Below are 115,343 nucleotides of genomic sequence, written 5' to 3' on the forward strand. Positions count from 1 at the left end.
TTTCATATGATTCGATTAAATCATTTTCAACACCTAGACGGTTGGCCGTTTTGATTAAAAATATGGCTGAATACCAAACGACAATCGAAGAAGAAGCGAAAGGTCCAGCTATTAAAATCGCCAAAGATGAAAATGGTGAGTGGTCAAAAGCAGCTATTGGTTTCAGTAGAGGTCAAGGTAAGACTACAGAAGATATATTTACAAAAGAAGTAAAAGGAACGACGTATATCTTTGTGAAGAAACATATCGAGGGTAAACCTGTACAACAACTGTTACCAGATTTTAAAAATATTATAGAATCCATTCAATTTGGCAAGAACATGCGCTGGGCATCCGAAACTTTTCGCTACGCACGTCCAATTCGTTGGCTTGTAGCATTATACGGTAATGAAATCATTCCATTTGAAATTACCCATGTTCCTACAGGAAACAAAACACATGGCCATCGTTTTCTTGGAGGCGAAATTACTTTAGAGTTACCATCCGAATATGAATCTTCGATGGCTGCAAATTATGTTGTTGTTAATTCCAAAGAACGTGAAGATTTAATATTAAAAGGGATCAAAGAACTGGAAGAGAAACATAATTTCCGAATCCCTGTGGATGGAGAATTACTGGCGGAAGTTAGAAATCTCGTTGAGTACCCAACTGTCTTTATGGGATCATTTGAAGAAAGGTTCCTAAAATTACCTTCAGAAGTATTAATCACTTCTATGAAAGAGCATCAACGCTACTTCCCAGTCATGTCAAATAAAGATCAATTACTGCCATACTTTATAGGAGTCAGAAATGGGAATGATCATAAGCTTGAAACTGTGGCAAGAGGGAATGAAAAGGTGTTGCGTGCAAGGTTATCTGATGGAGAATTTTTCTTTGAAGAAGATCAGAAGCATTCGATTGCGTTTTACCAGGAAAAATTGGATCGAGTTGTGTTTCAAGAAAAATTAGGTACGATCAGTGGGAAAGTTAAACGAATCGCAACGATTACAGAAAACATTGCTGATTTAATAGGATTAAGTGAAATCGAAAAGAATAAAGCATTAAGAGCTGCTGAAATAAGCAAGTTCGACTTAATGACAAATATGGTAAACGAATTTACGGAACTTCAAGGTGTTATTGGGGAGAAATATGCTGTTAATTTTGGTGAAGATACCATTGTGGCACAAGCAGTTAGAGAACATTATTTACCAAAGCAAGCAAATGGAAATTTACCAGAGACAGTTATAGGAGCTATTGTAAGTGTTGCAGATAAAATGGATACGATTGTCGGATGTATTTCTGTAGGATTAACACCAACAGGTTCCCAAGACCCATATGGTTTGCGCAGACAAGCAACTGGAATCTTACGCATCATGGAAAACAGGAAATGGGAAATCTCTTTGGAAGAAATCCTTGAAATTGTTACTTCTATTTATCGAAAAACGGATATTGATCAACAAAGCAAAGAAAAGGTAGATGGAGAACTAAATGAATTTTTCAAACATCGCGCTTCCTTCTTGCTTAAAGAATGGAAAGTGGAACAGGATGTTATTCATTCCGTACTTCACAATGAAATTGGAAAATTCGATTATACAATCTCCAAAGCAAAACTTTTATCAGATAAACGAAGCGACGAGGCGTTCAAATCCATCCAGGAGGCTTTGGTCCGTGTTCTTAATCTATCTGATAAGGCAGAAAAACAGAATTCAATTGTTCCTGAGCACTTTGCTACAGAATCTGAGAAAGAATTGTTTCATCGATATAATCAAATAAAAAATGATTTCTTCACTTATAATCAGAATAAAGATGCAACTAGTGCTCTTGCTGCTTTAACTAAAATGGCAGAACCAATCCATACGTTCTTTGATAATAATATGGTGATGGCCGATGATGAACAAACTCGAAACAATCGTCTGGCTTTAATACGGGCTATATCTCTGTTAATCAAGGAATTTGCAGATTTAAGATTGGTTGAATGGAAACAACAATTTTAAAAAATGATTAGAGTAACATAATTTCCCTTTTTGCTATATAATTAACATTAATTAATAAAAATAGTATGACATATTGGTGGTGAAAAGGTGGAACTTTCCAAAAGACAAGAACAGATTATCGAAATAGTTAAAGGAAACGGTCCAATTACCGGTGAACATATAGCTGACCAATTAAATTTAACACGGGCTACACTAAGGCCGGATTTAGCTATACTGACAATGTCAGGATTTCTGGATGCAAGACCACGAGTCGGATATTTTTTCACAGGGAAAAACGGGTCGGAATTACTAACGGAACAAATTAGAAAATATAAGGTACATGAATTTCAGCAGGTTCCCATCGCGGTAAAAGAAAGTGTTTCTGTTTATGATGCCATATCAACCATGTTTTTGGAGGATGTTGGGACATTATTTGTAGTAGACGAGAATTCCTGTCTGACTGGTGTGCTTTCAAGAAAAGATTTACTGCGTGCAAGTATTGGGCAAAAGGATTTAAGCTCAGTACCCGTTCATATCATAATGACTCGAATGCCGAATATAACGGTGTGCCGAAGAGAAGATTTACTCATCGATGCTGCATACAAACTAATTACAAAGCAAATCGACGGCTTACCGGTTGTTAAAGATACGGATGCAGGGTTGGAAATCGTGGGCAGAATTACAAAAACAACAATGACAAGATTGCTGGTAGAATTAACAACAGACGAACAGATTTAATTTTTAGGGATGGAGAGGAGTTTTTAGTAATGAATACTCAACCAATTGTATATGTCTTGTCTGACTCTGTCGGTGAAACTGCCGAATTAGTAGTGAAAGCAGGATTAAGTCAGTTCACTAATGGTGACTACAAAATTCAGCGTGTACCATATGTTGAAGATAAAGAAACGATTGACGAATTTCTTCATATCGCGAGAGAAAAAAAAGGTATGATTGGCTTCACACTAGTTGACCCTGAACTGAGAAGGTACCTAAACGATCAATCAAAAACGATGAATGTTGAGGCGATAGATATCATGGGCCCAACCATGGATGCCATGGAACGTGTTTTCGACAGTACACCTCGTCTAGAAGCTGGTTTAATTCATAAATTGGATGAGGATTACTTTAAGAAAATTGAAGCAATTGAATTTGCTGTCAAATATGATGATGGAAGAGATCCACGTGGAATTGCAAGAGCTGATATTATTTTAGTTGGCGTCTCCCGAACTTCTAAAACGCCTTTATCACAATACTTAGCACATAAGCGAATTAAGGTAGCGAATGTACCAATCGTTCCCGAAGTTGACCCACCTGAAGAACTTATGGTTGTTGACCCTTCTAAATGTATCGGTTTAAGAATTACGGCAGATAAATTAAATGGTATCCGCAAAGAAAGGCTGAAAGCACTTGGACTTGGAGACCAGGCAACATATGCTAACATGGAAAGGATTCATCAGGAACTAGATTATTTCAATAAGGTTATAGATAGAATTGGATGTGAGGTCATCGATGTTTCCAATAAAGCAGTTGAAGAGACAGCAAATCTGATTATGCGAATGATGCAAAAGAAAGAAATATAATAATTTATTCTAAGTGAACATATCCTTTAATAAGCTTATTATAAAAAAACGTTCTGCACTGATATGGGCAGAATGTTTTCTTTTGCAGAAAAATGAGGCCTTTGATTAGAAATATTATAAGAAATGTATTATAATAAATTTTTGTGTCATCATATATGTGTAAAAAATAGGATATGTGGCTATTCTGAAAAATAAAACATTCATAATAAAGAAGGATTCTTGCATGTTTATGTTGAATTAAACCATATAGCAACAATTAAATGCCTTCTTTCTTTATTAATTTGTTTATAATTCACCCGCTGGAGGTACAATGGTAACTAAATATGGAGTAACAATAGCCTTCTTAGAATGACTTAATGTACAGAGGGTGCTTTTTTTCGGGATTTGAGAAAAATTTGTCGAAACGTGAAGGATTTTTTAAATTAGTCACGAATATTAGTATAGTATGGTGATTATTATGGCCAATCAAATACCAGAAGAAGTTATCGAAGAGATAAGAAAGTCCAATAATATTGTGGATATTATCGGAGAGTATGTTCAGTTAAAAAAACAGGGCAGAAACTATTTTGGTCTTTGTCCATTCCATGGTGAAAAAACTCCTTCTTTCTCTGTAACACAAGAAAAGCAAATATTTCATTGCTTTGGTTGTGGTAAAGGCGGGAACGTTATTACCTTTATGATGGAAATGGAAAATTTTTCTTTTTATGAGGCAATAAAATTTCTTGCAGACAAAAGTGGTACGACACTTCCTGATTCTGGTATAAAAAAGGAATCATCGATGTCCCAGGAAAGCCAAGGTGTTCTTTCTGCCTATGATTGGTTAACTAAACTTTATCATCACCTTCTAAGATATACAAAAGATGGCAAAGAAGGGTACCAATACATGAAAGATAGAGGTATTGGCGATGAAGCGATAGAAACTTTTCAATTAGGATTTGCACCAAATGTAAAGGATTTTGTCGCAGAATTCCTCACCAAAAAAGGGTTTCAGCAACAGCTACTGGTTAAAGCAGGAATCTTATCCCAATTAAATGATAATGATGTATCAGATCGTTTCAGGGGAAGAATAATGTTCCCTATTAGAAATCATATAGGAAAAACAGTTGCTTTTGGCGGACGTTCTATTAAAGAACAGGAACCAAAATATTTAAATAGTCCGGAGAATGAGTTATTTCAAAAGGGTAAACTGTTGTACAACTTTGATTTAGCTAAAAAACATATACGTAAAGAGAATGAAGTCGTATTATTTGAGGGATACATGGACGTTATTTCCGCTTATCAGGCGGACGTAAAAAATGTAGTAGCAACACTTGGTACTTCCCTAACAGAGCCACAAGCGAAACTTTTAAATCGTTACGTAGAAACTGTTATTATATGCTACGACGGGGACAATGCAGGACTTGAAGCGACATATAAAGCTGCAAACTTACTACGGAAAACGGGTTGCTCGATAAAAGTGGCGAAACTTGATAATGATATGGATCCTGATAGTTTTATTCAACAGCATGGTTCGGATGCGTTCAAAAACAGGGTTATAAAAGCAAGTGATACTTATATGGGCTTTTATATGCGATACCTTAAAATGGACTTCAACCTAAAGATTGAAGGAGACCGCATAAAATATATTGAGAATGTATTACAAGAACTAGCGATGATTGAGAGTTCCATCGAAAGGGAATATTATTTGAAAGAGATTAGCAATGAGTACAATATCTCTATCGAATCTTTGACCTCTGAAATGCATGGATATAGGCAAAAACAGGGAATCCCTAAGGATAATCAGCAAAAGAACAGATATACTAATAAGACTACAACGTCACAGCGCAATAAAAAGTTGCTTCCAGCTTTTTATAATGCAGAGAAGAAACTTATCTCCTATATGCTTCAGGATTCGTACATTACAGATAAAGTTAAAGACGAATTAGGTGCTGGATTTAATGTGGATGATCACAAGATAATTGCTACACACTTATACGCTTTCTATGAGGAAGGTCATTCACCAGATATAAGTTTATTTATTGAAAGGTTGAGTGATGATCGATTAAAACAACAAGTGGTTGAGGTAGCAATGATGCCGGAACTAAATGAAATCAGTGACAGGGAAATTAATGATTATATCCGAATTATCTTAAATGAATCAAATGATTCGGTGAATATTAAATCACTAAAAGAACAGCAAAAACTTGCTGAACAGCAAAATGATCCGCTAAAAGCAGCACAAATTGCTATGCAGATTATTGAGATTCAAAAACATTTAAAAAGTACAAAATAAAATTTCAAAGTAGACTGGAAGGAGGGGGACTCATGGCCGAAAATAAGCCTTCGCAAACAAAAGATACTGAACTAACACTTGAACAGGCAAAGGAAAAATTGGTTGAAATGGGTAAGAAACGTGGTACATTAGCCTATGAAGAGGTGGCAGACCGTCTATCCAATTTTGAAATTGAATCCGATCAAATGGATGAATTTTATGAGCACCTGGAAGAACAAGGTGTGGATGTGATAGGTGAGTCAGAAGATGACCCCAATATGCAAAAGATTGCAAAAGAAGAAGAATTTAACCTAAGTGATTTAAGTGTGCCATTAGGTATTAAAATAAATGATCCTGTCCGTATGTACTTAAAAGAAATAGGGCGAGTTAATTTATTATCAGCGGCTGAGGAAATCGAACTGGCTTCCCGGATTGAAGAGGGCGATGAAGAAGCTAAACGCCGTTTGGCGGAAGCTAATTTACGTCTTGTTGTAAGTATCGCTAAACGATACGTTGGTCGTGGCATGCTTTTCCTCGACTTGATTCAAGAAGGTAATATGGGGCTGATTAAAGCTGTTGAAAAATTTGACTACCGTAAAGGCTTTAAATTCAGTACGTATGCAACATGGTGGATTAGACAGGCAATTACACGCGCAATTGCTGATCAGGCAAGAACGATCCGCATCCCTGTGCATATGGTGGAAACCATCAATAAACTCATTCGTGTTCAACGATCCTTACTACAGGATTTAGGTCGGGAACCAACACCGGAAGAAATCGGTGAGGAGATGGAACTTAGTCCTGAGAAAGTACGGGATATCTTAAAAATAGCACAGGAACCGGTATCACTAGAAACTCCAATTGGGGAAGAAGATGATTCCCATCTCGGAGATTTTATCGAGGACCAGGAAGCTGTTTCACCATCTGACCATGCAGCTTATGAATTGCTGAAAGAACAGCTCGAAGATGTATTGGACACTCTCACAGATCGGGAAGAAAATGTATTACGTCTTCGTTTCGGATTAGATGATGGACGAACAAGAACGCTTGAAGAAGTCGGTAAAGTTTTTGGGGTTACAAGAGAACGTATCCGTCAAATTGAAGCAAAGGCACTTCGTAAACTTAGACATCCGAGCCGAAGCAAACGTCTGAAAGACTTTTTGGACTGATAGGTAGTCATTGTTCACGTGCTATGTGAATAATGACTTTCCTTATACATGTATGTTTTTTAGAGCAGCAAAATAAAGCATCCTTCCTGTATTGGGGTGAAAAAACATGGCGGAAGAACGAACCGCTATTATTGTTAAGGAAATTAGGTACTGGAAAGAACATCGACTGCTTCCTGAAAGATATTGTGATTATCTATTGGCCCTATATACGAATGGGCAGGAACTATCAGATAAAGCTGATGATGATGTACGGAGTACGTGGACTCCTATCATCATCCATTTTATTTTATTGCACTCCATGATACCGTTTTCATTTCTTGTAGTTTATTTTACTGAATTTCTTCCAATTTTGCAACTTAGTATATTAACTCTTTTTTGTATATACTCTATTTTGCTTTATGTATACTTTCACGGCAATGGTAATAAATATGTTCAATTTCCTTTATTTGTGTCATTATTACTAGTGCTCTTACTAACTTTGTCAATCAGCAATTTTTTAGCATCAAATAGCTTTATTAACTTAGTCATCATTCTGGTAAATTTTATACTATGGTTATTCCTAAGTATTGTAAAGAATATCAAAATATTACAGATGGTCAGTATTTTATCGATTGTATTCGCAATCGGTTATATTATTTTTAAAACTTTCACAGCTTAATCCTTTAAAAATCATCAAAATTCGAGTAAACTATATATAGTCTTTTATAGATTTATTATGGGGATACATAAGGAGGAAACAAAATGAGAAAAAATGCAGTAGTACCATACGCAATTATTGCGATTCTAGGGGTACTAACAGTAGTAATTATTTCCGTTGTCGGATTGAATCAGCGAGCAGATATTCAACAAGCTGAAGAAGGCGGCGGTGAACAAACAGAAGAAACACAAGAAGGTGAAACAGCTGGTGGAGATGCAGATGCAGTATATCAGGCTAACTGTTCTGCTTGTCATGGAGCAGATCTATCCGGTGGAGCCGGTCCTGACTTAACTGCAGTTGGTTCCAAATATTCAGCAGATGAAATTGCAGAAATTATTCAAAACGGTGTTGGAGCAATGCCAGCACAATCACAGGTTGCTGGAGAAGAACTCTCAGCTCTTTCAGATTGGCTTAGTGAAAAACAATAATCTTAATAAGTAATAGGTGAAGTAAAGATTAAGCTTTCTGCGAAAACAGAAAGCTTTTCTTTATTAGCAGCTAGCAAACCAGTATGCTCTACAAAGACGCCGTCTATTATGAATGGGATTATAAAAAATTAACTGCATAAGTGCATCTAAGGCTATCGTCCAATGACTTGGCGAATGCCAAGTTTTCTAAAAGGAGAACATTATGAATAACAATATAAAACTTTCAAACCGATTATTAACAGCGGTCTCGTACCTACCGAATGGAGCTAATTTTGCAGATATTGGTTCGGATCATGCCTATTTACCATGTTATGTTTGTCTCTCTGACCCAACAGCAAAAGCGATTGCTGGTGAAGTTAACAAAGGTCCATATGAAAGTGCGAAAGCTACGATTCATAAATATCATTTAGATGAGCGAGTAGAAGTCAGACTCGGTGATGGATTGGAAGTTTTACAGGACAATGAGGTAAACCAAATTGTTATAGCAGGTATGGGAGGCTCTTTAATTAAAACTATTTTGGAAAATGGGAAATCTAAATTATCAAGGGTAGAGCGAATTATTGCACAACCGAATGTAGATGCTAGAAATGTTAGAAGATGGTTTTATGAGAATGATTATATATTGACGCATGAGGCTATATTGGATGAAAACGACCATATATATGAAGTTCTTGTTGCAAATAAAGTGTCTGATAGCAACCCATATTCCAAAGAATTTATGGAAAAGGAATTATTGTTCGGTCCGTTCTTATTGAAAAAAAAATCAACTGTATTTAAGGAGAAATGGACGCTCGAACATCAGAAGTTGGACAGAGTCATAGCGCAAATGAGAAATGCCAGTAAACCAGATTATGCTAAAATTGAACTTTTTGAAAAAGAATTAGCTTGGATGGAGGAGGTAGTAAAGGATGAAAAGCAGCATCCTGAATAACTCAGATATTTTTCGTATAATGGAGAATTGGGCTCCTAAACATTTGGCATATGAGTGGGATAACGTAGGCCTACAAATCGGTTCTTATAATAAACCAGTTAGAAAGATAATGGTTACTCTTGATGTCACAGAATCGGTAGTAGATGAAGCGATTGAAAAGGATGTGCATCTTATAATCGCACATCATCCTTTATTGTTTAAATCGTTGAAACAGGTTAATATAGATACTGCCCAGGGGAAAATTATTCAAAAACTGCTAATTAATGGAATTACAGTTTATGCAGCACATACCAACCTGGATGCTGCAGATGGTGGTGTGAATGATATGCTCTGTGATCTATTAGGGCTAGATTCAAGAGAAATTCTATTGGAGTCAACGCAAGAGAAGTTATTTAAAATTGTGGTGTATGTCCCTGAGTCTCATGTAGATGAAGTAAGTGTATCCCTGAGTGAAAGTGGTGCTGGACATATCGGAAATTACAGTCACTGTACATTTCAGTCTAAAGGCCAAGGAACTTTCAAACCGCTTCAAGGAACAAATCCCTTTATTGGAACCGAAAATGAAATCGAAATAGTGAATGAAGTTAAACTGGAAACAATCGTTCAACAGTCCAATCTTCAGAACGTTATTAATCATTTAATTGATGCCCATCCTTATGAAGAAGTCGCCTACGATATCTATCCACTTGAAAATGAAGGAAAACAATATGGAATTGGTCGAATTGGAACACTGAATAAACCAATGGAACTTAAGTCATTGTGTGAACATGTGAAAGATGTTTTGGACGTCCCAGCACTTCGCGTGACTGGTAATCTCAATAAGAAAGTAAAGAGAATCGCAGTACTGGGTGGAAGTGGGGAAAAATATATCCATACTGCCAATCGTAAAGGTGCAGATGTCTATATTACAGGGGATATGTCATTCCATATTGCTCAGGAAGCAGAACAGTTAGGACTTTCCGTTATCGATCCTGGGCATTATATTGAGAAAGTGATGAAGAAGGCTACTAAAAAATATTTAGATCAGAAGCTAAAACAGAATAAAGTTGAAATATTAATATCCAATTCGAATACAGAACCATTTACATTTATGTAATCGAAAAACAAAAGGAGTATTCCCTATATGAAAAATAATTTTGATCACTTCGCTTTTCATCCCATACTGCAAGACATCATTGGCAGTCTGGGGTTTAAACAACCAACAGAAATACAAGAAAAAGTTATCCCTGCTATATTAAAAGGTCAGAGTGTGATTGGCCAATCCCGTACAGGTTCAGGTAAAACACATGCCTATCTATTACCGTTGTTTAACCAAATAGACACCAAAAAACAGGAAGTACAATTTGTAATCACTGCCCCAACAAGAGAATTGGCAACACAGATACATGATGAAGTTAGGAAAATGATTCACTATGCAGAAAAAGATGGTACATGGATAGCCAAACTTCTCGTTGGTGGTACAGATAAACAGAAAATGGCAGACAAATTAAAAACACCTCCACATATCATTGTTGGTACGCCAGGAAGAATTCTTGATTTAGTTAAAGACAATGCTTTATCTATTTATTCCGCTTCTTCTTTTGTAATTGATGAAGCGGACCTGATGCTGGATCTTGGCTTTATTAATGACGTAGATCAACTGCTAGTGAGATCTAAAAAAGATATACAATTAATGGTATTTTCAGCTACCATTCCGCAACGACTGCAGCATTTCTTTAAGAAATACTTGGAAAATCCTTTGTATGTACAAATTGATGAGCATTTTTCTCCTGAAACGATGGAGCATCGATTAATTGCACGTAAACATCGAACTGAAGCAGATATTATCATGGATATCTCAAAGGTAATTCAACCATACTTAGCTATTATCTTTACAAATGGAAAAAAACAAGCAAATGAACTGGCAGCGTCTCTCCAGGATCGCGGATTGGATGCGGGTTTAATTCATGGTGGCCTTACCCCTAGAGAGCGTAAACGTGTCCTTAAAGAGATTCAAAGTCTTCGCTATCAATATGTAGTAGCTACTGATCTGGCAGCAAGGGGAATCGATATTAAAGGTGTCAGCCATGTAATCAATGCCCAAATTCCAAAAGAAGAAGAATTTTATATTCATCGTGTAGGCAGAACTGCCAGAGCTGGTATGGAAGGAACCGCCATCAGCCTATATGAAGAATCAGATCTTAATTTGGTTAATAAGCTTGAACAAAAAGGTTTAACTTTTTCCTATGTTGAAGTAAAAAATGGGGAATGGAAAGAGGCCAAACCATGGAATGAACGTCAATTGCGTACCAAGACGACCACAAATGTAGAAAAAGAAGCATGGAATAAGGTGCATAAAACAAATAAAGTTAAACCAGGGTACAAGAAAAAAATGAAAAGACAGCAGGAATCCATTAAAAGGCAATTGAATAAGAAATCTAAATATAAAAAATAGAGATGAAATGATTAAGTAGTACAGGGAGAGGTGTAGTAATTGTTAAAATTAGGATCTCATGTATCAATGAGTGGAAAGAAAATGTTACTTGGTTCTAGTGAGGAGGCCACTTCTTACGGGGCCAATACATTTATGATTTATACAGGGGCACCACAAAATACGAGAAGAAAACCAATAGAAGAATTGAATATAATGAAAGGTCATGAACATATGGGATTAAATGGTCTTTCGGATATTATTGTTCATGCACCTTACATTATTAATATTGGTAATTCAGTTAAACCAGAAACATTCGAATTGGGTGTGAACTTTTTAAGGAATGAAATCGATCGTACAGAAGCACTAGGAGCAAAACAAATTGTCCTTCATCCCGGAGCCCATGTTGGAGAAGGTGCCGAAACAGGAATCAAAAAAATTATTGAAGGATTGAATGAAGTACTTGAAAAAGACAGTAACGTGCAAATCGCTCTTGAAACAATGGCTGGTAAAGGTTCAGAAGTAGGTCGCACGTTTGAAGAATTAGCAAGAATCTTTGATGGTGTGACACATAATGAGAATTTATCAGTTTGTATGGATACATGCCATATTCATGATGCAGGATATGACATTATCCATGATTTTGATGGTGTCTTAAATGAATTCGATAAAATTATCGGCGTGGATCGAATAAAAGTAATTCATGTGAATGACAGTAAAAATGAACGTGCTGCACATAAAGACCGCCATGAGAATATTGGCTTTGGTTATATTGGATTTAAAGCACTCCATTATGTCGTTCATCATCCTCAACTCCAGGACTTACCTAAAATACTGGAAACGCCATATGTAGGAACCGATAAGAAGAATAAAAAAGCACCATATAAATTGGAAATCGACATGCTTAAAGACGGGAATTTTGTTGAGGACCTTAAAGAAAAAATTATGGGAGCATAAATAAAAGAGGAATAACAACTAATTGTTATTCCTCTTTTTAGTCAAACAAATGCTGTAATCCATAAGAACGAATGATTTCATCGAATAACTTTTGTGCTTGTTTCGCAGTTTCTTTATCGGTAATCACAGCTAGTTGTTGAAACATTACATCACGAGATGCTTCATCGAATGGATCTGGGGAATTTTTTCTTAAGTACTCCGTTATTAGACGTGCTTGTTTCTCAGATATTTTAAATCCATATTGCTTGCTGTAGTGCAATAATTCCTCCGTACGAATGTTCTTCAACTTATTTTTCACCATTTCTTTAATAAACATTGACATATCCGATTCTCCTTTTTTATATACGTAGTATTCTATGCTGAGCTTTTAAAAAACGTAACCACATTCGCACATTCCAAAATATAACATCAGTATTAGACGAATCTTTCCATAAACTATAGATGCACCTCATCAATGCATAAGGAGGTAATAATTATGGACGAATTCCAAAGTGGACGGAACAAAGATGTACAGGTCCCTCCAAAACATGGAGAAAATCACGGAGAAACCGTTAAAAATCAAGATTTTGTAGGTATAGAGCCCGATAGTTCAAGAAATGAGGAATATGCAGCAGAGATAACTGCAGACGATTATGAACAGAAGCGAGAGGAAGGTATCGGAACGGATGATGGTGTAATGATGTATGGATGGATTGCCATCGCGCTTTCAGCTATTTCTTTCTTTATGTGGCCTATTGTTCTCGGCGCTGCAGGAATCATTGTCGGATTTGTATCGAGAAGTAAAGGTGCAGATACGTTAGGAAACATAGCAATCGCTGCTGGTGCAATTTCCATTTTAATTACAATGTTTATATTACCATTTGTTTAAGTTTCACAAGAGAGGCTGATTGATACAGCCTCTCTTTTTATGCGTATTTCTAAACTGTTATGGATCGTACACTGGAAAATAATAAACGGTATAAGGCTGCAGTTTGTATGGATCAGTGGTCGGGTTTAGTTCTTCAAAATGCTGCAATATTTGTTGAAGATCCATTTGTGCCAAACTTTCCTGATTGATTGTCTCAGTAATAGACAGAACAGTATCTCCAGGGAAAACTTTAACATGTGCAATAGAATACGCATGATTGAAAATGATATTTTCTTTATTATTAATAAACGTTGTGGGAGGAGGCTTGGTATTTATATCTTGAAAAATACTGATTAAAAGCAATATAATGAATATATATAAAGAAAACCTTTTAAAAGTATACATATGTTTCTCCTTTTTGGATGAAACCATTTACATGTTCATACGTATTACACATGAAGGGAGGAAAATAAATGGATATTTTTTTTGAATTACAATGGATCGGTTTCATCATTACATTTTTTGGTACGTTATTTTTAATTGGTGAAGTGCTTGTTAACATGCGAGGTTTCTTTGGATTACTGGGTATAGGATTTATAACGGTATATTTTGCAGCCTATGTGCAGAGTGGATCTTTCATTCTTATGCTTATTATATATTTTGTAGGATTATTACTTATTATCATTGATGGTAAAGTTGTTAATGATGGCACACTTGCCACCCTGGGTCTAGCTAGTATGCTAACTGCAGTGGCTCTGGCTGCCCCTGACTTCACTTCCGGACTCTATGCAGTATTGGGGGTTCTTCTTGGTAGTGGCGCGTCCTTTTTCTTTTTAAAAGTTTTTAAGAAGCGAGAGATGTGGACGAAGCTTGCGCTTAAGGATCAATTAACCAAAGAGGCAGGATATAACTCCATGAATATGGATTACGAGTTGTTATTAGGTCAGGAAGGCGTTACCTTGAATGATCTTCGGCCAGTTGGAACAATAAAAATTAACAATAAAGATTACAGTGCCGTATCGGATGGGCAGTGGGTAGAAAAAGGGAGTAAAGTAAAGGTAGTTCAAGTTGATGGTACGAAAGTATTGGTTGAAAAAATTTCATAAAACGTTCACAAAAAGACAATTCACTTCATAATGAATTGTCTTTTTTATTTGCTTGTTATCGATATACTGAATGAAATATTGCTTATATGGGTAGTTAATAAATATAGGTAAAAAAAGAATTGTAAATTTAATGTAAACTTTTGTGAAAATCCTTTACAAGTGATTCATAAATCATTAATAATGGACAAGGTGTGAAACGACATATTTCAACATTACTGAAGGGCGGATTTAAATGGATGTACAAGCATTGATTTTTGAATTCATTGGCGGTTTAGGTATTTTCCTCATCGGTATTAAATACATGGGGGACGGTTTACAAAAAATAGCAGGTGACCGTTTAAGAGAGGTTTTAGATAAATTTACAAGTAACCCTTTTATGGGTGTATTGGCTGGTATTGTTGTAACGATACTTCTTCAGACCAGTACAGGTACAACGGTATTAACAATCGGGTTGGTTAATGCAGGATTTATGACATTTAGACAAGCAATCGGTGTCATTATGGGTGCTAACATAGGTACGACTGTTACAGCATTTATTATTGGTATTGATATCGGTGCCTACGCGTTACCTATAGTTGCACTAGGAAGCTTCCTGATCTTTTTCTTTAAAAATCCAAAAGTTGGTAATGTGGGACAAACTGTATTCGGTTTTGGGGCATTGTTCTTCGGTCTCGAATTAATGAGCAGTGGAATGTCACCATTACGTAGTTTAGAAGCATTTCATGATTTAACCGTAAGTATGAGTTCAAATCCAATATTAGGTGTGGTTGTTGGTACGATCTTCACTTTAATCGTTCAAAGTTCAAGTGCAACCATCGGTGTTCTACAATCCCTTTATGGACAAGGGGCAATTGAGCTAAATGCTGCACTTCCGGTATTGTTTGGTGACAATATTGGTACAACTATTACGGCAGTTCTTGCATCACTTGGTGCATCCGTAGCGGCTAAAAGGGCGGCTGCAACCCATGTTGTTTTCAACGTGGTAGGTACGACGTTCGTGCTCTTGTTGTTAGGCGTATTTACACAGCTGGTCGTTTTCTGGCAAACTCAATTTAATTTGAATGAAGAAATGACAATTGCTTTTGCACACGGTAGCTTCAATATTCTTAACACAATCATCCAATTTCCGTTTATAGGAGCATTGGCTTGGTTAGTTACTAAACTGATTCCAGGAGAAGATACACTTATAGAATATAAACCAAAACATTTGGATCCTATATTCATTCAACAATCGTCCACATTGGCGCTGGATCAAGCGAAGGCAGAAGTAATCCGTATGGGTGAATATGCACACAAAGGTTTAGAAGAGTCTCATCTCTATGTAACAACACAAAGTCCAAAACATTCTGAAATGGCAATTCAAATTGAAGGTGCAATCAATAATCTTGATCGTAAAATTACAGAGTATCTAGTGGATATATCGGCAGGTTCACTCACAGAAGTTGAAAGTGCGAAACACACATCATTAATGGATACAGTAAGAGATATTGAACGTATTGGAGATCATTTTGAAAACGTGATTGAATTAATTGATTACAAAATCTCAAACAAAGTAGTATTAACTGAGGGAGCGATGGAAGACCTCAACAATATGTTTGATTTGACCATTATAACGGTCAAACAAGCAGTAAGTGCCCTGGAAAATATGGACCGAGAAGCAGCACTTGAAGTGGTTCAGAAAGAGGATCAAATTGATAAAATGGAACGCAAATTCCGTAAAAAACATATTATTCGTATGAATGAGGGCCTATGTAGTGGTTCTGCTGGTATTGTATTCGTTGATATTATCAGTAATCTCGAACGTGTTGGAGACCATGCTGTTAATATTGCAGAAGGAGTATTGGATGAATAAATAGAATCTAAAAGAGAGAGGGGGGTATCACCAACCTCTCCTTTTTTTACTAGGTAAGAAAGTATAAACTTTTTCTCAGCAAATAATTCTCCCATATAAACGGCCGCGTCCAGCTCCAACGCCCAGGGACTAGCGAGACTTCCTTCACCTCCGTACCATAAGTCAACATCGACTCCCTCCGGTCGCCGTTTTTCCTTTATCTTCTACGCCTCAGTCCAGTCCGTAGTCCCTAAACGGGCGCTTGCGCTTTTGTTCCTAAACAGATAAAAATCAACAAAATTAGACATTTTTCATTCTCTACCTTGAAATTACATAAATAACATGCTATTATAAATATCGCAGTCTTGAAATAGGTACTACATAAAAAGTTTTGCGAAGACGCAAAAAAATGGTTGACAGAATTACGTAGACATGATAAATTAAATATCGTTGTTATTAATGGTTAACAAAAAATTACTATTATTCCACAGTAGCTCAGTGGTAGAGCTATCGGCTGTTAACCGATCGGTCGTAGGTTCGAATCCTACCTGTGGAGCCAATTGGCGGTGTAGCTCAGCTGGCGAGAGCGTACGGTTCATACCCGTGAGGTCGGGGGTTCGATCCCCTCCGCCGCTACCAATTTAAATAACAATATGGCGATCGTGGTGAAGTGGTTAACACACCGGATTGTGGTTCCGGCATGCGTGGGTTCGATCCCCACCGGTCGCCCCATTTATTAAAAATTAAAGAGGACCCTTAGCTCAGTTGGTTAGAGCTATCGGCTCATAACCGATCGGTCGTAGGTTCGAGTCCTACAGGGTCCACCATATAAAAACTCGGGAGGTATACCCAAGTCCGGCTGAAGGGATCGGTCTTGAAAACCGACAGGCGGGTCAAACCGCGCGGGGGTTCGAATCCCTCTACCTCCTCCATTTTTATTTACAAGTAACACAATACGGCTTGGTAGCTCAGTCGGTAGAGCAAAACCGTAAGCTTCTTGAATAACATCATTGTAGGTTTTGCGAGGAGTGCAACATCACCGTAAATCTTGCAACACGACGAGCAGAATGCTTCCAGAATTTGCTTCGAAATCTTATCAAGAACAGAAAATATATTCAGATTATTATTTTATACGGCTTGGTAGCTCAGTCGGTAGAGCAGAGGACTGAAAATCCTTGTGTCGGCGGTTCGATTCCGTCCCGAGCCACTTTTTAAAACAGGCAGCCAGCTTGTTTTTTCTTTTTGGTAAAAATAGTATTTTTTTATATAATTATGTCTTCTGAAACTTTAAATAATACAAAGCATAAGATTTGCAAGTATACGAAAGCTCTGATAACCTTCTATATAAAGGGATTATAATTCCTTTATATCATTTTTATTTGAGGAGGAAGTTTAATTATGGCAAAATTTGAATTACCAGAATTACCGTATGCATATGATGCATTAGAACCAGCAATCGACAAAGAAACGATGAACATCCACCATACGAAGCATCACAACACGTATGTTACCAAATTAAATGATGCATTAGAAGGTCAGTCAGATCTTCAAAATAAATCCGTAGAAGAGCTAATCAGTAACTTGGATGCTGTACCTGAAAGTGCACGTACAGCAGTTCGCAACAATGGTGGTGGACATGCAAACCATAGTCTTTTCTGGAAACTATTATCACCAAATGGTGGCGGTGAACCTTCTGGTGAATTAGCTGACAAAATTACGGAAAAATTTGGTAGTTTTGACAAATTCAAAGAAGAATTTGGAACAGCAGCTACTGGACGTTTTGGCTCAGGTTGGGCATGGTTAGTAGTTAATAATGGAGAGCTAGAAGTAACAAGCACCCCGAACCAGGATTCACCACTAACGGATGGCAAAACTCCTTTATTGGGTCTTGATGTATGGGAGCATGCGTATTACCTTAAATATCAAAATAAGCGTCCTGATTATATTTCAGCATTCTGGAATGTTGTTAACTGGGATGAAGTTACTAAAAACTACAACGAAGCAAAATAAAAGGGTCATTAAACACGCGGATAATTTTCCGCGTGTTTTTTTGTATATAAGTTACTCCTTCGCTTACACTATTAGAGATGCAAAGGAGTCTTCTTATGATAAAAAATGGAATGAATTTTTTTCGGGAAAAAATGGATCGTAATAGAGATTTATTCATCTTGTTGCTGATAGGAGGTTTATATTCTGCAGGGATTTTCCTATCAAATACATTTGTTAATATTTATCTTTGGAAGCAGTCAGGGGATTTTCTTACAATCGCATTTTATAATCTGGCAATCGCTTTATTTCAGACGCTTACCTTTGTTTTAGCGGGGCGATTGGCTAAAAAATGGGATCGTATTATTGTTTTACGATTAGGCGTATTTTTTCTGTCCCTATTTTTTTTAAGTGTACTTATAATTGGAGAAAATGCAGCAACTTATAACTTTATGCTTGGGAGTCTGCTTGGGATAGGGTATGGGTTTTATTGGCTAGCATTTAATGTGTTAACATTTGAAATTACAGAGCCGGATACAAGAGACTTTTTTAATGGTTTCCTGGGTATATTACAATCTTTAGGCGGTATGACAGGACCTCTATTTGCTGGGTTAATTATTGCTCGGATGACAGATAATGTCGGTTATACTGTTATATTCGCAATATCATTCTTTTTATTTGCATGTGCAGTTGGTACCAGTTTCTTATTAAAACGCCGTGGTGCTGAAGGAGTTTTTCACTTCAAAAGAATTATGGATGAACGAAATCGTAATAAAAACTGGAAGAGAATACTTCATGCACATTTTTTTCAGGGGTTACGAGAAGGTATATTTGCATTCGTTATTTCCATCTGGGTTTTCCTAGTAACTAAGAGTGAACTAGCACTTGGTACGTTTAATATGTTTCTCTCTGGATTATCTGTAATTTTTTATATGGTTGCAACGAAGTTCATAAAACCGGCAATGCGTAAAAAAGCAATCCTTTTTGGTGCGTTGCTTCTATACTTTTCTATTTTTATTATACTGTTTGAAATAAATTATTTTTTATTGATGGTTTATGCAGTAGTTATTGGTATCGCATATCCTGTGATAAACGTCCCATATGTTTCGCTAACCTTTGATGTAATCGGGAAGGCCTGGAAAGCAGGCGAAATGCGTGTAGAATATATTGTTGTCAGAGAGTTATTTTTAAATTGTGGACGAATTATCTCCATTTTAATATTTCTTGTAGGTGTTTATTTCTATGAAGCAGAAGATATCATACCAATTTTACTAGCAGTTTTAGGAGCTGGTCATATTGTAATTTACTTTTTTGTGCGAAATATCTTTTTAGGAAGTTCGAAAAAGAAAGAAGTTATGCTAAAGGATCAATTATCTGACGAAAAAAACCGATGAATATGGTAAAATCATTATTGTAGTTTATACAATAGAAATTTACTTATCGCATTGGGGGAGAACAAATGAAAAATAAGAAAAAAAAGAAAGCACAACTTCCCTTTCGGATCAATATATTGTTCTTTGTTGTATTTTTATTGTTTTCCGTTTTAATTCTTCAACTTGGAGTCGTTCAGATTCTTAATGGAGAGGATTTCCAAGATGAGATTGAACGAACTAATCTGGATACAACCAAAATCCCGGTACCACGGGGCAAAATATATGATCGATATGGGAATGTCATTGTCGATAATAATGCAGTATATTCGATTACCTATACCCCACCAAAAGGAGTACAGGCGGAAGACAGACTAGAAGTCGCTGAAAAACTGGCGGAATATATTGCCATGGACGATGAGGATACGCTAGAACGAATTACGGAAAGAAACAAGAAAGAATACTGGTATTTACTAAACAAGGAGGAAGCTGATGGCAGACTTTCAGAGGTAGAAACAGAAGGAATGAACAATGCAGAAGTTTATAATAAAACACTTGATTTAATTACGGAGGAAGAGATCAGTGATTTCAGTAAACAGGAGCTAGAAGTAATTGCCATAAAGAAAGAACTGGATAAAGCATATTCTCTAACACCTCAAGTTGTAAAAAATGAAAATGTGACAACCGAAGAATATGCGGTGGTCGCAGAACATTTAGATGAAATGCCTGGTATAAATGCAACAACTGACTGGAATAGGGAATATCCCTTTGGAACAACGCTAACCAGTTTACTCGGCAATATTTCCTCACAAGACCAGGGGCTTCCTGCTGAAAAGGAAGAATCTTACCTAAGTAAAGGTTACAGCAGAAATGATCGAGTTGGAACTAGTGGTCTAGAACTACAATATGAAGATCTTCTCCGAGGAAGGAAAGAGCAAATACAATACACAACAACGAAAAGCGGGACTGTAATCGATTCAGAAACAATTGTGGAAGGGGAACGAGGGAAAGACCTTGTTCTGACTATTGATATGGAGTTTCAGGAAGAAGTTGATAAGATTGTTGAGGAAGAGCTGAAAGCGGCCAAGAGTCAATATCCTTATGAAAATCAATATTTGACTGATGCCTTGGCTGTAGTCATGAATCCGAATACAGGAGAACTTTTAGCAGTTTCCGGAAGTCATTATAATAAAGATACAAATAAATACGAGGATGGGGGCTTTCGGGCACTTTCTGATGCACACACTCCTGGATCTGTCGTAAAGGGCGCAACCGTTCTTGCAGGACTTGACTCTGGTGTTATTTCACCTGGGGAAGTAATCTATGATAGACCAATTAAAATTTATGAAACACCACTAATGCGGTCTTATTCCACTAATATAGGCTCAGTAAACGATATTACAGCATTGCAAAAATCATCCAATGTTTATATGTACTATATTTCTTTACGTATGATGGGTGAAAACCGTTATCCATTTCCTACGAATGAAAGTGTTAACCGAACAAATCCAAACGCTTTTCAAACTTTAAGAAACTATTTTAATCAATTTGGATTAGGAGTTTCTACCGGGATTGACTATCCGCATGAATCAACGGGATATCAAGGGAATGGTAATAGTCCAGGGAATATGATGAACCATGGTATTGGCCAGTATGATCAATATACAGTTGTGCAGCTTGCACAGTATGTTTCAACTATCGCGAATGATGGCTATCGGGTAAGACCTCACTTTCTAAAGGAAGTTCGAGAACCACTTGCATCACAAGATGAACTAGGCCCCGTTTACAAATCAGTAAATGCGGATGTCATGAATAAAGTTACGATGGATGATAGCTATATTGATCGAGTTCAAGAAGGTTTCCGCCAAGTTTTCCAACAAGGTGGAACGGCTTATAGGCATTATAATGATGCAAATTATACCGTTGCAGGAAAAACGGGAACAGCCGAAGTTACAATATTTGATGATGGGGAAGAACTGGCAGATACTTTAAGCCATAATTTAGTTGGTTATGCGCCATACGAAGATCCTGAAATCGCTTTTGCCATTATTGTGCCGACTACCGGAGAAAACATAAATAATATTTCAAACCATAAGATAGGAAGAAAAATCTTAGATACGTACTTTGAAATGAAAAAAGAAAGAGCGCAAGCAAGTCCTGATGAAGAAAATGAAGCAGATGAACAAGAAGATACAGATACAGAAGACGAGGAAGAATAAGTTTTATCTAAAAGACTACCATCCCAAAACAAAAGGATTGGTAGTTTTTTGATTTGATAAGTATAAATTACATTAAATTTACTATTTCTTAATATAAGTTAGCTATAATAATAGGTAAACATAAAATAAAGTAAGTTGGGGGTATATAAATGACAACACGTAATCAGTTTCAAAATGAACTCGATGTATTAAATGAAGATATTATTGAATTGGCCAATGCCACTGGTCGGGCTTTGGATGAGTCGATTGATTCCCTATTCAATCAAGATGTGGAGCTTGCTAAACACGTCATAGAGAATGATAAAAAAATAGACCGAAAAGAACTGGAAATCAATGATAAAACTATTTTGCTAATTGCTAAACAGCAACCAGTTGCAACCGATTTGAGAAGGGTAATTACGGCATTAAAGATTCTTACTGATATTGAGCGGATGGGTGATAACGCTAAAAATATAGCTAATTCCACGATTCATTTAGGAAAGAATTCCTCTACCATCCCATCTGATCTTAGGCAAATGCATCAAATGACAAAGGATATGCTATTTTCTGCAACACAGGCATTTAAATATGAAGATATTTCAGTTGCTAGAAAATTAGCTGCTATGGATGATGAAGTAGATAAATTATATAAAACCATTGTTAGTGAATTACTTGGAGAAACAGCGACCCATCCGGATAAAATCCAGTATGTGATGCAAATTGCGTTTTGCGCAAGGTATCTTGAACGATTTGCAGACCATATAACGAATATAGGAGAGAGTATTCTGTACCTAGTGAAGGGTGAAAATTTTAATTTAAACTAATTAGTAAGGCAGCAAGGGAAAGTCCCTTGCTGCCTTTTTTTAATTGGATATTTTTTCAGCGATTTGATAAAAGCTCATATCGCTGGATAGATCATAGGAGCCAATTTGTACTTTAAGACTATAATCATGTTCATCTAAATAACTGTTAAATTCCGAAGCATTTTCGATAATTTGATACTCTGCGAGAAGAGAGCTGATATCCGAAGATGCCATTCCAGGACTAATTGTTAGTGTATAACGGACAGAACTTTCTTCTGTTTCATCTTCATGTGTAGAAGTAGGTTCCTCAGATTCTTCCTGCTTAGCTTCCGCTTCTTCACTAGCATTACTTTGCTCTTTTGAATCAGTTTTTGGATTTTCTTCGGATGTATCTTCAGAAACCAATTTTTCCTCCGATAATGTTTCTTCTATTTCCGGTTCATTACTAACGCTTAATGAAATATATTCATCTTTTGTAAGGACGGTATATCCTTTGTCTTCTATCACTGGAATCATTTCTTCCGGTTCCAAATCTTCAGCCGACTGAACTGGATCACCAATAAAATAAAATGCAATCAGAAGGATAACGCCACTTGTAAGCAACCCTACCGAAAAAGAACGTACAGTATGTTTCATAAATATCTCCTTCTATGTGTTTAATTGGATAGCTGTCTTTTTTCCTTCTTTGAAAGGATGTCCTGTGTAAGAACTTCAGGCATAAGTTCTTCTTCTAGAATTTTAATTTTTTTCTTCATCTGATATGTATCCTGCATCGTTGTAATCGAAAATTGTTCGAGCTGATTTTCCAACTCTTCAAATCTGTCATTCATAAAATAGGACAACACAAAAAGTACAACTCCGACAATAATTATGGAAATTATTGCATATAACATGTATATTCCCTCCCTTGATGTACACTATTAGTTATATCATAGAATGGGAAGTGAGAAAACATTAAATTTTTCCCAATAATTCTTGAAAAGTTTCAGGAACTCTGCTATTATAATTAAAGTCTGCACGAATTAAAAAGATGATGATAAAGCAAGTTGTTAAAGTTTGGAGGGAAAAACATGCGCGTAAACGTTACTTTAGCTTGTACTGAAACAGGGGATCGTAATTATATCACTACTAAAAATAAACGTACGAATCCTGAACGTATTGAGCTTAAAAAATATTCACCACGTCTAAAAAAACACACTTTGCACCGTGAAACAAAATAAATGAATTTTTACTCAAAAACTCTTATCATATAGATAAGAGTTTTTTATTTAGGAGTGGAACTATGAATAAAAAAACAAGTTTGCGAACGGAGTCTATTAAAGGATTAAAAAATTTGTTTGAACATGAAAAGCGGCAAACGGAAGAAAAATTAAAGGAACAACTTTTATTATCTTCCATTTGGAAGGAGTCTACAACAATAGGCATTACAATGGCACAAGGATTTGAATGGTCAACAAAACCAATTATAGAAGCGGCTTGGAAACAGAATAAAACCACTTGTATTCCAAAGTGTTATCCGGAACAAAAAGAGCTTATCTTTTATGAACTGAAATCCTTTGAACAACTCGAAATCGTATACTATAATCTTCTGGAACCGAAGCCGGATATTAGTAAGAAAGTTAAGAAAAATTCTATGGATCTCCTGCTTGTACCAGGTCTCCTCTTCGACAGGGATGGTTATCGGATTGGTTTTGGGGGAGGTTATTATGATCGATTTTTAAAGGACTTTACCAATATAAGTGCCTCTCTGTGCAGCTCAGATCAACTGGTTGATCACGTCCCAGCTGAAAACTTTGATATTCCAGTAAACTACATCATAACCGAGAAAGAAATTATGTCTATCTCATACGATGTATAAAATTACACATAAGGAAAATAACTAATAACACCATAATAGTGAAAAGGGTGTTAATGATGAAAGCAGTTTTAACAATTGTAGTCATGTTTTCAACGGTAACTTTGATATATAAGTGGCGCTACAAGGTAATGAATACATTATTGGCAGTTGGTATTATTAGAAAAATAATGGTGTCAGTTTCAATGAACTTACCTTATGTACGTAATCATATTTTGCCGGAATTATTTAATACGAAATCGCATACCTATTAAAGAAGTACGAACGAGAAAACATGAAGCTGCTTATAGTGGCTTCTTTTTGTTTGTATAACGTTTACATATCACAGAATGGAGATAAAATTGCGAAGGTTAAAAAAGCAACAATTCTTCGATGGAACAGGTAAATGCAGTCTCAGACTTTTAGAAAACAGCCTTGAAAAATATATTACTAGTTGATTCCACTGATATTACCGGTGTGCTTTTGTTCTATCCAATTGAAATTAGTTCTGCTATGATAAATGGGGGGAAGGTGAATTTATGTTTTTGGATGAACAATATAAGTTGTATTATACAGCTTATAGTCTCGTATCAGAAAATAATTATGATATTCTGCATATAGATGAGAAAGTCGATGAAATATGGCTGGAAAAGTATGAAAATAAAAAATCAAGGGTCATTCGATTAGTCCATAAGGGGTTTGACTGGAAAAACCATTTAAAAAAAGATATTGCTCAAGTATTTCAAAAATCGAAGCCAATGAAGAAGTTAACACGTAGTAAACAAATTGAGTTGTTTAATGTTTATGTTTCTTCACATGCCCCCGTAGACGATTGGGAAATATTAAAAAAACCGATGCAGCTTAAGGAGAAAAACCCACTAAAGATGAAGGTTTTTTATTTGGATGATGAAGATTCATATAATGAACTTCAGAGACTGGAAAGAGACCTGAAACTTTCACTTCTAATAAAGCCGGAAGAGTACAGTGAGGAAGTAAAAGAAAAAAGTGTAATGAAATATAAAGGATATCTCTCTGACTTCCTGCAACGTAAAAGAAAAGAAGAACAAAATTTGTTCTCCTATGGCAAACCTTATTTTACATACATATTGATCGCTATTAATGTCCTTATGTTTATCTTACTTGAGATGAATGGAGGGAGCTCCTCGATTGATACATTGATCGAAATGGGAGCTAAATATAATCCTGACATCATCGATGGGGAATGGTGGCGGGTTGTTAGTTCGATGTTTCTTCATATTGGTTTCCTGCATCTCTTCATGAATATGCTGGCTATCTATTATTTAGGTACAGTAGTAGAAAGGATCTATGGTCAACTAAGATTTTTAATCATTTACTTTTTAGCAGGAATTGGAGGGGGTCTTTCAAGTTTTGCATTTACTACCAGTGTCTCTGCCGGAGCATCTGGTGCTGTATTTGGCTTATTTGGGGCTTTGCTTTTCTTCGGACTAATCTATAAACGTATCTTCCTGCAAACAATGGGAAACAGTATATTAATTATTATTATGATTAATATTGTTTTAGGATTTTTAGTTCCTCAGATTGATATGGGTGCACATCTCGGAGGACTGCTGACCGGATTCATTGCCTCTGCTGTTGTTCATCTTCCGAAAAAAGGAAATGTTAAATTACAATTCTCTGCTGTCTTCATTTATATTTTACTCGTTGGAAGCATCGCTGTATTCGGGATAGGTAATAATTTAAACAGTCAAACCTACCAACTAATGCAGATGGAGCAGTTACGTATGGAAGATAAATTTGAAGAAGTGGTTAGCCTTGCAACGGATGCTTTGCAATTAGATGGAGAAGTGGAAGGAGCAATTTTGTTTCAGCGTTCCTATGCCTATATCGAACTAAATGAGATGAATCTTGCTATTTTGGACCTTGAACGAAGTATCGCTTCAGACTCAACAGTACCTGAAGCATATTACAACCTCGCTCTTTTGTATTATAATGATGGACAATTAGAAGATGCCAATGAAATGATAACCACAGCTTATGAATTAAAACCAGAAAATGAAGATTTTATAAGTTTGTATGAAGAGATTACAGGAGAAAAGCCAAAATAAAAAAGCGCATTTTATTTTGGCTTCATTTAATTCATTTGTTATTTGGGTAGTCTTTGTATTAATTGCTCTTTCTTTCCATTCAATTCAAATAATACAATTAGATGTGTGCTTTGTTTATCGATTAAGATAAGAGGCATAAAGCTGTTTAATTTATCATTTGGTGGATCTAAGGCAGGAATGATGTAATTCTTATATAAGCCTTCCCACAGCCTTCCAATAGCATTATTTGTTTCTTCTTGGGACATAGTTGGAAGTGGATTATTATTATATCTATACAAATCAATCAGTGGAAAAGTCGTATAGGTTTCTACATCTATATTAAAGTGGTTAAGTAATTCATGCCAATGAAAAAGCAATTGTTGTTTGGTAGCTCGATCGAGTAATTCTTTCCATTCCATTTCATATCGATTTTCTGGCGTCTTAAAAGATGCTATAGGAGTTGTTGGAGAGTCAATAACATATAGCTCATCATAGGACATCTGTTGAATACTTCGGATATCTTCCTCGGAATAATGATTTTCACCATGGTGAAATGAAATGCTTTGAAGATGTCTGGAGTCCTCACTTTTTAGTCTTTCGTTTATTTTTATCCGATTCGTATTTTGAACCCATTTACTTCTGACTCCACGTAATCTCCCATTATCAAATAGAAGAGAAACATCCTGCCTTAGGTACAATGTTTTATCGCTCGCAGATTCTACCTTCCAGTCAATTTTATAGGTGTTGATTCCTTCCTCTGATAATAATTTCAATGTTGTTAGTGTATGTTCCATCATACTATCTGTATCTAACGGGAAGAAACTTACCGTTGGTTCAGAATGTCCACTGCGTAAAATTGTTAACACTAGTAAAAGACTGAATATAATGATTAACGGTAACCGCCATTTTTTCATACGTGTCACCCCCATATCCTTTAGGTTTTCGGTTTCCTTTATCCCCGCAGGAACACTCCGTGCATCGCTAATCGACCAACTTCCGCTTTTGATTATAACTTGTCTATAATAGGTATGTGTTTTGCCTTAAAATTATGTTTACATACAGAGGTATAGAAAAGCATCTCGGTAACAAACTATCTGTATCCTTAAAAAATGTCGGGTGAGATGAGATGAAAGAAAACGAGCAAAAAATGTACGATAGCTATCAGGAAAATGTAGACTATATTACGGATCGATTGGCTGTCGATAAGAGTTTCGACATTATCAAACTGGATTTGGAATACGCTGAAAGAAAAATGGCAATGTTTATGATCGATGGGTTTGCAAAAGATGATATCATTCATTTACTGATGAAGTTTCTTTCTAAACTTGAACCTGATGATTTAAAACCTGACCCATTAGCTAAATTGTTGAAAACATATATTCCATATATGGAAATAGACCAGCAGGATAATTTGAATCAAGCTACTGACGCTGTTCTTGCAGGTACAACTGCATTAGTAGTAGAGGGTGTCAACAAAATTATCATGATTGATGCCCGTACTTATCCGGTTAGATCTTCTGAAGAACCAGATTTGGAACGGGTAGTCAGAGGTTCAAGGGACGGATATGTGGAAACAATCGTTTTCAATACCGCATTAACACGCAGAAGAGTACGTGATCGTTCCTTGCGAATGGAGTATTTGCAGATCGGAAGAAGATCAAAAACAGATATCTGTGTTTGTTATCTTGAAGATATAGCGGATGGAGAAAAGGTAGATGAACTTAAAAAAATATTAGAAGGTATTGATACGGACGGACTACCAATGGCTGAGAAAACGATTGAGGAATTTCTGAGCAGCAGGCACTGGAATCCTTATCCTTCCATTCGATATACCGAAAGACCGGATACTGCTGCGGCACATTTATATGAAGGGCATATTCTGGTTATTATTGATGGATCACCAAGTGTTATGATTACTCCTGCCACGTTTTGGCACCATATGCAACATGCTGAAGAATATAGGCAAAAACCCATGATTGGTGCATATTTACGAATGGTCCGTTTTATTGCGGTACTATTTTCAATCATCGTTCTGCCCTTGTATTATCTTTTTTCTTCCAATCCGGATTTGTTGCCCAGTGGACTAGAATTTATTGGTCCAAATGATGCCGGTGTCATTCCATTACTTGTTCAATTTCTAATTGCTGAACTCGGTTTAGATATGCTTCGGATGGCAGCCATCCATACCCCGACCTCACTAGCCACGGCACTCGGTCTAGTAGCAGCCATTATGATTGGTCAAATATCTGTTGAAGTAGGGTGGTTTACGAATGAAGTCATCCTCTATATAGCTACTGCGGCTATCGGTTCCTATGCGACACCAAGCTATGAAATGAGTATGGCCAACAGACTGACCCGTATTTTTCTGCTGCTGACTACCGCCGCATTTGGTGTTGCAGGATATGCTTTGGGGATAACCATCTGGATTATTTATATTACGAAAATGAAAGCATTTCATATCCCATATTTTTGGCCATTTATGCCCTTTTCATATAAGGCATTTCGTGACATACTCATACGTACTCCAATCCCATTAAAGAATCGAAGACCGACATTCCTAAATCCACAAGACCCGGATCGATAATCATATCCGGGTCTTTTATTATTAATACCTTAAATCGAAAATCTTTGATATAATGAAGAGTGGTGATTATAATGAATTCAATTTATGATATACAACAATTGCTTAAAAGATATGGTACATTTATTTACACTGGTGACAGATTAGGTGATCTAAACCTTATGGAAATGGAAATCGACGAACTCTATCAAATGAAATTTATAAAAATTCAAGAATATCAAGTGGCTAAACTTTTACTTGTAAGAGAGAAAAATAGAATTGCTAGACAAAAGGGAGCGAATAATGCATGAAAGAATTTCTTATTGGAATCGATATTGGTGGAACATCTGTAAAAATAGGAATTATTGAAAATAATGGTGCAATCCTTAATAAATGGGAAATCCCAACAGACATTTCGAATGGCGGAATGGCTATTGTTAATGATATTTGGGTATCAGTTCGTGAAAAAGTAGATTCACTAAACCTGAATAATACTTCAATTATTGGCATAGGAGTAGGAGCACCGGGTTTTATTGATACAGAAACAGGATTTGTATATGAAGCTGTAAATATCGGATGGAAAAATTTTGATTTGGCAAATCAATTGAAAGAACAGTCCGGCCTACCGGTATTTGTGGAAAATGACGCTAATATTGCCGTTCTCGGTGAAAATTGGACTGGAGCAGGTAACCAAGCTAAAAATTTGATCGCAATCACACTCGGTACTGGTGTCGGCGGTGGTATTATTGCCAACGGTTCTATACTCAGTGGAGAAAATGGCATGGCGGGAGAGCTGGGTCATATAAATGTGGAAGAGAATGGTTATGCATGTAATTGCGGAAATCGTGGTTGTCTGGAGACGGTTACATCTGCAACAGGAATCGTAAGACAGGCGATGGAAAAAATAGAAGCGTTTCCTGATAGCCTACTTGGAGAAACATACAAAAAAAATAAACGAATCACTTCAAAAGACGTTTTTGAATTAGCAAAAAATGGCGATTCCATCTCAAACAGTATAATTAAAAATACTGCAGATATACTCGGCCGGGTGATTGCAAATATGGGTGTTATTATTAATCCATCCAAGGTTTTAATTGGTGGCGGAGTATCAACTGCCGGCGATCAGCTAATAAACGAGATTAGGATTGCATTTGAAAAGCATGCATTACCTAGGGTAATTGAAGCTTGTGAAATAAAAGCAGCACATCTTGGTAATGATGCTGGTATTATAGGTGGCGCATTTTTGGTTTTGGATAAAATGCATAGAAGTGTTTAGGCGTTGTTTTTCCTCCTCTTACTACTAAAATGGTAATCTAACGAAAAGCTATTTATTAACATAATGTAAATATAGTGAAACCTTTTGAATGCCTATTACGTCTTATATAATAGTTGTTTGTGTAAACCTTAGTTTACATTTCCATCAAATAGGGAAAGAATGAGAGAGCAATTTTATTTAGTAATTAAAACGAAAAGAATAATATGGAGAGAGTTTTATAGGAGGAAGAATCATGAAGTTTAAACTACCTACAATGCCTTTATATATAATAGCGGCATTGCTTTTTGGAATTAAAACATATATTGTTTATCGATTTTTATTTAATATTGAATTAGAAAACATGATGCAGGAGTTTATTTTATTTATAAATCCATTTGTATCGGCATTTTTGATATTCGCTATCAGTGTATGGTTCAATAAAACATCACGTCAAATGAAATTCATTAGATATACCGCTTTGTTTGTAACATTTATTGTTTTTGCAAACCTAGTGTTTTATCGTCAATTCACAGACTTTATAACCATTCCTCAATTATTTATGGGAAGTAATATGTCTGACTTGGGATCAAGTATAATGACACTGATCAAGCCTTTAGACATTTTGCTTTTTGTTGATGCTGCCATTATATGGTATTTAAGTAAAAAACAAGAAGCTGAATTGGCTGTTGAATATCCGAAGAGCGGGAAAGTCTTTGCGCTTGCAATCTCACTTGTGCTGTTAGCAGGTAACTTTTTCTTAGCAGAAATGGAGAGACCACAATTATTTACACGAGCATTTGATCGTGAATATCTTGTGAAAAATATTGGTTTGTTCAATTATCATGTTTATGATCTAGTTGTACATTCCAAAACAGAATCTCAACGTGTATTCGCTGATGGAAATGAATTACCTGAAATACAGGATTTCATTAATGAAAACATAAAAGTCGTTGAGAAGTCCGATAAGTTTGGAGCCGCTGAAGGTAAAAATGTAATATTCATAAATGCCGAATCGCTCCAGCATTTCGTTATCGATAATCAACTTCATGGTGAAGCAGTAACACCTTTCCTTAACAGTCTTGTTACGAATGAAGACACGTATTATTTTGATAACTTCTATGAACAAACGGGCCAGGGAAATACTTCTGATTCCGAGTTTCTAGTAGAAAATTCACTTTATCCATTATCACGTGGGGCTGTATTCTTTACACATGGTGGTAACGAATACCATGCCCTACCGGAAATAATCGAAAAAGAAAGTTATACTTCAGCAGTACTCCATTCAAATAACAAAAGCTTTTGGAATCGGGAAGGGATGTATGAAAGCCTCGGAGTCGATCACTTCTATGGTGAAGAAGCATATGAAGTATCAGAAGAAAATTCAATTGGTTGGGGCTTGAAAGATAAGCCATTTTTTGAACAATCCATCAAGTATTTACAATCGATGGAACAACCATTCTATTCGAAATTTATTACGTTGACCAACCATTTTCCATTTGAGATGGATGAAGAAGACACGTCAATTGATCCTTATAACTCTAATTCAAATACACTAAATAATTATTTTCCGGCTGTTAGATATATGGATGAGGCTATTGAAGACTTCTTCGGACAGCTAAAGGAATCTGGTTTGTACGAAGATTCCATGATAGTTATCATGGGGGATCATATTGGTATCAGTGCAAACCACAATAAAGCAATGAGTATGTATTTGGATAAAGAAGAGATTACTCCTTACGATCAAGTTCAATTACAACGAGTACCATTATTTATTCATATTCCCGGTGATGGTAATGGGGAAGTAATCTCAGATATTACAGGCCAAATTGATATGAAACCGACCATTTTAAGTCTGTTGGGGATTGAAGCCGAAGATGATATTTATTTTGGAAATGATGTTTTTTCTGAAGATAGGAAGGAATACATCGCCTTAAGAAATGGTGATTTTATAAGTGATGAATACGTTTCTACGGCAGGTATCTGCTATAATCGTCAAACCGGTGAACCAATTACAAGTGAAACTGAAACCGACACAGAAACTGAAAATCAAGACAGAGAAGCAAATGTTTGTTCGCCTATTGAAGAAAAAGTTGAAGCAGAATTATCTTATTCTGACAATTTGATTTATGGAGATTTGTTTCGATTTATTAATTTCGAAGAGGAAGAATAAATAATAAGAATAAAAACTGCTTTCAGTAAAAAACTGAAAGCAGTTTTTTTCACATTAAAAAAGTTAACTCGTTAAAGTTAACTTTTTGTTTGGAACAATTTGCTTAATTAATGATCCCAATCTCTGATAAAATCGTTGCAATTGAGAAGAATCCAAATGCTAATGCTGTAATCGCTGAGAAAGCCAAAGCAAATAGATTTTTGTATTTAAGTTGACGAATGACTGATACGACAGCCAGTAATGTTACAAATAACAATACGATTGCTAATACAATATGCTGCATAAATTTCATCCTCCTTTTGAAGCTGTATTCCTAATAGCTTGGCAGTTAAGAAATTATAAATCCTTTCTTACTGCATAAGTGCAACTAAGGTCGTCTCTTAAAAGCTTGGTGACAACCAAGTTCACTAATAATTGTATTAGGGAATACTTTTATATTATTATGTAACTAAGACAATCTATTTCTATTTTAAAGCATTCGTTTGTTTTTGTCGAGTTATAATAAAAACGTTTTCGGATTACTAATCTGTGATTATATGGAGGTTTTATATTGAATATTAAAGGTATGTCTTTAGGACCTATTGGTACTAACTGTTATATAATTTACGAGGGGAAGGAAGCATTGCTGATTGACCCGGGTGCTGAAGTGGAGAAAATCTCCGCATTCCTATACCAAAATAATTTCCATCTCCAAGCTATCTTATTAACGCATGCACATTTTGACCATATTGGAGCACTAGAGGAAATAAGAGAACATACCGGCGCAGAAGTTTTTATTCATGAAAATGAAGTATCCTGGCTGTCGGATCCAATGAAGAACGGTTCTGGGAGAATGCAGGATAGTGAAATCACTGCCAGTCCTGCAGAATTCACATTAAACCCTGGAAAAATGCAGCTTGGCCCATTTAACTTTACTGTCTTACATACTCCGGGACATTCGCCTGGGAGTGTAAGTTTTGTATTTGAAGAAGAACAGTTTATTGTAAGCGGGGATGTCCTATTTTATCAAGGGATAGGAAGAACGGATTTGTATGGAGGCAATAGGAATGAGCTCGAAATGAGTATTCGCAATCAGTTATATCCTTTAGACGATACATATACCGTCTATCCCGGACACGGTCCAGAAACTACGATTGGTATGGAAAAGCAAAGAAATCCCTTTGTAAGGATATAAAGTACAACAAAATGAAAAACCCCTGCATGGCTCCATGCAGGGGTTTTTCATTTTAATGTCCGAAACCCGGTACAAGTATAAATTCAGAATACCAAGTAAAGCCGACCATAAATACGGTGCAATACGCTCCAAATAAATACATATACATACGTTCAGATAATTTCAAATAACTTACTGTAAGGAAAAACGCCGTTTGAACGAGGAATAAGAGTGCAGTATTCATCATGTCACCGACATAAAACATTACTGTAAAAATACCTGTCCAAAAGGCAAGTACACGAAACATACGATCCATGTGTCTTCCCCCTCCTTTTATGTAGCCTTTTCATTTTTATTATATACGACGTTTAATAGAATGTAAACGAATGTCATTAAACATTTGAAGTTTAGCTATATATTTTAGTTTTTGCAGTTTCCATCAATCATATCCTTGAATGGGCTAAAATCATTTACCAAATAGAGGTCTTACTAAAGAGATTGTTATAAAATGTAGCTTATTCTGTCAAGTTTTCTTCGACTTCTAAAATATTTTTAATCGCGTAAATATGGTTATTTGAATTTGTAGTGATAGTAAAGAATAATTCATAGTTATTCTGTTCTATCTCCTGTACCTCGATACGCACTTCTCCGTATGGGAAATTATAATTTAATGTACCCGGAACAGCTATTTCATCGATATCTGTTTTTATTCTTTCACGCCCCATCTGAAAAAGCGTCTCCATTTTTAGTTGCTGTACATACCTGTCAGTTATCTCTATCCCAAGTTGGTAACTATGAATGTGAGCAGTGATCAATATCAAAGCTAATGTCGTTATAAATAATACATATGGCAAGATAAACCCATGTTGATTATTGGTAGTGGATAATAGTTTTCTCATGTTTCGCTCCTGTCAACATCGTTACTGACACGTGGATTCCAAAGGGGAGGGAGGTAAAAGAAATATCCTTTACATCCCTTAAATAAACTTCATGACCTTGTCCGTTTACCTGACGTCTAATCAAACTGCCATATAACTCAATTGTAGCTGTCACATCTTCATATTTTTGGTTTAAGTACAATTTCTTTCCACTTGCTTCTATGGTTGTTGATTTAATAACATCATTCCGAATAAAATGAAAGAATTGCTGTGCAGAAATTTCATCGTAATTGGGCTCATAGTCTGCGAATTGAATCAGATAGCTTAAAAAAGGCAACGTACTAGATAGGATTGTAATCATTAATAGTAGTGTAACAAATGTAAAACCTTTTTCACGATGCCTGTAACCCATACAAACATAATCTTTCCTCTCTTTGCTTTGCATTATTCCATCAGACACATCCTTTAATAAATTCTTGTTCTATATTAAATTCAAATCGGGCATGAATGGAATTTACTGTTTCAGTATATTTCAAGGGAAGTTCTCCAGGAGTATCCCAAATCACATGCTGCAATTCATCATGGAGTATAGATGCCAACTGACGACGATCACTTAACAATTTTTGCTCCGCATCCACTAAAAAACTAAGCGGTATAAAAACAGCAACTGTGGTGAAAAGAATACTGGAAGCAATTAAAACTTCGATCAGCGTAAATCCATTATTTTTCTGCAATGTAAAACCTGCCTTTCCCAAGTTGAAATACGGCATCATAAACCGCATGTTTTGTCGTTATTTTAATCGTGCGCGGGTATAAAAATGTTCCATTTTCATTGAAATTAATATCGACATTTCCTCTTGGGTCAATAAGCATTCCGGAGGGGTAAAATCTTTCCGCAATTGTCTTATTAGTACCTTGGAATATTTTATAATGATCCTTATATAATCGGATGAAAGCTTTCTTATCTGTATTTAATGCTAAACTTTGGACATACAGCACATCAAATTGAAAAGTCTCTAAAAACTGCTTTTCCTGCTTTTTTTCGATTGCATCCATATTAATCGGAGGGAAAAGTAATAATATGATAGATAATGTTGTTAATACAAATAGGACTTCCAGCAAGGTGAAACCATTACGATTCGTCTGGTTTAGCAACAATTCTTTTAATTCCTTCATCATCGGTCATATATTGTAGTTCTTTCCCATTTGGACATTTTTTCTGTTCGTCATTTATATAGTGTGGCACCAAATCATCTAAAGTCGACGGATATTCATTTTTGTCAATATAATAAGCATCTACTTGGGCCTGAACAACGCTGACAAGCGCCTCACATCCTTTACTGTGAACTTCACTTCCTTTATCTCCAAGGTTTGGAACGATAAGAATAATTAGAACCGATATAATCATCAATACGATTAACATTTCAATCAGGGTGAAACCTTTATTGTTATTAAACATTGTTTTAACTCCTTCTATATTGTTTTCATTAACTGAAACATCGGCCACATCAGTGTTATATAGATAAAAACGATAAAGCTGGCGAGAATCAGAAAAAATACTGGTTGGATTAATGTAATACTTTTTAATATTTTCCTTTGAATTTCTTCCATCAACAGCTCTGAGTATATAGTTAGATCTTTTTCCAAAGCATGCACATCCGCATTTTTACGGAAAATAGCGGTTAATTGATTTTCCATAAAACTAAATGCCGTCAGTAAACTTTCAATATGAATTCCCCTTGATAATTCGGTTGTCATTCGGTTTGCATAATAAGCGATGATGGGTAATTTTTGTTGTTTGGACATATGTTGAAGAATTTCCCGAAATGACATACCGGTTTTTAGAAGAGAGCTAAAATGTGCAGCGAAGTGAAAAGAGGTTTGCAGCTTCAAAAATCTTCTGTAGATTGGGATTGCTCCATAAATTTTCATCTGTTTCTCAATTGACAATCGATGCTTTGTCAAATTCCATATAACAACCGCAATGACAAACCCTGCAAAAACAAAATATAGGGTGTTACCAAGTAATTCAATAATTACAATGGAAAGCGACACAGTCATAGATGCTTCTGCACTTGTTTGGAAAAGATCTTGAAAAGAGGGAAGAATACTTGTCTTGATAAAATAGAGAAGCAACATGAAGGCGAAGAATAAAATTAATGGATATCTGGCTACCTGCTGAAATTTCGTTATATATTTTATTCGATGATTATACATGGCAGCACACTTTTCAATGCTTCCTGTTAAATCTCCATTCCCTTGTACAAAATATAAGTAAGAAGTGATAGTAGGATGAAAAGCAGCTTTTTCAAATGCGATATCAATGGTTGAACCTTCCTTCAATGAAGTAATTATCACCTCTGTCGTTTGGTCCATTTCTTTATCCCATTTTATCGTTTCCAATGCTTCCAATAAGGGATAGCCATTTGTTAATAGACGATGTAGTAAACGAAGAAAGCGGAGTTGTAAATCACTGTTTAACTTCCTGTTACGAATTGAAAATCTCTTCAGAAATGAATCCATATGCAAAAGCCTTCTTTCTTAAATACTCAAATGAATGGAACATTTCTGGTTTCGTATGTTCCTTGCCTTCTACAACACTCTTTAGAATTTCACCATCCAGCAATTCAAGTATTGCAGCTCTGCGTGTTACATCGTTCATTTGTAAGGGGAGCAATTCTAATGCTGCCACTGCGATGAGGGACTGTTTAAGGTCACTTTCTTCAATCCCCATGTCAATTAAACGGTGAATCGTGCCTGCAGCATTTTTTGCGTGCAGAGTACTTAAAACAAGATGTCCTGTCAAAGAAGCTTCAAAGGCAAATCGCGCCGTATATTTATCACGAATTTCTCCCACCATAATAATATCGGGATCATGACGTAGGGCTGCTTTCAGTCCAGTTTGATACGTGATCCCAGCTTTTTCATTTACCTGCACTTGGAGAATGTGTTCCATATTCTTTTCAATTGGGTCTTCCAATGTAATCGTCTGATAAGATTTTTCCTGTAAAATGGATTCCAGAAGTGCATATAGAGCTGTAGTTTTACCACTCCCAGTAGGGCCTGTAAATAGAATGATCCCCGCACGGTTCGTAATCCATTTCTTAATTCTATTTAATTGGTTTGGGAAAAGAAATAGTTGTTCCAAAGAGAGTGTCGTGTCCTGTGGAAGAATCCTTATAGCCAGACTTTCTGTATGATTGAGAGGGAGTGTTGAAATTCGCAATGAAAATAATTTGGAATCTGATTTATGAGCAATGGTACCGTTCTGAGGTTTCCTCGATTCACCAATGTCCATTCCAGATATGAATTTATAGTAAGTAAGAAGTAATTGATACTGTTCCATTCGAATTCTTTTATGGAATATTCGTTTCCCTAGAATGCGGAAATAGATGTCGGTATGATCCTGAAATGGATAGAAGTGGATATCGGAAGCATTTGCTATGAACGAAGCGTTCAGAAGGTTATTAGATAATTTCGCTGCAGGATTCAATAATTTTTCACCTCCTTATAAAATCCAACAAATAATATATTCGACAGGCTTTGCTAAATTCCTTCTTCAAATTAAAAAATTTTTGAATATATTTTTTCATAATGCAAAGGATAAGGGTATAACTTAAACATAGGGTGGGGCTTCATATGTCAGGAAATGATTATTTGAAATTTATTACCGAGCAGTTGATCTCCTATATGGACTTATCTTCAGAGGAAAAGCAGAAGCGGAAAAAGCAAAAAAAGGACTATCCTATTTATACAAGCAAATGGCTTGGAATGCTCCCATTTACAATAAGAATAATGTTTCAAAAGGAGAATGAGAATAGCAGATAAACGGGACTGCTATTCTTTTTCGTTGGTAGAAAAGTATAAAACTTTTCTATTTGCATAAGTGCAACTAAGGCACTCGCCAAAAGGCTTGGCGAATGCCTTAGTTGTCTAAAGAGGTAAGAAAGTATAAACTTTTTCTCAGCAAATAATTCTCCCACATAAACGGCCGCGTCCAGCTCCAGCGCCCAGGGACTAGCGAGACTTCCTTCACCCCATACGATAAGTCAATCTCCTACAGATCAGTCCAGTCCGTAGTCCCTAAACGGGCGCTTGCGCTTTTGTTTACTAGTGGGTTTATAATGCGTCTTCTTTGAGATAAAATATCCCGCCATTGATCATACTTATTGTTATTTTCGGGTCATAACGCTTGGTTAATTCATCCATTTCTTTCTTCATTTGTTCCGTTTCCGTCTCTCCTTCGTAAAAATGTTTCAGCGTTCGAATTTCTTCATCCAGTATTTCCAATGACTTTTTTGCCCATTGATGTTCCTGATTATAAATATAATTCGTTATCACATCCTCAATTCTCAAATAACCACTTCTCAGTTTTATGATAGGAGAGATTGTAAAGCAGAAATCAGATATTTTTGTCTGCAACTCCAGCTCACCCAATTCTGTCATCATATCTAGTTTCATTCTGCCATTCACCAGATGCAGACCGATAGAGAAAACTTCATCTTTTTTATGCTGCCCTTGATAACTAACCTTAATATTAGTAACTAGCCATGGATATAGAGGTACCTTGTTTGTTGTATTCACTTTCTGAAACAGTTTTGTGAAACGTTCATTGCACTTTAGGTTATTCATTATCTGTTGCAGTCTTGGACTTCCAAAATGAATCCATTCACCAGGGACATCACGCTTTTTTGGATTTGTAATCATTGTGAGTTGCATTGGATCACCATCACGTCCAATTTTTTTAATGTAATGCCAATAAAATGGTCGATTCATGAGCTCCCGGTCCATCTGTTCATTCAACTGTATTTTTAATACGCCTTCATTGTTGTGGATAATCCCACAATTCTTTGCTGAGAAATAATCACATAAAAATGAATTCAAATTAGTTATTGCCATAAAGCTTCTCCTCAGTTGTATTATGGATTGGTGTACTTTTAATGATGGATGATAGATTATTTAATTTAATTCTCACTTCACCTGAAGATGTAGATTCGTTATAAATGGATTCCATTTCTGACTCAATGCTTTGTATATTTAGTTCTGCAAGAATATCGTCCAGATTCCCCACAACTTTTTCAAACAGGTCAATTTTTTCATACAAGAGATTAAGGATATGTTCTTCAATTGTATTACGGATAACGATATTATAGATATGCACATCCCTTTTTTGACCAAATCGGTGAATACGACCAATTCTTTGTTCCAAACGCATTGGATTCCATGGAAGGTCATAATTAATCAAGTGACTACAGAATTGAAGGTTAATCCCTTCTCCGCCAGCTTCCGTTGCAATGAGCACTTGCGCATGATCCTTGAAAAGTTGTTTCATCCAATCTTTTTTTCCCCGCTTAAATCCACCTCGGAAAGGCACAGATGAGATACCGTGCTGTTGCAGATACCATTGCAAATAAAATTGGGTCGCTCGATATTCCGTAAATACAATGACCTTCTCATCACCTAATGATTTAATCAATTCTACAATCTTATCAGCTTTTATGTGATGTGGAAGCTGCTCGATTTTGGATAATAAAGGCTTTATTACAATTTCATTGTTTTTCTGTTCCGCAATTTTACTTAATGACATATAGCATGCTTCGCGTGAAGAACAGATTTCTCTTAAATAAGTTATTTTCGAAAAAGTCGAGAATCCTAGAGAAATATTTACCAAGTGGTCGTATACATCGCGACTTGCTTCAGGGAAATCAAGCCAGATTGTTTCAATTTTGCGTTTCGATTCATTAAGATTGGTTGCTTTTCTTGTATTCCTGATCATAACCTTTTGAATCAACTGCTTTAAATATGGATCTTGTTCGAGCTTACTTCGGTCTTTTCCAAATTTATCAATAAACGATTCATAGCTTCCTAAATGTCCAGGTTTTAGAATTGTAATCAAATTAAATATTTCAATCAGACGATTTTGCACGGGGGTTGCAGTTAATAGTAAACAATATTTCTTTTTTAATGCACGGGCAAATTGATAGTTTTTCGTTTTATGATTTTTCAGCTTATGCGCCTCATCAATAAGAATGAAATCATATTCCATCTCGAGAATCTCACCCTGATTCGGAGGACGTTTTGCAGTATCCAACGAAGAAACAATTACTGAGTTATCTTTCCAACTGTAGTTCTTTCGATGAGCTACTGCTGGAATATAAAATTTTTCATTTAATTCATTTACCCACTGATTGACAAGGGAAGCCGGAACCAGAATAAGGGCATTTCTTACTAAGCCTCGAATCATGTATTCTTTTAAAATAAGTCCTGCTTCGATGGTTTTTCCCAAACCGACCTCGTCGGCCAATATTGCTCTGCCATTCATCCTTTCAATTGCTTGTTCGGCTACTTCGATTTGATGATCTAGAAACTCCATATGTGGAAGATACTCAAGCGAACGCAACCCATTAAACGATGGAGCAATTGTCGTAAGTTCAGCTTGGTAGGCCATTGAAAAAAGATCCCAACTGGAAATTTGCTCATCTTTATCAATGACTGACTCTAGTTGATCTATAAAGGTTAATTCTTTTTCAATATGAATAGAATCCATATAATAATTCCACTTCCTACTAATAAAATTTGGATTTTACTACAAATTTGTTTTTAATTATGATATAATTCAAAAAGAAATAGATTTTCTTGATACTGGTACATAGTATAACCAAATATGGATTTTTCATCAGCGGATGATTACAAGGGGAGAGCTTACGATTAGTAACGCCGAAGGAGCAAGTTAAGAGCGAATCTCTCAGGCAAAAAGACTCTTGTAGGACGCAACTCTGGAGAGTGTTTACAGTATGTAAACCACCCACGAAGCAAGTATCTGTACGAATTGGCTATATTCTAACGTGCAGGTATGCAACTTTCTGGTTTAAGGACAGAGATTTCTTCAGTTTGGAAGAGATCTCTATTTTTGTGCATTTTTTTAACTAAAGAACAGGAGCGTGTTGGGATGAGTGAATTGAAACGTACACCTTTATTTCCTGAATATGAAAAACATGGGGCAAAGACGATTGACTTTGGAGGATGGGATCTGCCTGTACAATTTTCCAGCATTAAAAAGGAACATGAAGCAACTCGAACAAAAGCGGGGCTTTTCGATGTATCCCATATGGGTGAAATCTCTGTTAAGGGACCGAAAAGCTTGGAATTTTTGCAACATTTAGTAACCAATGATGTTGCAAAATTAGTTCCCTCTCGTGCACAGTACACAATCATGTGTTATGAAAATGGAGGAACGGTTGATGATCTGATTATTTATATGCTTGCAGCTGACAATTACTTACTTGTTGTAAATGCAGCAAACACAGAGAAGGATTATGAATGGCTTGTACAAAACAATCAGTATAATAGCGATGAACTTTCCATTACAAACATTTCAGACGAATACGTTCAATTGGCACTGCAAGGGCCAGAATCGGAAAAAATACTGCAAAAAGTTACCGATACAGATTTAAGTGAAATTAAATTTTTTAGATTTATGGATCATGTTTTATTTACTGGTTTGAACCAGCCTGCAATTGTTTCTCGCACAGGATACACAGGGGAAGACGGATTCGAAATATATATTGAAAAATCGCAAGGAGCCGCATTGTGGAATCTGATTATGGATGCAGGTAATGATGCAGGTCTTGAACCAATAGGACTTGGTGCCAGAGATACACTGCGTTTTGAAGCAACACTCGCCCTGTACGGTCAAGAATTATCAAAAGATATTACACCTGTCGAAGCTGGTTTGACATTTGCTGTAAAAGTAAATAAAGAAGCCGATTTTATTGGCAAAAAAGTATTAAAAGAACAAGTTGAGAATGGGACAACAAGAAAATTGGCAGGAATCGAAATGATTGATAAAGGAATTCCGCGTCATGGTTACCCTGTTTGTAAAGATAACGTGGAGGTTGGGTTTGTCACTTCAGGGACCCAATCACCTACACTGAATAAAAATCTTGGACTCGTATTGATCGATTCACAATTTGCAACAGAAGGTACTGAATTGGAGGTACAGGTAAGAAAACGCACACTTAAAGCTCAAGTTGTAAAAACTCCATTTTACAAACGAGATAAATAGAGGGGGAACTAGTAATGGAATTTCGTTATTTACCTATGACTGAAACCGACAAACAGGAGATGCTTGATACAATTGGTATTGAGTCAACGGATGAACTTTTCTCAGACATTCCAAACAGCGTACGTTTTCAAGGGGAATTAAATCTGAAGAAACCTGCAAATGAATATGAGTTAAAAAAAGAACTTACTGCTATGGCAAATAAAAATGCAAATTTAACCGAGTATACTTCCTTCCTAGGTGCAGGAGTATATGACCATTTTATTCCATCTGTCGTGGATCATGTTATTTCACGCTCTGAATTCTATACTGCTTACACACCATATCAGCCAGAAATCTCTCAAGGAGAACTCCAGGCAATCTTTGAATTTCAGACGATGGTTTCCGAATTAACCGGTATGCCTGTAGCCAATTCATCCATGTATGATGGTGGAACATCACTGGCAGAAGCAGTTAATTTAAGTGCCGCTCAAACGAAAAGAAAAAAAGTACTTGTATCCAAAGCGGTTCATCCAGAATCACGTGCGGTAATTGAAACATATGCAAGAGGTCAAAATGTGGAGATAGTGGAAATTGGATTAAATGACGGTTTAACTGATCTTGATCATTTGGAACAGGAATTGGATGATACTATTGCAGGTGTTGTTATTCAGTACCCTAACTTTTTCGGTCAAATTGAACCACTACAAAAAGTGGAAGAGCTAATCAATCAGCAAAAGAAGACAATGTTTATTGTTTCAAGCAATCCATTGGCACTTGGATACCTTACTCCTCCTGGTGAATTTGGGGCAGATATCGTTGTAGGTGATACTCAAGTATTCGGTATCCCGGCGCAATTCGGTGGCCCTCACTGTGGATACTTTGCAACTACTGAAAAGTTAATGCGAAAAGTACCTGGTCGCCTTGTTGGGCAAACGAAAGATGAAGATGGTATAAGAGGATTTGTTTTAACATTGCAAGCTAGGGAGCAGCACATTCGTCGCGATAAAGCCACTTCAAATATTTGCTCCAACCAAGCCTTAAATGCACTTGCAAGTTCAGTTGCAATGAGTTCCATCGGAAAACACGGATTAAAAAAGATGGCAACCTTAAATATGCAAAAAGCAAGGTATGCGAAATCCAGCCTTAAAGAAGCGAATCTTGAAATCGTATTTGAAAGTCCATTTTTCAATGAATTTGTAGTGAAACTTTCTGATTCGGTCTCTGAAATTAATAAGAAGTTATTTGAAAAGGGTATTATTGGTGGGTATGACCTAGAACGGGATTATCCCGAATTAAAAGGTTATATGTTAGTAGCGGTAACTGAAATTCGCACAAAAGAAGAAATTGATGCATTTGTAAAAGAATTGGGGGATATCAATGGCTAATCAGGATTTTCCATTAATTTTTGAACGCAGTAAAGAAGGAAGAACAAGCTACAGCTTTCCGGAGTGGAATGTCACTGAATTCGATTTGGATTCAGAATTGGAAGAAGTATATATTCGGAAGACCCCACCTGAATTACCGGAAGTAAGCGAACTTGAAATCATGCGCCACTACACAGGACTTTCCAATAGAAACTACGGCGTAGATTCCGGATTTTATCCACTTGGTTCCTGTACGATGAAATATAACCCAAAAATCAATGAAGATGTTGCGAGATTGGAAGGTTTCAGTCATATACATCCTTACCAAGACCCGAAAACGGTTCAAGGTGCAATGGAAATGCTTTATGATCTGCAAACCTCACTAAAAGAGATTACTGGCATGCATGAAGTTTCCTTGCAATCAGCCGCAGGAGCACATGGGGAATGGACTGCGCTTATGATGATTCGAGCATACCATGAATCAAATGGAGACTTTAATCGAACGAAGGTTATTGTTCCTGACTCTGCCCACGGTACCAATCCTGCATCGGCTGCGGTAGCTGGTTTTGATGCTGTAACCGTGAAATCAAATGACCAAGGAATAGTCGATTTGGAAGACCTAAAACGGGTCGTTGGTAACGATACAGCAGCACTTATGCTTACAAATCCAAATACACTTGGATTGTTTGAAACAGAAATACTCGAAATGGCTGAAATTGTACATGGAGCAGGCGGTAAGCTCTATTATGATGGAGCGAACCTGAATGCAATCATGGGCTATACTCGCCCTGGAGATATGGGATTTGACGCTGTGCATCTCAATCTTCACAAAACATTTACTGGCCCCCATGGTGGTGGTGGACCTGGATCAGGCCCAGTTGGAGTATCCAAAGAACTAGAACCTTTCCTACCTAAACCGGTAATTACAAAAATAGACAATGAATTTATTTTTGAAGATGACAGACCACAATCCATTGGCAGAGTAAAACCATACTATGGTAATTTCGGAATCAATTTACGAGCTTATACGTACATTCGTACAATGGGTGCTGAAGGCCTTAAAAAGGTAAGCGAATATGCAGTATTGAATGCTAATTATATGATGCGTAGATTGGAGAAAGAATATGAATTACCGTATCCACAGCATTGCAAACATGAATTTGTATTATCTGGGAGCAGACAGAAAAAATTAGGGGTACGAACACTCGATATTGCTAAACGCCTGTTGGATTTCAACTACCATCCACCAACAATTTATTTCCCATTAAATGTTGAGGAAGGACTAATGGTGGAACCAACCGAAACGGAATCAAAGGAGACTTTGGATGGTTTTATCGATACTATGCTTGCAATCGCGGAAGAGGTGAAAGACAATCCTGAAATTGTTCAGGAAGCACCTCATAACACAATTGTTAAACGAATGGATGAAACGACAGCAGCAAGAATACCTATTCTCAGATATAAAAAATAATACCAAGAAAAAAAGCCCAGGTATATTAATCCTGGGCTTTTACAATTATTTTTTCGATTTTATTTTACCAGTCCATTTTTTAAAACCGCCTTTTAGCTGGTAAATATCCTTGTAACCTTTTTTATGCAGTAATTGTGCAGCTCTGGCAGAACGAGAACTACCTTGGCAATAAAGATATACAGGTTTATCCTTGCGCATCTCCACTAACCGCTGTTTCATTTGGCTAACAGGAATGTTTCTTGCTCCAAGGATGTGTCCCCGGTCGAATTCCTGAGGTTCTCTCACATCTATAAGTTGCGCTTTTCGGTAACCTTCTCGGAACTGATCCTCAGTTAGCACCTTTGTGTAATTTCGTTGTCTATAATAGCGGAAAATTCCTACCGCAAGTAAAACAACTACGGCAATAATTAAAAACTCCATTTTACTTCCCCCGTCTGTCCAAAAATGTACATCCTCTATTATATGGTTAGTTTGGTTATATTTCAAAGTTTTTCTCCTTTATTTATACTAATTCACAATTAAAATAGGAAATGACTACTCTTGTCGGTTAATATCGAAATATATCCAGTAATGCAAATAACAAAAATGTAAGATTCAACGTTAATATAACTACTTCTCTTTAAATAGCTCTATTATTCTCACGGAATCATAGATTTTTAGTTGTTGACAAATGATAAATCACTCGTTCCATATACAATATATAGTACTTTACAAAAAAACGTATACCATATATTGTTTTATTTTATTTGTATGTGGTATTGTATAACTAGTAGATATTTAAAAGATAGATATATACAAAAGGAGAGATTGAATGTCGATTGTTGTAAAATCTCAAAATAAGTTAAATGTGGAGGCACTGAATGAGGATATAAAGCTTTTTCCGCCGGTACATCCCATAACTGAGGATATGAATCTAACGCATAAAGGTGTTTCACGGTTGGTGATGCTTGATCGATATGCATTTAAGGATACAGAAAAGAAGACATTAAAAGTAGGCGACTTTGTAGTCCTTACGGTAAAAGCAGATCCTAAATTCCCTGCGAGAGGGCTAGGCTTCATTAAATCCATTGACTGGGAACAAAATAAGGCAGACGTACAAGTCGATCCTGAGTTCATCTCGGTGCTGGATGATGAAGAAGAATCCGAAACCGGAATTGTGAAACGTTCGCTCGATGTTATTGAAAAACCGTTGGAAGTTTTTTATGAACAAATTGCAAAACGTAATGCAACTGGGCTTTCCAGTGTGGAACAGACAGATGAAAGACAGAAGAAGTGGTTTGAAGTATTCAACAAAGAACTTGCTGATCTGAATTTTATTCCTGCAGGAAGAGTTTTGTACGGTGCAGGAGCAGATACAGATGTAACTTATTTCAACTGTTATGTTATGCCATATGTTAAAGACTCACGTGAAGGCATTTCCGATCACCGCAAGCAGGTAATGGAAATAATGTCCCGTGGAGGCGGTGTTGGAACAAATGGATCAACTCTACGTCCTAGAAATGCATTGGCAAGAGGAGTGAATGGAAAATCCTCCGGTTCGGTTTCATGGTTGGATGATATTGCAAAACTTACTCATCTAGTGGAACAGGGTGGATCAAGACGTGGTAAACAAGTGTGCCTCGTCTATAAATAAACCTCGTGAATTGCTGGAAACTCTTTAGATTTCAACAATGAATAAACACCTTTGATAATTAAAAATGGGGTGCTCTATTTATGAAATCATATGACGCTAAAAATCCGCATGCATGTAAGATTTGCGGATATCAAATATCTCATAATAAACAAGGTCGTTTTACTTCTCATTTAAAAGTGCATGGACACGCACTGAACAGTTAATTGGTCAAATTCTATTATACTAAAGATGAATTGAAATGTTCTCGTGATACCTGTACTAACTTAGTTAACCTTACAAGAGGCGTCCCGAATAAATACTGTAGCAAGTTTTGTGGTTCGAAAAAAGGCCCATTAACATGTGTTTTATGTGGGAATAGTTTTTTAGCTAGAAACCGAAAAACTAAAACTTGTTCAAAGGAATGTGCAAAGTTAGTCAAGTCTACTAAGATTAAACAGTGGCACAAATCTATGAGTCCTGAGAAAAAAAGGAAACATTTTAACAACATTATTACTAAGACTGCTAAAACGAGAAGAATAAATAAAACACCTTCATGGAATAGCGGGAAAACAGGTATATATAGTCAGGAAACGATCGAAAAAATACGAAATTCAACTTTAAAACAAATGCAGTCTAAAAACTTCAGGAAAACGAATATCGAGAAGATAATGGAACGTTTTTTAATCCATAACGATATAAATTATAGATATTCTTTTATCCTTAAACAAAGACAATACGACTTTTTGTTATTAGATTACAATGTGATTGTTGAGTGTGATGGTGATTACTGGCATGCAAATCCTAAATTTTTTCCTATTCCTCAAGATTGGCAAGTAATAAGACAAGAAACTGACCTTATAAAAAATGAGATAGCCGGTTACGTTATATTACGGTTTTGGGAAGATGATATTTTGAATAATTTTCAAACTGTGGAAAGCGCCATATATGACCTATTGGCTAAAACGAAACTGGAAACGGTAAGCGGGAATGCTGAAAAACAATAGGTGGACAAAGACAATCAGCAGCCAAGCTCCTTAAAAGGAGAAGGTTCAACGACCATCGAAAGCACGTCAAGTGACGGAAGTGAGTAGAGTAGAAATCAAGTGATTTCGAAGTGCGAGGACACATATGTAATGTGTAAGATATGGTCTGAACTCTAGGGTAACTTAGAGAGTTGATTTAACGAGTCAACGCAACAATTATTGGCACAAATGATCATGTTAGTAGATTCTCATCCTGATATTATCGAATTTATCATCTCAAAAATGCAAAACCCAAGAATTCTTCGCTATTTAATCGAAAATACCGAAGATGAACAAATCAAACGGTTGGCAGAAGAGAAATTGAAATTTACACCTTTAACAGAAACAGAATTTGATCTTTATCAGAGTGTCGTAAATTATAAAGCAATCCCTGGTCTTGGTGGTTTTACTGAAGCTGCAATGCGTGAAGCAGATGACAAGCTACGTACAGGTGGAACATACTCTGTTCATAACCCTGAATTTTTGACCGGTGCAAATATCTCTGTTTGTATTACAAAAGAATTTATGGAAGCAGTTGAAAATGATGAAATTTACGAGCTTCGCTTTCCAGATGTAGAAAATTACACAAAAGAGGAAATGGATGCTTACAATGAAAAATGGCATGATGTAGGTGATGTACGTAAATGGGAAGAAATGGGCTATGGTGTTCGTGTTTATCGTCGCATGAAAGCAAAAGAATTATGGAATTTGATTAATGTATGTGCGACATACTCAGCAGAACCCGGCATTTTCTATATCGATAATGCAAATGATATGACAAATGCTAAAGCTTATGGAGATCAAGTGGTAGCAACAAATCCGTGTGGGGAACAACCTCTCGCACCTTTTTCAGTCTGCAACTTAGCTGCAGTTAACTTGGCTGAAATGGCTGATAAGGATACGAAGAAAGTAAACTTTGAAAAATTAAAACAAACCGTACAAACTGGTGTACGGATGCAGGATAATGTTATTGATGCTACTCCATACTTTCTTGAGGAGAATAAAAAACAAGCTCTCGGTGAACGTCGTGTTGGCCTCGGCGTTATGGGTATGCATGATTTATTAATCTACTGTGAAACAACTTATGGAACTGAAGAGGGAAATAATCTCGTAGATCAAGTGTTTAAAACCATTGCAACGACTGCTTATCGTACTTCTATCGAAATTGCCAAAGAAAAAGGGAGTTTTCCATTCCTTGTTGGTGCTAACGAAGAAGAAACGAAAGCATTACGAAAAGCGTTTATTAACACAGGCTTTATGAGAAAGATGCCAGAAGATATTAGACAGGATGTATTGAGTTATGGTATTCGAAACTCACATCTGTTGACAGTTGCTCCTACTGGAAGCACAGGAACAATGGTTGGTGTGAGTACAGGATTGGAGCCATATTTCTCTTTTTCCTATTTCAGAAGTGGACGACTTGGTAAATTTATCGAAGTAAAAGCAGATATTGTTCAGGAATATTTGGACAGAAATCCGGATGCAGACCCAGATAACTTGCCGGAATGGTTTGTAACTGCAATGGAGTTGGCACCAGAAGCTCACGCTGATACGCAATGTGTTATCCAACGTTGGGTTGATAGTTCGATTTCCAAGACTGTGAATGCTCCTAAAGGGTATACGGTAGATCAAGTGGAAAGTGTATACCAAAGACTATACAATGGGGGAGCAAAAGGTGGCACCGTGTATGTGGATGGGAGTCGTGACTCGCAAGTATTGACACTGAAAGCCGAAGAAAATACAGTCGGTGAGCAAACAGAGTTGTTTGCAGACACAGAGAAACCTAAAGTTGTTTTAATGGATACGATTCAAGAATTAGGAAAAACAAAAGTAACCATTGGCTCTGAAGTCGGCGACACCTGCCCTGTATGTCGAGAGGGAAATGTCGAGGATATTGGTGGTTGTAATACATGTACGAGTTGTGGAGCACAGCTGAAATGCGGTTTATAATATGATGGGAGGAAGGACCAGGTTTTTTTCAGGTCCTTTTTCTTGTTTACTAAATAACTTGAGTTGTTATAGATTTTCATGTATTCTCATAATAAGGAAACAGTTTTGCCCTAGATAAAAAATATTCTTGAAACGAGGAGATTCTTAATGCCTACACCAAGTATGGAAGATTATATAGAACAAATATATAACCTTATAGAATCTAAAGGGTATGCCCGTGTATCTGACATTGCAGAAGCGTTGGCAGTACATCCCTCTTCTGTAACTAAAATGGTTCAGAAACTGGATAAAGATAGATATTTGAACTACGAAAAATACAGGGGATTTGTACTTACTTCAAAAGGGAAGAAAATAGGTGAGCGTTTAGTTTTTAGACACGAACTTCTAGAAGAGTTCCTTGGTATAATCGGCGTGGAGAAGGAAAATATTTATGGGGACGTAGAAGGAATTGAACACCATCTAAGTTGGAATTCGATTGACCGAATTGGCGATCTCGTGAACTATTTCAAAACGGATAATAGAAGAATTGAAGAATTAAAGAAAACAGCAGAAGAAAACGAAAATGAATAAGGTTAAACCATACAATTATGGAATGTGATTGTATGGTTTTTCTAGTATATGAGTTCTAATTTGATACCGAATTGCTTACATATATAATAAGTCGAAATTTCATAAAATTCCTCACCAAGTCATACAAAAATGCATAGGGAGAGAACCCATGAAAATTGATGGTGTGTTTTCGGGTGGCGGTGTCAAAGCTTTTGCTTATGTTGGTGTACTGGAGAGCATGAAGGAACAAAACCTGCAGTTGGAACGTGTAGCCGGAACCTCTGCCGGAGCAATTGTAGCATCCTTTATTGCAGCGGGGTTTGAACTTGATGAAATTAAAGAACTTATAAGTCAGCTTGATTTAACCCAATTGGTTGATCCACCTGTCCTTACAAAACTACTCCCATTCACAAAATGGTTGTTCCTCTATCGTGTACTTGGCATCAATAAAGGGGATAAACTGGAACGATGGCTTGAATTAACACTGGCTCGTAAAAACATCCATACCTTTCATGACATTAAACCGGGGTATCTCAAGGTGGTAGTTAGTGATCTTTCATTAGGAAAGCTAATCGTGATACCTGATGACCTCGAAAGGGTCTATGGTATTCAGCCTGAATTCTTCCCAGTAGCCAAGGCAATTAGAATGAGTGCCGGATTTCCTTTCTTTTTTATGCCAAAAAAAATGCCAGGGAAGTATAAGAAAAAAAGTCTCATGGTTGATGGGGGACTTTTGAGCAATTTTCCGTTGTGGATTTTTGATAATAATGGAAGTGAAATTAAAAAAAGGCCGCTTCTCGGAATAAAAATAACCGACGCGTCAGAAGATGGAATAGGTCCGAGAGATATTAGGAACGCATTAGATATGTTCCATGCTTTGTTTTCTACAATGAAGCAGGCACATGATGCAAGATATATATCCAAAAATGAAAAACAAAATATACTATTTGTTCCTATTAAGAATACTGGGACAGTTAATTTCCATATTTCACAGACTGCAAAAGAAAATCTGATTGAAAACGGAAGGAAATATGCGACTGATTTTTTTAAGAATTGGAGCAGATAAAAAGACCGTACTTCTTAAAAAGAAGCGCGGTCTTTTCCTTTTGGTTTATTTCCTTCGATTACCCTTAAATGAGATGCTCGTTTACTACGCTTTTTCTTTGGTGGAATTACTGCTTTGGTGGATGCAGTTGCAACATTACTCGGTTTCTTTGGTTGTTTGTATTTTGATTTTGATTGTTTGACAGCCTGCTTATACTTCTTCATATCGTCTGTATTGGAAGGACCTCTTTTTCGGAGAACGAAAAAGTAGAGTAAACCAAATATTGCTGCACCCACCACTACCATCAGGAGAATATTGGTCAAGAAGTTAACCGTATTACCGAGAAGCTGCGAAAACAAGCCGACAACTGCCAAACCTATTATTAAATAAATGACAATAGAAAATTTACTGCGTCCCATAAGATCTCCTCCTTTTAAAGTCTCTGGCCTTTTACTAATGCTATACCACTAATGAGGACTTTTATATCAGCATTACTGAAATAATGCGTAAAAAACGTATCTATTAAAATTGTTTCCAGTCAATTCATAAATTATTCAATACCTTTAATCATTTTCTTCAAGGGGGTACGATTAAACCGTTATCTAATTTCTATTCTACTAAAGTTATCCTTTATGAACTACTATTTTTTACTATTTACCGTTATTTATATGGACCTCCTGTAATTTGTTTGACATGTTTGGTAATAATATCGTTGGAGGTGTATTTAAATGAAAACGGAAAAACAACATTCAAATGAAGTGAATACAGAAGAACAGTTGTCTATTTTTTCAAGGGCATTACTTACTGGATTTATTGGAGGTATTCTATGGAGTAGTATTGGTAGCTTGATTTATTATTTTAACTTTAGTGAAGTATCTCCAAAGTCATTTCTTTTGAAGTCATGGTTGGATGCTTCTTGGACTGACGGGTGGCTTGGAGTCATTATTACGATCCTTTTGGCCGGAATACTTTCCATCTTGGCAGCGCTTATTTATTATGGTTTATTCAAAAAAATTAACTCGATGTGGATGGGGCTATTGTACGGGGTTATTCTATGGGTGATTATTTTTTATATTATGCAGCCGATCTTTCCTAATATACCACGATTCATTGATTTAACCTACAATACAATTATATCAACATTATGTTTATTCATCCTATACGGTACGTTCATAGGCTACTCCATTTCGTACGATTATCATGATATGAAGATCAGGGAACTGAAGAAAGCAAAGGAGTAGTTTCTGTGTCCTGCATCGAATAACTTAAATTATAAATTATTCAAATTTGTCCATTTATGATACACTTAAACACAGAAAACATAGAATTGGTTACCGTTTGAGAGGGAGAGGATCAGGGAAATGGATAAACTTAAAAAGCTAAGAAATACATTGGAAACGAATGAAATGGACGCAATTCTTATAACTAGTCCAATAAACAGAAGATATATTACTGGTTTTACAGGCACAGCTGGGGTAGCTTTGATTTCCGAAAAAGAGGCTATATTCATTACAGACTTCAGATATACGGAGCAAGCTACAGAGCAAACTAAGAATTTTGATATCATTGAACATACAAATCTGATTGAATCTGAGATAGCTAACCAGTTAAAATTACTAGGAATTCAGCGTCTTGGTTTTGAAAAAGATTATGTGACGTACGCTCAATTTGAAAATTATAATAAAAACTTTAATGTGAGTTTGGTCCCAATTAGCGGATTAATTGAAGAAATTCGTTTAATTAAAACAAGTGAAGAGCTGGATATTATGAAAAAGGCAGCTAAAATAGCCGATGACGCTTTTGAACATATTCAATCTTTCATAAAACCAGGCGTAAAAGAAATTGACGTATCCAATGAATTAGAATTTTTCATGCGTCGACAAGGTGCTACAGCATCCAGTTTCGATACGATTGTTGCTTCAGGCTTACGTTCTGCATTTCCACATGGTGTTGCATCGGAAAAAGAAATTCAAAGTGGTGAGCTTGTAACATTGGATTTCGGCGCTCTGTATCAAGGTTATTGCTCAGATATTACAAGAACGATTGCTGTTGGAGAAATTTCGAGCGAATTAAGGGAAATTTATGATATAGTATTAGAGGCAAATCTTCGTGGAGTGAACGGAACAAAGCCGGGATTAACCGGTAAAGAAGCTGATGCATTAACAAGAGACTATATTAAAGAAAAAGGATACGGGGAATATTTCGGTCATTCAACAGGTCATGGTTTAGGCCTTGAAGTACATGAAGGACCAGGATTATCCTATCGATCAGAAAAAATTCTTGAAAAAGGTATGGTAGTTACAGTTGAACCTGGTATTTATATTAATGGACTTGGTGGCTGCAGAATAGAAGATGATATTGTCATCACTGAAACCGGTAATGAACGATTAACCTTTGCTCCAAAAGAATTGATACAACTTTAAGTTTTTCTACATAAGGGAGGAATAAAAATGATTTCAGTTAACGATTTTAAAACGGGACTAACCATTGAAGTGGATAACGACATTTGGCAAGTGTTAGAGTTCCAGCATGTAAAGCCTGGGAAAGGCGCTGCTTTTGTTCGCTCAAAACTTCGTAACTTGCGTAGTGGTAACATCCAGGAAAAAACATTCCGTGGTGGCGAAAAAGTAAGTAAAGCACATATCGAAAATAAAAAAATGCAATACTTGTATGCTTCTGGAGACACGCATGCATTTATGGATACGAGCACGTACGAACAAATTGATCTTCAAACGAATCAAATAGAGCAACAGTTAAAGTTCATTAAAGAAAACATGGAAGTGCATGTAATCAGCTATGAAGGGGAGATTCTTGGTGTAGACCTTCCAAACAACGTCGAACTTGAAGTAGTAGAAACAGAACCTGGTATTAAAGGTGATACTGCTAGCGGTGGAACAAAACCGGCAACAGTGGAAACAGGCCATATTGTCCAAGTTCCATTCTTTGTTAATCAGGGCGATGTACTAGTCATTAATACTTCTGATGGAAAATATGTATCCAGAGCCTAATTGAATACTTCTCTAAAAAGCAGTCCTAATCATAGGGCTGCTTTTTTTATTAAAAGGACTTTTCAAGTTAACCTTGGACTGCTTCGGTTACTCGTCCCACCCATAAGACTTGTTGCTTTTTTAACTTCGCAATTTCTATAAACTTCGACGTAAGATAAACTTCGGCTGATGGTAACAATCTCTGCTAAAACAACGTTTAGAAATAAATCCCCACTATCGACCTCATATAAGCGAAAGAACTTCATTTTAATGAGTCATAAATTACCCCATCCAACATATATTTACTATAAAGCAGCACTAAAAAAGTGAGGTATTATAATGAACGAGATTATGCGTTTGTTTCCGAGTGAAATGAGACAGGCTATACGATTAAAAATCGGTAACAGATGGCAATTTCTACAAGAAATTCGGATTCGGTTATACCACCCAGTTGAATTAATATTTGACGATGAGTTGGAATGGCTGAAAACGATTATACCAAAGAATGATGAGGGCATGTATTTAATCAATCAACTTAGTGAGTTTTCGTTATATCGAATGGAAGATGAACTTAGAGAGGGTTATATAACCATAGAAGGTGGACATAGAGTTGGTATAGCGGGAAAAGTGATAACTTCAAATAGCAAAGTAAAAGCCATTCAGAATATAACATTTTTCAATATTCGAATAGCAAAAGAAAAAATTGGAGCCGCATCATCAGTCCTCCCATATGTATTCCATAAAAAATACTTGAATACGCTAATTGTTGGCCCCCCTCAAACAGGTAAAACAACCTTGATCAGAGACCTAACACGATTAATTGCAAGTGGAAGCCAAAATATAGCGGCAAAAAAAGTAGGAGTTGTTGATGAACGATCAGAAATAGGGGCTTCCTTAAAAGGGATTCCACACCATAATTTAGGATTACGAACGGATGTGATGGATGCTTGTCCAAAAGCTGAAGGAATGATGATGTTAATTAGGTCAATGTCCCCTGATGTAATGGTGGTGGATGAGATTGGCAATAAGGAAGACATCGAAGCATTAATGGAAGCAATCAATACAGGGGTTACCATCATTTGTACGATCCATGGAAGCGATATGAGGGAACTAAAGCGACGACCTTCACTAAAACCAATCTTCGACCAACAGATATTTGATCGCTTTATCTTATTGGATAGGCAACTAAAACCTGGACAAGTAGGGAAGATTTTTGATCAAAGAGAAAATGAACTGTTGCAGAAATCGAGAGGTGTGGCAGATGAAGTGGATTGGAGCACTACTTTTAATAAGCACAGCCGCCTTGATCGGATTTGAATGGAGTAACAGACTAACGAAGCGCCCAAAACATATTAGGCAATTGAAAAGTGCATTGCAGATTTTAGAAGCTGAGATTGTGTATAGTCAAGCACCTTTGCATGAAGCTTTTTTTTCCGTATCACGTAAAATACCAGACCCACTTAAATCATTTTTTGCTGCCTTAGGAACGGAAATGCAGGAAGTACAATTGGACTTTTTCAACCTTTGGGAGCATAAGGTGGATAAACTGGTGAAGGATTCAACCATGAACGAGAGCGAGAAGGAAATCTTAAATCAATTTGGCAGAACTCTAGGACAACATGATATTTACCAGCAGCAAAAGCATATACAACTGACAAATGTACACTTGGACAGGGAACTTGAAGAGGCATTAGATAATTATTATAAATATGGAAAAATGGCAAAAAGTCTAGGTATATTAAGTGGAATATTTATAGTGTTGCTTCTCATTTGAATAATTTCATTGAAGAAGCGTTTCTTGCATATCAAGCTATTTAAACAACAGAGATGAACATTATGTATGGCGCTGGAGTTGGACTAGAGAAAGGAGCATATTCATGTTTACAGATGCATCCGTTCTTTTCCAGATTGCTGGAATAGGAATAATTGTGGCATTGATTCATACGATTTTAAAACAAATGGGTAAGGAAGAAATTGCCCAGTTTGCTACGTTAATTGGTTTTATTATTGTGCTGGTAATTGTAGTAAATGGACTTTCTGATCTTTTTCAACAAATTAAATCTGTATTTTTGTTCTAGGAGCTAAAGTATATGGATATCCTACAGATTGCTATATTAGGCATCATAGCAAGTATTTTATATATTATTTTAAAAGATATCAACAAATCATTTGCTTTTATCATTATTCTGGTTACTGGAATTATCATATTTCTTGCCATTATCAAACAAATAAGCATTATTTTTGAAATGATACAGACACTGGGCCAAAAGGCAAACATTGAAGGACTATATATGGAAACAATTCTTAAAATAATCGGGATTTCGTATATTGCAGAATTAGGTGCCAACCTCACAAAAGATGCCGGACTTAGTTCTGTTGCCAAGTATATCGAACTCTCAGGAAAAATATTTATTTTATTGTTGGCAGTTCCAATTATTACTGCTGTTATAGAAGCCATTGTAAGCTTTTTACCTTCCATCTAGGACGGTAAGATACAACACTATAAGTAATCTGTTAGGGCTGAAGGGAGCAATTGGGGTGAATGAGATCAAATAAGAATATTATTGTATTTTTTCTTGCATTTATTTTTTTAATAAGTGGACAACCTACCATCTATGCCTCTACAGCCAGTGATGAAATAGAAATTGAAGATGCAATACTTCAGGAAATTTCACTGGATGGTGTGAAAGAATACTGGGACCAGATTGTTAAGGATTATGGAGGATTTCTACCTGATCTGGAAAAGACAAATATCACCGAGTTTATAAAAAATCAAGATTCCTTTTCCTTTAAAAATACAACTATTGCTTTTATAGAGTACTTGTTTCATGAACTTATTTTAAACGGGAAGCTACTCGGAACGCTTTTGATGCTGACATTGTTTTCCGTTGTTTTACAAACGATGCACACGGCATTTGAACAAAGTGCAGTTAGTAAAATTGCCTATTTTGTAATTTATCTTGTCCTTCTATTTATCGCGCTCAACAGCTTTTATTTGGCTGTTTCCTATACACAAGATGCAATTAATGCGATGAAGGGATTTATGATTGCATTGCTTCCACTAGTACTTGGTATGATGGCAACTTTTGGAAATGTCATTTCTGTTTCATTTTTTCATCCAATTATTATATTCCTAATTAATTTCAGCGGAATACTTGTTTCATCTTTCATTTTACCTCTCTTGTTTTTATCCGCACTATTACTAATTGTTAGCAGCATGAATGATAATTATAAGGTGACACATCTGGCGAATCTGTTTAAATCAGTAGGTTTAGGAACACTAGGTGTTTTCCTGACTATTTTTCTAAGCGTAATTTCCGTCCAAGGTACTGCTGCAGCGGTTCAGGATGGTATCGCAATGAAAACAGCTAAATTCATTACGGGTAACTTTATCCCTGTAGTAGGAAGGACGTTCACAGATGCTGCTGATACGATTCTCAGTGCTTCATTGGTTCTTAAAAATGCAGTCGGGATGGCAGGATTATTTATCATTCTTTTAATTGTCCTATTTCCAGCCATTAAAATTGCTGCAATCGCACTAATTTATAAGCTCGCTGCTGCTATCCTGCAGCCTATCGGCGGGGGACCTGTTATAGCAGCTTTAAATACAATTAGCACTTATATTTTGTATATACTTGCATGTCTACTGGCAGTCTCTTTAATGTTCTTATTGGCCATCGTAATTATTATTTCTGCAAGTAATATAACAATTCTGCTGAGATAGGGTGAGTTCGATGGATGTCATTATCCAATGGGTAACACAAATTATTTTATTTATTGTCATTGCTTCAATTATCGACTTGCTAATCCCGGCAGACACCATGAAGAAATATGTCAAATTGGTTGTAGGATTAATATTAATTTTAATTCTATTAAAACCAATTTTCCATGTATTTAATACAGACATTCAGAAGGCCATCGAAACATCGATAAACGAACTGGATCAGGAATTTAAATCGGATGAAAACATAGAAAATCAGATTGAATTTCAAAAAAAAGAAATACAGGGCAGTCAACATGCATATATTTTAGAACAAATGGCTGTCCAACTGAAAAATTTAGCAGCGGACCCCTTGAAGGAAGAATATCAGGTCGAGATAACAACGATGGAGTTTCGCTTTAATGATACCCAGGATATTTCCTTCGAGGAGCTTACAGAAGTCATTGTTTATATAAATGAAGCACAAAACGGGGAGGGAGCGGTGAATACAGTTGAAGATGTGGTAATAAATTCTCAACGTAATCAGGAAGAACCCGAGGAGGATCTCTCAGAAATTGAAGTTTTATTAATGGAAGTATGGGAGTTGACAGATAAGAAAGTATCTATTTATTGGGAGGGGGGGACATCTTGAAGAATAAATTGGAGGATTTCTTTCGACCAAAAAAAGAGGGTGGTGACAAGCCTCCATCAAAAAGAATTGGGTATCTTATCATACTAGGGCTGGCTGGAGTATTCCTGATTATAATCAGTAATATTTTTTCGTCAGAAGAGGAACCCGATATAATTATGCAGTCTCAAAATGAAGTTCAGAATTCATCGCAGGCTGACAATTCAGCAGAGTTATCTGCTTCTGATATAAAAGAGCTGGAAAACAGCTTGGAGCAAGAACTGGCAGAAATGCTTAATAAAATAAAAGGGGTAACAGAGACAGAGGTAATGGTAAATCTCGATGCAACGAGTGCTCATGTTTATGAAAAGAACTTAATGAAGGGGCAGCAGACGACAGATGAAAATGATACAAATGGTGGGACGAGGAAAATCGAAGACCATACTGAAGAGAATCAAGTTGTACTCGTTCGAAAAGGAGATCAGGAAGTTCCTTTACTGATACAAACGAAACAACCGGAAGTAAGAGGCGTATTTGTAGTAGCAAGAGGGGCTGACCATCCGTCTCTTAAAAGTCAGATAGTTGAAGCCATTTCACGAGTTCTTGATGCTCCAACTCATAAAATCTCTGTAATGCCAAAAAACTAAGGAGGAATTATTAATGTTAAAAAAACAAACAGTGTGGCTTTTAACAATGTTAAGTCTTATGATTGTACTAAGTGTTTATTATATCATTTCACCAAGTAGTGAAGATTTGGCCTATATTGATGATGGACAAGCAAATTCTGAAGAAACTACGAGTACGGGAACAGAGGAGTCAGAGTCAAATGACGCCGAAGTAAACAACATCACAAACTTGGGGAAAGATGAATTGTTTACAACAATCAGAATGGAAATACTAGATGACAGAAGCATGAAAAAGGATCGTTTAACAGATATTGTTGCTTCAGCATCCGCAAACACAGATGAAAAGGAACAAGCGATGAAAGACATTGATGTACTAGAGGATCTGACTACAAAAGAATCTATTCTTGAAGAGCAAATAATTGGGGCAACCGAATATCAAGATGTTTTGGTTAGATCAGATGGTCAAAAAGTTCATGTCCATGTAAAAGCTGATCAACTATCAGAAACAGAAGTTGTAAATATTATGCAGATGGTTCGTGACGAATTCGGTGAAATCACCGCTGAAGTTAACTTTCAACCAACTGGTGAGTAGCGTATATATACCTTTCGTAAAACTTTAAAAACAATGAATTGACCCAGACGATTTCCCCGTCTGGGTTTTGTAATTTCTGTTTCTTTTCCATTCGCAATGATACTTGAATACTGGTATAATTAATTTGAAATCTATAATCAGTAATACAAACATGCACGTGCAGACTTGATGTTTTGTACTCTTTTATCGTACTATGTTAAGGGGAGTTATTAGTACCTAATAATAATTTTGATGAAAAATCTGTATCCACATAAACTATGAAAACTAGAGGGGTGCCGGAAATGTTAAAAGTTCAGGAAATAAGAGAGATAATAAAATTGATTGATCAATCAAGTATATCTGAGTTTACGTATGAAACGAATGGGACAAGCGTTTCTCTGAAAAAAAACAACCAAGATATAAATCAAAAACCTTTTGTAGAAACAGAAACGATTGAAACACAGTTCAAGCAAGAAGAAAAGCCGCCAGTTCAGGAGAAATCAGAACAGGTACAGACAGAAATAAAGAACAGTTCTGAAAATCAAACTAGCAGTGTTAACTACGATTTTGAAATAGTTTCACCTATGGTTGGGACCTTCTATACATCATCCTCCCCGGAGAATGACCCATTTGTTGCAGAAGGAAGTTCTGTTGAACCAGATACTGTCGTATGTATTGTAGAAGCAATGAAATTATTTAATGAAATTGAAGCAGAAGTATCTGGTGATATTGTAGAAATTATCGCAGAGAATGGTGAACTAGTAGAATATGGGCAACCATTATTCCGAGTAAAGAAAAAATAAGGGGATGGAGCAATTGATTAAGAAGCTGTTAATTGCTAACAGGGGAGAGATTGCAGTCCGGATTATACGAGCTTGCAAGGAACTCGACATAGAAACTGTAGCTGTCTTTTCAGAAGCAGATAAAGAATCATTACATGTTCAATTGGCGGATGAAGCCTATTGCATTGGACCAAAGCTAAGTAAAGACAGCTATCTGAATTTCACAAATATAATAAGTGTAGCTACATTGACAGGAGTCGATGCAATCCATCCTGGTTATGGATTTTTGGCTGAAAACGCCGACTTTGCGGAGATTTGCAAAGCTTGCAATATTATTTTTGTTGGACCAACCCCTGAAGCAATTCAAAAAATGGGAATAAAAGATGTTGCCAGAGAGACAATGAAGAAAGCAAATGTACCAATTGTTCCTGGCTCTGAAGGAATAATTAAAAATGAAGATCAAGCGATGGAAGTTGCAAGTGTCATAGGATACCCGGTTATCATTAAAGCTACCGCAGGCGGTGGCGGTAAAGGGATCCGTGTTGCCAGGTCCGAAGAAGAGTTAATTAAAGGAATTCGGGTTACACAGAAAGAAGCAGAAACGGCTTTTGGCAACCCGGGAGTTTACATTGAAAAATTCATTGAAGACTTTCGCCATGTGGAAATCCAGGTACTGGCTGATCAATTTGGCAATACCGTACATCTTGGTGAAAGGGATTGTACCATACAACGAAGATTACAGAAACTCATAGAAGAAACCCCTTCACCGGCCTTAACAGCTGATATACGGGAAAGAATGGGTGAGGCATCAGTTAATGCCGCCAAGGCTGTAAACTATGTAGGTGCAGGCACAATTGAATTTATTTTTGACAGGAACAGCAAAGAATTCTATTTTATGGAAATGAACACCCGTATCCAAGTTGAACATCCAGTTACAGAGATGGTGACCGGAGTGGACTTAATCAAGGAACAAATTCGAATTGCAAATGGAAATCCACTCTCCTTTAAACAGGAGGATATTGAATTTAATGGTTGGGCGATTGAATGCAGAATTAATGCGGAAAATCCCTTTAAAAACTTTATGCCTTCTGCAGGTGAGATTAAAATGTATCTACCACCTGGTGGATTTGGTGTCAGAGTTGATTCTGCAGCATATACAGGCTATAAAATACCCCCTTATTACGATTCAATGATTGCCAAACTGATTACGTATGCTCCAACTAGGGAAGAAGCAATAAAGCGGATGAAACGGGCGCTGGATGAATTTGTAGTTGAAGGAGTCCATACAACAATTCCGTTCCACCATTTAATTATGAATCACGAAGTATTTTTAGATGGTGACTTTAATACCAATTTTTTGGAAGAGAATCCAATTCTCGAAAAAGAAATGTAATTATATGTTAGAAGGAGTGATATCATGAGTGAACAACCCTTATTAGAAGTAAGTGATAACACTGCGTTAGGAAAAGTGGAAATTGCTCCTGAAGTTATAGAGGTTATTGCTGGGATTTCTGCCACAGAAATAGAAGGCCTTTTTGCGATGAGAGGTAACTTCGCCTCTGGTGTAGCAGAGCGTTTAGGTAAAAAAGCTCATAGTAAAGGTGTAAAAGTGGAACTTACTGATGACGGGGTAGCCATTGATATGTATGTAATTTTAAAGTTTGGTGTATCCATTCCACAAATTGCACAGGAGCTCCAAACCAATATTAGACTGACGCTGGAAACAATGACAGCAATTAAATTGCAGGAAGTAAATATCCATGTCGTCGGTATACACATGGAAGGAAAAGAAGACGCTGAAGAGTGAAGCAATTTTATTGCACAGGCCAGATTTTACCCTTGGCCTGTGCTTTATTCATTTATTTTAACCAATAGATAGTTTCTAGCAAAGCCATGTTAATCATGTTATTATTTGTAGGAGTATACTATTGGTAATAAAAAGGAGTTTATGATCAATGAAGCGACATACAGCAAGAGAAAAAGCATTCCAGATACTTTTCCAACTGGATATAAATGATAATGAACCAAAACAGGCCATTGAAGCGTTTCTGGAGTCGGAAGAGAGCGACGAGTTTTTGAAAATGCTGGTAGAAGGTGTTACAGCGCATAGAGAAAAGATAGATTCAATCATTTCGGACAATCTTGAAAACTGGACGATTAATCGAATTGCTTCTGTTGAACGAACGATTCTTAGAATTGCTACTTTTGAATTACATTTCATCGAAGAAGTTCCTAAAAATGTATCGATTAACGAAGCAGTCGAATTAGGAAATACATATGGTGATGACAAATCAGGAAAGTTCATCAATGGTGTACTATCAAAGATAATTGCATAAGGGGGAAGCTAGGGTTATGACAGCACAAATTATTAATGGAAAAGAATTGTCTGCTGAATTAAAGCAGGAAATGAAAGTAGAGGTCGAGGGTTTAAAGCAAAAAGGTTTGACACCACATTTAACCGTCGTATTAGTTGGGGATAATCCTGCATCCAAATCCTACGTTAAAGGAAAGGAAAAAGCTGCTGAGATTACAGGTATTTCTTCCTCGTTAATTGAATTACCATCTTCAACAAGTGAGGATGAATTGCTTCAACTAATTAACGAACTGAATGATGATAAGTCTGTTCATGGTATTCTCGTTCAACTTCCTCTTCCAGACCAAATCAGGGAACAGCAAGTAATTGAAGCAATTCATCCGGATAAAGATGTGGATGGTTTTCATCCAAGCAATATTGGGAAAATGATGACAGGTGAGGATACCTTCTTGCCATGCACACCTTTTGGAATCATAACGATGCTAAAATCAAAGGCTATTGAAATGGAAGGAAAGCATGCAGTTGTCATTGGTCGGAGTAATATTGTTGGTAAACCTGTTGGGCAACTTCTTCTAAATGAAAATGCAACCGTAACGTATTGTCATTCAAAAACGAAGAATATGAAAGAAATAGCTGCAAACGCGGATATTTTAATTGCTGCAATTGGCAAAGCACATGCAATCACAGCTGAGTATGTAAAAGAGGGTGCTGTTGTGATAGATGTAGGAATTAATCGCCAACCTGATGGTAAACTTACCGGTGATGTTGATTTTGAAAGTGTAAAAGAAATAGCTTCTTATATTACACCAGTACCAAAGGGTGTCGGACCAATGACAATTACGATGCTTCTTAAAAATACGATAAAAGCAGCAAAAGGACTGTCTGGAATTGAATGATAAATACTTAACAGTTACTGCACTGACTAGGTATATGAAACGAAAGATGGATACTGACCCCCATTTGAGAAATTTATGGCTGCGTGGTGAAATTTCTAATTTTAAGCATCATAGTCGTGGACATATGTATATGACCATCAAGGACGATCAGTCTAAAATTCAGTCCGTTATGTTTGCAGGCAATAATAGAAATATGAAATTCAGACCTGAGAATGGCATGAATGTACTGATTAAAGGAGAAATTAGTGTATATGAAGCATATGGACAGTACCAGCTTTATATTCAGCAAATGGAACCAGATGGAATTGGTGCATTGTATCTAGCTTTTGAACAATTAAAAGAAAAATTACATAAGGAAGGTCTCTTTGACCCTATCCACAAAAAACAAATACCTGAATTTCCAGAACATATCGGAGTTATCACTTCACCTACAGGAGCTGCAGTAAGAGATATTATAACAACCATTAAAAGAAGATATCCTATCGTCTCCATCACCGTCATCCCTGTACTTGTGCAGGGTCCACAAGCAACCGTATCCATTCAGGAAGCAATCGATACGGCAAATAGCAAGGGGAATTTCGATACGTTGATTGTTGGTCGTGGTGGGGGATCCATTGAGGAACTATGGAGCTTTAATGAAGAAGCCGTGGCAAGAGCTATTTTCAATTCAAAAATTCCGATAATTTCAGCAGTGGGGCATGAGACAGATATTACGATTAGCGACTACACTGCTGACCTTCGTGCACCCACTCCTACAGGTGCTGCTGAGCTTGCAGTTCCATCTCAAACAGAATTGACGGACCGTATCACGGTAATGAGAAGAACACTTACAAGAGATATCAATAGAGAAATAGTCAGCAGTAAAAACTATTTTGCACGATTATTACAATCTTATGCATTTCGTTATCCTGAACAATTACTGAAACAGAAAGAACAGGAATTGGACAGCTATATGGAACAGCTACAACGGGGATTTGTACAAAACAGAAAACAAAATGAAGCAGCTTTTACGCATCTATTCAGGAGACTTGCTTCTCAGCATCCTGCCAAGCAGTTAGAACAAGCTAAAAGTAATTTGAACAATGCACTTAAGCAACAAAATAATTCCATGTCACAAATTCTCGAAAAGAAGTCCGTAAATTTAGCCAATAATATGGATAAATTAACGTTAGTAAACCCTTTGGAAATAATGAAACGCGGCTTCGCTTTACCCTATACATCAGATGGGAAAATAATAAAGTCTGTAAAGAAAGTAAAACAAAATGAATCTATAACCGTTAATTTGAGCGATGGGAATCTTAGCTGTCAGGTCTTAACTATTGAGGAGGATCCAACAAATGGAAAATGAATCTATATCCTTTGAGGAAGCAATGGAAAAACTGGAAACAATTGTATCGAAGCTTGAAGAGGGTGATGTACCGTTGGAAAAGGCAATCAATTATTACCAGGAAGGTATGAATCTTTCTAAAATTTGCGGAGATAAGTTAAAAAATGTACAGGAAAAAATGACACAAATTTTGAATGAGCAAGGTGAATTGGAACCTTTTGATGTACAGGAGGAAGAATGAACGTGAAAACGAAGCTTTCGGACTATATAAATAACTACAGAGAAAAGATTGAAAAAGAATATAAACACTATTTACAGAATCTTTCTATTCCAATTCAATTAAAGAACTCCATGCTTTATTCTTTGGAAGCAGGTGGAAAAAGGCTTCGTCCAGTTCTTTTACTTGCAAGTTATGAAGCATATGGTAGTGACATTCAAAAAGTGCTTTCATCAGCAGTCGCACTGGAAATGGTTCATACTTATTCTCTGATCCATGATGATTTACCTGCAATGGACGATGATGATTATCGTCGGGGGAAATTAACCAATCATAAAGTTTTCAATGAAGCTACTGCAATCTTGGCTGGAGATGCTTTGTTGACATACAGCTTTGCATTAATTGCTAACGATCCATTACTGAATGACAGAGAAAAAGTCAATATTATTAGTCGACTTTCTGTTTGTAGTGGTCCAAAAGGAATGGTTGGAGGACAGATTCTTGATATGGAAGCAGAAAACAAAGCCGTTTCTTTGGATGAAATGGAGCAAATCCACGCATTAAAGACTGGAGAACTACTTAAATTTGCTATCTATACCGGAGCATATGTTGGTAAAGCAACGGATAAACAACTATCTCATTTAACTGATTTTGCATATTACCTTGGGTTGATATTTCAAGTACAGGACGATATTTTGGATGTAACCGGCGAACAGGAAAAGATAGGTAAACCGGTTGGCAGTGATGAAGGGAATCTGAAAAGCACCTATCCGAAACTATTAGGTTTAAACGGGGCTATTCTGCAAAAAGAGGTATATGTAGAGAAGGCTAAACAAGCGTTGCAAGATGCAGGTGCTCAAACGTCAAATTTAATGGATTTAACGGATTACTTCAGTAACAGGGATCACTAAAAAAAGTTCTTAGTAAAGGATATTTCATATGAGGAAAAAACGACTGGATGAATTATTGGTCGAAAGACATTTAATCGAAAACTTAGATAAAGCAAAGCGTGTTATTATGGCGGGCTTAGTTTTTTCTAAACAGGTAAGACTTGATAAGCCAGGTATGAAGGTAGAGGAAGATTCACCATTAACCATAAAAGGAAAAGAAATACCCTATGTTGGGCGTGGAGGGTTAAAGCTAGAAAAAGCATTAAAATATTTTTCTATTGCTGCAAAGGATAGAATCTTTATAGATGTCGGATCATCAACAGGGGGATTTACAGATTGCGCTCTTCAACATGGTGCCCTTCTTAGTTATGCGATTGATGTTGGATACAATCAATTGGATTGGAAATTAAGAAATGATAATCGAGTTGTAGTTATGGAGCGAACAAATTTCCGGCACGTTACTCCTGATATGTTAAAACAAGGTGTTCCTGATTTAGCCTCCATTGATGTCTCATTTATTTCACTCAAATTGATTTTCCCAGTACTAAAACAACTTTTGTCAAAAAACAGTGATGTCATAGCCTTGATTAAACCACAATTTGAGGCGAAGAAAGAACAGGTGGGTCATAAAGGTATTGTTAGAGACGGACAAGTACATGAGGATGTTCTAGATAGGGTTATTACGTTTGCCGAGAAAGAAGGGTACACACTCATTAATTTGACGCATTCCCCAATAACTGGAGGAGAAGGAAATATTGAATTTCTTGCGCATTTCGGATGGAAGAAAGAAATAAAGAATGAACGAAAACCTACCGATATCGAGAAAATTGTAGAAGAAGCGCACCGATTATTATATGTACCAAAAAAATAATGGCAAGGCTTTGTATATCCGAATGCTAATTAAGGGGGCAATTATGAGTAAAATTCAGCGCCATATTAAAATACGTGAATTAATAACGGAAAATGTAATTGAAACGCAGGATGATCTTGTCGATCGACTAAAGTCTCTTGGATACAATGTGACCCAGGCAACCGTATCCAGAGACATTAAAGAACTTCAACTTGTTAAAGTACCTACAGTAGCAGGACACTATAAATACAGCCTACCTGCAGATCAGCGCTTCAATCCTCTTGAAAAACTAAAACGGTTAATTGTTGATGCCTTTGTGAAAATTGAGTATGCAAGTCATTTTATCATCTTGAAAACGTTACCTGGAAATGCGCAAGCTGTTGGCGCTCTCATTGATAATCTTGATTGGGATGAAATTATGGGAACGATTTGCGGAGACGACACGTGCTTAATTATTTGTAGAACACCTGATCATGCAGCTGAAATCAAAAATCGATTTATTGGTATGCTTTAGTTTTAATTGAAAATATTTCTCTTGATTGGGGTGATGAATAACTGTGCTTACAGAATTATCGATTCGGGATTTTGCTATCATCGATGAAATATCGATTACATTTAATGAGGGATTGACAGTATTAACAGGAGAAACCGGCGCAGGAAAATCAATTATTATTGACGCCATTCAATTATTGGCTGGTGGAAGAGGCTCTGTCGAATATGTCAGACATGAAGCTAAAAAAGCTGATATTGAAGGCTTATTTAGTATTGATAATAAAAAACATCCAATTTATGCTACGGGGAACCAGTATGGGATTGAAATCCAGGATGAGCAAGTTGTTCTGCAGCGTACAATTACCGCTTCAGGTAAGAGCATTTGCAGAGTAAACAGTAAATTAGTCACGCTTGCTATTTTGAGGGAATTCGGAAAAACATTGATTGATATTCACAGTCAGCATGAAACTCAATCATTAATGGATAATGATAGTCACCTCGATTTTCTGGATATGTATGAACCGAAAAAAATTTCAAAAGCAAAAGAGGAATATACCCAACTCTATAATAAGCTAGATACTTTAAAAAAAAGATATCAGAAATTGAATGATAACGAACAGGAAATGGCTCATCGGGTCGATTTACTTGAATTTCAAATGAATGAGCTTGAGCAGGCAAATCTTTCCCCGAATGAAGATGACCTACTCGAGGATGAAAGAAAGTCGCTTGCTAACTTTGAGCGCATTCATACAGCACTACAGGATGCATACAATGCGTTATATGGGGAACAAAGAGGACTCGAATGGCTGAACCAAGCTCAACTGGCTTTACAGGATAACAGCACTTATGATTCATTTTTAGCCGATAAGGCTGAAGAAATGTCCAATCACTATTTTACACTTGAAGAGCTGACATATGACTTGAGAAATCAGATCGACAGTCTACAATTTAACCCAGAACGTTTAAATGAAATTGAGTCCAGGCTTGATGAAATAAACCGTTTAAAAAAGAAATACGGAACAACTGTAAATGAAATTATGGAATACATGGCAAAAATCGAAGAAGAGTTGGAACAAATCACGAACAAAGACTCTCATCTAACTGTATTGCTGGAACAAATTGAAGAGACTGAAAAAGATGCTTTATTGGAAGCAAAACAACTCCATGATATTAGAAAACAAGCAGCCGATTCATTAACAAAGGATATTTATAAAGAACTTAAAGGGCTTTACTTAGAAAAATCAGCATTTTCAATTGCTTTTGATGAAAACAGTACGAAAGCAAGACCAACACTTCATAAAAATGGGTTTGACCATATTCGTTTTCTTATCTCAACAAACACAGGAGAACCTTTAAAAGAACTTTCTAAAGTTGCGTCTGGTGGGGAGCTTTCGAGAATCATGCTTGCCTTGAAGAAGATATTCTCCAAACATCAAGGCATAACAAGTGTTATATTTGATGAAGTCGACACTGGTGTCAGCGGAAGAGTAGCACAATCGATTGCTGAGAAGATTTATCAGATTTCGAAGGATTCACAAGTATTAGTTATCACACATCTTCCACAGGTAGCTGCAATGGCAGATACGCATAAGTTCATTGAAAAAAACGAAAAAAATAAGCGAACTTCCACAAATGTTAAAGAACTTACCAAAAACGATCAAATTGAAGAATTAAGCAGAATGATTACAGGAACCAAATTGACAGAAACTGCAAAAGATCACGCAAAAGAAATGCTCGGACTTGCATCTACATTTAAATTAAATAAAAAAGGATAAAATTCTTAAAAAACCGGAAAATATAGTAACCGGTTTTTTATTTTTCCTTTTTTAACAATTTAAGCAAATTATTTTTTCAAATACCCATATAGAGACACACTTATACGCAATTTGCAATAAATGTAATAGGAAATGTTACACATATATCATAAGTTTCTCCAGTTTAATTTGTTCCTGTTCAGGTCAAATTAGGCTTACAGAACTAGAGATATGTGGTGGGTTGGGAGGAGGAGAGTGATTCGATTGAAAGAAAAACAACAGAAAAATGTTACGTTTTTGCGATATAGTGTACTTCTCGTTATTTTATCTGTATTTTCCATTTTCCAATTTGGAACTGGACAGGTAAGCTTTGCATCACCTGACGAGACAATGACCTTTCAAAATCAATCCGAGATCGGACTTCCAATTAACAATAAAAATAGAAGTGAAATCAACACCTTAACGAGTCATGAATCTCTAGCCACATCTGCTTTTCCAATGAAAAAAGTTAGCGGTTCAGATTTAAGTAATATTCACGTCATTCCAGGTGGACAATCCATTGGTGTTAAATTGAGCACCCGAGGCGTCCTCGTAGTTGGTCATCATTTAGTTAATGGGGATAAAGGAATGTCCTCTCCCGGTGAAGAAGCAAAAATAAATGTTGGTGATGTAATATTAAAAATCAATGGAGATTCTGTGAAGGAAATGGGCGATATCAAAGCTTATGTAGAAAAAGCGGGACAAGGTCATAATAAAATTGACCTAACGATTAAGCGCGGTAAAGAAACAATAAAAACATCTCTTTTACCAGTCCTTGATGAAAAAGAAAATGAATATAAGATTGGTTTATATATACGTGACTCTGCTGCGGGAATTGGAACGATGACATTTTATGAGCCAGAATCGAAAAAATATGGAGCATTAGGGCATATCATTTCAGATATGGACACAAAAAAGCCGATTGAAATTAATAATGGTACCATTGTTAATTCCTCTGTTACGTCGATCGAAAAAGGGAATAATGGGATACCAGGCGAAAAGCAGGCTAAGTTTTCAATTGAAGAAGATAAAATTGGTACAATCACTAAAAATACACCTTATGGTATATTTGGTACGCTAGAAGAAAAGATAAAAAATGAAAAGTATAACAAGCCTTTACCAGTGGCACTTTCACATGAGGTTAAAGAAGGTCCGGCAAAAATTCTGACCGTGGTGGAAGATGAAAAAATTGAAGAATTTGATATAGAAATCGTAAGCAGTATCCCACAAAAATTTCCTGCCACCAAAGGCATGGTTATTCAAATAACAGATCCTCGATTACTGAAAAGTACAGGGGGAATTGTACAGGGAATGAGTGGAAGTCCAATTATTCAGGATGGTAAAGTTATCGGTGCAGTAACACATGTATTTGTAAATGATCCCACTTCTGGTTATGGTGTTCATATAGAGTGGATGTTACAAGATGCAGGAATCGCAGCAAAAAAACCAGACAAGAATGCAGCATAATTAAAGCTTGTAGTGGTAATTCCATTACAAGCATTTTTCTATTGGTAATTTTTTTAATATTTGTTATAATATACTTATAAATATTTTTCGACAAACTCATCAATGTAAATATCGAACATTATCGAAAACCGTAGAAAAATAAAGCAAATCAAAGAAATACAAAATAAAACTAAAGTTTTTCAATAAAAAAGAGGATATTTACATTTTTTGTAGAATAAGTACAGAGGATACCAGTTAAAAGGGAGGAACAATATTTTGGATAAAATTTCAGTATGCTTAGTAGACGACAACCGAGAGTTGATTCAGTTAATGGGGGAATACTTCGAGGAACAAGATGATATTGAAGTCATAGGTACTGCTTATAATGGCAGAGATTGCATTACTATGCTTGAACAAAAGGATCCAGATGTATTAATTTTGGATATCATTATGCCCCATATAGATGGATTGGCTGTTTTAAATACATTAAGAACTATGGAGAGAAAAAAGAAGCCAAATGTAATCATGCTAACTGCCTTTGGCCAGGAAGAAGTTATGAAAAAGGCTGTGGACCTTGGTGCCTCTTATTTTATTTTAAAACCATTTGATATGGAAAATTTAGCGGATCAAGTACGTCAAGTTAAAGGGAATACTTCGCTTAGTCCTAATAGAAGTAAATCCACAAAAGTGGAGAGAAAAAAACAAGATTTAGAAGCTAATATCACGAATATAATTCACGAAATCGGAGTTCCTGCCCACATTAAAGGCTATATGTATTTAAGGGAAGCGATTACAATGGTTTACAACGATATTGAACTTCTTGGCTCCATTACGAAGGTCCTTTATCCAGATATTGCTAAAAAATTCAATACGACAGCTTCAAGAGTGGAAAGAGCCATCCGACATGCGATCGAGGTTGCATGGAGCAGGGGTAACATCGATTCTATTTCGGCCTTATTCGGTTATACAATTAATATTTCAAAAGCAAAACCAACAAATTCGGAATTTATCGCAATGGTTGCTGATCGTCTACGCCTGGAACACCGAGTAAGTTAAATAAAAAAGAAAAAATATTACTGCAAGTATATCAGTAATATTTTTTCTCATTTATGCAGTTATTCAAAAAAAGATGTATAAAGTGATTGAATTGCCTTATCAATTTCAGAGGCATTAATACCAAACATCATGGATACTTCAGATGACCCCTGATTAATCATTTCAATATTCACACCTGCTTTGGCAAAAGCGGATGTAGCCTTTTCCGCAACTCCGATAGTATTTACAAGACCTTCACCAACAACCATGATCACTGCAAGATCTCTATGAATACTTACGGTGTCAACACGTAACTCTTCTTTGATGCGATTGACTACACTATTTTCCTTTTCAGCAGTAAATCTTTTGTCTCTAAAGATTACGGACATGTCATCAATACCAGAAGGTGCATGTTCAAATGAGATGCCTTCATCCTCAAAAATATTTAAAAGCTTACGCCCAAAGCCAATTTCGCGGTTCATTAAGAATTTACTTACATATAAACTGCAAAAACCGGTATCACTTGCAATTCCAACGACACATTTCTCGCTAGCTTCTTTTTCAGCAACGACTAACGTGCCAGGTGCTTCCGGATTGTTCGTATTTTTAATACAGACAGGAATTTTTTCCCTGAAAGCAGGAATTAATGCTTCGTCATGGAAAACGGAAAATCCTGCATAGGATAATTCGCGCATCTCTTTATACGTTAGAATAGTGATTTCCTTAGGATTTCTTACAATATTTGGATTTACGCTATACACCGAATCAACATCTGTAAAATTCTCATACATTTCTGCTTTTACTCCAGCAGCAATAATAGAACCAGTAATATCCGAACCTCCTCTTGAGAATGTTACCAAATTACCTTCTTTGGAATAACCAAAAAATCCAGGAATTACCAGGATACCTTCTTTTTCATGAAGTGAATAAATTTTATCAAAACTCTCAGGCAGTATTTGAGCATTTCCCGGTTCGTTACTAACAATAATCCCAGCTTCCTGAGGATTTATGTAGAATGCAGGTAGACCTTGATCAGTAAGATAAGCACTCAGTATCTTAGCAGAACTATCTTCTCCTATTGCTTTGATAGCATCCATCCTACTTTCTAATGGCCCTTCTACACTTAAAGCTGATTTTATACTATGTTCGATTTCATCCAATACGGATAAATCTAATTTCAGTTCTTCTATAATTTCACTAAACCGATTCTTAACAGATGATAGATTTTCTTCATATGCCTCTCCATTGTGGTAGGCTGTACCTAGCGCAATCAACATATCCGTCATCTTAATATCATCGCTAAATCTTTTTCCTGGAGCGGACACCACGATAAACTTTCTGTCCTGATCGCTTCTGATGATATTTCCTACTTTCGTTAACTGTTCTGCATTTGCTACTGAGCTTCCCCCAAATTTCGCTACTTTCATTACTTAATCCCCCTGAAACACTTGATTTTTTATTAATATATCATATTTATAGGATAAATCGTTGAAATATATTAAAAAAGGCAGTTAATTACTTATCTTCAATTAATCGTTTATGTTCTATTTATCCTTCAGTTCTTTTTGTTTTTTTCTATCGCGGTAAACAATAAACCCACCGAGAAAAAGTATGCTTCCTATAAAGAGCAGCAGACCGAAAACAAATTGAATGCTTGCATAAAAGAAAATCGGATAAAAATCGTCAAAAATAGTATCTCGCATTAATTTAATTCCAAATGCCGCTAGAGCTCCAGGTATAAATAATAAAAGAAATGCAATAAATCTCACCATTTCAGCTCAGTTTCCTCTCTGATGATTTTATTTTTATATGAGTAAACATCGAATCAAGTATAACAAAAATTAAATAAAATAGGAATGTTAGACTATTTGCTAAACACTGCATATTAAAGTAAAATAAAGGCATGCAAAATACTGCAAGGTGGGCTGATATGAGATGAAGCGAGTACTTATTGTTGGAGCAGGCAAAGGGGGAAGTGCCTTATTATATCTTCTTTTGGAAACGGAACGTATGGAAATTGCGGCAGTTATTGATATTGATGAAAATGCTAAAGGACTAAAGTTAGCTAGCCTTTCAGGTATCCCTGTCGGATCAGATTGGAAAGCCTGGCTGAAAATGGATATTGATATCGTTATTGAAGCAACCGGCAATGAACACGTTTTAAAGGATATTGTATCAGAAAGGCCTAGTAAGACAGTTGTTATCCCTGGTTCCGTAGCTTACATCATTTCTGAATTGCTTTATGAGAAGGAATCGCTTCTTAACGAATTGAAGCACCAAGCAAATCGTCAAGAGTTATTATTAAATCATATACATGACGGAATGATAGTGATTGACGAGAGAGAACGTATTCAATTTATAAACAAAAGTGCCGAAAAAATACTTCATAAAACAAGAAAACAATTCCAAGGTAGAAATATCACAGAACTAGTTGAGACGTCTAGGCTTCCGCATGTACTACAGACTCAGAGGAAAGAAGTAAATCAAAAACTGGTATTGGAGAACCGAAAAAAGGTTGTTTCCACCAGAATACCAATCATTAATGAAATCGGTGAGTTGGTTGGTGCCTTTGCTGTATTTAAGGATATTACAGAAGTGATGAAGCTTGCAGAAGAGAATACAGATTTAAACGAAATTAAAACAATGCTTGAAGCAATAATTAGATCATCAGATGAGGCGATTAGCGTTGTAGATGAGAATGGGAATGGGCTAATGATTAATCCGGCATATACCCGAATAACAGGGTTAAACGAGAAAGATGTTATTGGATTTCCAGCAACCGTTGATATCTCTGAGGGAGAAAGCATGCACATGAAGGTTCTTCAAACAAGAAGAGCTGTCCGCGGAGTACGGATGAAAGTTGGGCCTGGTGAAAAAGAAGTTATTGTAAACGTTGCTCCGGTTATCGTTCATGGAGTCATAAAAGGTAGTGTAGGCGTACTACATGATGTAACAGAAATTCAGTCACTAACGAAGGAATTAAAACGGGCACGCCAAATTATTCGGAATTTGGAAGCAAGATATACATTTGATGATATTATTGGTAGTTCTTCCGAGATGAAACTAGCTCTTGAACAAGCGAGAGTTGGAGCAAAAACACCTGCAACCGTACTTTTAAGGGGAGAATCTGGAACTGGCAAAGAGCTTTTTGCTCACGCCATCCATAATGAGAGTAATCGAAAGCATAATAAATTTATCCGCGTAAATTGTGCCGCCATCGTGGAGTCATTACTGGAGAGTGAATTATTCGGTTATGAAGACGGGGCCTTTACAGGAGCCAAGCGTGGAGGAAAAAAAGGTCTATTTGAAGAAGCAAATCATGGTAGTATTTTTTTGGATGAGGTAGGAGAGCTCTCCCTGAATATGCAAGCTAAACTACTTCGGGTATTGCAGGAACATGAAATCGTCAGGGTGGGAGCTTCAAAACCTATATCTATTGACGTACGTATAATCACTGCAACCAATGTAAATCTTGAAAAAGCCATCATGAATCATACATTCAGAGAGGATCTATATTACCGACTTAATAAGTTACCAATATTCATTCCTTCTGTAAAAGAAAGACGAAGTGACTTACCCGAGTTAATTCAACATATCATCCAAAAAATAAATATGGATTACGGTAGAAGTGTACGATCAATTTCTAATGAAGCATTAGATAATTTAATGAATTATGACTGGCCCGGTAATGTACGAGAACTTGAAAACGTGATTAGTCGTGCTATGATCTTCATGGGTATAAATGAGGAAGTTATTACAAAAGAATACATACCGGGGCTGCGAAGTCATGCAATAGGAACGTCCCATTCCTTTTCTAAACGGAAAGAAGAAAATTCGTTGCAGCATGCGATGGAGGAATTTGAAAGAGACTATATTTATAACATATACAAACAAAATAATTTTAATAAAACAAAGACTGCTAAGACGTTAAATATTTCCATTCGTAATTTGTATTACAAAATGGAAAAATATCATATTGATTAATATTGCATGCAATAAATTGCACCAATGAAATATTTTGCATCATTTAGTTGCTGATATAAGACGTTTTCACCTTATTAGTAATTGGCACGATATTTGCAATAATATTAATGGAGCATATTTAGACACTCAACTTTAGATTAATTAGGATGCTAGCAATTTAAAATAGGAGGAATCCATATGGAAATCTTTACACACTTAGAGAAGTATGATTACGAGCAATTGGTATTTTGTCAAGATAAGAATTCAGGCTTGAAAGCAATTATTGCAATACACGATACAACACTTGGGCCTGCATTAGGCGGAACGAGAATGTGGACATATGAATCTGAGGAAGATGCTATTGTAGATGCACTCCGTTTAGCGAAGGGGATGACCTATAAGAATGCTGCTGCTGGACTAAATTTGGGTGGAGGAAAAACCGTAATCATTGGTAATCCGAGAACAGACAAAAACCCGGAAATGTTTCGTGCTTTTGGACGCTATATACAAGGCTTAAATGGTAGGTATATTACTGCAGAAGATGTTGGGACAACAGAACAGGATATGGATCTCATTCATTTGGAGACAGACTTTGTTACAGGGACTACTTCTTATGCAGGTGCATCCGGAAATCCATCACCAGTCACAGCTTATGGGGTTTATAAAGGAATAAAAGCTTCAACGAAGGAAGCCTTTGGTAACGAATCTCTGGCTGGTAAGAGAGTGGCTGTACAAGGTGTTGGTAACGTTGCCTATGCGCTTTGCGAATATCTTCACCAAGAAGGGGCCGAATTAATTGTTACAGATATTAATAAAAATGCCGTAAAGCGAGCGGTTGATGCTTTTGGTGCAAAAGCTGTAGATCCGAATGATATATATGCTGTTGACTGTGATATCTATGCCCCATGTGCATTGGGCGCAACCATAAATGATCATACAATACCTATACTGAAAGCTAAAGTGATAGCTGGATCTGCTAATAACCAACTCCAAACAACAAATCATGGAGATATTATTCATGAAAAGGGAATTGTTTATGCACCAGATTATGTAATTAATGCAGGTGGAGTCATTAATGTTGCAGATGAGCTGGTAGGTTATCATTCTGAACGTGCAATGAAAAAGGTGGAAATGATTTATGATAGTTTAGAGCGCGTATTCGAAATCTCTAGACGTGATAATATTCCAACATATGTTGCAGCAGATCGTATGGCAGAGGAGAGAATTCAATCTGTAAGAAATTCTAGAAGTCAGTTTTTACTTAATGAACAACACATCTTGAGTAAAAGATAATTTTCATTGAAATAAATAAACAAACGGAGGTTAAGACGTTGCAGTCAGAGTATAGAGTATTGGTTATTAACCCGGGGTCCGATTCTACTCAAGTTGGCGTCTTTGATGATGAAAGATGTATTTTTGAGAAAGAAATTATACATCAACCAGAACATTTACGGAATTACAATTGGATAATGAAACAGTCTGAGTACAGAAAACAAGCTATTTTAGATGTGATGGATTATGAAGGAATCAATCTTTCGAAGCTGACAGCGGTTTGTGGAAAGGGTGGTCTGCTTTGCCCCATAAAAGGTGGAACATATAAAGTAAATGCTGCAATGTTATATGACCTAAGAACTGCAACTTATGGAGAACATATATCCAACCTTGGCGGAGTTATTGCTTACGAGATTGCTTCCGGACTGAATATAGACGCCTATATCGTTGATCCCGTAGTAGTAGATGAACTAGTAGAGGTAGCAAGATTCTCCGGTATTCCGGAAATATCGAGGAGAAGTATCTTTCATGCGCTAAATCATAAAGCTGCAGGAAGAAAAGCAGCAGCTCATCTCCAGACCGTCTATGAAGATCTCAATCTTATCATTGTTCATATGGGTAAAGGCATCACAATCGGTGCTCATCAAAAAGGGAAAGTTATCGATGTCAATAATGGACTTGATGGAGATGGCCCATTCACTACAGAACGCTCTGGGAGCCTTCCGATAGGAGATTTGATACGTCTATGTTTCTCTAAAAAGTATACAAAAGAGGAAATGTTGAAAAAAATTGTAGGTAATGGCGGAGTAATGGCATACCTCGGTACATCAAGTCTGTATGAAGTCGAGAGTATGATGAAATCCGGAGATACAAATGCAAAAAACGTTTATGACGCAATGGCATATCAAATTTCAAAAGAGATCGGATCCATGGGGGCCGTCCTATCTGGAGACGTTGATGCTATCGTATTTACTGGATTCTTGAGTTACGAATCTAAATTAATTGAAATCATTACAAAACGGGTAAATTGGATAGCAGATATATTCATATATCCGGGAGAAAATGAATTAATTGCCTTAAACGAAGGGGCTTTACGAGTACTACGAAACGAAGAGAATTACTTATATTATTCTGCTAATGAGGAGTGGAACGATGACCAAAGAGTATGATTTAGCAATACTGGGTGGAGGGACCGGTGGATATGTCGCAGCAATCAGAGCCTCGCAGCTTGGATTGCAAGTGGCAATCGTAGAAAAGGGAGAATTAGGTGGAACTTGCCTTCACAAGGGTTGCATCCCATCTAAAGCATTACTTCGCAGTGCTGAAGTATTCAGGCAGACTTTAAATGCAGCAGAATTTGGAGTTGAAACAAATAATACAACATTAAATTTCACTAAAGTTCAGGAAAGAAAAGCGATGATAGTTGATGGATTACATCAGGGTGTAAAAAGCTTAATGAAAAAAGGGAAAATTGATGTCTTCGAAGGCTTCGGTCGAATATTAGGCCCTAGTATTTTTTCTCCAATGCCAGGTACGATATCTATTGAATACGAGAATGGTGAAGAAAATACAATGATCGTACCTAAAAATGTCTTAATAGCAACTGGATCCAGACCGAAATCGCTGCCAGGTCTAGAAATCGATGGTCATTTTGTTATGAGTTCAGATGATGCACTAAATATGGAAGAGTTGCCGGAATCCATCCTTATAATCGGGGGTGGGGTAATTGGAATTGAATGGGCCTCTATGCTTGCTGATTTTGGTGTAAAAGTCACGGTAATTGAATATCTTAATCAAATTTTACCAACAGAAGACGAAGAAATAGCCAAAGAGATGGAACGTCTTCTAAAGAAGAAAAATATAAACTTTATAAAAAATGCAAAAGTGTTACCCGATACACTTACAACAGATGATGGTGTATCCATTACTGCAGAACTGAATGCAGAAAAACAAACATTCAAAGCTGAAAAAATACTTGTATCGGTAGGAAGAGAAGCAAACACAGCGAATATTGGTATTGAAAATACCGATATTCTTCTTAATAACGGATATATTGAGACAAATAAATACTTTCAATCAAAAGAAACACATATTTACGCAATTGGTGATGTTATTGGAGGTATGCAACTTGCACACGTTGCTTCTCATGAAGGCATCATATCTGTAGAACATATGGCAGACCAGAACCCGCAGTCTATCAACTATGATAATATACCCTCTTGTATATATTCGAGCCCAGAAGCTGCAAGGGTGGGACTAACTGAAAAAGGTGCTATTGAAAAAGGTTATAGCATAAAGACCGGAAAATTCCCTTTTAAAGCTGTTGGTAAAGCACTTGTATACGGTGAATCAGAAGGTTTTGTAAAAATAATAGCTGACAAAAATACAAATGATTTGTTAGGGGTGCATATGATTGGCCCCCATGTTACAGATATGATTTCAGAAGCTGGACTTGCGAAAGTACTTGATGCGACCCCGTGGGAAATCACACAATCCATACACCCACATCCTACTTTATCAGAAGTTATAGGAGAAGCGGCATTGGCTGTTGATGGAAAACAAATTCATGGATAAATAAGGAGGTATATTTTCATGTTGGCAAATCGACATAGAGATTTGGGCTTAACAGATGATCAGGTACTGGAAATGTTTAGAACAATGCTTTTGGCTAGAAAACTTGATGAGAGAATGTGGCTACTAAATCGTTCCGGGAAAATTCCCTTCGTCATTTCTTGTCAAGGGCAGGAAGCAGCACAAGTTGGTGCATCGTTCGCACTAAATAGAGATATCGATTACGTAGCCCCATACTACAGAGATATGGGGATTGTTCTCGCTTTTGGTATGACAGCAAACGAATTAATGCTGTCAGCTTTCGCGAAAGAAGACGATCCAAATTCTGGCGGAAGACAAATGCCTGGTCATTTTGGGCAAAAGAAAAACAGGATTTTAAGTGGTTCATCACCGGTAACGACCCAAGTACCCCATGCAGTAGGAGTTGCACTTGCTGCTAAAATGGAGAAAAAAGATTTTGTTTCTTTCGTTACATTAGGGGAGGGTTCCTCTAATCAGGGAGATTTCCATGAAGGGCTGAATTTTGCAGGTGTTCATAAATTACCAGTAATTACGATGGTCGAAAATAATAAATATGCAATTTCTGTTCCATATGAAAGACAAGTTGCCAGTAAAAATGTGGCGGACAGGGCGCAAGGTTATGGTATGCCAGGGGTTACCGTGAATGGTAATGATCCGTTAGCAGTATATCAAGCTGTAAAAGAAGCGAGAAAGCGCGCTGCAGCGGGGGATGGCCCAAGTTTGATAGAGGCTGTTTCCTATCGCCTTACAGCGCATTCGAGTGATGATGACGATTCTACGTATCGCGAAAAAAATGAAGTGGATGAAGCTCGTAAAGAAGATTCGATTATAACTTTTGCAAATTACTTAAAAGAAGCCAAGGTTTTAACAGAGGAAGCAGAAAAGAAACTAATCGATGAAATAATGATTATTATAAATGAAGCGACTGATCTGGCCGAAAATGCTTCTTATGCAGAGGCGGAACATGCGCTTAAATATGTTTACGAAGAAAAATAGGGAGGGGATTTTTATGCCCGTAATGTCTTATATCCAAGCAATCACAACGGCTTTAAGGGAAGAAATGCAACGCGACAAAAAAGTATTTATCTTAGGAGAAGATGTCGGTAAAAAAGGTGGTGTATTCCGAGCCACTGACGGATTATATGATGAATTTGGAGAAGATCGCGTCCTGGATACTCCACTAGCTGAATCTGCTATAGCAGGTGTTGGGATTGGTGCTGCAATGTACGGTCTCCGTCCGGTCGCAGAAATGCAGTTTGCTGATTTCATCATGCCAGCAGTAAACCAAATTATTTCAGAAGCCGCTAAGATGAGATATCGTTCGAATAATGACTGGAGCGCACCAATTACGATACGCGCACCCTATGGCGGGGGTGTACACGGAGCCCTTTACCATTCACAATCTGTTGAAGCTGTATTTGCAAATCAACCTGGATTAAAAATTGTGATGCCATCAACGCCTTACGATGCAAAAGGACTACTTAAAGCTGCCATTCGTGATAATGATCCAGTTCTATTCTTTGAACATAAACGCGCATATCGATTACTAAAAGGGGAAGTTCCTGCGGATGATTATGTTCTTCCGATTGGAAAAGCAGATGTAAAAAGAGATGGAAAAGATATAACCGTCATCACGTATGGATTATGTGTTCATTTTGCATTACAGGCAGCAGAAAAATTGGCTGAAGATGGCATTGATGCTCATATCCTCGATTTGCGTACGGTTTATCCACTTGATCAGGAATCGATCATAGAAGCTGCGAAGAAGACTGGAAAAGTATTACTAATTACAGAAGACAATAAAGAAGGCAGTATCATAGGTGAAGTAGCCGCAATCATAGCCGAGAATTGTTTATTTGATTTGGATTCACCTATTCAGAGACTTGCTGGTCCGGATATTCCATCGATGCCCTATGCACCCCCAATGGAAAAGTATTTTATGATGAATCCAGACAAAGTGGAAAAAGCAATGCGGGATTTAGCAGAATATTAATGGTTAATCAAGGAGGGATTTACGTATGTCCAGAGAAAAGATAACAATGCCTCAATTAGGGGAGAGTGTGACAGAAGGAACAATAAGTGCCTGGCTCATTAAAGTTGGTGATCATGTAAATAAATATGACCCGATTGCCGAAGTAATGACAGACAAGGTAAACGCAGAAGTTCCGTCTTCCTTTGCTGGTGTCATTAAGGAACTTTCTGCTGATGAAGGAGATACAGTAGCCGTTGGTGATTTAATTTGTTACATCGAAGCAGAGGGAGCAGAAACCAAAGATACCACCGCTCAGGAAAAAGAAGAGGTTATAACAGAAAATAAAGAAAAAAATACGCCAGAAGAAGAATCGATGAAGAAGAGATATTCACCTGCTGTGTTGCGGATGGCTCAGGAAAATGCTATTGATTTGAATGATGTAACAGGTTCCGGTCGGGGAGGTAGAATTACAAGGAAGGACCTTGAAAAGATTATTTCTTCCGGCGAAATGTTGAATGATTCTCAAGTCCGACCGGTTACCAATACAGACATCGATCAATCGGCTTCCAGAAAAACAAACCATACAGCTGGAAAGGATCTTCAAACAGGTGACATTGAGATTCCCGTTAAAGGGATTAGAAAAGTAATTGCAGAAAATATGGTAAAGTCTAAACAGGAGATTCCACATGCGTGGATGACGGTGGAAGTCGATGTTACAAACCTTGTTAAATACCGTAGCACAGTGAAAGATAGTTTTAAAACCAACGAAGGTTATGGGTTAACTTATTTTGCTTTCTTTGTAAAAGCAGTTGCACAGGCCTTAAAAGAATATCCTCAGCTAAACAGCATGTGGGCAGGTAACAAGATTGTTCAAAAAAGAGCAATAAATCTGTCCATTGCCGTCGCTAAAGAAAATGAACTTTTCGTTCCAGTTATTAAAAATGCTGACGAAAAGACAATTAAAGCAATCGCACGCGATATCCATGAACTGGCCACCAAAGCAAGAAATGGAAAGTTAACATCAGAGGATATGCAGGGAGGAACTTTTACTGTAAATAATACAGGATCATTTGGTTCCATCTCCTCAATGGGAGTAATTAATCATCCCCAGGCAGCAATTTTGCAAGTAGAATCCATTGTTAAGCGTCCAGTAATTATTGACGAGATGTTTGCAGCCCGTGATATGGTTAATTTATCCTTGTCATTGGACCATCGAATTCTTGACGGGCTTGTTTGCGGAAGATTTCTCTCCCGTTTGAAGGAAATTCTAGAAAATATGAATGATAATACGATAAATTTATACTAAAAAATTTTAATCACGTCTAATTCCTAGTTTTCAAACATTTTAAATTGAAAATTCTTTCCGGACTTGGTAAGCTAATGTAAGATAGATAAATACATTAAGTAAAGGGATGGTTATAATATGGATTTCAATTTGTTTATGCAGGATGTAGTAGATGCTGCACGCAAAGATATTAAAGAAGCAGGTTACGAAGAGCTTAGAAGTCCTGAAGATGTAGATTCTGCACTAACCCGTGAAGGTACTACACTTGTTATGGTCAACTCAACATGTGGTTGTGCAGGTGGCGTTGCGCGTCCAGCTGCAGCAAATTCCATTCATTACGATAAACGACCAGATCATCTGGTAACGGTCTTTGCTGGCCAGGACCGTGAAGCGACAGAAAAAGCCCGTGAATATTTTGAAGGATTTCCACCTTCTTCTCCGTCGTTTGCACTTATGAGAGACGGGAAAATAGTTACAATGCTGGAACGTCACGATATTGAAGGACATAGCCCAATGGAAGTAACAAGCAGATTGCAACATGTTTTTGAAGAAAATTGCAAAGAACTGTAAGACTGCAGCATTAATTAGTTTCATATAATCCATAACCTGAGGCTGCCATTATAAAATTGTCAGCCTCATTTTATACATATTACTACATTTTACATAGAGAAATAAAAGTGAGGATTGGCAATCGAACGATAAAAACAGCAAAAAAAGAAATAAAGACTGGCACTTGTATAAGGCCAGTCTTTATTCAAAGACCTCTTGTTTATTTATGATAAATTAAATTAAGAAAGCTAAGCCAGCAGTAAGCGTGGATAACAACATCGCAATGATCATGATATATACAATAATTTTATTTCTCCGTTCGCGTTTTGAACGTTTTCTCGGAGCGGATTTGTGGTTAACATTCGTAGCCAAAATAGATCCTCCTTTATTAACATAACTTATCATTCATTCTATCGCGAAAATTAACTCTGGACAAGTATTAAAAAAAGATTGAAAATAGCATTAATAATAAAAATTTCAAATCTGCAATGGGGGGTATTATGTATGGACAAGAAAAAGAACAAATGGGAAGAATCAGTTGCGAAAACATTAAAGCGCTTTCCCGAAAGGAAGGAAACATTTACAACTTCCTCCGATATAGAAGTGCAACGATTATATGATGCAGAAAATGATCAAAGAGAACGAAACTATCCTGGCCAATATCCATATACACGCGGTATCCAGCCAACAATGTATCGCAGCCGATTTTGGACAATGCGGCAATATGCAGGGTTTGGCTCTGCTAAAGAAACAAATACACGCTTCCGTTACCTCTTGGATCAAGGACAGACTGGTTTATCCGTGGCTTTTGATTTACCAACGCAAATTGGATACGACTCCGATGACATTATGTCAGAAGGAGAAGTTGGCAAAGTTGGAGTAGCTATCGATACATTACAAGATATGGAGACACTGTTAAATCAAATCCCACTGGATAAAGTTAGTACATCGATGACAATTAATGCACCTGCAGCTGTCTTGCTCTGCATGTATATTGCGGTCGGAGAGAAGCAGGGCGTTCCACTGGAAAAGCTGACTGGAACGATACAGAATGATATTTTGAAAGAATATATTGCAAGAGGAACATACATCTTTCCTCCTAAGCCATCCATGCGATTAATAACCAACATCTTTGAATTTTGCCAGGAAAAGGTACCCAAATTCAATACGATAAGCATATCCGGTTATCATATTCGGGAAGCAGGCTCAAACGCTGTCCAAGAAGCAGCTTTCACGATCGCTAACGGTATAGCTTATGTCGATGCTGCAATAGAATCCGGTCTTGAAGTCGATTCCTTTGCACCAAGACTTGCTTTCTTCTTTAATGCACATAATAATTTCTTTGAGGAAGTAGCAAAATTTCGAGCTGCCAGAAGAATCTGGGCGAAAATTATGAAGGAACATTATAAAGCAAAAGATCCAAAAAGCTGGAAATTACGATTCCATACCCAAACCGGGGGATCTACCCTAACCGCACAGCAACCGGATAATAATATTGTCCGTGTTACATTACAGGCATTGGCTGCAGTTATGGGTGGAACGCAAAGCCTTCATACTAATTCACGTGATGAGGCGCTTTCTTTACCGACGGAAGAATCTGCTAGAATTGCCTTAAGAACGCAACAGATAATTGCACACGAAAGTGGAGTTGCCGATTCAATTGATCCGTTAGGGGGGTCCTATTATGTGGAAGCACTAACAGACGAAATGGAACAAAAAATAAATGAATACCTTGATCAAATTAAAGAAATTGGTGGTGCCGTTCAAGCTGTTGAAGAAGGTTTTATGCAGCGAGAAATTCATCAAAATTCATATGAAATACAGAAAAATATTGAGAAAGAAGAGGAAGTCATTGTTGGGTTGAATAAATTCAAGATGGATGAGGAAATAAATCCAGATTTATTGAAAGTTGACGAAGAACTGGAAAAATCTCAGATTGAAACATTACAGACCATTCGTAAAAAGCGGGATCAAGAGGCAGTTGATAAAGCATTAACGGAATTGAAGGAAAACGCAAAAAATACAGATTCCAATTTAATTCCTACTATTTTGGATGCTGTTAGAGCTTATGCATCCGTTGGAGAGATTTGTAATGTGCTGCGCGATGAATTTGGAGAATACACAGGTCTATAAAAGGGGGAAAGAGATATGAAAAAAATACGTGTACTTGTAGCAAAACCAGGTTTAGACGGGCATGATCGAGGTGCTTTGGTAATTGCCCAGGCACTAAGGGACCATGGAATGGAAGTCATTTATACTGGGTTACGTCAATCTCCTGCCCAAATTGCCCAGGCGGCGGTACAGGAGGACGTCGATGTTATTGGCCTCTCCTCATTATCCGGCGCCCATCGAACATTGTTTCCAAAAGTATTGGAGGAGCTTGATAACCGTAGTGCAAGTGAGATCCCGGTAATTGGCGGTGGGGTTATCCCCAGTGAAGATATTCCCTACCTGCTGGATAAAGGAATTAAGAAAGTCTTTACAAGTGGTTCGTCCACCGAAGTATTGGCCGCCTATATACAGGAAATGATAGATCCACAAACAAAGTTAGTAGAATCACCTAAAAAAATTGCTCACATTGGAATTGCTGTCGAAAATATTGATGTAGCACTTTCATTTTATACCGATTTACTCGGATTGGAACTCGAGGCAGTTGAAAAAGTAGAATCAGAAGGTGTCAAAGTTGCATTTATTAAAATTGGTGAATCCAGACTGGAGCTTTTGGAGCCCCTCAATGAATCTTCTGCACTAAAGAAATTCCTTGATAAGAAAGGAGAAGGTATCCATCACATCGCATTAGAAGTGGATAACATCAATTCCAGACTTCAGCAATTGAAACAGCAGGGGGTTACGTTGATTAATGAGGAAGCAAAAGACGGGGCACATAATAGCCAGATAGCATTTATTCATCCGAAGGCAGCAAACGGTGTACTTTTCGAATTATGCCAGCATAAAGGAAGTGACAATTGATGGACATGTTCGATAAAATTAACGAGCTATACGATAAACGGCGTCAGGTCCAGCTTGGCGGTGGTGACGAGCGAATTGAAAAACAGCATGACAAAGGGAAGATGACAGCGAGGGAACGTATTGACTACTTGCTGGATGAAGGATCATTTGTTGAATTAAACCCTTTTATAGAAACAAGGGTAACTGATTTCGGCTTGGATAATGGCGCGAAAGGTGAAGGGGTTGTTACTGGTTACGGAAAAATTAATGGACAATCTGTATATTTATTTGCCCAGGACTTCACCGTTTATGGTGGTGCATTAGGAGAAATGCATGGTAAAAAAATTGCGGCCGTTATGGATTTGGCAGCCAAAAACGGTTTTCCTTTTATTGGCTTAAATGACTCAGGTGGAGCAAAGATTCAAGAAGGTGTATCTTCCTTAGATGGATATGGACATGTCTTTTATCGAAATTCCATCTATTCCGGAGTCATCCCTCAAATTTCAGTCATTATGGGGCCCAGTGCTGGAGGAGCAGTATACTCCCCTGCCATTACTGACTTTGTAATTATGGTGGAAAAAACGTCCCAAATGTTTATAACGGGGCCAAAGGTAATTGAAACAGTGACAGGGGAAAAAATCTCAGCTGAAGACCTTGGTGGAGCACATATACATAATTCTAAAAGTGGCAATGCACACTTTCAGAAAAGCTCTGAAGAAGATGCATTGGATACGGTACGTCAATTGATTGATTTTCTTCCTGCAAATCATAAAGAAAAATCAAAAAAAGTCCCCTATGAATCAGCTGATGAATTACGTCCGGATTTAACAGAATTGGTGCCATTTAATGCCTTAAGACCATATGATGTGAAAAAAGTAATTGAACAGGTTGTTGACCAAGATAGTTTTCTTGAAATTCAGAGTAAATTCGCCAAAAACATTGTTGTAGGCTTTGCTAGAATTAAGGGGGAGACAATCGGTTTAGTATGTAACCAACCCAAATTTTTAGCAGGTGGTTTGGATATCGATTCTAGTGACAAAGCAGCACGGTTTATCCGATTCTGTGACTCATTTAATATTCCAATTATTACGTTTGAGGATGTAACTGGTTTCTTTCCAGGGGTAAAGCAGGAACATGCCGGTATAATTCGCCACGGTGCTAAGATACTTTATGCTTATTCAGAAGCCACGGTACCGAAAATAACCGTTATAACAAGAAAAGCCTATGGTGGTGCCTATGTTGCACTTAACAGCAAATCAATTGGCGCGGACATTGTGTATGCATGGCCAAATGCTGAAATTGCTGTAATGGGACCAGAGGGTGCTGCAAACATTATTTATGCTAAAGAAATAGCCGAAAGTGAAAACCCTGCACAATTAAGACAGGAAAAAATTGATACGTACCGCGAAAAATTTGCTAATCCATACGTAGCTGCTGGTCTTGGAATGGTTGACGATGTTATTGACCCTCGAGAAACAAGGCTTAAATTAATCCAGTCACTCGAAATGCTACGTAATAAACAGGAAGATCGACCAATTAAAAAGCACGGAAACATCCCACTGTAAAAAATACGCAACTTATAGTAGCCTATATACTGGGAGGTTTTTAAATGACAAAAATAAATCAAGATAGATTAATTGAAGAATTTGTGGAACTCGTAAAAATCGACTCTGAAACAACGTTTGAAACTGAAATAGCTGAGGTACTTAAAAAGAAATTCTCAGACTTGGGTCTTGACGTATACGAAGATAGTAGTAAGGAAGAGACAGGACATGGTGCAGGCAACTTAATATGTACCCTTCCAGGTAATGTAGATGGGGCAGATCCAATTTACTTTACATCCCATATGGATACCGTTGTACCTGGTAAAGGGATAAAACCTTCTATTAAAGATGGGATTATCACTTCAGATGGAACCACTATACTAGGAGCGGATGATAAAGCTGGTCTGGCTTCCATGCTTGAGGCAATTCGTATTATTAAAGAAAACCAAATTCAGCATGGAGATATTCAATTTGTAATTACAGTTGGTGAAGAATCAGGTTTAGTTGGAGCAAAAGCACTTGATGCCAAACTTATTCAAGCAAAATATGGTTATGCTCTGGACAGTAATGGTGATGTCGGTGATATTATTGTTGCTGCACCTACTCAAGCGAAAGTATTTGCTGTAATTAAAGGTAAAACGGCACATGCTGGATTAGAACCCGAAAAAGGGATTTCTGCTATTACACTAGCTGCAAAAGCAATTTCTAAGATGCCGCTTGGAAGGATTGATGAAGATACAACAGCCAACATTGGTCGTTTTGAAGGTGGGAAACAAACGAATATTGTTGTAGACCACGTGGAAATACTTGCTGAAGCAAGATCACTTGTACCAGAAAAAATGGAAAAACAAGTAGCTAAGATGAAAGAAGCATATGAAAAAACTGCAGAGGAGTACGGTGGTTCAGCTGAAGTTACGATTAAAATAATGTATCCTGGCTACAATCAAAAAGCGGGAGACCAAGTAGTTGAAGTAGCAAGAAAAGCTGCCAAATCAATTGGAAGAGAAAGTAAACTTCTAAAAAGCGGTGGGGGTAGTGATGCCAATGTTATTGCTGGCCTTGGTATTCCTACCGTCAATCTAGCTGTTGGCTATGAAGGAATTCATACAACAGATGAGCAAATAGCTGTTGACGATCTTGTTAAGGTAACCGAATTAGTTACTGCAATTATCCAAGAAGCGTCCGCACAATAATTTTGCCCCTTAAGTTTTTATAGCTTAAGGGGTTTTTTATTATGTTATAATTAACTTAACTTTTGTTGATTGAAAAAGGAAATAATGTTTGATGCGAAAGTTTGAATAAATAAGTATTATTATCAGAAAAAAGGATGTTTTTTAATGGAAATTTCAGAACGGAAGAAAGGTCGAGTCATTTTTCATATAGATATGAACTGCTTTTATGCATCTGTTGAAATGGCCTATAATCCAAAACTGAAAGGTAAGCCATTAGCAATTGCAGGCAATCCTGAGGAACGTAAAGGCATTATTGTGACAAGCAGCTATGAAGCAAGGGCAAAAGGGGTAAAAACCACGATGCCTATCTGGCAGGCTAGAAAGCTTTGTCCTGAACTAATCGTTATGAGACCTAACTTTGACCGTTATCGTCAGGCTTCCAAAGAGATTTTTAAGATGCTTTCCGACATTACGCCTTACGTCCAGCCCGTTTCCATAGATGAAGGTTATATGGATGTTACAGAGACAGAATATCTCGGCACCCCATTGGAAATTGCTCAAAACCTTCAGCAACAAATATTAGCTGAATTGGATATTCCTTGCAGTATAGGTATTGCGCCAAATAAATTCCTTGCTAAAATGGCATCGGATATGAAAAAGCCATTAGGTATAACAATTTTGAGAAAAAGAGAAATATCAAAAATTCTGTGGCCATTGGAAGTTGGGGAAATGTATGGGGTGGGGAAGAAGACAGCAGAAAAATTAAACTCGATACAGATACAAACAATTGGTGATCTGGCTAATAAAGATGTTTATGAGCTGAAACAGTTACTCGGGATAAATGGGGAAAGACTGAAAAGCAGGGCTAACGGCACCGACAAAAGACCAGTGGATCCGGATGCTGTATATGAATTTAAAAGCATCGGTAGCTCACAAACACTTCCTTCAGATACAACCGACTGGGATGAACTTAGTAAATTGATGAATCAGCTGGCAGACAACGTCGAAAGAAGAATGAAACGAAAAGAAGCAGCAGGCCGGAGTGTGCAAATCATGATTCGTTATCACGATCGAAAAACAGTTACAAGAAGCAAAAAGCTACAAAGTTATATCCATAGTAAGTCAGACATTCTTCTGATTGCAATGGAATTACTTGAGAAACATTGGAATAATAATCCAATTCGTTTGCTGGGAATTACTGTTCAGGATGTCGAAGAAAAACGCAATCTTGGTCAACAGCTCGACATTTTCACTTTTGAAAAAGAGGCAAAAAAAGAAAATCTGTACTCAGCTATTGATATACTTTCAGAGAAATACGGGAAAAATACCTTTAAACAACTAAAAGATACAGACAATAAGGATTCTGACCAGCCAAGAACAAGCTTTCAAAAAGACTTCCTAGATGATTATAAGCGCTAAAAACCCGCACCTATTGAGAGGTACGGGTTTTTATATGCAAGGAATTATTTATTATTTCATTAAGTTTTTAACAACCTTTGACGCCATTTTATTGCCTGGATAGCGAAAAGGCATATCAAATTTAGTAGTCTGTTTTAAAATGCTTTTCTTGTGAGTAAAAGTATCAAAACTATACTTTCCATGATAGGCTCCCATACCACTATTCCCAACTCCTCCAAATGGAAGATGTGGATTGGCGAGATGATATAAGGTATCATTTATGGAACCACCACCAAATGATACATACTCCATCACCTGCTGTTGCATTTTTTCATTCTCACCAAAATAATAAAGAGCGAGTGGCTTTTCCATCCTTTTAATTTTAAAGAGAGCGTCTTCGATATTAGTAAATGTCAGAACAGGTAAAATTGGACCAAAGATCTCATCTTTCATAATGGAATCTTCCCATGTTATTTTATCCAAAATGGTTGGCTCGATCATCAGTGATTCACGATTGGTATTTCCACCATGTAACACGGAACCTTCTGAAAGGAATTTTTCAAGACGGTCAAACTGTTTTTCATTGATGATTCTAGTAAAGTCTTCATTCTTTAAAGGTTCTCTACCATATAGTGTTTTAATATATTTTTTCATCGCTTTTAAGAGTTTAAATTTTGCTTTTTCATGTACGTATACATAATCTGGCGCAACACAGGTTTGTCCTGCATTTGTAAATTTACCCCATACGATTCTCTTGGCAGCGAAATTAATATTTGCATCTTCATCAACAATTACCGGGCTTTTCCCGCCTAATTCAAGTGTAACAGGTGTTAAATATTCACTAGCAGCCCGCAAAACGATTTTCCCTATTTGGGAACTCCCTGTAAAAAAGATATAGTCAAAACGCTGTTTAAGCAATGCTTCACTAGCTTCCTCAGCTCCCTCGACCACCGTAATATACGAGCTATCAAATGTCTGATTAATCATACTCGAAAGCAGGGCTGAGGTTGCTTTGGCATGTTCAGACGGTTTAATAACGACACAATTCCCTGCAGCTATCGCACCAATGACAGGTGCGATGGCCAATTGTAACGGATAATTCCAAGGAGCAATTACTAAAACAACTCCAAACGGTTCCTTCATAATATAACTTTTTGAGCCCTTATGGGTAATAGGAGATTGAACTTTATCCGGTTCCATCCATACTCTTAAGTTTTTTAACGCCAGATCAATTTCTAAATAAAGCATACCAAGCTCAGTAGTAAGCGTTTCATGGTTCGATTTGTTTAAATCTCTTTTTAACGCTCGGTAAATCTTACCTTCATTATCTTTCAGCATATCTCTCAATTTTTGTAACTGATTTTTACGAAATTGATAATCAACAGTATTCCCATTCAAAAAGAATGACCGCTGATTATCAACAACTGCTTCGGTGTACTCCATAGTAACGTCTCCTCTAGTTATGGTTATCTATTTTAAATTCAAAAAAGTCTTTTGCAAGATATGTAGCTTGGAATACTTCGCGTGCTTCCGACAAGATACTTAGATCATCTTCCTGTTGATAACGGGAGGATATATGCGTTAAAATCAACTGTTTCACACCACCCTCCGCTGCTAGTGTAGCAGCCTGTGTATTCGTTGAATGATAATAATCCCTTGCCAAATCCACCTTATCATGCATAAAGGTAGCCTCATGTATTAATACGTCCGAATTTTTCACGAACGGAATGTGATCTTTTTGCATTCTCGTGTCTCCAAGTATTGTAATAACTCTGCCTTTTTTACTTGGGCCGATTAAATCTTTCTGATACAACTGAATCCCATCATTCGTAATAATCATTTCGTTTTCTTTTATCTCACGATAGATAGGCCCAGGCTTAATACCAATTTCTTTTAATTTATGGACCAAAAGCTCTCCTGGTTTATCCTTTTCTACTACCCGATAGCCAAAACTTTGAATGGCGTGATCAAGTTGTTTCGCATACACTGTAAATTTATCCTCATTCAGAATCTCTCCCTCTGTTACTTCTACAATATTTAGGGGATAAGTGAGATGGGTCCCGCTGATTTGAAGGCTTGTTAAAATAAATTCCTCTATGCCTTTTGGTCCATAAACAGTTAGCAGTTCATCACCAGCTTGAAACGAGCGACTGCTTAATAAACCTGGAAGACCGTAAATATGGTCTCCGTGTAAATGAGTAATAAAAATCTTGTTTATTTTCCTAGGTTTAATTGAAGTTCTCAGAATTTGATGCTGTGTTGCTTCACCGCAATCAAACAACCAGATATTATTTATTTCCTGTAGTAGAGTTAATGCCACAGAAGATACATTACGCTCTTTGGATGGAACACCAGCGCCAGTACCAAGAAATATTAATTCCATATTCATCCTCCATTTTAAGTCAATTCCTATGATTACTATTATAATATATTTCGATAGGTTAGTGCTTTATTTGGTACATCTGTAATTAACCCGTCACACCCAGTAGAGAAGCATCGCATAATGTGAGAGAATTTATTAACGGTATATACACGCAAATCCATCTTTTCCTGATGGCAGTGCTCAACAAGAGACTTATTCAATAATCGATACTTTATATGAATTGCGTTTGCCCCAAGCCCTTTTGCATAGACAACAAGATCCTTTCGCTTACGGGATGTAAGTAAAGCACTATCTATACGTTTATTTAGAGATTCCAGACGCATAATACTCTTTGGATTGAAGGTGGAAAGGGTTGTTCTCTCCAATAAATTATAGTGGTCTACCATTTCGTATACGATGTTTTCTATATTTTTATAATCTGTTTTATTGTTTTTCAACTCAATATTTAAGTCAAGCGGCTTATCGATTGTCCATTCTAGAAATTCCTGAAGCGACATAATGGATATACCTGTGAAACTATTGGAAAACCATGAACCTGCATCGAGATGTTTCAGATCACTAAAATTATAATCGATTACATACCCTACACTATTTGTTGTTCGCTTCACATGCTCGTCATGGATAAGTACAGGTATGTTATCTTTAGTCAATTGCACATCCGTTTCGATACCTTCCGCTCCCATCTCATATGCTAATTGAAAGGCCGGCATGGTATTTTCGGGAGCATACTTGCTGGCGCCACGATGGGCAATGATTTTCGTCATCGATTTCACCTCTTTCTTCTAATTGTGTTTTATTTTTAGAGATAAGTCAATTTCAACCGGCTCTAACCTCCGTCAGCATACATTAAATTGTAATGAATGTACTTTTATCCAGATTAGAGTTAAAATAAAATGAATGACTATTCATATCGTAGGGGGCATATTTATTGAATATCGTAGAGACAATCAGTCAACTGACAATACCTACACCGTTTGAAGTAGGTGACGTTCATGTTTACTTAATAAAAGGAGATAGGCTGACTCTTGTAGATGCCGGTGTCAAGACTAAACAGGCAAAATCAGCATTAGAATTTCAATTAAAAGAACTAGGCTATAAACTTAATGATATCGAACAACTTATTTTAACGCATCATCACCCAGACCATATCGGATTGATCGAAGAATTTCCACGACTACAGCATATCGTTGCACATGAAAAGGTAGATGTATGGTTAACGAGGGATCCAACATTTAAACAACAAAATGAACAATTTTTCGATTTGTTCTACTTTCAAACAGGAATTCCTGAAAAATTTCACCATGTTCTTTCTGAGCTAACTGACACGTTTCGATATGCTGGAGAGGGAACATTAACAGGAACTATCGAAGAAGGGGATCTGTTACCCGGACATCCAGAATGGAAAGTTATTGAAACAAAAGGACATGCACAGACACATCTATCTTTTTTAAGAGAAAGCGATGGATTGTTTATTGGTGGTGACCATCTAATAAAACATGTTTCTCCAAATCCTATAATTGAATCTCCTGTTAATCAAGGGGATGAAAGGCCAAAGCCAATGTTGCAGTACCGGAATAGTCTAAAGAAATGCCAGCGGTTGGAAATAGCAACCGTATTGCCAGGTCACGGTGAAAAGTTTTCCAGTGTAAATGAAATGATAACCAAACGGCTATTCAGCCAGGAAAAGCGAGCGAATAAAGTATACAATTTATTAAAATCGAATCCTTCAACTCCATATGAAATTTGCATACAGCTTTTTCCAAGACAGTATGAGAAGCAGATTAATTTAACGATGTCTGAAACAATTGGTCAACTTGATTATTTACTGGACGAGGGGCTTATTGATTATTCGATGCACGATGGGATTATGAATTACTATGCAAAGTAAAATCCACAACAAAAAAATAATTGTTACTGGCGCTTCAAGCGGTATTGGTGAACGAATTTGCTGGCATATTGCAAAAAACGGTGGAAAGCCAATTATGTTGGCACGTTCCATTGACAAGTTAACTAATTTACAAATTCATCTTAAGAAGGAGTTTGGGACTGACAGTTTTATTTATAAAATCGACCTTCAAAAACAAGATGAAATTGATTCAGTCATCAACCATATTCTACTGAATCACAAACAAGTTCATGGCCTAATTAATAATGCTGGTATCGGGGTTTTTGACTACATAACAGATATGAAATGGAATGACGTTTCACAGATGTTTACACTTAATGTATATGCATCTATGAAAATTTCCCAATTACTCATTCCACATTTTAGCGAACATCATACTGGTCATATTGTAAATATAGTATCCCAAGCTGCCAAAATATCTACGCCTAAATCTGCTGCATATGGTGCTTCAAAACAAGCAATACTTGGCTTCACAAACACCATGCGACAGGAAATCAAGAGGGATCGTATATTTGTAACAGCAGTTAACCTAGGGCCAGTCCGTACCAATTTCTTTTCGATTGCCGATCCAGGGGGTTCTTATCAGAAAAACGTTGAACGTTATATGCTAGATCCTGACATGGTGGCTAAAAATGTTGTCCAAAGTCTTTTCTCAAACAAAAGAGAAATCAATATGCCCTTTTGGATGGAGATTGGAAGTATTTTTTACAGATTATTCCCTCGCTTGATGGAAAGGCTGCTTAAAAGTCAATTCAGCAAAAAGTAAATGCAGATGTTTAGACAACTTAACGGTTAGGATTTATAGTTTATAAACAGAACAATTAATGAAGGAGAGAATATCTTTTATGAAGTTAACAATAACTCCTGAAGCTGAAGACCAGCTGAAAAAACTGCAGAACGACAAGAATAGTTATCTCCTCTTCTGGTATGACATAGCAGATTGTGGATGCGGTGTAAACGGAATACCTACTATAAGATTTACAAAAAACAAAAAAAACTCCTATGCACCTGTGGAAAATGAACAATTTGTAACATTAATCGATGAAGATCAAGCAGTATTCTTTGCAGATGAAATGAACCTGAGTATCCATAAAGGGGTTTTCAGACTATCGAGCAAAGAAGGGATATTAAATCCATTTATCCCTTCTCAAAATCTGTTACAAACCGATGAAGCTTGATGTTTCCATATATACAATCGAAATGGAATACTAAAAAGGGATATAAATTGAAAAAATTTCAATTTATATCCCCTTCACTTGAATAGGATTACTTTAATATAAAATGCTATTGTAGCCGATGTTTGTCATACTGATTGGCATGTGTTATTCGTTTCATTTGTTCATATGTTTGGTCAGACAATAACTTAGAATGATCAAAATCAGTGTTTTCACGAATCTGTTCCAACGAACTTGCGCCAAATACAGCTGAAGTAACAGCAGGATGTTTTTGGACATATTTCAAAGCAAGTTCATTCATGGACTCGTTATCCTTTATTAATATGGATAATTCTGTGTTAATTGACTTTAGTTCATCATACGAATAATCAAGGTAACCATCTTTCCCTTTCGTGTTAATAAGTTTTTCAGCATGGTTGCTCAGCATGCCTTTAGCAAGTGGGCCACGACTTAGTACACTGATATTATTGGACCGCAATAAGTCCAACACTTCTTCTTCAGGTCTGCGGTCTAAGAGACTATATTGCGTCATGACACCATCAATCGAGGACTGCTTAACAAACTCCTGGATAACATTAGGTCGAATGGAGGAGATTCCATAAGCCCGGATCAGTCCCTCCTTTTTCAGTTGTTCAAATGCTTCAATAGTTTCACTAATTGGGTCTTCCATTGTTCCTCCATGAAGCATGTAGAAATCGATATAATCCGTATTTAATCTTTTTAAACTGTCCTTTGCTGCTTGAAGAATATACTTTTTCGACGGATCCCAGTACCAGTCCTTTGTCGCACGGTTAAAATGATTTCCAACCTTTGTAGTTAATATAATCTGATTTCTTTTTTCTTTCATTGCCTTTCCGATGACTTCCTCATTTGCACCGAAATCATACAAATCTGCAGTATCCAAATGGTTAATTCCTGAATCGATAGCATAATCAATCATTCTGTCAACTTTTGACTGTTCTGTACCAAGAGACATACAGCCCAGTGTCAGTTCCGAAATTAAAATGTCCGATTTGCCCAACTTGGTTTTATTCAATATAAATACACTCCCTTTTAATCCTTGTCTTTTATTGTAAGTACAGCTAGTATGGATTACAACTTTTTATACATAGAAAGTCAGCACATTATGCTAAAATGAGAAAAAGAAATAAATCAAATAAGGGTGGTAAAATGAAGAAATTTGAAGAAAAAACAATTAAAAGTGAAAAAATCTTTAACGGAAAAGTAATTAACCTACAAGTAGATGAAGTCACATTACCCAATGGTAAAACGTCAACTAGAGAAACTATTAAACATCCTGGAGCTGTAGCAGTAATTCCGATAACAAAAAATAATAAAATAATTCTAGTAGAACAATATCGTAAACCGTTAGAAAAATCTTTGATTGAGATTCCTGCCGGCAAACTGGAGAAAAATGAAAATCCTCTTGCAGCTGCGGTTCGCGAATTGGAAGAAGAGACAGGATATACAACAAAGGATTTATCCTTCGTCACCTCATTCTATACCTCACCAGGATTCGCTGACGAGCTGATGTATATATATATTTCGGATCAATTAGTAAAAATGGATCATCCTCCACAGGGGGATGATGATGAGTTTGTTGAAGTCCATGAATTGACGCTGGAAGAGGCAAAACAATATGTCATCGAGGAACGGATCCATGATGCAAAAACGAACTATGCGATACTCTATTTGCATGCCTTAGGGAGAATGTAATCATGATTTCATTTTTCTTATAAAAGGAGTTAGATAAGAAGTCCGTTGAACACTCCTTCGTAATCGCTGGAAGAGGGTCGGGCCTCACCAGCGAAACTTAGGAAGTTTTGCAGCACAGATCGGTGACCTGGCCTAAGAGGCTTAATTTTCCTCATTCGTCACAAGTGAACTACTTCGGCACATTCCATCGGTCCATTTATTGTATATAGTAAAAGGGTTGACTTTATACGTGTAGGGGTATATTATATTGGTATCACAAAAAAGGAGAAACTTAGTTATGAAATATGATGACAAAATGAAAAACCGTCTGAAACGGATTGAAGGACAAATAAGAGGCGTACTAAAAATGATGGACGAAGATAAAGATTGTAAAGATGTTGTTACACAGTTATCTGCAGCAAAAACTGCTTTAGATCGTACTTCAGCGTTAATTGTTAGCAAGAACTTAGAGCAGTGTATACGCGAAGAACAGTCGAATGGAGAAAGTGCAGAAACGGTTATTAATGAAGCTGTCAATTTACTTGTCAAAAGTAGATAAATCCACAAGTGGCAATCAATATTTTTTTAGTTGACAAAATACCTAACGGGGTATAATATAGCAATTGTCGTTACTTTTATTTTTTGTTTCATTTAATACCTATACGGGTAACGATATACACTAGTAAAATGGAGGGCATCTTAATGAAAGAAATTACTGCAATCGAATTAGAACAAAAAATAATTAACGGGGAGAACGTAAATATTATTGATGTACGCGAAAACGAGGAAGTAGCATTAGGAAAAATTCCTTCTGCACGTCATATTCCTCTGGGCCAGATACCTGAAAAGTATACTGAACTGAACAAAGAGGAACATTATTATATGGTTTGCCGGTCAGGTGGACGAAGCAACAATGCATGTGCTTTCTTGGAAGAGGAAGGCTACGATGTAACCAATATGGCTGGTGGAATGATGAGCTGGGAAGGCGAAATAGAGTAAAGGAGGATATACATGAATATCACTGCAAATGAAATACTCGATGCAAAAGGTCTAGCATGTCCGATGCCAATCGTTAAGACAAAAAAAGCGATCACAAATCTTGATCCAGGAAATGTATTAGAAGTACTAGCAACCGATAAGGGATCTACTGCAGATCTTAAAGCCTGGTCTGAAGGAACGGGTCATCAGTATCTGGGAACTGTAGAAGAAGACGATGTATTGAAACACTATATTCGTCGGGCAAGTGATCACGAAACAAAAGAAGAGAAGAAATTTGAACATGTAATTGATTTGGATGGACTCCAACAAAAGATGGAAGCAAATGAAGATGTGGCGGTCTTGGATGTACGAGAACCAGCTGAATATGCATTTGGCCATATTGCCAACGCCAAAAATATACCCTTAGGGGAAATTGATGACAGAATCAATGAACTAGGGAGCGATAAAGAACTATTTATCATCTGTCGTACAGGCAGTCGCAGTGACTTGGCAGCTCAAAAGTTGACAGCTAAAGGATTTAAAAATGTAAAGAATGTCGTTCCAGGTATGTCTCAATGGAATGGTCCAACAGAAAAAAATAACTAAAAAAATTAAAGAATACTAGGAGGAAATTTATTATGGCTAACACAAAAGTAGCAATTATCGCATCAAACGGAGGACTCTTCGACGCATATAAAGTATTCAATATCGCAACAGCAGCTGCGGCATCAGACGCAGAAGTAGGAATCTTCTTCACATTTGAAGGATTGAATTTGATTCATAAAGAGGCACACAAAAACCTTGCACTCCCAGAAGGAAAAGAACATTTCGCAGAAGGGTTCAAACAAGCAAATGTTCCTTCAATTGAGGAATTGGTACAGGTGGCGCAAGAGATGGATGTTAAAATGATTGGTTGTCAAATGACAATGGACGTGATGAACCTGGATAAGGATCAATTTATCGAAGGAATTGAAGTTGGCGGAGCCGCAACATTTATTGAATTTTCGAAGGACGCTAATATTACACTAACATTTTAATAAAATAAACGAACAAGGAGGAGAAACGATGGATTCTGCAAAAGTATTGGACGCAAAAGGATTGGCATGTCCGATGCCAATCGTAAAAACAAAAAAAGCAATGGATCAGATCAACCGTGATGAAATTCTAGAAGTCCATGCAACAGATAAGGGTGCTAAAAGTGACCTGGCAGCATGGGCAAAATCTGGTGGACATGAAATCGTAAAAAGTACAGAAGAAGATGACGTACTGAAATTTTGGATAAAAAAAGGGTAATAACTAAATGAATATAGTATAAAAGAGGATCCAATTTTTGGATCCCCTCTTATTGCGGAGGGAATTTTAGAAAATGGAATATAGTATTTTATTTATCATAACGCTATTTCTCATCGGTTTTGTTGGTTCCTTCATCTCTGGAATGGTTGGGATAGGTGGATCAATCATCAAATATCCGATGTTATTATATATTCCGGCGATGCTTGGACTATCTACATTCACGGCACATGAGGTGTCGGGTATTAGCGCCATTCAAGTATTATTTGCTACGATTGGTGGTGTATGGGCATACAGGAAAAGTGGCTATTTAAACAAAACCTTAATCATTTATATGGGTGCTGCCATTCTGATAGGTAGTTTTATTGGAGGGTTCGGTTCCCAGTCCATGTCTGAAGACGGAATTAATCTTGTTTACGGGATACTAGCAACAATTGCTGCAGTGATGATGTTCATTCCTAAAAAAGGTATTGATGACATCCCTTTGGACCAAGTTACCTTTAATAGATGGATTGCTTCCTTCTTTGCTTTCATTGTTGGGATTGGATCAGGAATCGTGGGAGCTGCAGGAGCATTTATTTTAGTACCGATTATGCTGGTTATATTAAAAATACCAACAAGAATGACGATTGCTACATCTCTTGCCATCACATTTATCTCTTCCATTGGTTCGACTACAGGTAAACTTATGACCGGTCAAGTATTGTTTGTACCTGCAGTCATCATGATTATCGCAAGTCTAATTGCTTCGCCTCTTGGCGCAAAATACGGTCAAAAGATAAATACAAAAATATTGCAGGGAATCCTTGCAGTACTTATTTTAGGAACAGCCATCAAAATATGGTTGGATTTTTTCTAGGATGGTTGAATAATTGACAGAATAGGAGTTTGATAGATGGATATTTTACAATGGATTATCATGATTATTGCTGTAGTCTTTGTGGTAAAGTTCTTCCTCCCGGTGAAGGGGATCTCGGATATAACTACAAAAGAAGCAAAGGATAAATTTAAAGCAAAAGATGTTCAATTTATAGATGTAAGAACACCTGGCGAATATAAGGCAAATCACCAGAAGAAGTTTAAAAATATCCCATTATCCAGCTTAGCAGGAAGAACCAGTGAATTGGATAAAAATAAAGAAGTAGTCGTCATTTGCCAAAGTGGTATGCGCAGTGCAAAAGCTGCTAAAATCCTTAAGAAAAAAGGGTTTGAGAAAGTAACCAATGTTAAAGGCGGCATGGGTGCCTGGGTATAAGAAAGGTTGTTTATGAAATGGCAAAACAAGTACCTCCAAAAACAGTTGCTCATCGACTTCAAAATGGGGAAGATGTTTTAATTCTAGACGTGCGGGAAAACAATGAAGTAGAAGATGGAAAAATTCCAGGTGCTAAGCATATTCCAATTGGTCATATCGCCTTACGTCAAGATGAATTGAATAAAAATGAAACCTATGTCGTTGTATGCCAATCCGGTAATCGCAGCAAAGCTGCATGCGGTATATTAGAAGCACTTGGATATAAGGTGGAAGATATGGTTGGTGGAATGAACGACTGGAATGGTGAATTGGATAAATAATTTTATTTGTAAATGTAAACTCTATATCAAGAAGGGAGCCTAAGTGTATGTTCCATTATACAGTTGAAACGGAAAAATCAATGGATGAAGCAATTCAATCACTTGAAGAAAGCTTAAAAGAAGAACAATTCGGGATACTTTGGCAATTTGATATAAAAGAAACATTACAGAATAAAGGTTTTGATTTTGAACAGCCTTATGAAGTATTGGAAGTTTGTAATCCAAAGGAAGCGAATAACGTATTAACTGAAAATCAACTCGTAGGTTATTTCCTGCCATGCAAGATTGTTGTTTATCAGGATTTGGAAACCAATAAGACCAAAATTGGCCTGCCAAAACCAACTGCTTTAATCGAAATGGTAAATGAAGAATCGTTGAAAGGCTTTGCAGCTGATATTGAAAATAGATTAATTACATGTATTGATAAAAGTATTTAACATTTTTGAGAGTAACTGGGGAAATAGAGAGGCTTTGATTCTCTGTTTCCACAAAGTATGATGTATTCCTATTTTTTTATAATCAACAATACCCCATTAGGTATGTTGAGGTACCGAGAAGAACCAAAGAGTCAAATTTTAAAATCGTGGAGGTATTTATTATGTCATTTGTAGCGATGGAGTCAAAAGATCTTGCAGAGAAAATTTTTAATAAAGAAGAGTTATTCATATTGGATGTTCGTAATGAACAGGAATTCGGTGAGTGGAAAATCGAAGGGAAAAATATTAAACACTTAAATGTACCGTATTTCGAATTGTTAGATGGTGTCGAAGAAATTAAGGAGCAAATCCCTGCTAGCAAAGAAATTTTAGTTGTGTGTGCGAAAGAAGGATCATCTGTCATGGTATCGGAAATGCTTTCGGATGCTGGATTTGAAGTGTTCTACCTCAAAGGTGGAATGAAAGCATGGAGCGAACATATGGAGCCAGTTAAAGTAGGCGATTTGAACAACGGCGGAGAATTGTATCAATTTGTCCGTCTTGGTAAAGGTTGCTTGTCTTATATGGTCATTTCCAATGGAGAAGCAGCTGTAATCGATGCAACACGTACGGTAGAAATTTTCACAAATTTTGCGTCTGAAAAAGGGGTAACCATTAAGCATGCATTGGATACACATTTACACGCGGACCATATTTCTGGTGGAAGAGCAATAGCTGAAAAAACTGGAGCAACATACTGGTTACCACCAAAAGATGCGGAAGAAGTAGTCTTTGAATATAAAGCTTTAGAAGATGGTGAAGATATTGCTATCGGAAACACTACCATTAACATCCATGCCTTATATTCTCCGGGCCATACCATTGGTTCAACATCTTTCGTAGTGGATGAGAAATATTTAATGACTGGTGATATTCTCTTTATTGACTCGATTGGAAGGCCAGATCTTGCAGGACTTGCACAAGATTGGGTAAGTGATTTAAGAGAGACACTTTATAATCGATACCGTGAACTATCAGAAGAACTCATTGTATTACCTGCCCACTTTATGATTGTGGAAGAGTTAAATGAGGATGGTAGTGTTGCTAAAGAACTTGGAACACTTTTCTCTGAAAACCATGGTTTGAATATTGAAAGTGACGAAGAGTTCCGTAAATTAGTTACAGAAAACCTTCCACCACAACCAAATTCCTATCAGGAAATTCGACAAACAAATATGGGTAAAAGTAATCCGGAAGAAGAAAAACAAAGAGAAATGGAAATTGGACCAAACCGTTGTGCTGTTAGATAGCGAATCAATAATGAGGAAGTAAAGCATTAATATGTTTGTAGGATTGGATTAGAAAAGATAAAAGGTATTGTTTGATTTTTATCTTAAACAACAGCATAAAATAGATACAATGTCACAACAATAATATTGTGGCATTTTTTCTTATAATCTGTGATATTATTGTGATGATATTTTGATGACTAAAAATATAAGTTCATATCTTAATTGAGGTGAAAGACATTGAATAAGAAAGCGATAAATCCCGAAAAGAAGGGGTTTATAGAAAGTCATAAACGTTTATCAAATTGTAAAACCTATTTTGCTGATATGCATATTCATATCGGTAGAGATATTTACGATAAGCCTGTAAAAATTACAGCATCAAAAAATCTTACGTTAACCAATATACTTCTTGAGTCCAGCCGTAATAAAGGGATTGATTTGATTGGTGTCATTGATTGTCATGCTCCGGCTGTGCAGCAAGAAATAAAACAATTGATCAGTCAAGGTGATGCCATCGAATTAAGTGACGGTGGGATACGCTTCGAAAAAGTTACTTTAATTCTCGGTTCAGAAATAGAAATCTATGATGAACATTGTAAGGGACCAATCCATGTTCTCTTGTATCTCCCAACACTTTCGGCTATGGAACATTTTTCAGAATGGTTGGCTGCGCGAATGAAAAATATAACGTTAAGCTCCCAACGTTACTACGGAACAGCTAAAGAGCTCCAATATAAAGTAAAAGAACTTAACGGATTATTTATACCGGCTCATGTTTTTACTCCTTTTAAAAGTTTATATGGGAAAGGGGTAACCAAATCTTTAGTTGAAGTTTTTGATCCCGACTTGATTGATGGTATTGAACTCGGCTTAAGCTCTGATACCCCCATGGCAGATCAAATACAGGAATTACATGACTTTACATTTGTAACGAATTCTGATGCGCATTCTTTGGCCAAAATAGCAAGGGAATACCAAGAAATCGCTTTGAAAGAACCTTCTTTCAAGGAGTTTAACTGGGCTTTACATCAAGTGGCAAATAGAAGAATTTTACGAAACTTTGGTATGAATCCACAATTAGGAAAATATCATAAAACGGTTTGCAGCAATTGTCTGACCTCACTTGCTACAGATGTAACGGAATGCCCTAAATGTGGGTCACACAAAATTATAAAAGGCGTATTCAATCGTATTCAAGAGTTAAAAACAGGGGAAAACACGAAGACGAATCGACCACCATACTTGCATCAGGTCCCATTAGAGTATATTCCAACCCTTGGACCTAAAACATTTAAAAAACTACTTGAAAGATTTGGAACAGAGATGAATGTCATACACAACGCAACAATCGAAGAATTAGTAGAAATAGTACCCGATAAACTAGCACACTCTATTATTCAAATGCGCGAAGGAAAACTTAAGATAAATGCAGGTGGGGGAGGGAAATATGGGAGTATTGCTCCTTCCTGATTGTCTATTAAATTTAGTTCATTGGTATTTTTGTTACGGAATCCTCATAGTTTTAATTATGGAGGTTGTTCAAGAAGTCCGGTGAAAAGGTCGCATTAATTTTTGTCCTTTTCATCCTCCTTTTTGAACACTTACTTTATGACTATCGTTTGTTGGGAGGATTCCAATGTATAAAAACACTTTTCTGGTATGGGAACACATTAAACAGCATGCAACGGTCTATCTTTTTATGATTATTTTGTTTTTAACCGGAATTATTTTCGGTGCAGTGATTGTTAATAGTATGGATTTCATCCAGAAACAGGATTTGTTTTTCTACCTGGAACGCTTTTTTGTCCAAATCACTGAAGGAGTATCTATAGAAAAGAAAGATATTTTTTGGCAAAGTTTTATTTTTCATGCAAAATACCTAATTTTATTATTTGTATTAGGATTATCTGTGATCGGACTACCTTTGGTATGGATCCTCTTATTTGTAAAGGGAATGGTTGTCGGTTTTTCTGTTGGTTTTATTGTAAATCAACTTGGATTGCTGGAAGGGCTGTTTCTAGCTTCTCTTTCCATAGCTCCTCAGAATATAATTATTATCCCTGTATATATTACGGCTGGTTCATTATCAATGATTTTTTCGCTTGGCTTGCTTAACAAACTCTTTTCCCGTAGAAACAATCAACAATTACTTCAGCCATTCATTAGATATTGTATTATCTTTATCTTATTATTGATATTATCATTACTGGCAGCGTTTATAGAAGCTTATATTGCCAATAACGCTATGGAAGAACTCATTAAATCATTTTATTAATAATAATAATTGTTTTATACTTATTATAATTAAAAGGTGAGAATATACTTTGACACGAAAGTATTTGGTGCCTATAATAAAGATGGGATATGAGGGAGGCGACCTGCCATGGAACACCGTATAGAACATATAAAAAAGCAGCTGCATGCACATAGCTATAAGCTAACTCCTCAGCGAGAGGCGACAGTCCGTGTCTTATTGGAAAGAGAAGAAGACCATCTTAGTGCAGAAGATGTCTATCTACTTGTAAAAGAAAAGTCTCCTGAAATTGGTTTGGCTACCGTATATCGGACTTTGGAATTGCTTTCTGAATTAAAAATTCTTGATAAAATTAATTTTGGTGATGGAGTCTCTCGTTATGATCTTCGAAAAGAAGGCGCCAAACATTTTCATCATCATCTTGTATGTATTGAATGTGGTTCCGTTGAAGAGATAGTAAATGATTTATTGGAAGACGTAGAAAAAATTGTACAGAATGACTGGGGTTTCGAAGTGAAGGATCATCGTTTAACCTTTCACGGAATCTGTAAACAATGCCAGGAAGCAACCGTGAAAGCAACTTAAGATTAAAAGCTTACTTTAAAGATAACGAAAGCCTTTTTCCAATCGGAGAAAGGCTTTCATACGTTAAAGAGCCGAATGAAATGTATTGCCATGAAGTAAATATATTTTTCACGCACTCTAATTTACAAAAACCGTGAAAAAGGTTACATTTGAATAGTATATTGTGATTCTATCGAAGCATATCCTAAAATTAGAAGACTAATTAATTTTAGGGAGACTAGCGTATGAAGAGATTAATATGGGATACACTAAAAGTTTTTATCATATTCACGTTATGCACTTTCTTATTCTATTATGGATTACAACTATTGCACAGTGAATATGAACAAATGCATCGTTTCGATCCTCCAGAAGGACCCGCAATAAAGGTAAACCAATCACAAAGTAGATTATTTGAACGAATTCCTATCATTTTTCAGCGGGGAGAGTAAATGTTATGCTTAAACACGCAATTGAAGATTTTTTTCACTTTCTGCAAATCGAGAGAGGATTATCGGATAATACACTTCAATCCTATGGACGTGACTTAAAGCATTATATGGAGTGTATTGAGAAATCAAGACAAAAGCAAGCGTGGGAAGCGGTATCAAGAAATGATATTATGGATTTTCTTTATATTTTAAAGGATGAAGGTAAATCCTCGTCTACAATATCAAGACATGTTTCAGCAATTCGAACTTTTCACCAGTTTCTTATTCGAGAGCAGATTGTTACACATGATGCAAGCTTACATATTGAAACACCAAAAAAAGAAAGAAAGCTTCCAGATGTTCTATCACAAAATGAGGTGGATAGATTACTTGATATACAGAAGAACACAGCACTGGCAGTCCGTAACAAAGCTATGTTGGAATTATTATATGCAACAGGTCTTCGTGTCACGGAATTAATTACATTAAAAGTTAGTGATCTTCATCTAACAATGGGTTTTGTTCAGTGCTTAGGGAAAGGCTCAAAGGAAAGAATCGTCCCCTTAGGAGATGTAGCAAAAAGTGCAACGGAAAATTATCTGGAGTCATCCAGGCAAAAGCTGGTAAAGAATAACAAACAAGAAACAGCATTGTTTGTTAATCAGCATGGAAGGCCTTTATCAAGGCAAGGTTTTTGGAAGATTTTAAAATCCCTTGTACAAGATGCTGGAATCAATAAAACGATTACTCCACACACACTCAGACACTCATTTGCAACACATTTACTGGAAAATGGAGCAGATTTAAGAGTTGTTCAAGAAATGTTGGGACATGCAGATATCTCTACAACTCAAATATATACGCATGTAACCAAAACGAGACTGAAAGATATGTATAAAGCTTATCATCCTAGAGCTTAGCTTTATATTTATATTTAAAATTAGTTGTCTGACATCCTACATCATAAATTTGAAACATATATATGACGTGATGCGGGAATATACTTACAGGAGATGATTTAAAATGAAAAAATACAAACGTATATTTTTGGTTGTCATGGATTCAGTAGGAATTGGAGAAGCCCCCGATGCAGATGTATTCAATGATATTGGTGCTGATACATTAGGACATATTGCTGAACATATGAATGGGTTAACCATGCCAAACATGGCACAACTTGGTTTAAGTAATATAAGAGAAATAAAAGGCATTGAAAAAGCGGTGAATCCAAAAGCCTTTTACACAAAAATGCAGGAAGCATCGAACGGAAAGGATACAATGACAGGCCACTGGGAAATTATGGGGCTAAATATTAGTCAACCATTCCGCACTTTTCCGGACGGGTTTCCAGATGAATTACTAAATGAACTAGAAGACAGAACTGGACGAAAAATAATCGGAAATAAACCTGCTTCTGGAACTGAAATATTGGACGAACTCGGCGAAGAGCATATGAAAACTGGAGCATTGATCGTTTATACATCTGCAGATTCTGTTCTGCAAATTGCTGCACACGAAGAGATTGTACCTATTGAAGAACAGTACCGAATCTGTGAAATTGCCAGAGAGCTTACACTAGATGAAAAATACATGGTAGGTCGTGTCATTGCTCGTCCATTTATTGGTAATCCCGGGGAATTCGAACGTACGTCCAATCGTCACGATTATGCACTAAAACCATTTGGAAGAACGGTGATGAATGAACTGGAAGATAATAATTATGACGTCATTGCAATTGGAAAGATCTCTGATATTTATGATGGTGAAGGAGTAACAAGAGCTATTCGTACAACCGACAATAATGATGGTATGACAAAGCTTGCACAATCAATGGACGATGATTTTACTGGGATCAGTTTTTTGAACCTTGTTGATTTTGATGCAAAATTTGGTCACCGCAGAGATCCGATAGGCTATGGTCATGCACTGCAGGAATTTGATGTTAGACTCCCTGAAGTACTGCAAAAATTAAAGGAGGACGACCTCTTAATTATTACAGCAGACCATGGAAACGACCCAGTTCATCCTGGTACAGACCATACGAGAGAATACGTACCGTTAATCATACATCATGTCAATGTAACTGAAGGTAATGAGATTCCAGTAAGAAATACATTTGCAGATATTGGAGCAACGATTGCTGATAATTTCAATATTGCACTACCTGAATACGGAAAAAGTTTTATGAAAGATATCAAGTAGAGGGGACGGAAATAGAATGAATCAATCAGTAATTTCAGAAGCAAGTAGTTATGTAAAAAAACAACTAAAGGAAACTCCATCCATCGGCCTAATCTTAGGTTCAGGACTTGGGGTCCTAGGGGATGAGATTGAGAATCCGGTTATAATCCCGTATTCAGAAATACCACATTTTCCAGAATCAACGGTATCTGGGCATAAAGGGCAGCTTGTAATAGGAACATTGGAAGGTCAACATGTTATCGCAATGCAGGGTCGTTTTCATTATTATGAAGGCTATTCGATGGAGCAAGTCACGTTTCCAATTCGTGTAATGAAAGATCTTGGTATTGAATCCATTATAGTTACGAATGCAGCAGGTGGCATTAATGAAAGCTTTAACCCGGGTGATTTAATGCTGATAACCGATCATATTAACAATATGGGAGATAATCCATTGATTGGTAAAAATGATGAAGAACTGGGATCGCGATTTCCGGATATGTCCCAAAGCTATGACAGAGAATTAATTCAACATGCAGAGGAATGTGCAAATAAGATTGGTATTTCCGTTCAAAAAGGCATTTATGTAGGCAATACAGGCCCTTCTTATGAAACTCCTGTTGAAGTAAGAATGCTAAGGTTACTTGGTGGTGACGCAGTTGGGATGTCTACGGTTCCTGAAGTTATTGTAAGTAGACATACAGGAATCCGTGTCCTTGGAATATCGTGTATTTCAAATATGGCTGCAGGAATACTAGACCAGCCTCTTACACATCACGAAGTAATTGAAACTACCGAAAGAGTACGGGAAAACTTCCTGAAATTTGTAAAGGAAATCATTAGCACATTACGATAAACTTAATAACCTAAATGAGGTGATTTAAATGAGAATGTATGACATCATCGAGAAAAAGAGAAATGGGAAAGAATTAACAAAAGAAGAAATTAAATTCTTTATTGACGGCTATACGGAGGACGCAATACCTGATTATCAAATCAGTGCATTATTAATGGCGATTTATTTTCAAGATATGACTGATGATGAACGGGCTAACCTGACAACTGCAATGGTGGAATCGGGTGACCAGATAGACCTTTCAGCTATCGAGGGAATCAAAGTGGACAAGCACTCCACTGGTGGTGTAGGTGATACGACAACATTAATCCTAGCTCCACTTGTTGCATCTGTTGGTGTTCCTTTAGCTAAAATGAGTGGCCGAGGGCTTGGTCATACTGGAGGAACGATTGATAAGTTAGAATCTGTCCCTGGTTTCCATGTGGAAATATCCAATGATGAATTCATCAAACTTGTAAATAAGAATAAAGTTGCTGTCATTGGACAATCAGGAAATTTAACCCCAGCTGATAAAAAATTATACAGTTTACGAGATGTTACTGCTACAGTTAACTCCATACCACTCATAGCCAGCTCCATAATGAGTAAAAAAATTGCATCTGGAGCTGACGGGATTGTACTTGATGTCAAAACAGGTGCTGGTGCGTTTATGAAAGATCTTACTGATGCAAAAGAACTGGCTCATGCAATGGTTTCCATAGGAAATCAGGTAGGAAGAAATACGATGGCCGTTATTTCGGATATGAGTCAGCCATTAGGTTTTGCAATTGGGAATGCACTAGAGGTTAAAGAAGCCATTGACACACTTCAAGGTAAAGGTCCTGATGACTTGACAGAGCTTTGCCTTACCTTAGGAAGTCAAATGGTTGTAGTAGCTAAAAAAGCGGAGAGTCTTAAAGATGCAAAAGAATTATTAGAAGCAAATCTTAAAAACGGTGAGGCCTTCAATAAATTTAAACAGTTTTTGGAATCTCAAGGCGGCGATGCCAGCGTAGCAGACAATCCTGAACTATTGCCCCAGGCCGCTTACCAAATTGAATTGCCAGCAAAGACTTCCGGGAAAGTGTCTACTATTATTGCAGATGAACTTGGTACTGCTGCAATGATGCTTGGAGCTGGGAGAGCTACAAAAGATTCCGAAATCGATTTAAGTGTTGGAATCGTTCTTCATAAAAAGATTGGTGATTCTGTAACAGAAGGTGAAGCACTACTGACTATTCATTCCAATCGGGAGACGGTGGAAGAAGTAAAAGAAAAACTATACCAAAGTATCGCTATAACACAAGGCAATGTTAACGCGCCATCCTTAATTTATGACACAATAACAGAATAACCAATCACTTAGAAAACTAAGGCATTCGCCAAACCAGTGGGGGAGTGCCTTAGTTGCACTTATGCAGATAAGAAAGTTTTATACTTTCATACTACAAGCACACATACGTGTGCTTTTTTTCTCTTTTTCTTTCTTTTCCGGGTATTAAAATACCAATATCAGGCAATCCTTACATTATATTGATTGCTGGAGGTATAACTATGAAAAAATATATAACATTCTTTACGTTAATGTTCGTCATTGCTATTACTGTGCCTTTTTCTGTCTTTGCAGAGGAAAATAATAATGCATTAAAACTTGCCGAAGAGGCGAAATCAGCTATTTTACTTGAACAGGATACCGGAGAAATACTTTTTAACAAAAATGATCAAGAGCAACTTCCACCAGCCAGCATGACAAAAATAATGACCTTACTTCTAATCATGGAAGCATTGGAGGAAGGCAAGCTTAACAAGGAAGAGATGATTCGTGTTAGTGACCGTGCTGCATCTATGGGTGGATCACAAATATTCTTGGAGGCCGGAGAAGAAATGTCAGTAAATGATCTCCTTAAAGGGGTTGCAATAGCTTCCGGAAATGACGCCAGCGTCGCACTTGCAGAAAGAATTTCCGGAAGTGAAGAGTCCTTTGTAGAAGAGATGAACAAGAAAGTAAAGGAACTGAATTTAGAAAATACGAAGTTTCAGAATACAACCGGACTGCCTGCTGAAGATCATTACAGTACCGCCTATGATATGGCCATTATTGCAAATGAATTATTAAAATATGAAACCATAACGGAATATACTTCTGTATATGAGGATTATTTAAGAAAAGGGCAGGACAATGAGTTTTGGCTAGTAAACACGAATAAACTTGTCCGTTTCTATCCAGATGTCGATGGATTGAAAACAGGCTATACGAATGAAGCAAAATATTGTCTGACCGCTACTGCAAAAAGAAATGACATGCGAGTGATAGCTGTTGTTATGGGTGCGGAGACACCTAAGGAAAGAAATGCAATTGTATCTGGTTTACTGGATTACGCATTTAACCAATTTGAAACCAATAAGTTGTTTGATAAAGATGAAAAAATAACAGAAGTACAATTATTAAAATCGAAGAAGCGAAGTATTGACATTGTATCCAATCAATCCGTAAGTACGCTTCACAAAAAAGGGGAAACGGAAAAGGATATCACGACTGAGATTGTACTTGAGGAAGAATGGGATCTGCCAGTTAAAAAAGGGGAAGAAGTCGGTAAACTTTATGTAAAAGATGGTGAAAAAATCCTATCAGAAGTTCCACTGACGGTTGAGGAAGACGTGGAAAAGGCTTCCTATTTAACTTTATTAAAAAGAACCATGCAAGAAATGGCGAAAATCCGCTGATTACTTCTAATTTTACCGATTGACCACTTCTTTTGTTGTATAGCAGGATTTTGACCTCCAAATGAAGAAATAGATGTATGACAGTTCTTATAGAGGAGGAAGATACATGGGACTACATTCAATGTTCGATGTAAAAGGGGATGTCTTAATCGTAAGACTTTCCGGTGAATTGGATCATCACGAATCAGAGGCATTACGAAATCAATGGAAAGATATGCTTTATTCCAATCCCGTAAAACATATTATTTTAAATTTAGAAGACGTTTCATTTATGGACAGTTCCGGGCTTGGAGTCGTACTGGGAAGGTATAAGGAAGTTATTCAATTAGGAGGAGAGATGGTTGTTTGTTCGATCTCTCCTCCAGTGAAACGATTATTCGAAATGTCTGGTCTATTTAAGATTGTGAGGTTGGAGGAGAATGAGGAATTTGCCTTAGCGACTTTGGGGGTGGCGTCATGAAGAATGAAATGTCTTTGGAATTTTCCAGTGTAAGTGAAAACGAAGCTTTCGCCAGAGTAACAGTCGCTTCATTTATAACACAGCTTGATCCGACGATGGATGAATTAACGGAAATAAAAACCGTCGTTTCTGAAGCAGTGACAAATTCCATCATTCATGGATACAACAACGAAGCAAATCATAAAATTTTCATAACCTGCATTCTGCAAGATGGGGAAATTGAGTTAACCATCAAAGACCACGGTATCGGGATTAGAGATATCTCAGAAGCTCGTCAACCCTTATACACGTCCAAACCTGAAATGGAAAGATCAGGAATGGGATTTACCATCATTGAAAATTTTATGGATTCTGTTGAAGTCATTTCATCCCCTGACAAGGGGACTACCGTTTATATGACAAAGCAGCTTTCCAAAACGAAAACAGTTTATAACTGAGGATGCTGCCATGAAAGTAAACGTTAAAAAAACTCGTCAGAAGGAACAGTTGTCGGATGAACAAGTAAAGGACTATATATTCAAAAGCCAACAGGGAGATAAAGAAGCACGAGATATTTTAGTAGAAAAGAATATTCGACTCGTTTGGTCTGTTGTTCAACGATTTATTAATCGAGGATATGATCCAGACGATTTATTTCAGATTGGAAGTATCGGCTTAATTAAATCCATCGATAAATTTGACCTTTCCTATGATGTTCGTTTTTCCACCTATGCTGTACCGATGATTATCGGAGAAATACAACGTTTTATTAGGGATGATGGCAGTGTTAAAGTCAGTCGTTCTTTGAAAGAAACCGGAAATAAGATACGTAGGAAAAGGGATGAACTAACAAAAGAGTACGGGAGATCTCCCACAGTTACAGAATTAGCAAATGCACTGGAAATATCACCAGAAGAAGTTGTACATGCACAAGAAGCTGCAAAGTCTCCACAATCGATATATGAAACGGTTTTTGAAAATGATGGAGACCCAATCACATTACTGGACCAGATCGCTGATCAGGATTCTAAATGGTTTGATAAGCTGACTTTACAGGAAGCGATTAGAAGTTTAACCGAAAGAGAGAGATTAATTGTATACTTAAGGTACTATAAAGATCAAACGCAGACAGAAGTAGCTGACAGATTGGGGATATCACAAGTACAAGTTTCCCGTCTTGAAAAGAAAATATTAGAGGATATGAAGAAAAATATGGACTCCACCTAGTCCATATTTTATTCTTCCTTTTAATATACCAATAAATGACGAATCATCACAGTTGTGATGATTTTTTTTGCTTTTAAATGATAAAATTTCTCCTTCTGCAAATACTACTATTAACAGTCTGATTGTAAAGGAAGTTTTTTCCGTGACAGAAATTATTTATCTTCGCATGAAAAAAAGAATCGAATTAAGCATACGTAGGCAAGTGTATCTTAAAGATATTGCATATATTTCCGCTGCACCGGAATATAAAAAGAAACTTATGGAAACTTCAATTTATCGGATTACAAAGAAGGATAAAAACATTGTAATCATAGATAGTTTCCTGATTATTGATCATTTAACTGCTCTGAATCAGGGTATAGATATTCAACTTTTAGGGCCCGAACAGACGATTATTCAAATCATCGAGAAAAAAAAGCCGGTCAATGTTTGGATTGCAGCTTTTGTATGGTTATTGCTTTTCATTGGGACAGCCATGACGATTATGAATTTTCATTACGATGTTAGTATGCAGGAGGTACAACAAAAGTTGCATTTTATACTCACTGGTAAAGAAAATGAATTTCCATTATGGATTCAAATACCATACTCCTTTGGTTTAGGCATCGGAACTCTGCTGTTTTTCAACCATTGGTTCAATAGAAGATTTAATGAAGAACCCAGTCCACTAGAAGTCGAAATATACAATTACCAGCAGGATCTTAACAATTACTTAAATCAACATGAAAATAAGCTAAAATGATACAAACTCTTTTGATTAACCTCGTTCAGATTCTCATTGGTTTTAGCGGAGGTCTCGCTGTTGGAGCAGGGTTTGTTGCGTTTATTACTGTATTGGGTATTATTCCAAGATTGATTCAATTAAGTAAGACAGAACCACTTATAAAGGTATACAGTGCAAGTGTTATGCTGGGACTAATGATTGGGACTTACTTCTCCTTTGCAGATGTTTCTCTAAAGCAGCCTGTTTTTGCATTAATGATCTGGGGAATATTGCATGGAATCTTCAATGGGATGTTGGCAGCTGCTCTTACTGAAGTACTGAATGTATTTCCAATTTTATCCAGAAGAATCCATATGGAAAATTATTTATTACTCTTATTAATGGCAATCGTGTTTGGAAAAATTTTCGGTTCTTTATTTCAGTGGACTTATTTTGTAAGGTAAAACGATGGGGGTAAGAGAATGCCAAAAACAAAAAGTAACCATATCATCTCCGCCAGTATTCAGGATAATCAT

Annotated in this window: 125 protein-coding genes, 6 tRNA genes, 2 pseudogenes and 1 riboswitch (2 of these 134 running past the window's edge); of the genes and pseudogenes, 108 read left to right on the plus strand and 25 right to left on the minus strand. The window is 36.7% G+C overall.

Features of this window, described 5'->3' with window-relative positions:
- From glyS to ACFOUV_RS02955, 11 genes are all read left to right on the plus strand, one after another.
- A protein-coding gene (gene glyS / locus ACFOUV_RS02905) for a glycine--tRNA ligase subunit beta (RefSeq protein WP_379495262.1) crosses the window boundary here: on the plus strand, positions 1-1,973 show its 3' portion. Its footprint begins 115 nt before the window's first position; the window shows 1,973 of its 2,088 coding nt (coding positions 116-2,088); its start codon lies off the left edge, out of view; its stop codon occupies positions 1,971-1,973.
- Between the two features lie 87 nt (positions 1,974-2,060).
- A complete protein-coding gene (locus ACFOUV_RS02910; RefSeq protein ID WP_379495263.1) occupies positions 2,061-2,690 on the plus strand; it encodes a helix-turn-helix transcriptional regulator in 630 nt (209 codons plus the stop codon).
- A 29-nt stretch (positions 2,691-2,719) separates the two neighbouring features.
- The gene (locus ACFOUV_RS02915) at positions 2,720-3,532 is read left to right on the plus strand and encodes a pyruvate, water dikinase regulatory protein (RefSeq protein WP_379495264.1); all 813 of its coding nucleotides are present in this window, start codon (positions 2,720-2,722) and stop codon (positions 3,530-3,532) included.
- A gap of 457 nt (positions 3,533-3,989) precedes the next feature.
- Positions 3,990-5,804 (plus strand): DNA primase, encoded by a 1,815-nt coding sequence (dnaG, locus tag ACFOUV_RS02920; protein WP_379495265.1) that lies wholly within the window; start codon positions 3,990-3,992, stop codon positions 5,802-5,804.
- A 32-nt stretch (positions 5,805-5,836) separates the two neighbouring features.
- A complete protein-coding gene (gene rpoD, locus ACFOUV_RS02925) occupies positions 5,837-6,952 on the plus strand; it encodes an RNA polymerase sigma factor RpoD (protein WP_379495266.1) in 1,116 nt (371 codons plus the stop codon).
- Between the two features lie 106 nt (positions 6,953-7,058).
- Positions 7,059-7,610, plus strand: coding sequence for a hypothetical protein (locus ACFOUV_RS02930; RefSeq protein ID WP_379495267.1), 552 nt, complete (start codon positions 7,059-7,061; stop codon positions 7,608-7,610).
- Between the two features lie 83 nt (positions 7,611-7,693).
- Complete coding sequence (cccA, locus tag ACFOUV_RS02935) at positions 7,694-8,077, plus strand: cytochrome c550 (RefSeq protein ID WP_379495268.1); 384 nt, start codon at positions 7,694-7,696, stop codon at positions 8,075-8,077.
- A 202-nt stretch (positions 8,078-8,279) separates the two neighbouring features.
- Entirely contained in the window at positions 8,280-9,008 is a 729-nt protein-coding gene (locus ACFOUV_RS02940; RefSeq protein ID WP_379495269.1) for a tRNA (adenine(22)-N(1))-methyltransferase, read from the plus strand.
- Positions 8,986-10,104 carry a Nif3-like dinuclear metal center hexameric protein gene (locus tag ACFOUV_RS02945; protein ID WP_379495270.1) on the plus strand — a complete coding sequence of 373 codons (1,119 nt, stop codon included), beginning with the start codon at positions 8,986-8,988 and terminating at the stop codon, positions 10,102-10,104. The genes ACFOUV_RS02940 and ACFOUV_RS02945 overlap by 23 nt, the downstream gene beginning before the upstream one ends.
- Positions 10,105-10,131: 27 nt before the next feature.
- Positions 10,132-11,442 carry a DEAD/DEAH box helicase gene (locus tag ACFOUV_RS02950; protein WP_379495271.1) on the plus strand — a complete coding sequence of 437 codons (1,311 nt, stop codon included), beginning with the start codon at positions 10,132-10,134 and terminating at the stop codon, positions 11,440-11,442.
- A gap of 39 nt (positions 11,443-11,481) precedes the next feature.
- Positions 11,482-12,375 carry a deoxyribonuclease IV gene (locus ACFOUV_RS02955; protein WP_379495272.1) on the plus strand — a complete coding sequence of 298 codons (894 nt, stop codon included), beginning with the start codon at positions 11,482-11,484 and terminating at the stop codon, positions 12,373-12,375.
- Positions 12,376-12,412: 37 nt separating this feature from the next.
- Here ACFOUV_RS02955 and ACFOUV_RS02960 read toward each other — a convergent pair whose 3' ends face one another.
- Positions 12,413-12,697 (minus strand): DUF2624 domain-containing protein, encoded by a 285-nt coding sequence (locus ACFOUV_RS02960; RefSeq protein WP_379495273.1) that lies wholly within the window; start codon positions 12,695-12,697, stop codon positions 12,413-12,415.
- A 153-nt stretch (positions 12,698-12,850) separates the two neighbouring features.
- On the opposite strand from ACFOUV_RS02960, the gene ACFOUV_RS02965 reads away from it, so the two are divergent.
- The gene (locus tag ACFOUV_RS02965; protein ID WP_379495274.1) at positions 12,851-13,243 is read left to right on the plus strand and encodes a hypothetical protein; all 393 of its coding nucleotides are present in this window, start codon (positions 12,851-12,853) and stop codon (positions 13,241-13,243) included.
- Between the two features lie 57 nt (positions 13,244-13,300).
- Here ACFOUV_RS02965 and ACFOUV_RS02970 read toward each other — a convergent pair whose 3' ends face one another.
- Positions 13,301-13,627 carry a hypothetical protein gene (locus ACFOUV_RS02970; RefSeq protein ID WP_379495275.1) on the minus strand — a complete coding sequence of 109 codons (327 nt, stop codon included), beginning with the start codon at positions 13,625-13,627 and terminating at the stop codon, positions 13,301-13,303.
- 68 nt (positions 13,628-13,695) lie between these two features.
- Between ACFOUV_RS02970 and ACFOUV_RS02975 the strand changes: the two genes are divergently transcribed.
- The 12 genes from ACFOUV_RS02975 to phoU all read left to right on the plus strand — a co-directional run bounded on the left by ACFOUV_RS02975 (position 13,696) and on the right by phoU (position 22,537).
- The gene (locus tag ACFOUV_RS02975) at positions 13,696-14,328 is read left to right on the plus strand and encodes an NfeD family protein (protein WP_379495276.1); all 633 of its coding nucleotides are present in this window, start codon (positions 13,696-13,698) and stop codon (positions 14,326-14,328) included.
- 232 nt (positions 14,329-14,560) lie between these two features.
- Positions 14,561-16,180: a Na/Pi cotransporter family protein gene (locus ACFOUV_RS02980; protein ID WP_379495277.1), complete on the plus strand. Its 1,620-nt coding sequence runs from the start codon at positions 14,561-14,563 to the stop codon at positions 16,178-16,180.
- A gap of 463 nt (positions 16,181-16,643) precedes the next feature.
- Positions 16,644-16,718, plus strand: a tRNA-Asn gene (locus ACFOUV_RS02985).
- A gap of 3 nt (positions 16,719-16,721) precedes the next feature.
- Positions 16,722-16,798: transfer RNA gene (locus tag ACFOUV_RS02990), tRNA-Met, on the plus strand.
- A 17-nt stretch (positions 16,799-16,815) separates the two neighbouring features.
- A tRNA-His gene (locus ACFOUV_RS02995) sits at positions 16,816-16,891 on the plus strand.
- Between the two features lie 18 nt (positions 16,892-16,909).
- Positions 16,910-16,986: transfer RNA gene (locus tag ACFOUV_RS03000), tRNA-Ile, on the plus strand.
- 12 nt (positions 16,987-16,998) lie between these two features.
- A tRNA-Ser gene (locus tag ACFOUV_RS03005) sits at positions 16,999-17,091 on the plus strand.
- Between the two features lie 202 nt (positions 17,092-17,293).
- A tRNA-Phe gene (locus tag ACFOUV_RS03010) sits at positions 17,294-17,366 on the plus strand.
- A 191-nt stretch (positions 17,367-17,557) separates the two neighbouring features.
- Entirely contained in the window at positions 17,558-18,169 is a 612-nt protein-coding gene (sodA, locus tag ACFOUV_RS03015) for a superoxide dismutase SodA (RefSeq protein WP_379495278.1), read from the plus strand.
- A 95-nt stretch (positions 18,170-18,264) separates the two neighbouring features.
- Positions 18,265-19,539: an MFS transporter gene (locus ACFOUV_RS03020; RefSeq protein WP_379495279.1), complete on the plus strand. Its 1,275-nt coding sequence runs from the start codon at positions 18,265-18,267 to the stop codon at positions 19,537-19,539.
- Between the two features lie 65 nt (positions 19,540-19,604).
- Positions 19,605-21,734, plus strand: coding sequence for a peptidoglycan D,D-transpeptidase FtsI family protein (locus ACFOUV_RS03025; protein WP_379495280.1), 2,130 nt, complete (start codon positions 19,605-19,607; stop codon positions 21,732-21,734).
- A 149-nt stretch (positions 21,735-21,883) separates the two neighbouring features.
- Positions 21,884-22,537 carry a phosphate signaling complex protein PhoU gene (phoU, locus tag ACFOUV_RS03030; RefSeq protein WP_379495281.1) on the plus strand — a complete coding sequence of 218 codons (654 nt, stop codon included), beginning with the start codon at positions 21,884-21,886 and terminating at the stop codon, positions 22,535-22,537.
- A gap of 39 nt (positions 22,538-22,576) precedes the next feature.
- Here phoU and ACFOUV_RS03035 read toward each other — a convergent pair whose 3' ends face one another.
- Together ACFOUV_RS03035 and ACFOUV_RS03040 are read right to left on the minus strand one after the other, a co-directional pair.
- Positions 22,577-23,152, minus strand: coding sequence for a hypothetical protein (locus tag ACFOUV_RS03035; RefSeq protein ID WP_379495282.1), 576 nt, complete (start codon positions 23,150-23,152; stop codon positions 22,577-22,579).
- A gap of 20 nt (positions 23,153-23,172) precedes the next feature.
- Positions 23,173-23,409, minus strand: coding sequence for a hypothetical protein (locus tag ACFOUV_RS03040; RefSeq protein WP_379495283.1), 237 nt, complete (start codon positions 23,407-23,409; stop codon positions 23,173-23,175).
- 177 nt (positions 23,410-23,586) lie between these two features.
- On the opposite strand from ACFOUV_RS03040, the gene rpmG reads away from it, so the two are divergent.
- The 4 genes from rpmG (at position 23,587) to ACFOUV_RS03060 (ending at position 26,437) form a co-directional block, all read left to right on the plus strand.
- A complete protein-coding gene (rpmG, locus tag ACFOUV_RS03045; RefSeq protein WP_067730425.1) occupies positions 23,587-23,736 on the plus strand; it encodes a 50S ribosomal protein L33 in 150 nt (49 codons plus the stop codon).
- Positions 23,737-23,798: 62 nt separating this feature from the next.
- Positions 23,799-24,374: a 5-formyltetrahydrofolate cyclo-ligase gene (locus tag ACFOUV_RS03050; RefSeq protein WP_379495284.1), complete on the plus strand. Its 576-nt coding sequence runs from the start codon at positions 23,799-23,801 to the stop codon at positions 24,372-24,374.
- A 53-nt stretch (positions 24,375-24,427) separates the two neighbouring features.
- The gene (locus ACFOUV_RS03055; RefSeq protein ID WP_379495285.1) at positions 24,428-24,625 is read left to right on the plus strand and encodes a hypothetical protein; all 198 of its coding nucleotides are present in this window, start codon (positions 24,428-24,430) and stop codon (positions 24,623-24,625) included.
- Between the two features lie 264 nt (positions 24,626-24,889).
- Entirely contained in the window at positions 24,890-26,437 is a 1,548-nt protein-coding gene (locus ACFOUV_RS03060; RefSeq protein ID WP_379495286.1) for a rhomboid family intramembrane serine protease, read from the plus strand.
- A gap of 38 nt (positions 26,438-26,475) precedes the next feature.
- On the opposite strand, the gene ACFOUV_RS03065 is transcribed toward ACFOUV_RS03060, so the two are convergent.
- Positions 26,476-27,330: a hypothetical protein gene (locus ACFOUV_RS03065; RefSeq protein WP_379495287.1), complete on the minus strand. Its 855-nt coding sequence runs from the start codon at positions 27,328-27,330 to the stop codon at positions 26,476-26,478.
- A 212-nt stretch (positions 27,331-27,542) separates the two neighbouring features.
- Between ACFOUV_RS03065 and ACFOUV_RS03070 the strand changes: the two genes are divergently transcribed.
- From ACFOUV_RS03070 to ACFOUV_RS03085, 4 genes are all read left to right on the plus strand, one after another.
- On the plus strand, positions 27,543-29,000 hold the full coding sequence (locus tag ACFOUV_RS03070) for a spore germination protein (protein ID WP_379495288.1): 1,458 nt from the start codon (positions 27,543-27,545) through the stop codon (positions 28,998-29,000).
- 71 nt (positions 29,001-29,071) lie between these two features.
- A complete protein-coding gene (locus ACFOUV_RS03075) occupies positions 29,072-29,287 on the plus strand; it encodes a YqgQ family protein (protein WP_379495289.1) in 216 nt (71 codons plus the stop codon).
- Entirely contained in the window at positions 29,284-30,252 is a 969-nt protein-coding gene (locus ACFOUV_RS03080; protein ID WP_379495290.1) for an ROK family glucokinase, read from the plus strand. The genes ACFOUV_RS03075 and ACFOUV_RS03080 overlap by 4 nt, the downstream gene beginning before the upstream one ends.
- Positions 30,253-30,484: 232 nt before the next feature.
- Positions 30,485-32,401 (plus strand): LTA synthase family protein, encoded by a 1,917-nt coding sequence (locus tag ACFOUV_RS03085; protein ID WP_379495291.1) that lies wholly within the window; start codon positions 30,485-30,487, stop codon positions 32,399-32,401.
- 103 nt (positions 32,402-32,504) lie between these two features.
- Here ACFOUV_RS03085 and ACFOUV_RS03090 read toward each other — a convergent pair whose 3' ends face one another.
- Positions 32,505-32,684, minus strand: coding sequence for a DUF2759 family protein (locus ACFOUV_RS03090; RefSeq protein WP_379495292.1), 180 nt, complete (start codon positions 32,682-32,684; stop codon positions 32,505-32,507).
- A 267-nt stretch (positions 32,685-32,951) separates the two neighbouring features.
- Between ACFOUV_RS03090 and ACFOUV_RS03095 the strand changes: the two genes are divergently transcribed.
- Positions 32,952-33,575, plus strand: a complete 624-nt coding sequence (locus ACFOUV_RS03095; RefSeq protein ID WP_379495293.1) for an MBL fold metallo-hydrolase — start codon at positions 32,952-32,954, stop codon at positions 33,573-33,575.
- Positions 33,576-33,627: 52 nt separating this feature from the next.
- On the opposite strand, the gene ACFOUV_RS03100 is transcribed toward ACFOUV_RS03095, so the two are convergent.
- The 8 genes from ACFOUV_RS03100 to comGA all read right to left on the minus strand — a co-directional run bounded on the left by ACFOUV_RS03100 (position 33,628) and on the right by comGA (position 37,925).
- Positions 33,628-33,870: a DUF2626 domain-containing protein gene (locus ACFOUV_RS03100; protein WP_379495294.1), complete on the minus strand. Its 243-nt coding sequence runs from the start codon at positions 33,868-33,870 to the stop codon at positions 33,628-33,630.
- 199 nt (positions 33,871-34,069) lie between these two features.
- On the minus strand, positions 34,070-34,453 hold the full coding sequence (locus ACFOUV_RS03105) for a hypothetical protein (protein WP_379495295.1): 384 nt from the start codon (positions 34,451-34,453) through the stop codon (positions 34,070-34,072).
- The gene (locus ACFOUV_RS03110; RefSeq protein WP_379495296.1) at positions 34,425-34,877 is read right to left on the minus strand and encodes a competence type IV pilus minor pilin ComGF; all 453 of its coding nucleotides are present in this window, start codon (positions 34,875-34,877) and stop codon (positions 34,425-34,427) included. Before ACFOUV_RS03110 ends, ACFOUV_RS03105 begins: the two co-directional genes overlap by 29 nt.
- Positions 34,878-34,884: 7 nt before the next feature.
- A complete protein-coding gene (locus ACFOUV_RS03115; protein WP_379495297.1) occupies positions 34,885-35,166 on the minus strand; it encodes a pilus assembly FimT family protein in 282 nt (93 codons plus the stop codon).
- Positions 35,153-35,590, minus strand: coding sequence for a competence type IV pilus minor pilin ComGD (gene comGD, locus ACFOUV_RS03120; protein WP_379495298.1), 438 nt, complete (start codon positions 35,588-35,590; stop codon positions 35,153-35,155). Before comGD ends, ACFOUV_RS03115 begins: the two co-directional genes overlap by 14 nt.
- Positions 35,565-35,891: a competence type IV pilus major pilin ComGC gene (comGC, locus tag ACFOUV_RS03125; protein ID WP_379495299.1), complete on the minus strand. Its 327-nt coding sequence runs from the start codon at positions 35,889-35,891 to the stop codon at positions 35,565-35,567. Before comGC ends, comGD begins: the two co-directional genes overlap by 26 nt.
- Positions 35,892-35,905: 14 nt before the next feature.
- Positions 35,906-36,955 (minus strand): competence type IV pilus assembly protein ComGB, encoded by a 1,050-nt coding sequence (comGB, locus tag ACFOUV_RS03130; protein WP_379495300.1) that lies wholly within the window; start codon positions 36,953-36,955, stop codon positions 35,906-35,908.
- The gene (comGA, locus tag ACFOUV_RS03135) at positions 36,921-37,925 is read right to left on the minus strand and encodes a competence type IV pilus ATPase ComGA (protein ID WP_379495301.1); all 1,005 of its coding nucleotides are present in this window, start codon (positions 37,923-37,925) and stop codon (positions 36,921-36,923) included. The genes comGB and comGA overlap by 35 nt, the downstream gene beginning before the upstream one ends.
- A 146-nt stretch (positions 37,926-38,071) precedes the next feature.
- Between comGA and ACFOUV_RS03140 the strand changes: the two genes are divergently transcribed.
- Positions 38,072-38,260 carry a YqzE family protein gene (locus ACFOUV_RS03140; RefSeq protein WP_379495302.1) on the plus strand — a complete coding sequence of 63 codons (189 nt, stop codon included), beginning with the start codon at positions 38,072-38,074 and terminating at the stop codon, positions 38,258-38,260.
- 291 nt (positions 38,261-38,551) lie between these two features.
- Here the strand turns inward: ACFOUV_RS03140 and ACFOUV_RS03145 are convergent, their stop codons facing one another.
- Both ACFOUV_RS03145 and ACFOUV_RS03150 read right to left on the minus strand, forming a co-directional pair.
- Positions 38,552-39,331 (minus strand): YqhG family protein, encoded by a 780-nt coding sequence (locus ACFOUV_RS03145; protein WP_379495303.1) that lies wholly within the window; start codon positions 39,329-39,331, stop codon positions 38,552-38,554.
- Positions 39,318-40,979 (minus strand): DEAD/DEAH box helicase, encoded by a 1,662-nt coding sequence (locus tag ACFOUV_RS03150; RefSeq protein WP_379495304.1) that lies wholly within the window; start codon positions 40,977-40,979, stop codon positions 39,318-39,320. The genes ACFOUV_RS03145 and ACFOUV_RS03150 overlap by 14 nt, the downstream gene beginning before the upstream one ends.
- Positions 40,980-41,115: 136 nt before the next feature.
- Positions 41,116-41,203: riboswitch (glycine riboswitch) on the plus strand.
- Positions 41,204-41,381: 178 nt separating this feature from the next.
- On the opposite strand from ACFOUV_RS03150, the gene gcvT reads away from it, so the two are divergent.
- From gcvT to gcvPB, 3 genes are read left to right on the plus strand one after another with little or no spacing between them, the layout of a single operon-like run.
- Positions 41,382-42,497, plus strand: a complete 1,116-nt coding sequence (gene gcvT / locus ACFOUV_RS03155; protein ID WP_379495305.1) for a glycine cleavage system aminomethyltransferase GcvT — start codon at positions 41,382-41,384, stop codon at positions 42,495-42,497.
- A gap of 14 nt (positions 42,498-42,511) precedes the next feature.
- Entirely contained in the window at positions 42,512-43,861 is a 1,350-nt protein-coding gene (gcvPA, locus tag ACFOUV_RS03160) for an aminomethyl-transferring glycine dehydrogenase subunit GcvPA (RefSeq protein WP_379495306.1), read from the plus strand.
- Positions 43,854-45,311 (plus strand): aminomethyl-transferring glycine dehydrogenase subunit GcvPB, encoded by a 1,458-nt coding sequence (gene gcvPB / locus ACFOUV_RS03165; protein WP_379495307.1) that lies wholly within the window; start codon positions 43,854-43,856, stop codon positions 45,309-45,311. The genes gcvPA and gcvPB overlap by 8 nt, the downstream gene beginning before the upstream one ends.
- 45 nt (positions 45,312-45,356) lie before the next feature.
- On the opposite strand, the gene ACFOUV_RS03170 is transcribed toward gcvPB, so the two are convergent.
- A complete protein-coding gene (locus tag ACFOUV_RS03170; protein ID WP_379495748.1) occupies positions 45,357-45,731 on the minus strand; it encodes a rhodanese-like domain-containing protein in 375 nt (124 codons plus the stop codon).
- A gap of 391 nt (positions 45,732-46,122) precedes the next feature.
- Here ACFOUV_RS03170 and ACFOUV_RS03175 point away from each other — a divergent pair.
- The 5 genes and pseudogenes from ACFOUV_RS03175 to ACFOUV_RS03195 all read left to right on the plus strand — a co-directional run.
- Positions 46,123-46,935: pseudogene (locus ACFOUV_RS03175) on the plus strand (ribonucleotide reductase N-terminal alpha domain-containing protein); the annotation flags it as partial.
- A 458-nt stretch (positions 46,936-47,393) separates the two neighbouring features.
- Positions 47,394-47,927 carry an endonuclease domain-containing protein gene (locus ACFOUV_RS03180; protein WP_379495308.1) on the plus strand — a complete coding sequence of 178 codons (534 nt, stop codon included), beginning with the start codon at positions 47,394-47,396 and terminating at the stop codon, positions 47,925-47,927.
- Positions 47,928-48,128: 201 nt separating this feature from the next.
- A pseudogene (locus ACFOUV_RS03185) lies at positions 48,129-49,895 on the plus strand (vitamin B12-dependent ribonucleotide reductase); the annotation flags it as partial.
- A 147-nt stretch (positions 49,896-50,042) separates the two neighbouring features.
- Positions 50,043-50,465 carry a transcriptional regulator MntR gene (mntR, locus tag ACFOUV_RS03190; protein ID WP_379495309.1) on the plus strand — a complete coding sequence of 141 codons (423 nt, stop codon included), beginning with the start codon at positions 50,043-50,045 and terminating at the stop codon, positions 50,463-50,465.
- Positions 50,466-50,613: 148 nt separating this feature from the next.
- Positions 50,614-51,510, plus strand: coding sequence for a patatin-like phospholipase family protein (locus ACFOUV_RS03195; RefSeq protein ID WP_379495310.1), 897 nt, complete (start codon positions 50,614-50,616; stop codon positions 51,508-51,510).
- Between the two features lie 14 nt (positions 51,511-51,524).
- Here the strand turns inward: ACFOUV_RS03195 and ACFOUV_RS03200 are convergent, their stop codons facing one another.
- On the minus strand, positions 51,525-51,908 hold the full coding sequence (locus tag ACFOUV_RS03200; protein WP_379495311.1) for an SA1362 family protein: 384 nt from the start codon (positions 51,906-51,908) through the stop codon (positions 51,525-51,527).
- Positions 51,909-52,217: 309 nt separating this feature from the next.
- On the opposite strand from ACFOUV_RS03200, the gene ACFOUV_RS03205 reads away from it, so the two are divergent.
- The 24 genes from ACFOUV_RS03205 (at position 52,218) to spo0A (ending at position 72,064) form a co-directional block, all read left to right on the plus strand.
- Positions 52,218-52,730 (plus strand): YqhR family membrane protein, encoded by a 513-nt coding sequence (locus ACFOUV_RS03205; RefSeq protein WP_379495312.1) that lies wholly within the window; start codon positions 52,218-52,220, stop codon positions 52,728-52,730.
- A gap of 120 nt (positions 52,731-52,850) precedes the next feature.
- Positions 52,851-53,912, plus strand: coding sequence for a M24 family metallopeptidase (locus ACFOUV_RS03210; protein WP_379495313.1), 1,062 nt, complete (start codon positions 52,851-52,853; stop codon positions 53,910-53,912).
- 27 nt (positions 53,913-53,939) lie between these two features.
- Complete coding sequence (efp, locus tag ACFOUV_RS03215) at positions 53,940-54,497, plus strand: elongation factor P (protein ID WP_379495314.1); 558 nt, start codon at positions 53,940-53,942, stop codon at positions 54,495-54,497.
- 318 nt (positions 54,498-54,815) lie between these two features.
- Positions 54,816-55,793, plus strand: coding sequence for a stage III sporulation protein AA (gene spoIIIAA, locus ACFOUV_RS03220; RefSeq protein ID WP_379495315.1), 978 nt, complete (start codon positions 54,816-54,818; stop codon positions 55,791-55,793).
- Entirely contained in the window at positions 55,738-56,250 is a 513-nt protein-coding gene (gene spoIIIAB / locus ACFOUV_RS03225; protein ID WP_379495316.1) for a stage III sporulation protein SpoIIIAB, read from the plus strand. The genes spoIIIAA and spoIIIAB overlap by 56 nt, the downstream gene beginning before the upstream one ends.
- A gap of 103 nt (positions 56,251-56,353) precedes the next feature.
- Positions 56,354-56,554 carry a stage III sporulation protein AC gene (gene spoIIIAC, locus ACFOUV_RS03230; RefSeq protein WP_379495317.1) on the plus strand — a complete coding sequence of 67 codons (201 nt, stop codon included), beginning with the start codon at positions 56,354-56,356 and terminating at the stop codon, positions 56,552-56,554.
- A 12-nt stretch (positions 56,555-56,566) separates the two neighbouring features.
- Positions 56,567-56,959 (plus strand): stage III sporulation protein AD, encoded by a 393-nt coding sequence (gene spoIIIAD / locus ACFOUV_RS03235; RefSeq protein ID WP_379495318.1) that lies wholly within the window; start codon positions 56,567-56,569, stop codon positions 56,957-56,959.
- A 59-nt stretch (positions 56,960-57,018) separates the two neighbouring features.
- Positions 57,019-58,200: a stage III sporulation protein AE gene (gene spoIIIAE, locus ACFOUV_RS03240; RefSeq protein ID WP_379495319.1), complete on the plus strand. Its 1,182-nt coding sequence runs from the start codon at positions 57,019-57,021 to the stop codon at positions 58,198-58,200.
- Between the two features lie 10 nt (positions 58,201-58,210).
- Entirely contained in the window at positions 58,211-58,828 is a 618-nt protein-coding gene (spoIIIAF, locus tag ACFOUV_RS03245; RefSeq protein ID WP_379495320.1) for a stage III sporulation protein AF, read from the plus strand.
- Positions 58,825-59,451: a stage III sporulation protein AG gene (gene spoIIIAG / locus ACFOUV_RS03250; RefSeq protein ID WP_379495321.1), complete on the plus strand. Its 627-nt coding sequence runs from the start codon at positions 58,825-58,827 to the stop codon at positions 59,449-59,451. Before spoIIIAF ends, spoIIIAG begins: the two co-directional genes overlap by 4 nt.
- Before the next feature lie 13 nt (positions 59,452-59,464).
- Positions 59,465-60,022 (plus strand): SpoIIIAH-like family protein, encoded by a 558-nt coding sequence (locus tag ACFOUV_RS03255; RefSeq protein WP_379495322.1) that lies wholly within the window; start codon positions 59,465-59,467, stop codon positions 60,020-60,022.
- Between the two features lie 281 nt (positions 60,023-60,303).
- Positions 60,304-60,804, plus strand: a complete 501-nt coding sequence (gene accB, locus ACFOUV_RS03260) for an acetyl-CoA carboxylase biotin carboxyl carrier protein (protein ID WP_379495323.1) — start codon at positions 60,304-60,306, stop codon at positions 60,802-60,804.
- A gap of 13 nt (positions 60,805-60,817) precedes the next feature.
- Positions 60,818-62,176, plus strand: a complete 1,359-nt coding sequence (gene accC / locus ACFOUV_RS03265) for an acetyl-CoA carboxylase biotin carboxylase subunit (protein WP_379495324.1) — start codon at positions 60,818-60,820, stop codon at positions 62,174-62,176.
- 24 nt (positions 62,177-62,200) lie between these two features.
- Positions 62,201-62,590 (plus strand): Asp23/Gls24 family envelope stress response protein, encoded by a 390-nt coding sequence (locus tag ACFOUV_RS03270; RefSeq protein ID WP_379495325.1) that lies wholly within the window; start codon positions 62,201-62,203, stop codon positions 62,588-62,590.
- A gap of 148 nt (positions 62,591-62,738) precedes the next feature.
- Complete coding sequence (gene nusB, locus ACFOUV_RS03275) at positions 62,739-63,119, plus strand: transcription antitermination factor NusB (protein WP_379495326.1); 381 nt, start codon at positions 62,739-62,741, stop codon at positions 63,117-63,119.
- A 16-nt stretch (positions 63,120-63,135) separates the two neighbouring features.
- Positions 63,136-63,993 carry a bifunctional methylenetetrahydrofolate dehydrogenase/methenyltetrahydrofolate cyclohydrolase FolD gene (gene folD, locus ACFOUV_RS03280; protein WP_379495327.1) on the plus strand — a complete coding sequence of 286 codons (858 nt, stop codon included), beginning with the start codon at positions 63,136-63,138 and terminating at the stop codon, positions 63,991-63,993.
- The gene (gene xseA / locus ACFOUV_RS03285) at positions 63,986-65,341 is read left to right on the plus strand and encodes an exodeoxyribonuclease VII large subunit (RefSeq protein ID WP_379495328.1); all 1,356 of its coding nucleotides are present in this window, start codon (positions 63,986-63,988) and stop codon (positions 65,339-65,341) included. Before folD ends, xseA begins: the two co-directional genes overlap by 8 nt.
- A complete protein-coding gene (locus ACFOUV_RS03290) occupies positions 65,331-65,561 on the plus strand; it encodes an exodeoxyribonuclease VII small subunit (protein ID WP_379495329.1) in 231 nt (76 codons plus the stop codon). The genes xseA and ACFOUV_RS03290 overlap by 11 nt, the downstream gene beginning before the upstream one ends.
- Positions 65,558-66,448: a polyprenyl synthetase family protein gene (locus tag ACFOUV_RS03295; RefSeq protein WP_379495330.1), complete on the plus strand. Its 891-nt coding sequence runs from the start codon at positions 65,558-65,560 to the stop codon at positions 66,446-66,448. Before ACFOUV_RS03290 ends, ACFOUV_RS03295 begins: the two co-directional genes overlap by 4 nt.
- 28 nt (positions 66,449-66,476) lie before the next feature.
- Complete coding sequence (locus tag ACFOUV_RS03300; protein WP_379495331.1) at positions 66,477-67,298, plus strand: TlyA family RNA methyltransferase; 822 nt, start codon at positions 66,477-66,479, stop codon at positions 67,296-67,298.
- 43 nt (positions 67,299-67,341) lie between these two features.
- Entirely contained in the window at positions 67,342-67,791 is a 450-nt protein-coding gene (gene ahrC / locus ACFOUV_RS03305; RefSeq protein WP_379495332.1) for a transcriptional regulator AhrC/ArgR, read from the plus strand.
- A gap of 43 nt (positions 67,792-67,834) precedes the next feature.
- Positions 67,835-69,544, plus strand: a complete 1,710-nt coding sequence (gene recN, locus ACFOUV_RS03310) for a DNA repair protein RecN (RefSeq protein WP_379495333.1) — start codon at positions 67,835-67,837, stop codon at positions 69,542-69,544.
- 210 nt (positions 69,545-69,754) lie between these two features.
- On the plus strand, positions 69,755-71,029 hold the full coding sequence (spoIVB, locus tag ACFOUV_RS03315; protein WP_379495334.1) for a SpoIVB peptidase: 1,275 nt from the start codon (positions 69,755-69,757) through the stop codon (positions 71,027-71,029).
- Between the two features lie 255 nt (positions 71,030-71,284).
- The gene (gene spo0A / locus ACFOUV_RS03320) at positions 71,285-72,064 is read left to right on the plus strand and encodes a sporulation transcription factor Spo0A (RefSeq protein WP_379495335.1); all 780 of its coding nucleotides are present in this window, start codon (positions 71,285-71,287) and stop codon (positions 72,062-72,064) included.
- A gap of 59 nt (positions 72,065-72,123) precedes the next feature.
- On the opposite strand, the gene ACFOUV_RS03325 is transcribed toward spo0A, so the two are convergent.
- Positions 72,124-73,470: an aspartate kinase gene (locus ACFOUV_RS03325; RefSeq protein ID WP_379495336.1), complete on the minus strand. Its 1,347-nt coding sequence runs from the start codon at positions 73,468-73,470 to the stop codon at positions 72,124-72,126.
- 117 nt (positions 73,471-73,587) lie between these two features.
- The gene (locus ACFOUV_RS03330; RefSeq protein WP_379495337.1) at positions 73,588-73,815 is read right to left on the minus strand and encodes a DUF2627 domain-containing protein; all 228 of its coding nucleotides are present in this window, start codon (positions 73,813-73,815) and stop codon (positions 73,588-73,590) included.
- A gap of 163 nt (positions 73,816-73,978) precedes the next feature.
- Here ACFOUV_RS03330 and ACFOUV_RS03335 point away from each other — a divergent pair, with 163 nt between their 5' ends.
- The 8 genes from ACFOUV_RS03335 to ACFOUV_RS03370 all read left to right on the plus strand — a co-directional run bounded on the left by ACFOUV_RS03335 (position 73,979) and on the right by ACFOUV_RS03370 (position 83,697).
- Positions 73,979-76,027, plus strand: a complete 2,049-nt coding sequence (locus ACFOUV_RS03335) for a sigma 54-interacting transcriptional regulator (protein WP_379495338.1) — start codon at positions 73,979-73,981, stop codon at positions 76,025-76,027.
- 177 nt (positions 76,028-76,204) lie between these two features.
- A complete protein-coding gene (locus ACFOUV_RS03340) occupies positions 76,205-77,299 on the plus strand; it encodes a Glu/Leu/Phe/Val family dehydrogenase (RefSeq protein ID WP_379495339.1) in 1,095 nt (364 codons plus the stop codon).
- Between the two features lie 38 nt (positions 77,300-77,337).
- Entirely contained in the window at positions 77,338-78,447 is a 1,110-nt protein-coding gene (gene buk, locus ACFOUV_RS03345; RefSeq protein WP_379495340.1) for a butyrate kinase, read from the plus strand.
- Positions 78,431-79,852, plus strand: coding sequence for a dihydrolipoyl dehydrogenase (lpdA, locus tag ACFOUV_RS03350; protein WP_379495341.1), 1,422 nt, complete (start codon positions 78,431-78,433; stop codon positions 79,850-79,852). The genes buk and lpdA overlap by 17 nt, the downstream gene beginning before the upstream one ends.
- Before the next feature lie 18 nt (positions 79,853-79,870).
- The gene (locus ACFOUV_RS03355) at positions 79,871-80,866 is read left to right on the plus strand and encodes a thiamine pyrophosphate-dependent dehydrogenase E1 component subunit alpha (protein ID WP_379495342.1); all 996 of its coding nucleotides are present in this window, start codon (positions 79,871-79,873) and stop codon (positions 80,864-80,866) included.
- A 13-nt stretch (positions 80,867-80,879) separates the two neighbouring features.
- Positions 80,880-81,863: an alpha-ketoacid dehydrogenase subunit beta gene (locus tag ACFOUV_RS03360; protein WP_379495343.1), complete on the plus strand. Its 984-nt coding sequence runs from the start codon at positions 80,880-80,882 to the stop codon at positions 81,861-81,863.
- Positions 81,864-81,888: 25 nt separating this feature from the next.
- Positions 81,889-83,148, plus strand: a complete 1,260-nt coding sequence (locus ACFOUV_RS03365; RefSeq protein ID WP_379495344.1) for a dihydrolipoamide acetyltransferase family protein — start codon at positions 81,889-81,891, stop codon at positions 83,146-83,148.
- 117 nt (positions 83,149-83,265) lie between these two features.
- The gene (locus ACFOUV_RS03370) at positions 83,266-83,697 is read left to right on the plus strand and encodes a BrxA/BrxB family bacilliredoxin (RefSeq protein WP_379495345.1); all 432 of its coding nucleotides are present in this window, start codon (positions 83,266-83,268) and stop codon (positions 83,695-83,697) included.
- Positions 83,698-83,910: 213 nt separating this feature from the next.
- Here ACFOUV_RS03370 and prli42 read toward each other — a convergent pair whose 3' ends face one another.
- Positions 83,911-84,048, minus strand: coding sequence for a stressosome-associated protein Prli42 (gene prli42 / locus ACFOUV_RS03375; RefSeq protein ID WP_379495346.1), 138 nt, complete (start codon positions 84,046-84,048; stop codon positions 83,911-83,913).
- 132 nt (positions 84,049-84,180) lie between these two features.
- Between prli42 and ACFOUV_RS03380 the strand changes: the two genes are divergently transcribed.
- The 5 genes from ACFOUV_RS03380 (at position 84,181) to ACFOUV_RS03400 (ending at position 90,760) form a co-directional block, all read left to right on the plus strand.
- Positions 84,181-85,809 (plus strand): acyl-CoA mutase large subunit family protein, encoded by a 1,629-nt coding sequence (locus tag ACFOUV_RS03380; RefSeq protein WP_379495347.1) that lies wholly within the window; start codon positions 84,181-84,183, stop codon positions 85,807-85,809.
- Between the two features lie 15 nt (positions 85,810-85,824).
- The gene (gene mce / locus ACFOUV_RS03385) at positions 85,825-86,646 is read left to right on the plus strand and encodes a methylmalonyl-CoA epimerase (RefSeq protein WP_379495348.1); all 822 of its coding nucleotides are present in this window, start codon (positions 85,825-85,827) and stop codon (positions 86,644-86,646) included.
- Positions 86,646-88,190: an acyl-CoA carboxylase subunit beta gene (locus tag ACFOUV_RS03390; protein WP_379495749.1), complete on the plus strand. Its 1,545-nt coding sequence runs from the start codon at positions 86,646-86,648 to the stop codon at positions 88,188-88,190. Before mce ends, ACFOUV_RS03390 begins: the two co-directional genes overlap by 1 nt.
- A 44-nt stretch (positions 88,191-88,234) precedes the next feature.
- Entirely contained in the window at positions 88,235-89,362 is a 1,128-nt protein-coding gene (locus ACFOUV_RS03395) for a M20/M25/M40 family metallo-hydrolase (protein ID WP_379495349.1), read from the plus strand.
- A 144-nt stretch (positions 89,363-89,506) separates the two neighbouring features.
- Positions 89,507-90,760: a DNA polymerase IV gene (locus ACFOUV_RS03400; protein WP_379495350.1), complete on the plus strand. Its 1,254-nt coding sequence runs from the start codon at positions 89,507-89,509 to the stop codon at positions 90,758-90,760.
- A 51-nt stretch (positions 90,761-90,811) separates the two neighbouring features.
- Here the strand turns inward: ACFOUV_RS03400 and ACFOUV_RS03405 are convergent, their stop codons facing one another.
- The 3 genes from ACFOUV_RS03405 to ACFOUV_RS03415 are packed head-to-tail and all read right to left on the minus strand — an operon-like array spanning position 90,812 to position 93,886.
- Positions 90,812-92,182 (minus strand): aldehyde dehydrogenase, encoded by a 1,371-nt coding sequence (locus ACFOUV_RS03405; protein WP_379495351.1) that lies wholly within the window; start codon positions 92,180-92,182, stop codon positions 90,812-90,814.
- A 13-nt stretch (positions 92,183-92,195) separates the two neighbouring features.
- A complete protein-coding gene (gene rnz / locus ACFOUV_RS03410) occupies positions 92,196-93,122 on the minus strand; it encodes a ribonuclease Z (RefSeq protein WP_379495352.1) in 927 nt (308 codons plus the stop codon).
- A 38-nt stretch (positions 93,123-93,160) separates the two neighbouring features.
- Positions 93,161-93,886 (minus strand): glycerophosphodiester phosphodiesterase, encoded by a 726-nt coding sequence (locus ACFOUV_RS03415; protein WP_379495353.1) that lies wholly within the window; start codon positions 93,884-93,886, stop codon positions 93,161-93,163.
- 164 nt (positions 93,887-94,050) lie between these two features.
- Between ACFOUV_RS03415 and ACFOUV_RS03420 the strand changes: the two genes are divergently transcribed.
- The 3 genes from ACFOUV_RS03420 (at position 94,051) to ACFOUV_RS03430 (ending at position 96,206) form a co-directional block, all read left to right on the plus strand.
- Positions 94,051-95,010 (plus strand): MBL fold metallo-hydrolase, encoded by a 960-nt coding sequence (locus tag ACFOUV_RS03420; protein WP_379495354.1) that lies wholly within the window; start codon positions 94,051-94,053, stop codon positions 95,008-95,010.
- Positions 95,000-95,794 (plus strand): SDR family NAD(P)-dependent oxidoreductase, encoded by a 795-nt coding sequence (locus tag ACFOUV_RS03425; RefSeq protein WP_379495355.1) that lies wholly within the window; start codon positions 95,000-95,002, stop codon positions 95,792-95,794. Before ACFOUV_RS03420 ends, ACFOUV_RS03425 begins: the two co-directional genes overlap by 11 nt.
- Before the next feature lie 79 nt (positions 95,795-95,873).
- Complete coding sequence (locus ACFOUV_RS03430; protein ID WP_379495356.1) at positions 95,874-96,206, plus strand: iron-sulfur cluster biosynthesis family protein; 333 nt, start codon at positions 95,874-95,876, stop codon at positions 96,204-96,206.
- Between the two features lie 106 nt (positions 96,207-96,312).
- On the opposite strand, the gene ACFOUV_RS03435 is transcribed toward ACFOUV_RS03430, so the two are convergent.
- Positions 96,313-97,239: an aldo/keto reductase gene (locus ACFOUV_RS03435; RefSeq protein WP_379495357.1), complete on the minus strand. Its 927-nt coding sequence runs from the start codon at positions 97,237-97,239 to the stop codon at positions 96,313-96,315.
- A gap of 134 nt (positions 97,240-97,373) precedes the next feature.
- Between ACFOUV_RS03435 and ACFOUV_RS03440 the strand changes: the two genes are divergently transcribed.
- The 26 genes from ACFOUV_RS03440 to ACFOUV_RS03565 all read left to right on the plus strand — a co-directional run.
- Positions 97,374-97,919: an NUDIX hydrolase gene (locus tag ACFOUV_RS03440; protein ID WP_379495358.1), complete on the plus strand. Its 546-nt coding sequence runs from the start codon at positions 97,374-97,376 to the stop codon at positions 97,917-97,919.
- Positions 97,920-98,196: 277 nt separating this feature from the next.
- Entirely contained in the window at positions 98,197-98,457 is a 261-nt protein-coding gene (locus tag ACFOUV_RS03445) for a metal-sensitive transcriptional regulator (protein WP_379495359.1), read from the plus strand.
- 143 nt (positions 98,458-98,600) lie between these two features.
- A complete protein-coding gene (locus ACFOUV_RS03450; RefSeq protein ID WP_379495360.1) occupies positions 98,601-98,897 on the plus strand; it encodes a rhodanese-like domain-containing protein in 297 nt (98 codons plus the stop codon).
- A gap of 12 nt (positions 98,898-98,909) precedes the next feature.
- Entirely contained in the window at positions 98,910-99,482 is a 573-nt protein-coding gene (locus ACFOUV_RS03455) for a sulfurtransferase TusA family protein (protein ID WP_379495361.1), read from the plus strand.
- Positions 99,483-99,514: 32 nt separating this feature from the next.
- The gene (locus ACFOUV_RS03460) at positions 99,515-99,913 is read left to right on the plus strand and encodes a DsrE/DsrF/DrsH-like family protein (protein ID WP_379495362.1); all 399 of its coding nucleotides are present in this window, start codon (positions 99,515-99,517) and stop codon (positions 99,911-99,913) included.
- A gap of 28 nt (positions 99,914-99,941) precedes the next feature.
- A complete protein-coding gene (locus tag ACFOUV_RS03465) occupies positions 99,942-100,169 on the plus strand; it encodes a sulfurtransferase TusA family protein (RefSeq protein ID WP_379495363.1) in 228 nt (75 codons plus the stop codon).
- 73 nt (positions 100,170-100,242) lie between these two features.
- Positions 100,243-101,025, plus strand: a complete 783-nt coding sequence (locus ACFOUV_RS03470) for a sulfite exporter TauE/SafE family protein (protein ID WP_379495364.1) — start codon at positions 100,243-100,245, stop codon at positions 101,023-101,025.
- Between the two features lie 36 nt (positions 101,026-101,061).
- Entirely contained in the window at positions 101,062-101,421 is a 360-nt protein-coding gene (locus ACFOUV_RS03475) for a rhodanese-like domain-containing protein (protein WP_379495365.1), read from the plus strand.
- Between the two features lie 17 nt (positions 101,422-101,438).
- Complete coding sequence (locus ACFOUV_RS03480) at positions 101,439-101,741, plus strand: rhodanese-like domain-containing protein (RefSeq protein WP_379495366.1); 303 nt, start codon at positions 101,439-101,441, stop codon at positions 101,739-101,741.
- Between the two features lie 47 nt (positions 101,742-101,788).
- Positions 101,789-102,178 (plus strand): DUF302 domain-containing protein, encoded by a 390-nt coding sequence (locus tag ACFOUV_RS03485; protein WP_379495367.1) that lies wholly within the window; start codon positions 101,789-101,791, stop codon positions 102,176-102,178.
- Positions 102,179-102,339: 161 nt separating this feature from the next.
- Positions 102,340-103,467, plus strand: a complete 1,128-nt coding sequence (locus tag ACFOUV_RS03490) for an MBL fold metallo-hydrolase (protein ID WP_379495368.1) — start codon at positions 102,340-102,342, stop codon at positions 103,465-103,467.
- Positions 103,468-103,773: 306 nt separating this feature from the next.
- A complete protein-coding gene (locus ACFOUV_RS03495) occupies positions 103,774-104,919 on the plus strand; it encodes an endonuclease Q family protein (protein ID WP_379495750.1) in 1,146 nt (381 codons plus the stop codon).
- A gap of 166 nt (positions 104,920-105,085) precedes the next feature.
- A complete protein-coding gene (spoIIM, locus tag ACFOUV_RS03500) occupies positions 105,086-105,724 on the plus strand; it encodes a stage II sporulation protein M (RefSeq protein ID WP_379495369.1) in 639 nt (212 codons plus the stop codon).
- 108 nt (positions 105,725-105,832) lie between these two features.
- Positions 105,833-106,288, plus strand: coding sequence for a ferric iron uptake transcriptional regulator (gene fur / locus ACFOUV_RS03505; RefSeq protein WP_379495370.1), 456 nt, complete (start codon positions 105,833-105,835; stop codon positions 106,286-106,288).
- A 224-nt stretch (positions 106,289-106,512) separates the two neighbouring features.
- Entirely contained in the window at positions 106,513-106,719 is a 207-nt protein-coding gene (locus ACFOUV_RS03510) for a DUF4227 family protein (RefSeq protein WP_379495371.1), read from the plus strand.
- Positions 106,720-106,724: 5 nt separating this feature from the next.
- On the plus strand, positions 106,725-107,618 hold the full coding sequence (gene xerD / locus ACFOUV_RS03515) for a site-specific tyrosine recombinase XerD (RefSeq protein ID WP_379495372.1): 894 nt from the start codon (positions 106,725-106,727) through the stop codon (positions 107,616-107,618).
- A gap of 103 nt (positions 107,619-107,721) precedes the next feature.
- Positions 107,722-108,900, plus strand: a complete 1,179-nt coding sequence (deoB, locus tag ACFOUV_RS03520; protein WP_379495373.1) for a phosphopentomutase — start codon at positions 107,722-107,724, stop codon at positions 108,898-108,900.
- A 16-nt stretch (positions 108,901-108,916) separates the two neighbouring features.
- A complete protein-coding gene (locus ACFOUV_RS03525; RefSeq protein WP_379495374.1) occupies positions 108,917-109,735 on the plus strand; it encodes a purine-nucleoside phosphorylase in 819 nt (272 codons plus the stop codon).
- Positions 109,736-109,763: 28 nt separating this feature from the next.
- A complete protein-coding gene (locus ACFOUV_RS03530) occupies positions 109,764-111,068 on the plus strand; it encodes a pyrimidine-nucleoside phosphorylase (RefSeq protein WP_379495375.1) in 1,305 nt (434 codons plus the stop codon).
- Positions 111,069-111,268: 200 nt separating this feature from the next.
- On the plus strand, positions 111,269-112,438 hold the full coding sequence (locus ACFOUV_RS03535; RefSeq protein ID WP_379495376.1) for a D-alanyl-D-alanine carboxypeptidase family protein: 1,170 nt from the start codon (positions 111,269-111,271) through the stop codon (positions 112,436-112,438).
- A gap of 106 nt (positions 112,439-112,544) precedes the next feature.
- A complete protein-coding gene (gene spoIIAA, locus ACFOUV_RS03540; protein WP_379495377.1) occupies positions 112,545-112,898 on the plus strand; it encodes an anti-sigma F factor antagonist in 354 nt (117 codons plus the stop codon).
- Positions 112,895-113,335 carry an anti-sigma F factor gene (gene spoIIAB / locus ACFOUV_RS03545; RefSeq protein ID WP_379495378.1) on the plus strand — a complete coding sequence of 147 codons (441 nt, stop codon included), beginning with the start codon at positions 112,895-112,897 and terminating at the stop codon, positions 113,333-113,335. Before spoIIAA ends, spoIIAB begins: the two co-directional genes overlap by 4 nt.
- 10 nt (positions 113,336-113,345) lie before the next feature.
- Positions 113,346-114,104, plus strand: coding sequence for an RNA polymerase sporulation sigma factor SigF (sigF, locus tag ACFOUV_RS03550; protein WP_379495379.1), 759 nt, complete (start codon positions 113,346-113,348; stop codon positions 114,102-114,104).
- A gap of 142 nt (positions 114,105-114,246) precedes the next feature.
- Entirely contained in the window at positions 114,247-114,846 is a 600-nt protein-coding gene (locus ACFOUV_RS03555) for a stage V sporulation protein AA (protein WP_379495380.1), read from the plus strand.
- Positions 114,843-115,271: a stage V sporulation protein AB gene (locus tag ACFOUV_RS03560; protein WP_379495381.1), complete on the plus strand. Its 429-nt coding sequence runs from the start codon at positions 114,843-114,845 to the stop codon at positions 115,269-115,271. Before ACFOUV_RS03555 ends, ACFOUV_RS03560 begins: the two co-directional genes overlap by 4 nt.
- A gap of 18 nt (positions 115,272-115,289) precedes the next feature.
- Positions 115,290-115,343, plus strand: partial view of a spore germination protein gene (locus ACFOUV_RS03565; protein WP_379495382.1) — the start only. Its footprint extends 1,422 nt past the window's final position; 54 of the gene's 1,476 nt are visible here — the first part of the coding sequence; the start codon lies at positions 115,290-115,292; its stop codon lies off the right edge, out of view.

It is taken from the genome of Oceanobacillus longus (genome assembly GCF_042650085.1).
Lineage (GTDB): Bacteria > Bacillota > Bacilli > Bacillales > Amphibacillaceae > Oceanobacillus > Oceanobacillus longus.

What these genes read in the sequence shown, in the direction of transcription:
- ACFOUV_RS03140 (WP_379495302.1), top strand. Translation starts at nt 38,072, where the DNA reads ATGTCAGGAAATGATTATTTGAAATTTATTACCGAGCAGTTGATCTCC.
- gcvPB (WP_379495307.1), top strand. Translation starts at nt 43,854, where the DNA reads ATGGCTAATCAGGATTTTCCATTAATTTTTGAACGCAGTAAAGAAGGA.
- sodA (WP_379495278.1), top strand. Translation starts at nt 17,558, where the DNA reads ATGGCAAAATTTGAATTACCAGAATTACCGTATGCATATGATGCATTA.
- ACFOUV_RS03270 (WP_379495325.1), top strand. Translation starts at nt 62,201, where the DNA reads ATGAGTGAACAACCCTTATTAGAAGTAAGTGATAACACTGCGTTAGGA.
- ACFOUV_RS03325 (WP_379495336.1), bottom strand. Translation starts at nt 73,470, where the DNA reads ATGAAAGTAGCGAAATTTGGGGGAAGCTCAGTAGCAAATGCAGAACAG.
- ACFOUV_RS03475 (WP_379495365.1), top strand. Translation starts at nt 101,062, where the DNA reads ATGGATATTTTACAATGGATTATCATGATTATTGCTGTAGTCTTTGTG.
- rpmG (WP_067730425.1), top strand. Translation starts at nt 23,587, where the DNA reads ATGCGCGTAAACGTTACTTTAGCTTGTACTGAAACAGGGGATCGTAAT.
- ACFOUV_RS03105 (WP_379495295.1), bottom strand. Translation starts at nt 34,453, where the DNA reads ATGAGAAAACTATTATCCACTACCAATAATCAACATGGGTTTATCTTG.
- ACFOUV_RS03295 (WP_379495330.1), top strand. Translation starts at nt 65,558, where the DNA reads ATGAACGTGAAAACGAAGCTTTCGGACTATATAAATAACTACAGAGAA.
- ACFOUV_RS03455 (WP_379495361.1), top strand. Translation starts at nt 98,910, where the DNA reads ATGAATATCACTGCAAATGAAATACTCGATGCAAAAGGTCTAGCATGT.
- spoIIIAD (WP_379495318.1), top strand. Translation starts at nt 56,567, where the DNA reads ATGGATATCCTACAGATTGCTATATTAGGCATCATAGCAAGTATTTTA.
- ACFOUV_RS03070 (WP_379495288.1), top strand. Translation starts at nt 27,543, where the DNA reads ATGAAAGAAAACGAGCAAAAAATGTACGATAGCTATCAGGAAAATGTA.
- ACFOUV_RS03290 (WP_379495329.1), top strand. Translation starts at nt 65,331, where the DNA reads ATGGAAAATGAATCTATATCCTTTGAGGAAGCAATGGAAAAACTGGAA.
- ACFOUV_RS03025 (WP_379495280.1), top strand. Translation starts at nt 19,605, where the DNA reads ATGAAAAATAAGAAAAAAAAGAAAGCACAACTTCCCTTTCGGATCAAT.
- ACFOUV_RS03480 (WP_379495366.1), top strand. Translation starts at nt 101,439, where the DNA reads ATGGCAAAACAAGTACCTCCAAAAACAGTTGCTCATCGACTTCAAAAT.
- ACFOUV_RS03195 (WP_379495310.1), top strand. Translation starts at nt 50,614, where the DNA reads ATGAAAATTGATGGTGTGTTTTCGGGTGGCGGTGTCAAAGCTTTTGCT.
- ACFOUV_RS03100 (WP_379495294.1), bottom strand. Translation starts at nt 33,870, where the DNA reads ATGGATCGTATGTTTCGTGTACTTGCCTTTTGGACAGGTATTTTTACA.
- ACFOUV_RS03180 (WP_379495308.1), top strand. Translation starts at nt 47,394, where the DNA reads ATGAGTCCTGAGAAAAAAAGGAAACATTTTAACAACATTATTACTAAG.
- ACFOUV_RS03360 (WP_379495343.1), top strand. Translation starts at nt 80,880, where the DNA reads ATGCCCGTAATGTCTTATATCCAAGCAATCACAACGGCTTTAAGGGAA.
- folD (WP_379495327.1), top strand. Translation starts at nt 63,136, where the DNA reads ATGACAGCACAAATTATTAATGGAAAAGAATTGTCTGCTGAATTAAAG.
- gcvPA (WP_379495306.1), top strand. Translation starts at nt 42,512, where the DNA reads ATGGAATTTCGTTATTTACCTATGACTGAAACCGACAAACAGGAGATG.
- ACFOUV_RS03300 (WP_379495331.1), top strand. Translation starts at nt 66,477, where the DNA reads ATGAGGAAAAAACGACTGGATGAATTATTGGTCGAAAGACATTTAATC.
- ACFOUV_RS03330 (WP_379495337.1), bottom strand. Translation starts at nt 73,815, where the DNA reads ATGGTGAGATTTATTGCATTTCTTTTATTATTTATACCTGGAGCTCTA.
- spoIIM (WP_379495369.1), top strand. Translation starts at nt 105,086, where the DNA reads ATGTATAAAAACACTTTTCTGGTATGGGAACACATTAAACAGCATGCA.
- ACFOUV_RS02960 (WP_379495273.1), bottom strand. Translation starts at nt 12,697, where the DNA reads ATGTCAATGTTTATTAAAGAAATGGTGAAAAATAAGTTGAAGAACATT.
- ACFOUV_RS03490 (WP_379495368.1), top strand. Translation starts at nt 102,340, where the DNA reads ATGTCATTTGTAGCGATGGAGTCAAAAGATCTTGCAGAGAAAATTTTT.
- ACFOUV_RS03110 (WP_379495296.1), bottom strand. Translation starts at nt 34,877, where the DNA reads ATGCAAAGCAAAGAGAGGAAAGATTATGTTTGTATGGGTTACAGGCAT.
- xerD (WP_379495372.1), top strand. Translation starts at nt 106,725, where the DNA reads ATGCTTAAACACGCAATTGAAGATTTTTTTCACTTTCTGCAAATCGAG.
- spoIIIAA (WP_379495315.1), top strand. Translation starts at nt 54,816, where the DNA reads ATGAACGAGATTATGCGTTTGTTTCCGAGTGAAATGAGACAGGCTATA.
- ACFOUV_RS03510 (WP_379495371.1), top strand. Translation starts at nt 106,513, where the DNA reads ATGAAGAGATTAATATGGGATACACTAAAAGTTTTTATCATATTCACG.
- ACFOUV_RS03055 (WP_379495285.1), top strand. Translation starts at nt 24,428, where the DNA reads ATGATGAAAGCAGTTTTAACAATTGTAGTCATGTTTTCAACGGTAACT.
- ACFOUV_RS03090 (WP_379495292.1), bottom strand. Translation starts at nt 32,684, where the DNA reads ATGCAGCATATTGTATTAGCAATCGTATTGTTATTTGTAACATTACTG.
- ACFOUV_RS03065 (WP_379495287.1), bottom strand. Translation starts at nt 27,330, where the DNA reads ATGAAAAAATGGCGGTTACCGTTAATCATTATATTCAGTCTTTTACTA.
- lpdA (WP_379495341.1), top strand. Translation starts at nt 78,431, where the DNA reads ATGACCAAAGAGTATGATTTAGCAATACTGGGTGGAGGGACCGGTGGA.
- ACFOUV_RS03035 (WP_379495282.1), bottom strand. Translation starts at nt 23,152, where the DNA reads ATGAAACATACTGTACGTTCTTTTTCGGTAGGGTTGCTTACAAGTGGC.
- dnaG (WP_379495265.1), top strand. Translation starts at nt 3,990, where the DNA reads ATGGCCAATCAAATACCAGAAGAAGTTATCGAAGAGATAAGAAAGTCC.
- mce (WP_379495348.1), top strand. Translation starts at nt 85,825, where the DNA reads ATGAAAAAAATACGTGTACTTGTAGCAAAACCAGGTTTAGACGGGCAT.
- ACFOUV_RS02970 (WP_379495275.1), bottom strand. Translation starts at nt 13,627, where the DNA reads ATGTATACTTTTAAAAGGTTTTCTTTATATATATTCATTATATTGCTT.
- spoIIAA (WP_379495377.1), top strand. Translation starts at nt 112,545, where the DNA reads ATGGGACTACATTCAATGTTCGATGTAAAAGGGGATGTCTTAATCGTA.
- ACFOUV_RS03390 (WP_379495749.1), top strand. Translation starts at nt 86,646, where the DNA reads ATGGACATGTTCGATAAAATTAACGAGCTATACGATAAACGGCGTCAG.
- gcvT (WP_379495305.1), top strand. Translation starts at nt 41,382, where the DNA reads ATGAGTGAATTGAAACGTACACCTTTATTTCCTGAATATGAAAAACAT.
- spoIVB (WP_379495334.1), top strand. Translation starts at nt 69,755, where the DNA reads ATGTGGTGGGTTGGGAGGAGGAGAGTGATTCGATTGAAAGAAAAACAA.
- ACFOUV_RS03040 (WP_379495283.1), bottom strand. Translation starts at nt 23,409, where the DNA reads ATGTTATATGCAATAATTTCCATAATTATTGTCGGAGTTGTACTTTTT.
- cccA (WP_379495268.1), top strand. Translation starts at nt 7,694, where the DNA reads ATGAGAAAAAATGCAGTAGTACCATACGCAATTATTGCGATTCTAGGG.
- ACFOUV_RS03460 (WP_379495362.1), top strand. Translation starts at nt 99,515, where the DNA reads ATGGCTAACACAAAAGTAGCAATTATCGCATCAAACGGAGGACTCTTC.
- ACFOUV_RS03355 (WP_379495342.1), top strand. Translation starts at nt 79,871, where the DNA reads ATGTTGGCAAATCGACATAGAGATTTGGGCTTAACAGATGATCAGGTA.
- spoIIIAB (WP_379495316.1), top strand. Translation starts at nt 55,738, where the DNA reads ATGAAGTGGATTGGAGCACTACTTTTAATAAGCACAGCCGCCTTGATC.
- ACFOUV_RS03210 (WP_379495313.1), top strand. Translation starts at nt 52,851, where the DNA reads ATGGATAAACTTAAAAAGCTAAGAAATACATTGGAAACGAATGAAATG.
- ACFOUV_RS03020 (WP_379495279.1), top strand. Translation starts at nt 18,265, where the DNA reads ATGATAAAAAATGGAATGAATTTTTTTCGGGAAAAAATGGATCGTAAT.
- ACFOUV_RS03450 (WP_379495360.1), top strand. Translation starts at nt 98,601, where the DNA reads ATGAAAGAAATTACTGCAATCGAATTAGAACAAAAAATAATTAACGGG.
- ACFOUV_RS02975 (WP_379495276.1), top strand. Translation starts at nt 13,696, where the DNA reads ATGGATATTTTTTTTGAATTACAATGGATCGGTTTCATCATTACATTT.
- ACFOUV_RS03440 (WP_379495358.1), top strand. Translation starts at nt 97,374, where the DNA reads ATGAAGAAATTTGAAGAAAAAACAATTAAAAGTGAAAAAATCTTTAAC.
- ACFOUV_RS03425 (WP_379495355.1), top strand. Translation starts at nt 95,000, where the DNA reads ATGCAAAGTAAAATCCACAACAAAAAAATAATTGTTACTGGCGCTTCA.
- ACFOUV_RS03535 (WP_379495376.1), top strand. Translation starts at nt 111,269, where the DNA reads ATGAAAAAATATATAACATTCTTTACGTTAATGTTCGTCATTGCTATT.
- ACFOUV_RS02940 (WP_379495269.1), top strand. Translation starts at nt 8,280, where the DNA reads ATGAATAACAATATAAAACTTTCAAACCGATTATTAACAGCGGTCTCG.
- ACFOUV_RS03075 (WP_379495289.1), top strand. Translation starts at nt 29,072, where the DNA reads ATGAATTCAATTTATGATATACAACAATTGCTTAAAAGATATGGTACA.
- spoIIIAF (WP_379495320.1), top strand. Translation starts at nt 58,211, where the DNA reads ATGGATGTCATTATCCAATGGGTAACACAAATTATTTTATTTATTGTC.
- ACFOUV_RS02965 (WP_379495274.1), top strand. Translation starts at nt 12,851, where the DNA reads ATGGACGAATTCCAAAGTGGACGGAACAAAGATGTACAGGTCCCTCCA.
- ACFOUV_RS03340 (WP_379495339.1), top strand. Translation starts at nt 76,205, where the DNA reads ATGGAAATCTTTACACACTTAGAGAAGTATGATTACGAGCAATTGGTA.
- ACFOUV_RS03415 (WP_379495353.1), bottom strand. Translation starts at nt 93,886, where the DNA reads ATGACGAAAATCATTGCCCATCGTGGCGCCAGCAAGTATGCTCCCGAA.
- ACFOUV_RS02930 (WP_379495267.1), top strand. Translation starts at nt 7,059, where the DNA reads ATGGCGGAAGAACGAACCGCTATTATTGTTAAGGAAATTAGGTACTGG.
- fur (WP_379495370.1), top strand. Translation starts at nt 105,833, where the DNA reads ATGGAACACCGTATAGAACATATAAAAAAGCAGCTGCATGCACATAGC.
- efp (WP_379495314.1), top strand. Translation starts at nt 53,940, where the DNA reads ATGATTTCAGTTAACGATTTTAAAACGGGACTAACCATTGAAGTGGAT.
- nusB (WP_379495326.1), top strand. Translation starts at nt 62,739, where the DNA reads ATGAAGCGACATACAGCAAGAGAAAAAGCATTCCAGATACTTTTCCAA.
- accB (WP_379495323.1), top strand. Translation starts at nt 60,304, where the DNA reads ATGTTAAAAGTTCAGGAAATAAGAGAGATAATAAAATTGATTGATCAA.
- spoIIIAC (WP_379495317.1), top strand. Translation starts at nt 56,354, where the DNA reads ATGTTTACAGATGCATCCGTTCTTTTCCAGATTGCTGGAATAGGAATA.
- ACFOUV_RS03370 (WP_379495345.1), top strand. Translation starts at nt 83,266, where the DNA reads ATGGATTTCAATTTGTTTATGCAGGATGTAGTAGATGCTGCACGCAAA.
- ACFOUV_RS03445 (WP_379495359.1), top strand. Translation starts at nt 98,197, where the DNA reads ATGAAATATGATGACAAAATGAAAAACCGTCTGAAACGGATTGAAGGA.
- ACFOUV_RS03365 (WP_379495344.1), top strand. Translation starts at nt 81,889, where the DNA reads ATGTCCAGAGAAAAGATAACAATGCCTCAATTAGGGGAGAGTGTGACA.
- comGC (WP_379495299.1), bottom strand. Translation starts at nt 35,891, where the DNA reads ATGTTTAATAACAATAAAGGTTTCACCCTGATTGAAATGTTAATCGTA.
- mntR (WP_379495309.1), top strand. Translation starts at nt 50,043, where the DNA reads ATGCCTACACCAAGTATGGAAGATTATATAGAACAAATATATAACCTT.
- ACFOUV_RS03050 (WP_379495284.1), top strand. Translation starts at nt 23,799, where the DNA reads ATGAATAAAAAAACAAGTTTGCGAACGGAGTCTATTAAAGGATTAAAA.
- ACFOUV_RS03200 (WP_379495311.1), bottom strand. Translation starts at nt 51,908, where the DNA reads ATGGGACGCAGTAAATTTTCTATTGTCATTTATTTAATAATAGGTTTG.
- deoB (WP_379495373.1), top strand. Translation starts at nt 107,722, where the DNA reads ATGAAAAAATACAAACGTATATTTTTGGTTGTCATGGATTCAGTAGGA.
- ACFOUV_RS03205 (WP_379495312.1), top strand. Translation starts at nt 52,218, where the DNA reads ATGAAAACGGAAAAACAACATTCAAATGAAGTGAATACAGAAGAACAG.
- spoIIAB (WP_379495378.1), top strand. Translation starts at nt 112,895, where the DNA reads ATGAAGAATGAAATGTCTTTGGAATTTTCCAGTGTAAGTGAAAACGAA.
- ACFOUV_RS03530 (WP_379495375.1), top strand. Translation starts at nt 109,764, where the DNA reads ATGAGAATGTATGACATCATCGAGAAAAAGAGAAATGGGAAAGAATTA.
- ACFOUV_RS03145 (WP_379495303.1), bottom strand. Translation starts at nt 39,331, where the DNA reads ATGGCAATAACTAATTTGAATTCATTTTTATGTGATTATTTCTCAGCA.
- ACFOUV_RS03380 (WP_379495347.1), top strand. Translation starts at nt 84,181, where the DNA reads ATGGACAAGAAAAAGAACAAATGGGAAGAATCAGTTGCGAAAACATTA.
- ACFOUV_RS03255 (WP_379495322.1), top strand. Translation starts at nt 59,465, where the DNA reads ATGTTAAAAAAACAAACAGTGTGGCTTTTAACAATGTTAAGTCTTATG.
- ACFOUV_RS03335 (WP_379495338.1), top strand. Translation starts at nt 73,979, where the DNA reads ATGAAGCGAGTACTTATTGTTGGAGCAGGCAAAGGGGGAAGTGCCTTA.
- ACFOUV_RS03465 (WP_379495363.1), top strand. Translation starts at nt 99,942, where the DNA reads ATGGATTCTGCAAAAGTATTGGACGCAAAAGGATTGGCATGTCCGATG.
- rpoD (WP_379495266.1), top strand. Translation starts at nt 5,837, where the DNA reads ATGGCCGAAAATAAGCCTTCGCAAACAAAAGATACTGAACTAACACTT.
- ACFOUV_RS03085 (WP_379495291.1), top strand. Translation starts at nt 30,485, where the DNA reads ATGAAGTTTAAACTACCTACAATGCCTTTATATATAATAGCGGCATTG.
- ACFOUV_RS03405 (WP_379495351.1), bottom strand. Translation starts at nt 92,182, where the DNA reads ATGGAGTACACCGAAGCAGTTGTTGATAATCAGCGGTCATTCTTTTTG.
- ACFOUV_RS03400 (WP_379495350.1), top strand. Translation starts at nt 89,507, where the DNA reads ATGGAAATTTCAGAACGGAAGAAAGGTCGAGTCATTTTTCATATAGAT.
- ahrC (WP_379495332.1), top strand. Translation starts at nt 67,342, where the DNA reads ATGAGTAAAATTCAGCGCCATATTAAAATACGTGAATTAATAACGGAA.
- ACFOUV_RS03495 (WP_379495750.1), top strand. Translation starts at nt 103,774, where the DNA reads ATGCATATTCATATCGGTAGAGATATTTACGATAAGCCTGTAAAAATT.
- ACFOUV_RS03150 (WP_379495304.1), bottom strand. Translation starts at nt 40,979, where the DNA reads ATGGATTCTATTCATATTGAAAAAGAATTAACCTTTATAGATCAACTA.
- rnz (WP_379495352.1), bottom strand. Translation starts at nt 93,122, where the DNA reads ATGGAATTAATATTTCTTGGTACTGGCGCTGGTGTTCCATCCAAAGAG.
- sigF (WP_379495379.1), top strand. Translation starts at nt 113,346, where the DNA reads ATGAAAGTAAACGTTAAAAAAACTCGTCAGAAGGAACAGTTGTCGGAT.
- ACFOUV_RS02915 (WP_379495264.1), top strand. Translation starts at nt 2,720, where the DNA reads ATGAATACTCAACCAATTGTATATGTCTTGTCTGACTCTGTCGGTGAA.
- ACFOUV_RS02945 (WP_379495270.1), top strand. Translation starts at nt 8,986, where the DNA reads ATGAAAAGCAGCATCCTGAATAACTCAGATATTTTTCGTATAATGGAG.
- ACFOUV_RS03485 (WP_379495367.1), top strand. Translation starts at nt 101,789, where the DNA reads ATGTTCCATTATACAGTTGAAACGGAAAAATCAATGGATGAAGCAATT.
- ACFOUV_RS03560 (WP_379495381.1), top strand. Translation starts at nt 114,843, where the DNA reads ATGATACAAACTCTTTTGATTAACCTCGTTCAGATTCTCATTGGTTTT.
- ACFOUV_RS02950 (WP_379495271.1), top strand. Translation starts at nt 10,132, where the DNA reads ATGAAAAATAATTTTGATCACTTCGCTTTTCATCCCATACTGCAAGAC.
- ACFOUV_RS03080 (WP_379495290.1), top strand. Translation starts at nt 29,284, where the DNA reads ATGAAAGAATTTCTTATTGGAATCGATATTGGTGGAACATCTGTAAAA.
- ACFOUV_RS03395 (WP_379495349.1), top strand. Translation starts at nt 88,235, where the DNA reads ATGACAAAAATAAATCAAGATAGATTAATTGAAGAATTTGTGGAACTC.
- ACFOUV_RS02980 (WP_379495277.1), top strand. Translation starts at nt 14,561, where the DNA reads ATGGATGTACAAGCATTGATTTTTGAATTCATTGGCGGTTTAGGTATT.
- spoIIIAE (WP_379495319.1), top strand. Translation starts at nt 57,019, where the DNA reads ATGAGATCAAATAAGAATATTATTGTATTTTTTCTTGCATTTATTTTT.
- ACFOUV_RS03525 (WP_379495374.1), top strand. Translation starts at nt 108,917, where the DNA reads ATGAATCAATCAGTAATTTCAGAAGCAAGTAGTTATGTAAAAAAACAA.
- ACFOUV_RS03170 (WP_379495748.1), bottom strand. Translation starts at nt 45,731, where the DNA reads ATGGAGTTTTTAATTATTGCCGTAGTTGTTTTACTTGCGGTAGGAATT.
- ACFOUV_RS03470 (WP_379495364.1), top strand. Translation starts at nt 100,243, where the DNA reads ATGGAATATAGTATTTTATTTATCATAACGCTATTTCTCATCGGTTTT.
- ACFOUV_RS03430 (WP_379495356.1), top strand. Translation starts at nt 95,874, where the DNA reads ATGAAGTTAACAATAACTCCTGAAGCTGAAGACCAGCTGAAAAAACTG.
- phoU (WP_379495281.1), top strand. Translation starts at nt 21,884, where the DNA reads ATGACAACACGTAATCAGTTTCAAAATGAACTCGATGTATTAAATGAA.
- comGB (WP_379495300.1), bottom strand. Translation starts at nt 36,955, where the DNA reads ATGGATTCATTTCTGAAGAGATTTTCAATTCGTAACAGGAAGTTAAAC.
- ACFOUV_RS03060 (WP_379495286.1), top strand. Translation starts at nt 24,890, where the DNA reads ATGTTTTTGGATGAACAATATAAGTTGTATTATACAGCTTATAGTCTC.